This is a genomic window from Paraburkholderia kirstenboschensis (assembly GCF_904848585.1).
Classification (GTDB): domain Bacteria; phylum Pseudomonadota; class Gammaproteobacteria; order Burkholderiales; family Burkholderiaceae; genus Paraburkholderia; species Paraburkholderia kirstenboschensis.
This window is the reverse complement of sequence record NZ_CAJHCR010000001.1, coordinates 227,040-339,301: the sequence shown is the minus strand read 5'-3', so window position 1 is coordinate 339,301 and position 112,262 is coordinate 227,040. Positions and strand designations below refer to the sequence as shown.

Sequence of the window (112,262 nt, the reverse complement as noted above, 5' to 3'; positions counted from 1 at the left end):
GTAACGGTCCTGCAAACGGTGGCCGGGCGTATCGTCGCGGCCTTCCAGATCCTCGCGAATCCATGCGGCGGCTTGCGCCTGGCCGGCGTGCGGCTTCACTTCGAAGAGCGTTGCGTCGAAATGCGCGGCGCGGCCGTCGAGCGCGACGGTGCAAAGCGCGGTCAGGCGCGCGGTGAGCCGCGTCAGATGATCGGCGCGAGCGAACGCGAGACATGCAAGGCCGGTCATCACCGCTGTGCCGTTCATTAGCGCGAGGCCTTCTTTCGGCGCGAGCGTAAGCGGGGTTTGTCCGAGTTCGCTCCATACGTCGCGCACGTCACGCAGACGTCCTTCGAACATGACTTCCCGTTCGCCCGCGAGTGCCGCGGCGACATACGAGAGCGGCGTCAGATCGCCGCTCGCACCGACCGAACCCTCGGCGGGAATGCGCGGCAACACGCGATGATTGACGAGGTCCGCGAGGCGCTCGAGCAATACCGGGCGCACGCCCGAAAAACCATAGGCGAGCGAGTTCAGACGCGCGGCGATGACGGCGAGCGTCTGTGCGTCGTCGAGATATTGGCCCATGCCGCAGCCGTGATAACGCGTGAGTTGCAGCGGCAAAGCTTCGACGAGTTCCATCGGCACGTCGACCACGCAGGCGTCGCCGTAACCGGTGTTGACGCCGTAGACCGTCTCGCCCGCAGCAAGATGGCGGCGCAGAAAATCCGCGCCGCGTTGAATACGGGCGCGCCATGCAGGGTCCGCGTTCAACGCAACCGGCGCGCGATGCTGAGCGATCGCTACGACTTCTTCGATGCTCAGCTTGCGCCCGCCGATCACGACGTGCGCCGCGTCGCTATCGCCATTGGAAGCCGCATGCGCGCCGGCATCCGGCGCGTCGATCAGGTCATGTTCGGCCATTCGCGCCTCGCTTGGGGCGAGCCCAGAAATCGAAGAAGTTGAACCATTGATAAGGTGCCTTGCGACAGTAGTGTTCGAGACGCACTGCATAACGTTGCGCCCAGGCCGCGAGATGCTGCGTGCGTTCGCGGCGCGGCAATTCGATGCGCTCGGCGAACGGCTCGAAATAAAGACGATAACCGTCGTGTTCTTTCAGACAGAAGAACAGATAGACCGGACAGCCGAGTGCATGCGCGAGCACATATGGGCCTTGTGCGAACGGCGCAGTCGCGCCGAGAAAACGCGCCTCGGTGGTGCGGCCTGCTTCGTGCGCAGGCACACGGTCGCCGACGATCACCAGCAACTCGCCCGCGTCGACGCGCTCCTGCATCATCATCGCGGTTTCGGGTCCGAAGTCCGCGACTTCCAGCAAGTGCCGCGTGAACTCGCTATTCGCGGAGGCCAGCACGCTGTTGAAGCGCCGCGCATGTTCGGTATAGACGACTGCCGTGACTTTCGCATACGCGCCCTGTGCGGCGAGCGCGCGCGTCATCTCCAGATTGCCGAGATGCGCGCCGATAACCAGCGCGCCCTTGCCGCTCGCGACCAATGCTTCGAACGCCGAAGGATCTTCGAACCGGACGTCCGCATTGTTGACGCGCCCGGACCACGCGGCGAGCTTGTCGAAGCCCGATTGCGCGAATGCCAGCATGTGACGATACGCGGAGAGCCAGCCCGGACGAGGCGTATCGCCGCGCGGTTCGGCCTCCCGCAGACGCCTGAAGTAATTCGCCGACGCCTCGCGCGCGGCACGTCCCGTCAACAGAAAATAAGCGACGATCGGATGCAGCCACAGCCCGGTGAAGCGGCGGCCGAACAGCTTGCAACTGAGCGCAAGCAATGACATGCCCAGATGACTGCCGCGTTCAGCAATACGCCACCAGTCCTGCGCGTGAGGGCCGCCGCTCTGTGCGCTCTGTGCGCTCTGTGCGCTCTGTGCGCTCTGTGCTCTTTGTGTACCGGCGAGCGTGGCACGCCGTGGCATGAACTTGTGCGCGAGCAGCATCGGCAGACGCACCAGCATGCCGCACACGAGCCGCGTATGACTGCGGCTGATACGCACGTTGTCCCACAGCACGTCGAAATGTGAAACGCCGTCGCTCGCGTAGGTGACGCGCGTGGGGATCGAGCGGAACGCGGCGCGTCGCCAATAGAGGCGCACCAGAATCTCGATGTCGAAGTCCATCCGCGTGGGCAGCGGCACGCTGTCGATCAGATCGCAAGCCAGCGCAAGCGGATACAGGCGGAAGCCGCACATGGAATCGCGAATGGTCAGCGACAGCGTTTCGATCCACACCCACACATGTGTGAGATAACGGCCGTAGAGACGCGCTTTCGGCACGCTCTCGTCGTAGACGGGGCGGCCGAGAATCACAGCGCCCGGTTCGGTGCGCGCCGCTTCGATGAAGCGCGGCACGTCGGTGGGGTCGTGCTGGCCGTCCGCGTCGATCTGCAACGCGTGCGTGTAGTGGGCGTCGCGCGCGGCGCGCAACCCCGCCATCACCGCCGCGCCTTTGCCGCCGTTGACGGGCAGACGCAGTAAGGTGAGCTGTGCCTCGTACTCGCGAGCGAGTTGTGCGAGCACCTGCTGGGTTGCCTCGTCGCTGCCGTCGTCGACGACGAAAATCGGCAAGCCGTGCACCGCGAGATGCGCGACGGTCGCGCCAATCGCGTCCTTGTGGTTGTAGATCGGGATCACGATGCAGGGAGCGAAGCTCATCATGCGCCCGCCCGATAAACGATCACGCCCGACGCGCATTCGCGCTCGTTCACCCGGTACGCGAACTGCACTCGCTGACGCGCGGGGTCGTGCGCGAGCGTGAGTTTGAGCACCGCGCCCGGCCCAACCGGCGCCATGAACTTCAATCGATCGATCGACGTAAAGCCGCGCACGCACGGCAGTTGCTCGGCGGCAAGCCGCATCGCCCAATCGATCTGGACCACGCCCGGCAGAATCGGCAAGCCGGGAAAGTGGCCGGCGAAATGCGTGAGCGTAGCGGGCACGCGCAACTCGTAGTGCAGCGTCTCTCCAATGTCGGCACCGCGCGCTTCGGCCAGCACTTCGACGCCTTCGGCACGCGGCTCGAACGCCGCCGCGACCGCCGACACCGGCAGCTTGCCGCGCGCGTCGAACGGCAACGCAAGACGAAAGCGCCAGTGACGCGGCAACACGACGACGTCGAAATAATCGGCGAGATGTCGGCGCAAGGTTTTCGCGAGCAGCACGCGGCCTTCGTCGCGCAATGCTTTATTACCTGCTTCGGTCAATGCGACGACAGCGCCGACGCGCTCACGCACGCCGCCCTCGAGCGGCACGATTGCCGCTTGCGTGACATACGGATGCAGCGCGAGTCGCGCTTCGAGTTCCGGCAGCGACACGCGCTTGCCATCGAGCTTCATCACCCGATCGAGGCGGCCTTGCAAACGGAAGCGGCCTTGCGCGTCGAACGCGATTTTGTCGTCGGTGCGATGCCAGCTGCTATGGTCCAGATGCGGCGAGCGCACGTTGAGCGCACCGTCTTCGTCGCAACGCACTTCGATGCCGGTCACCGGTTGCCATGCATCCGTCTGATCCTGGCGGCGCCACGCAATGCCGCCTGTTTCAGTGCTGCCATAGATTTCGAGCGGCGCGGCACCATAGGCCGCCGCGTATTCGTGCGCGGCTTCGAGCGCGAGCGGACCGCCTGACGAGAAAAAGGCGCGCGGTGCGGGCGTCAAGTCGGTGAATCCAGGCAGCGCGGGCCAGCGCGATAACTGCGCGGGCGTCGACACGATCACGGCCGCGCCGCACTGCGCGAGTTGCGTTTGCAGATGCAGCGGTTCGATGCTGATCTCACGGTCGAATGCGCGGCCGGCGGCCAGCGGCCACATCACGCGAAACAGCAGACCGTAGATGTGGTGATGCGGCACGCTCGCGAGCATCGTCGCGTCGCCGACCAGCGTGCCCCACTGCTTTTCGAGCGTATGCACTTCGGCGTTGAACTGCGCGAGCGTTTTGCGGATCGGCTTGGGCCGGCCGCTGCTGCCCGACGTATATAGCGTGAGCGGTGCTTGCGGGTCGATGTGTGCGCCCGGCGCGTGAGCGGCGGCATCGGCTTGCGCGTGCGGCGGCAGCGCGGCGTCGGTGAGCACGACATCGTAGGCGTCGGCGAGATCGGCGAGATAGCCGGGGGTCGCGTTCGCGGGTATCACCGGCTCCTTGCCGCATGCGAACAGCGCGAATAAAGCGCAGGCGAAATCGAAGGGGTCGTCGATACACAATGCGTAGCGCTGCGCCGCTTGCGATTGCACGGCCGCTAGCAGCGTCGCAACGCGTGCGCAAAATGCGGCGCGATCGAGCAGCAAACCGCGATCGCGGCATACCGGCGTGGCGGCCGCGGCTGTATTCAACGGAGTCGACAACAGGTCGTGCAACGCGATCATGCCGCCTCCGAACGCGCGGCGCGCGGCAGTACCACGAGGTAGCGCCATATGACCTCGGCGATCAGCAGAACACCGATCAGCACATAAGCAATCGCGCCGTTATAAAGCGACCAGCTCGCGCGGCTCCAGTAGAGCGCGGTATAAGCGGAGAAAGCACCGTTCAGCAGAAAAAATACACACCACACCTGAGTAACGCGCCGCGTGTGGCGCACTGCGCCCGGCGGCAGATCAGGATTGCCGAGGCGCGCGAATTTTTCGATCATCGAGGGCCCGCGCACGAGCGTCGCGCCGAACGCGATCAGCAGACCGAGATTGACGAGCGATGGGTACAGGCGCAACAGCAGCTCGCTGTTGGTCAACACGATGGCCGCCGACGCGCAGCTCAGCAAACCGACCACAGTCCAGTCGATTGCGGAAAGGCGGCGAAGCGAAGTCGCGACCGGACCGCCGCCCGCCCAGCGCTGCAACCACAGGATCGCGAACAGCATGCAGCCGACATAACGCGGCGTATCCCAACGCCATGCGCAGAGAATCAACGCCGGATAGGCGAGCTTCACCAGCACTTGCACGACTGCCTTGACCCAATGACGCTCGCCGGTGGACGGCGCGCCGGAAGCGGACGCTCCAGTCGCGGTCTCCGGCGTTCCCGAGCGCGCTGCCGGCATCAGCCTTGGGCCGCGAGCAGGGATTCGACAGCACCGATCACGTCGCCGACCGTGCGCACCGACTTGAACTCTTCCGGCTTGATCCGGCGGCCGGTCATTTCCTGCAGCTTGATCGCGAGATCGACGGCGTCGATGCTATCCAGATCGAGCTCTTCGAACAGATGCGCGTCGGGCGTCACGCGCTCGGGCTCGATTGCGAAGTTCTCTTTGAAAATGGCGCGGATGCGCTCAAGAATCTCTGCCTCGGACACGATTTATTCCCCTTTTCTGTTGGTTTCGTTCGCAGCGTGCGCCGCTTCGCGCTGGCTCTCGACCAGCGCGGCCAGCGTGCTGATCGAGCGGAAGTGTTCACGCGTGCGTTCGTCGTTTGCCGCAATGGTCAATTGGTATTGTTTGCGCAGCACGATGCCGATTTCGAGTGCGTCGATCGAATCGAGACCGATGCCGTCGGTATCGAACAACGGCGCGTCGTCGTCGATATCGGCGGGACTCAGGTCTTCCAGATCGAGCGCCTCGATGAGGAGCTGCTTAATTTCGAGTTTTAAAGAATCCATAATCGAACAGGTGCTGAGTAATGTGTGCTTCGACGGCGCTCGTCACGCTGCGCGCAGCGAGAGCCGGTGTAGTGTCGTCTGCCGTGAGCTGGTCGACGCCCAATGGTTCGAGCACGTTCACGCGCATGCGGAACGCTCGCGCGGGTACGTGGTACCAGCGCATCTGCTTCGTGAACGCGGGCGGATCGCAATCCATCAGCACAGGCACGATCGGCGCGCCGACCTTTAACGCCATGTGCGCGAAACCGCGCGAAAACGCATGCAACCGGTTCGGCGCGGGGCTGCGCGTGCCTTCCGGAAAAATGATCATCGTATAGCCTGCGGCTAGCTGCCTCGCGCCGGCTTCGACCAGCTCCGCGGGATCGGCATTGCTGACGTATTCCGCCGAGCGCACGATGCCCCAGAAACACGGGTTGCTCCAGTGCGCATTTTTCACGACGCAGCACGCATGCGGCGTGAGCGAGAGCAGCACCATCACGTCGAGGTACGTGGGGTGATTCGCCACCACAATTGACGGCTTGCGGGCGCGCAACGCGTCCACGCCCGACACTTCGAGCTCCATCACGCCGATCCGCTGCAATACGGCGACAAGCGCACGGAAGAACCAGTGGATCACGCCCGTCACCGCAAACTGTCGCGACGCGCGATGCGGCCACAGCCACGCGAGCGGAAACACGAGCACCGAAAACAGCACGCCGCAGATGCCGAACACCACGAAAGCCATGCCGGTGGCGAAAAGTCGCCAGGTGTAGTCAAGCCGCGCGGTCATGCCATCCCCAATGCCATAGGGCGCCGGCGCCTTGCCAGGCTGCCGGATTGCCGGTCTCGAGACAGTGCAGCAGCGCCTGGCTCTGCGTGGCGAAGCGCGTTTCGGGTCCGGCGGCGTCGCGCGGTTGCGCCGCGCCGCTTGCATCTGTTGCTGCGCTGTGTTCCGGCGCTACGCTTTTCGCAGCAGGTGCAGCGGCTCCAGTGCTTGCAGCCGTTGCAGCCGTCGGGCTGGCGTCGCGCTGGCCGACTGCCTGCGCCGTGTCCGGGCCGACAGCCGCGGATCGCGCGCACACCAGATCGCCCAACGCGCCTTCGCTGCTCAGCAGAATCGCGATTGCACCGCCCTGCACTTCGTCTTCGATGGTGCCGTATGCGGGATCTGCGGGTTCGTCTGCGTAGACGAGCAATACCGGCGACGCGGGCTGCGTCGCGTATTGCGCGTAGGCCTCGAGGAGCGCGTAGCCGAGGGTTTCAGGACCGGCGGAGATCGCGCTCGCCGCCGAGCGGTCGCCGCGCGCAATGCCGAACACGCCTGTCATTGCGTTGAGCACCGAGAGGCTGAACGCGGTCGGCGAGACGGGCTCGCCGGAGCTGATCGCGCGGAGGATGTCGGTGGTGCGGCGCAATTCCCCATGCCGCGAGGCGAACACGACGCGGGCCTCGCCGGCGCCGACACAATCGTGCGCAACCTTCAGCGCGACTCTGGACAGAGTGCTGAGACGCCGCCGCACGATCGGCTCGATAAAGCCGATGTCGGGTGCGGCAGATGCGGCAGCAGGCCAGCTAGACCAGCGAGCGACCGGAATGGTCCAGTGCGGATCGGGCATATCGGTGTTCGCGCGTAGAAGCAGGGAGAGGTTAAAGCGCCTGACGGAACACGCAGCCGTCATAGCGTATGCGCGCCGCGCGGGCCGGCAAACTCCAGCCGCGGGTCGATCCAGTCTTTTTGTAGGTTCACCGAAATTAACGGCACATCGGCCAGGTTATTTAGGCGCCTCTGAAAATTGGCCTGGTGGTTCGGCTCCGGCTCCCGCAGTGGCCGGAATCATACTGAAGATTCTCGTTTAAATCAGCCAAAAAAGACGTATCCATCTGTATCCGTGTCGCGATTGCCACGGTGCCGTTCAACCCATATTAGATTTCGCGGACATTTCAGGGGACGCCTTGGGAATATACCTATGGCGGCGCGTTTTCTCGCCGGATTCCGGTTTCGCGCGGCGCCACTTACGCTGAAAATCGCCTGAAACTTTCAATAAACTTTCGGCGAATCCTGTTGCAGTTCAATACATTCATTTTGCCGGCCAATCTCGTGGGCGGCATTCAGACTGCGATGCCACGCCTGTTATAATCCGCCCCTCATTGGGGAGTAGCCGCCCCGCGGCGCGTTCGGCCGGCAAACATGCCGGGCTCGTAGAACGCAAACCTCGCGGGGGCGCCTGTCAACAGACTTGGCCGTCAGGGCCATGGCAGCCGCAGCCTCGGGCCTGGCGAGACCGATGACCCACACCCCGCCGCAATTGGGCCCGGCGTGTCGTGGGTCGTCGCTCGTTCATTTCTCGGCCCGGGAATTCAAAACAACGTGATCCACGCTTTTCTCATTTCGACCGGAGCGGTCGCGCTCGCCGAAATCGGCGACAAGACGCAATTGCTGTCGCTCGTGCTTGCCGCGCGTTACCGCAAGCCGGCGCCGATTATCCTGGGCGTGCTGGCCGCGACACTCGTCAATCATGCGGGCGCGGGCGCACTAGGCGCGTGGCTCGGCTCGCTGCTCACGCCGACCGTGATGCGCTGGGCGCTGGCCGTCTCGTTCATCGGCATGGGTTTGTGGATTCTCGTGCCCGACAAGCTCGCCGACGACGAGGCCAACACGAACCGTACGCACCTCGGCGTCTTCGGCGCGACTGTCGTGGCATTTTTCCTGGCAGAAATGGGCGATAAGACGCAGATCGCGACTGTGGCGCTGGCCGCGCGCTTTCACGATTTCTTCGGCGTGGTGGCCGGCACCACGCTCGGCATGATGATCGCGAACGTGCCGGCGATCCTGCTCGGCGACCGTTTCGCTCACCGTCTGCCGACCGGCCTCGTGCATGGCATCGCAGCCGTGCTGTTCGTCGTTCTCGGGACGATGGCGTTGTTCGGCGTCGGAATCTGAAGCGGACCGCGTGATCCGGGTGCCAGCCGGAGTGCGCGCCGCCGCGCTCACCGTTCTGTCACTGCACGGCTTTCGCGCCGGACGCGGCCGCGGGCGCCATTGCCGATGCCGGGGCAGCGGCGGGCACAGACGTTTCGTTGGAAGCATCTGCGCTCGCGCCAAGCGGAATCTTGACCGTACGCACGACGCCATTGCCGAGCGGGAAGTCAGCGAGCGCGCTGCGAGCCAGGAACGGCATGGCCCTCACCAGCGACGACTCGCCGCCCGAGTTGCGCGCGGTCACGTTGTAGACCTCCTTGCCGGTCGCGCGCTCGGTGATCCGCACACCGAGCAGATGCGTGAAGATCGGATAGCTCTGGTTCACATATCCGGCGGGGAACGGTCCCCATGGCCCCCACGGATCGTACGGGCGCCCCCACCCCCAGTAAGGCGCCGGCCACGGGTTGTAATAGACCGGCTCGGCCACTGTCACCACGTCTGAGCGAATTCCATAGGAGAGTCCGACGAGATAGCGCGCCTCCCCGCTGTCCACCTGGCGAAACGCGTGCGTAGCCAGTTCGTTGGCGACGATGTGCTCGTAGGTGGTCAGCTCGAGATTGTTTCGCTGGTCCGGTTCGCGCGCGAACGCGTAGGTGCGCGTCGCGTCGCCGCCGCTCCAGTCGGAGAACGCGGTGACCTGCGTCGTCACATAAGTCGTGCAACCGGACAGCAGCACAGTCAGCGCCGCCAGCAGCAACATGGCGCGGCGCGCCCATCGGTTCGTTTTCATGGTCTACCTCGTGAAGCGTTTGGGTCGGCTCGTGTTTGTATTGTACGTAGACCGTAGGCCAGGTCGCACCGTTTCCGGGTCCCGCGCCGTGTGCGCCGGCCTTGCGCTGCGATGGGATTGGCAGAAAGTTCGCTCCGCACGATTCGCCGAGGCTTTGTACAATGGCTCGACAAGCCCGGCTCACGCGCCTTCGTGCGCCGGCCGCTCGAGTCCATCACTACAGAACGCCATGGCCGATACCGCAACGCCCAATGTGATCCGCCGCGCCGATTATGCGCCGCCCGCTTTCCTGATCGACACCGTCGCGCTCGAATTCGACTTGCTGCCGGAACGCACGGTCGTGAAGAACACGATGCGCGTGCGCCGCAATCCGGACGCGTCGCGCGCCGCGCATCTGGAGCTAATGGGCGAACAACTTGAGTTCGTCAGTGCCACGCTCGACGGCCAGCCGTTCGCGAACGCGCATGCGCACGAACATGGCCTGGTGCTCGACAACGTGCCGGAGAACTTCGAGCTCACGCTCACGAGCATCTGCAATCCGGCCGCGAACACCACGCTTTCCGGCCTGTATGTGTCGAGCGGGAATTTCTTTACGCAGTGCGAGGCGGAGGGCTTTCGCCGTATCACCTACTTCCTCGACAGGCCGGACGTCATGGCCACTTACACGGTTACGCTGCGAGCCAGCAAGGCCGACTATCCCGTGCTGCTGTCCAACGGCAATCTGCTCGAAGAAGGCGATCTGCCGGACGGCCGCCATTTCGCGCGCTGGGAAGATCCGTTCAGAAAGCCGAGCTATCTGTTCGCGCTCGTCGCGGGCAAGCTGGTCGCGCTGGAAGAGCGCGTAAAGACGGGTTCGGGCAAGGAAAAACTGCTGCAGGTATGGGTCGAGCCGCACGATCTCGACAAGACCCGTCATGCAATGGATTCGCTGATCCACTCGATCCGCTGGGACGAGGAGCGCTTCGGGCTCGAACTGGATCTGGACCGCTTCATGATCGTCGCCGTGAGCGACTTCAACATGGGCGCGATGGAGAACAAGGGGCTCAACATCTTCAACACGAAGTATGTGCTGGCGAACCCCGAGACGGCGACCGACACCGACTTCGCGAACATCGAGGCGGTAGTCGGCCACGAGTATTTCCACAACTGGACCGGCAATCGCGTGACCTGCCGCGACTGGTTCCAGCTGAGCCTCAAGGAAGGCCTGACCGTATTTCGCGATCAGGAATTTTCGGCCGACATGGCAGGCGGCGAGACCGACGGCAGTGATGAAGCCGCGCGCGCCACCAAGCGCATCGAAGACGTGCGCGTGCTGCGCCAGATGCAGTTCGCCGAGGACGCGGGGCCCATGGCCCACCCGGTGCGCCCGGAAAGCTACGTCGAGATCAATAACTTCTACACGATGACGGTCTACGAAAAGGGCTCCGAAGTCGTGCGGATGTATCAGACGCTGTTTGGCCGCGAAGGTTTTCGCAAAGGCATGGACCTGTATTTCAAGCGGCACGACGGCCAGGCCGTGACCTGCGACGACTTCCGTCACGCGCTTGCCGACGCGAACGGCCGCGATCTCGCGCAGTTCGAGCGCTGGTACAGCCAGGCGGGCACGCCGCGCGTGTCGGTGCGCACGCGTTACGACGCCGCGCAGCAGCGCTACAGCGTAACGCTCACGCAAGGTTATGGCGAAGCCGCGCCGGCCGCGCGCGAAACGCAAAAAGGCCCGCTGCTGATTCCGTTCGCGATCGGCCTGATCGGCAAAGATGGAAAGGACTTGCCGTTGCAACTGGAGAGCGAGGCGCAGGCTTCGGACTCCACCACGCGCGTGCTCGAATTCACGCAGACCGAACAGACCTTCACGTTCGTCAATGTTGAGCAGGAACCTTTGCCGTCGCTGCTGCGAAATTTCTCGGCACCGGTGATCGTCGAATACGACTACTCGGCGGACCAACTGGCGTTCCTCCTCGCGCACGACAGCGATCCGTTCAACCGCTGGGAAGCCGGTCAACGGCTCGCCACGCGCGAGTTGCTGACGCTAGCAGGACGGGCCGCAAGCGGTGCGGAACTGCAGCTCGACGATTCGGTGGCCGCCGCGTTCGCACGCGTACTCACGGACGAATCGCTTTCGCCGGCCTTCCGCGAACTTGCATTGATGCTGCCGTCCGAAGCGTATCTGGCCGAGCAGATGGCCGAATCCAATCCGGCGGCCGTGCATGCGGCGCGGCAATTCGTGCGCAAGCGCCTGGCCAATGCACTCAAGGACGACTGGCTCAAGATCTACGAGCAACATCGCACGCCCGGCCCGTATGAAGCCACGCCGGCGGCGGCAGGCCACCGCGCGTTGAAGAACCTGGCGTTGTCTTATCTCACGGAGCTCGACGATCCGGCGGAAACGGTGCGGCTCGCGTCCGCGCAATACGACGCGGCGAACAACATGACGGACCGCGCGGCGGCGCTGTCCGCGTTGCTCAATGCATCGGCGGCAAATGGCGGCAGCGCCGAAGCGCAGCATGCGCTCGACGACTTTTACCGGCGCTTCGATAAGGAGCCGCTCGTCATCGACAAGTGGTTCGCTTTGCAGGCCACGCAGCGCGGCAGCGCGCAGCGTCCGGTGATCGACGTCGTACGCAAGCTGATGACGCATCCGGCCTTCAATCTGAAAAATCCGAACCGCGCGCGTTCGCTGATTTTCAGTTTCTGCGCGGCTAACCCTGCACAATTCCACGCCGAAGACGGCTCGGGTTACGCGTTCTGGGCAGACCAGGTAATCGCGCTCGACGCGATCAACCCGCAAGTGGCCGCCCGCCTCGCGCGCTCGCTCGAATTGTGGCGCCGCTTCACGCCGACGTTGCGCGAAGGAATGCGCGCGGCGCTGGAGAAAGTGGCGTCGCAGGTCAAATCGCGCGACGTACGTGAGATCGTCGAGAAGGCGCTCGCATGACGCACTTCTGACGCGGTCCTCCGTATCGAAAAGCCGGCACACGTTGTCGGCTTTTTTTCGCCCTTTTTTTCGGACGACTTCGGGGGCGGAGGCTCGCATGGACATTAGCCGTCTGGCCGACTGTTCGTTCGCGCCCCGAGGGGTGAAAGTAAACGCATTCATTTAACGGTTTACGTTTAACGAGTTGCGTTATATCATCCCATGATCACGACATTTGGCGACAAGGCTACGGCGAGAATCTTTCAGGGCAAGTTTGTACATACGCTGCCACGTCATATCCAGGCGCTTGCGTACCGCAAGTTGCTGATGATCGACGCTGCGGACTGCATCCACAGCTTGCACACGCCGCCCGGCAACCGGCTCGAAGCATTGCAAGGCCAACGCAGCGGGCAATGGAGCATCCGGATCAATGCGCAATGGCGCATCTGTTTTCACTTTATCGAAGGCGAGGCGCTGAATGTTGAGATTGTCGACTATCACTGATTATTGGGAGACCGGCATGGTCATCAAACGCTCCAATCTGGACAGTATCGATTTCTCCGACATCGACGCGGGAGACAGCATCGAGGAGATCCATCCTGGCGAGATTCTGCGCAGCGAATTTCTCGAACCGCTCGGCATGTCAGTCAACGCGCTTGCGCTCGCGTTGCGCGTACCGGCGCCGCGCATCAACGACGTGGTCCGCGGTAAGCGCGCAATCTCGGCGGACACCGCGCTGCGCCTCGCGCGCTATTTCGGCGCGAGCGCGCAGTTCTGGCTCAATCTGCAAATCGCCTACGACCTGCGCGTTGCCACGGCGGCGGCGGGCGAGCAGATCGAACGCGAGATAGATCCCATGCCCAAGGCGGACCGCCCGAAGCTGCCCAAGGTATCGGCGGAACACGCTCGGGCTGCGGCGCTCGCAGCAAGCGTGAGCGGCAGCGCGACGGGCGGCAAGGCCCGGCGCAAAGGCTGATCGGCTTGCTCATGCGGAGCCGCTCTTGTCGATCGCGCGACATTGCACGCGCGCTCCGATGTCAAAAGCACGGAGCGGACACACCAAGCGGTTAAAATCGGGATATTCCTCAAGCCTCCTGGAGTACAGCAATGGCCTTGCAACGTCGTACCACTCTCACGAAGTACCTGATCGAGCAGCAGCGGGAAACCAATAACCTGCCGGCCGACCTGCGGCTTTTGATCGAAGTTGTCGCGCGCGCATGCAAGGCGATCAGCTATCACGTCAGCAAAGGCGCGTTGGGCGACGCGCTCGGCACGGCGGGCAGCGAGAACGTCCAGGGTGAAGTGCAGAAGAAGCTCGACATTCTGTCGAACGAAATCCTGCTCGAAGCCAACGAATGGGGCGGCAACCTGGCGGGCATGGCGTCGGAGGAAATGGAGCAGTTCTTCCCTATCCCCGCGAACTATCCGAAGGGCGAGTATCTGCTCGTGTTCGATCCGCTCGACGGCTCATCGAACATCGACGTGAACGTTTCTATCGGCACGATCTTTTCGGTACTCCGCTGCCCCGACGGCCAGCAACCCACCGAACAGTCGTTCCTGCAGCCAGGCACAGAACAGGTCGCTGCCGGTTATGCGGTGTACGGACCGCAAACCGTGCTGGTGCTGACCACCGGCAATGGCGTGAACTGCTTCACGCTCGACCGTGAACTCGGTTCGTGGGTCCTCACGCAAAGCGATATGCGCATTCCTGTCGAAACGCGCGAGTATGCAATCAATGCGTCGAACGAGCGTCACTGGTATCCGCCGGTCGAGCAGTACATCGGCGAACTCAAGCAGGGTAAAGACGGCCCGCGTCAGAGCGACTTCAACATGCGCTGGATTGCGTCGATGGTGGCAGACGTGCACCGTATCCTGAATCGCGGCGGCATCTTTATGTATCCGGCCGACAAGCGCACGCCGGATAAGCCCGGCAAGCTGCGGCTAATGTACGAAGCGAACCCCATGGCGTTTATCGTCGAACAGGCGGGCGGCGCTGCGACCAACGGCGAAAAACGCATTCTCGACATTCAGCCTAAGAGCTTGCATGAGCGCGTTGCGGTGTTCCTCGGCTCGAAGAACGAAGTGGACCGCGTGACCCGCTACCATCTCGAAACAAAAAAGTGATTCGAGGGCTTGCCAAGCCAATAAAGAAGTCCCTATAATCTCGTTTCTCCTGATGCCGGAATAGCTCAGACGGTAGAGCAGCGCATTCGTAATGCGAAGGTCGGGGGTTCGATTCCTCTTTCCGGCACCATCAAGATTCAAGCAAAAAGCCCAGTCATTGCGACTGGGCTTTTTGCTTTTCGTCGACCTCTTTGGGTAACTCCCTAGCCGCGCAAGTCAGGTCTATCGAAGTGCGCGACAGTGCCGAGGTTGCGCGCGACGACCGGATCGCTCCTCTGAACGACCACTTCGCCTTCCGCGCGCTTAGCGTCGCCGTACGCAGCAACTGCCTCCTGCGGCGCTGACGGAAACCACGAGATGCGGCCGTCGCATTCGATCCCGACCTGGCGTCCATTCCAGTACACAGCGTTTTCCATGACTAACCCTCTGAAGGCGAAGACAACCATCTTCCGCGTTAGCGGCCGGGTGTCAGTTGTCTACCGCACCGTGGCCTGCTGATAACAGCCACCTTCATCATAGGAGCCGATATTGGCGCGGCCGGGTTCGTCATTAAGAAGACGATGTTTTGGCGCAAAGTGCGCAACGTTGACGACGGCAGTACGAGATTGCCTGAAGCCCTCGCACGCGTAGAAGCCTTTCGCGCAAATGCGCTGAAAATTTTGGTCAGTCGTCAACGAGGTGACAAATCAATCGTTTACCAAGTAATCCGCTATTCGCAACCGAATAAATGTCCGATCGGCAATAAACGAACGTTCGCTTTTTATTGGGCAGATTATTCCGATGCGGCAATGCACAAATTCACCGCGAATCGGGGAATACCCGCAACAAACTGAAGACTGATTACGCGAAGGGGCTGCCCACTGCCGCAACGGCCCGCCCGACAAGGCTCGCGACGATTTCGCAGAACAATGGATGCGGGAACTGTACGCAAGGCCGCAGAAGAACAACGCAAGCGAACCTATAAATTTGAACAGAAGCTCTGCTGAAATGGTGCGCTGTGCCGTTAAAGCAACAAAGAAGGTGTGATGCTAATCGGACACTGGTGCGACACGGGGCACGAGGCCGATAATCGGTTTGTAAAGGAGAACGATCATGGATGCCAAACCACCGAAGATCCCGACCCCGGATAAAGTCTTTAGCCCGGATCCGGAACCTGTCGGCGTCGAGTTTCTGGGGGCTGGACTGCCGGAGCACGTGCGCGCCTTTTTCGACGAACAACGTAAGTCGTACGACGCAAAGTAATTGTGCGGTGGCGCGACACGGTAGCGGTACTTGTGCTTACTGCACGAGTCGCGGCTGCGCGCGGTGCACGAGTCGCGGCTGCGCGCGGTTCGTTAATTTCTTTGGATCACGCTCCAACCAGGCGGACTAGCGCTGTCTGGCGTCGACGCTCGCACTCGAGCCTGCGCCCGCCTCTGCTTGCGTGAACTGACTGTCCTGCCCCAACTGGCGGCGGCACCGGTCTAGATGCCGGCGAGAACACTCGCGCAGTGACGCATCGTCTATTCTTCAGGTTTCCTTTCACGGCCGCCCGGCCATCGTCCAGCTTATGAATCGCCTGTTTCGCTTTGCCGCGCCGTGTGCGCTTGCGCTTTTCGCATCACTCTCGTTCGCACCTACTTCTGCCCTCGCCGACGGCGACGATACGGCGCTCACCAATCTGATCGCGCTCGCGTCGCAGCGACTCGCGCTCGCAGAACCGGTGGCGCGCTGGAAGTGGGCCCATCACCAGGCAATCACCGACACGCCGCGCGAGCAGGCGTTGCTTGCAGATGTGGAGAAACGAGCGGCAGCCGCCAACGTCGATCCGGCGTTCGCGCGCGCGTTCTTCCAGGATCAGATCGACGCGAGCAAAGACGTGCAGAACGCGCTCTTTGCAAGCTGGCGTGCAACGCAGCCGCCGCAGGAACCGGCGCCCGACCTGGCAACGAGCACGCGTCCGCAACTGGATCGCCTGACGCAATCGCTCGTCGCCGGCCTCGCTCGCGTGCAACCGCTGCGCGCGGCGCCGGATTGTCCGTCGCGCGTCGCGCAATCGCTGGCTAACTGGAAGTCTCTGACTCGCTACGATTCCACGCGCTCAGCGGCATTGGCTCGCGCGCTTGGACACGTGTGCGAAAGCGGTGGCGTCGGCGCAACCGGCTGACGGCGCGGTAGACGCAAGACGCGGGCGCAAAGAGGAACGTTGCGCCGCGAGGAATGACGAGATCTCGCCTGGTCGCGCATAGCGGCCGCGCAATCAGGCGAGCGCGATCAAACGATGCCTGCGACAGGCACGCCGCCCAGCACGCTCAGCGGCATCATCCGCAACCCGCGCGCGAGGTGGCTCTGAAGAATCTTGTAGGTCGACGCTTCGAATCCGCCGGTCAAACTGGCGGCATGCAGTTCGGTCGCCTGGGCCAACGACGGAGCATGGCCGATGTAACACCATTGGTCGACGACATGGAAAGCGCGCGCCTGCGACGCTTCTTCATGCTCCTCGAAAACGACAGGTCCCTGGAACGGCCACGGCGCGCCCGCGGGATCGCTCTTCGTGACGCGCGGCACGCGGTTATGCCCCGGCCGCAGCGTCGCGATCCACTGCGCCTCGGCGAGCATCGCACCCAATTCGCCGCCGGTGGCGCGCCACTCTACGCGCCTCACCTGCTGCGCCAGCCGAATATCTTTCGACGAACGCCGCTCGCCTGTCAGATGCGCACGAAGCCGCTGACGGACACGCACGCTCCGTCCGACGTACAGCGGCAAATCGTTGTCTCCATAGAATGCATAGACACCACATCCAGCAGGCGCGGTCTCAAGCAGATCTTCGGTGATGTCGCCTGCCAGCCGATAGCGCCGCGTAGTGCGCTCGATATGCGCGCGCAGGACGTCTAGCGGCACGAGGCCGTGAAGCCGCTGCCAGAATTGCCAGATCAGATCGGCGTCGGCAAGCGCGCGATGCCGGTCGGACGGCACCAGCGAGTGCCGCTCGACCAAGGCGTCGAGCCCGTGGCGCTTTTCGGACGGGAACAGCGCGCGCGACAGGCGCACGGTGCACAGTACGTCCGGGTCGAATGAGAGGCCGACGCGGCGGAATTCGCCGCGCAAAAAACCTCGGTCGAAGCTGGCGTTATGCGCGACGAACAGTTTGCCGGTGAGTCGCGCAAACAGTTCGGGCGCGATGGCGTCGAACGTCGGCGCGCCGCGCACCATCGCGTTTGTGATGCCGGTGAGCTGCTGGATGAACGACGGGATCGGTTGCTGCGGATCGACGAGGCTGCTCCAGCGCGTGACGCCGGCCGGCCCTACTTCGACGACGCCGACTTCGGTAATGCGGTGCTCGTTAGTCGAGCCGCCGGTGGTTTCCAGATCGACGAAGACGATCGGATCTTTGAGGGCCGGTTCGGGCAAAAACTGTTCAGACATGAAGGAATGCTTGGACGCGTGACTTTGCGGCAAGTATGCACTAGTTGGCGGCGGCTGACCTGTGGGCGTGACCACCGCGTGGTCCAGCCTCCGTCGGCAAAGGGTTTTAGCGGCGACCGTGTCCCATCTTGCCAAGTGGCAGTCGCGCCCGACAACGGCTGGACGTTCGCCGCTTGCCTTTCCGCCTCGCCGTGCGATGTCAAACCACATTCGGTAAAAGAGGTTGAGCGCTTTTCAGCTTTGTAGTGCGCCTTTCGAAGAAGTGCACAAACGATCGTCACATCCACTTCGATTAATGAAGCCGTGAACTTAATTAAAGCTTTGGTCGCAGATGTTTCTTGTGCGCTTAACGAATTGATATCTGGGATTAATCGTTCGTACTTTCGCCCTTACGTCAACTTTACCCAAAACCGATAATCGCTAAATCGTAAGAAAGGAAATATTTTCCGCCGCCGGTGCCTGTAACGATTCGCCACATTGGTAAGTGTTTCTACGAGTTGTTCGCCGACCTGCCGAAACGCATCATGAATCGAGCATTTGCAGTAATGCGTCTCAGGAGATTGCCATGCAGTTCAGTGAAATCCGCCGAATCCTTTCCAAGCTGATCCCCCATCTAGCACAATCGCCAGCCGCCTCGCCCACTCAACCCAAGCCAGGTCGACCATCGGCGCTGGAGTTCGATCCGATGTGGCACGGCGACCATTGGCAGAACCTCCTGTCCTCACCAATGGACGCGCGCCACTACGTCATGGAAGACTGGACCTCGACCACGGCGAACGAGTGGAATGCGGACCGCACCGCATCTGCGCACTGATCATCTTCTGACGCTACGACGCTAACGCGCGATCCGCAGACGAAAAAAAAGCGCGACTGGGAAGTCGCGCCGACAAAGGTTTGGAGATCTTTTTCGTCAACGAAAAAGTCCGCTTCGGAAAGCAGAGATTTCAGTATAGCTTTTAATCCCAAATCTATTATTCACACAAAATACAATCGTCTGTTGCTAGAACGACAACAATAGCCTTCCAATTCAATTTCGTTGTTTTTTCGCATCGAATTAGCGTCGCTATTTCGCAACGCCATTTGCCATCCACTTGTTCCCCTAGTTGCTGGCATGCCTGGAAGCGTTGACCGGCAAGGCTTTCGCGGAATTCTTTCATCGTTTCGAATCAAGTAATACTTTATTGCGAGAATCGAAACGTCCACTGATTCGAGCCTCTCTCTACACTTTGCGTAACCGGAAATCAGCGCTCTATCTTTAAGCGCACCTTGACACGGATACGCCTCTCGCAGCGCCCGCGTGAAGGGTTCCGAAGCACGATTCACCGCTCACTCTCGCTTTCGGAGTAACAAGATGAAAAAGACTCTCATGGTCGCGGCCCTGACGGGCGTTTTTGCAACTGCGGCGCACGCTCAAAGCAGCGTCACCTTGTACGGCTTGATCGACGCCGGCATCACCTACACCAACAACCAGCACGGCCACAGCAACTGGCAACAGACGAGCGGTTCGGTGAACGGTAGCCGCTGGGGCTTGCGCGGTGCTGAAGACCTCGGTGGCGGCCTGAAGGCGATCTTCACGTTGGAAAACGGCTTCGGCATCAATGACGGCTCGCTGAAACAAGGCGGTCGCGAGTTCGGCCGTCAGGCATTCGTTGGCCTGTCGAGCACCCAGTTCGGTGCCGTAACGCTCGGCCGTCAATATGACAGCATGGTCGATTACGTTGGCCCGCTCGCGCTGACCGGCACGCAATACGGCGGCACGCAGTTCGCCCATCCGTTCGACAACGACAACCTGAACAACTCGTTCCGTGTCAACAACTCGGTCAAATACACGAGCACGAACTACGGCGGCTTCAAGTTCGGCGGCATGTATGGCTTCTCGAACCAGGCTGACGGCTTCGCAAACAACCGCGCCTACAGCGCGGGCGCGTCGTACAACTGGGGCGGCCTGAACGTCGGCGCAGCGTATTTGCAACTGAACAGCAACGGCGCGAACGCCGCGTCTGCGGCGTTCAACGCCGGTGGCGCCGTGTCCAGCGACAACACGTTCTTCGCTCGCCGTCAGCAGACGTGGGGCGCAGGCGCCAGCTACGCGTTTGGTCCGGCAACCGTCGGCCTCGTCTATTCGCAGACGAATCTGTCGGGTCTCGTCGGCATCGGCGCAGGTGCATCGGGCCAACCCGGCGGCATCGGCCTTCCGAACAACAGCGCGCACTTCCAGAACTACGAAGCAAACGCTCGTTACGCTTTGACGCCGGCTGTCAGCATTGCCGGTTCGTACACGTACACGCGTGCGAGCCTTTCGGGCACTCGCCCGCACTGGAACCAGTTCAATCTGCAAACGGCGTACGCACTGTCCAAGCGCACGGACGTTTATCTGCAGGGCGAATACCAACAAGTCAACGAGGGCGCCATCGTTGGTGCCGACATCAACGGCCTGGGTGCTTCGAGCAACAACAAGCAGGTTGCGGTCACGGCAGGTCTGCGTCACCGCTTCTGACGCGGCGGGCAGGACCCGCAGCATGGAAGGCGCCGTTCGCGGCGCCTTTTTTTATTGCCTCAACACACGCTTCGTGCAGGCGAATTCGCGCGCGGTAAGAGACTAGCCACCACTATCCGGAGGCGGATATTTGACGTCGAGTATGTCGATCGGCTGCGGCCCAGCCGGCGTGTACAACGTCACGGTGTCGCCGACCTTCGCCTTCAGCAGCGCCCGAGCGATCGGCGAGATCCAGCTTACGTGTCCGATATCGAGATCGACCTCGTCGATGCCGACAATCGTCACGCTGTGTTCCTCGCCGTCCTCTGTCGCATATTCGACAGTCGCCCCGAAAAAGACCTGATCGACGTTCTCCTGCTTGCTGCTGTCGACAACCTCGGCGAGGTCCAGACGCTTGGTCAGAAAGCGGATGCGCCGATCTATCTCGCGCAGGCGGCGCTTGCCGTAAATGTAATCGCCGTTCTCGGAGCGGTCGCCATTCGACGCAGCCCATGACACGAGCTTGACGACCTCCGGCCGGTCGACGTCGATCAGATGCAGCAGTTCATCGCGCATGCGGCGGTGGCCGGCAGGCGTGATGTAGTTCTTGGTTCCCGCGGGGATATCCGGCTGGGCGACGTCGAGATCGTCGTCATTATCTTCGCTCGACTCTTTGACAAAGGCCTTGTTCATGATGATCCATAAGCTGCAGCAAACGGCTGCTTCACTAGGGTACACGATCATGACAATGAGACAAATCGCAGTTACACGCTTCCCTTTTTTGAAACCTTTGCTATAATCTCGTTTCTGCGTGCGGCTGTAGCTCAGTTGGATAGAGTACTTGGCTACGAACCAAGGGGTCGTGGGTTCGAATCCTGCCAGCCGCACCACTTATTCGAGGGCCTCCCTCCGGGGAGGCCCTTATGTTTTACCCAGTTTTAGTGCAGTAGTGCATCACCCGTTTCGCGTGCGGCTGTAGCTCAGTTGGATAGAGTACTTGGCTACGAACCAAGGGGTCGTGGGTTCGAATCCTGCCAGCCGCACCACCTCTAGAGGGCCTTCCAGTTGGAAGGCCCTTTGTTTTTGTGCAGTCGGTTTCGGCACGCCGCAAGTTCAGGAGCGCGGCCTTAGCGCGGCGGCGACTGAATATCGCCGATGTGGCCGCCGGGGCTCGGCACTTCTTCGAACGTATCGCCAGCGGTAGCCTCGGCAATGCGGCGCACCGTGTCGCCCACCAGCATCTGCGACTCGTGCAGCATCTCGCCCACGCTATCGCCGAACCGGCTTTCCACGAACGCCCGCAGCAGTGCCACGCGCAACGAGTCCCCGCGTCCCTCCGCCTCGCCGTGCCCGCCTTCGAATTCCGCCACGCAGTGCGCAGGGCCCTCCTCGCTGCGCTCGCGCATTTCAAGCCGACGCGCGCGCTCCATCACTGCCGCAGCGGCGTCCCATGAGGCGGTAGGTGTGAAACGGCCATCCCACGGACGGCCGCGGTCGTTACCGCGAATCGCGACGGTCTCGCCGCTGTCGGTAAAGTGAATTTCGCGCACAAAATCGTGCAGGCTGCGGGCCACCCAATAATCCAGTGCGAGGCCTTCGAGGTCAGCTACTTTCATCTGCGTTCTCCCTGAGTTTTCAGGTGAGACTCGCTAGTGGCGGCGGCGTTCCGATGGAAAGATGCGGCGCTTCTTCGCCCGATGAGCGGCAAAGGTCAGTAATCGGCCCGCTCGCGGTCGATTCGCATGCCGCCGTCATGCCGATGATGGCCGTCGTCGCTCGGCCGCTCACGCGCAATGCGCATCACGTCGGGATTCGTGCGCACGCGGCGCATGACGTTGGCCAGATGAACGCGGTCGCTGACCTGGATCACGAAGCGCAGAATCGTGGATTCTTGCGACAGGTCTTCGTCCATCGCGATATGCACGATGTTCGCGTCTGCCGAGGTAATGTCAGCGGCCACGCGGGCGAACACGCCCTTCGTATTCTTGACCAGCACCTTGACCGCGACGTCGAACAGACGCCCCGGTTGCGGCGCCCACGCCACGTCGATCCAGCGGCCGGGATCGCGCCGGTGGATTCGCTGCGCGACGCGGCAGTCCGTAGTGTGGATGGCCATACCTAGGCCAATGCCGATATAGCCCATGATGTCGTCGCCCGGAATCGGACGGCAGCATGCGGACAATTGCACCGACATGCCCTCGGTGCCGGTAATCACGACCGGCGGCGCATGTGGCGACCCCGAATCGGAACGCGAACCGTCGTCGTCGGCATCGCGGCCGCTCATCAACACTTCGATGCGCTTGGCCATGACCGCCGCGACACGCCGGCCAAGACCGATGTCGGCGAAAATTTCCTGGCCATTTTTGTTGCCCGTCCACTGCACGAGCTTTTCCCACGCTTCGGGCGTCACGTCCGACAGCGCAAGGCCGTAGCCCTTCAAAGCCTGATCGACCAGACGCTCGCCAAGCTGAACCGACTCGTTCAGGCGCATCGTCTTCAGATAATGGCGGATCGCGGAACGGGCCTTGCCGGTGCGCACGAAACCGAGCCACGCCGGATTCGGCTTCGAATACGGCGCCGTGATGACTTCGACGATATCGCCGCTCTTCAACTCGGTACGCAGCGGCAGCAGTTCGTTATTGATCTTCACCGCGACGCACTGGTTGCCTAGGTCGCTGTGGATCGAATACGCGAAGTCGAGCGCCGTGGCGCCGCGCGGCAGCGCCATGATCTTCGACTTCGGCGTGAACACGTAGACCGCATCCGGGAACAGGTCGATCTTTACGTGCTCGAGGAATTCGCTCGAGTCGCCGGCTTCGCTCTGAATGTCGAGCAGCGACTTCAGCCACTGGTGCGCGCGCTTTTGCACATCGTTCAGATCCGCACTGCCGTTCTTGTACAGCCAGTGCGCCGCCACGCCGGCTTCGGCGATCTCGTGCATCTTGCGGGTGCGCACCTGAAACTCGATCGGCGCGCCGAACGGACCGACGAGAGTAGTGTGCAACGACTGATAGCCGTTCACCTTCGGAATGGCGATGTAGTCCTTGAACTTACCCGGCACCGGCTTGTAGAGCGCATGCAATGCGCCGATGCAGGTATAGCATTCGAGCGCGCTGTCGACCACCACACGGAAGCCATACACGTCCAGCACCTGCGAGAACGACAACTGCTTGTCGCGCATCTTCTTGTAGATGCTGAAGATGGTTTTCTCGCGACCGGTGACTTCCGCGTCGATCTTCGCGTCGGCGATCGCGCGCTGCACCGATTCCAGAATCTTGCCGACCACTTCCCGCCGGTTGCCGCGCGCCGCCTTCACGGCTTTTTCGAGCGTGGCATACCGATGCGGATTGAAGTTCGCGAAGCTCAGGTCCTGTAGCTCGCGATACGTATTGTTCAAGCCGAGCCGGTGCGCAATCGGCGCGTAGATGTCCAGCGTTTCACGCGCCACGCGACGACGCTTTTCGGGCGGCACCGCGCCGAGCGTGCGCATGTTGTGCAGCCGGTCGGCGAGCTTCACGAGGATCACGCGGACGTCGCGCGCCATGGCGAGCAGCATCTTGCGGAAGTTTTCCGCCTGCGCTTCCTCGCGATTGCGAAACTCCATCTTGTCGAGCTTCGACAAACCGTCGACCAGTTCCGCGACCTTCGCGCCGAAACGCTCGGCGAGCTCGGCCTTGGTCACGCCCTGGTCTTCCATCACGTCGTGGAGCAACGCGGCCATGATTGCCTGGCCGTCGAGGTTCCAGCCGGCGCAGATTTCCGCGACGGCAACCGGGTGCGTGATGTAGGGCTCGCCGCTCTGGCGATACTGGCCGAGGTGGGCTTCGTCGCTGAAATGGAAGGCCGCCTTGACGTCTTTGATCTCTTCCGGCTGCAAATAGCCGGACAACGCAGACGTCAGCTTGGCAATGGATACGACGTCATGCCGGCGCGGTTGCTCCGGCGTGGCGGTCGGCCCGAACAGATGGCGAAACGACTGTTCGAGGACCGCGTCGATGTACTTCCGTGCAGACGAGGGCGAGTCGGCGTCATGCTCCGCTTCCGTGGCGGTGGGCGGGGTGGTACTCATGGTCGCCTCCGTAGCGGTTGAGCGTTGACGCCGGTCTGCACGTTGATGCAATCAGGTGAGGCAAAAGCTATGGCAAAAATGCTTGCCAACCGAAAACAGAAACAGTGCGCCTTAAACCGGCACCTTCTTCAGCATTTCGACGCCGACCTGGCCGGCAGCGATTTCGCGCAGCGCGACGACCGTGGGCTTGTCACGGCTTTCGATCTTCGGCGTGTGGCCTTGAGCGAGCTGACGCGCGCGATACGTTGCGGCGAGCGCGAGTTCGAAACGGTTCGGGATCTGTTTCAGACAGTCTTCGACGGTAATGCGGGCCATGTTGAGTTCCTTCTCAGTATGTTGCTTATTCTACCTTATGTGCTCGAATCGCCGCCGCGCTCAGGGGTGCGGAAGGTGAATGCCGAGCTGCACGAAAAGCTGCGTATGACGCGCGTATTGCGAGGCGAAGCGCGAACGCGTAGCGGCCACGAGACACTGCAGTTCGCCGAGCGCGCGGTCGAAGTTCTCGTTGATCACCACATACTCCGCTTCGGCCGCGTGCGCCATCTCGCTGCCTGCGGCGAGGAGCCGCCGCGTGATCACGTTCGGCTCGTCCTGGCCGCGCTTTTTCAGACGCTCTTCGAGCGCTTCGAGCGACGGCGGCAAGATAAAAATTTCGACCGCGTTGTGAAACTGCTTCTTCACCTGTTGCGCGCCCTGCCAGTCGATTTCGAGCAGTACGTCATGGCCGCTCTTCATCTGCTCCTCGATCCACACGCGCGACGTGCCGTAATAGTTGCCGTGCACTTCAGCGCTTTCGAGAAACTCGCCCTCGTCGTGACGCCGCATGAAATCGTCGACGGACGTGAAGTGGTAGTGCTCGCCGTCCTGCTCTTTCGGACGCGGCGGGCGCGTCGTGTACGAGATCGACAGACGGATCGCGTCGTCGCCGGCGAGCAGCGCGTTCACGAGCGTCGACTTGCCGGCGCCCGAGGGCGCGACGACCATGAACAGGTTGCCCGGATAAGCTCCGGCATACGGGTTGCGCGGTGCGCCGCTTTCGCGTGTGTGGTGATCGGTCATGTTGTGATGCTCCAGCCTTATTCCAGATTCTGTACCTGCTCGCGCATCTGTTCGATGAGCAGCTTCAGGGTCATCGACGAATCCGCCAGTTCCTTCGCGGCCGCCTTCGAGCCGAGCGTGTTCGCTTCGCGATTAAGTTCCTGCATCATGAAGTCGAGCCGCTTGCCGACCTTGCCACCCTTCTGGATCACGTGACGCGTTTCGTTCAGATGAGCCGTGAGCCGCGACAATTCTTCGGCAATGTCGATGCGGATACCGTACATCGTCACTTCCTGGCGAATCCGCTCGTTGATCTCTTCGCGCGAGACGATGGTCGCTGCCGTATCGGGCGCGGCAATGCCGAGCGCTTCCTGCAGACGCTCGACGATCTTCTGCTGATGCTTCGTGATCAGCTCCGGCACGAGCGGCGTGATCTTCGTGACGATCGCTTCCATCTCGGTCACGTTGGCGAGCAGCATCGTGGCCAGTTGCGCGCCTTCGCGGGCACGCACGTCGATCAGATCTGTAATGGCCTGCTTGCCGCATGCGAGCACTGCGTCGCGCAGCACCTCGGGTGCCACGCCCGTCTCGGCGAGCACGCCAGGCCAGCGCAGAATTTCGCCCGAGCGCAGACGGCCCGCTTCGGGGAACGTCGCGAGCACGGTGCGCTCCAGCAACGCAAGCTGCGTCAGCGCGTCATGATTGATCGAACCGGCGTTTGCCGTCTGTTCGCTGCGCTGCAGATTGATACGAATATCCACCTTGCCGCGCGACAGCTTATTCATCAGCATTTCGCGCAGCGTGGGTTCGCACACGCGCACGTCCTCGGGCATACGGAAGTTGAGGTCGAGAAAGCGCGAGTTCACCGTGCGCAGTTCGACCGACACGCTTACGCCGCCCGTTCCGGAGGCCGCGACGAGTTCGCGTGTCGCGCTCGCATAGCCAGTCATGCTGTAGATCATCGTATTTCTCGCGATGGTGGCCATGCGTGAGACGCTGGCCGAAGAGTCGAATCGCCCGGCGTGTACGAGACGCGAGGCGGTGAAACGGCATTATCCCATTTTTGGCGATGGGACCCCTTGGAGAGCCCCGGCCGACGCGGCACGCCGCCGGGGCGCATACCGGTGCGGATCGGCTGTAAAATCGTGCTTTCCCTTCCTGCTTCCTTCCCGACCCAATCCGACATGACCGACACCACTCAACGCCCTAGCGGCCGTCTCGCCAATCAGCTGCGCGACGTGCGCATCACGCGCCACTATACGAAGCATGCGGAGGGTTCGGTGCTGGTCGAATTCGGCGACACCAAGGTGATCTGCACAGCGAGCATCGCGGAGACCGTGCCGTCGTTCCTGCGGGATCGCGGCCAGGGCTGGCTCACCGCAGAATACGGCATGTTGCCGCGCGCCACGCATACGCGCAGCGACCGCGAGGCCGCGCGTGGCAAGCAGACCGGGCGCACGCAGGAAATCCAGCGTCTGATCGGCCGCGCGCTGCGCTCGGTGTTCGATCTGGAGAAGCTCGGCGCGCGCACGCTGCATATCGACTGCGACGTGATCCAGGCCGACGGCGGCACACGCACGGCGAGCATCACCGGCGCCTTTGTCGCCGCGCATGACGCGGTGAACAAACTGCTGGCCGCGGGGCGCATCGAAAGTTCGCCGATTGCCGATTACGTCGCTGCGATTTCGGTCGGCGTGTACGACGGCGTGCCGGTGCTCGATCTGGACTACGACGAAGACTCGCAATGCGACACCGACATGAACGTGGTGATGACGGGCGCGGGCGGCTTCGTCGAAATTCAGGGCACTGCGGAGGGCGTGCCTTTCTCGCGCGATGAAATGAACGCGCTGATGGATCTCGCGAGCGACGGCATCGCCACGTTGATCGCGAAACAGAAAGAAGCATTGGAGCACCGAGGTGAGTGAGGTTCGTGAAGGCAATGGCGCGCCACTACCGGGATCGCCGTTGAACAAGGTCGTGCTGGCGTCGAATAACGCGGGCAAGCTGCGCGAGTTCGCGGCGCTGCTCGGCGCGGCCGGCATCGAGTTGATTGCGCAAGGCGAACTGGGTGTGCCGGAAGCGGAAGAACCGCATCCGACGTTCGTCGAAAACGCGCTTACCAAGGCACGGCATGCGGCCACGCTCACCGGCCTGCCTGCCCTCGCCGACGACTCCGGTCTTTGCGTGCGCGCGCTGCGCGGCTCGCCGGGCGTGTATTCGGCGCGCTACGCGCAACTGGCCGGCGGCGAGAAAAGCGACGCTGCGAACAACGCGCGGCTCGTCTCGGCGTTACAAGGCGAGAGCGATCGGCGCGCGTACTACTACTGCGTGCTGGCACTGGTGCGTCACGCGGACGATCCCGAGCCGCTGATCGCCGAAGGCCGGTGGCACGGCGAGATTCTGGATGCGCCGCGCGGCTCGCATGGCTTCGGTTACGACCCGTACTTTTTTTTGCCGTCGCTGAACGCGAGCGCCGCGGAGCTCGAGCCGGCGGTGAAGAACGCCAGCAGTCATCGCGCGATTGCGTTGCGCCAACTGCTTGTGCGTCTAACGGAGGAAGCGTGATTCCGATCAAGTCGACGCCCGCCGATGTCGGCAATGGCGTGATCAAGGCATTCACGTCGCCGGGCAGCATCCGTCTGACGTCGCTGCCGCCGCTCTCGTTGTACGTGCATTTTCCGTGGTGCGTGCGCAAGTGTCCGTACTGCGATTTCAACTCGCATGAATGGAAAGGCGACAGCTTCCCCGAGAACGAGTATCTCGACGCATTGCGTGCCGATCTCGAGATGGCTTTGCCACTCGTGTGGGGACGGCAGGTGCATACGGTGTTCATCGGCGGCGGTACGCCGAGCTTGCTGTCTGCGGCTGGACTCGACCGCATGCTGTCGGACGTGCGAGCACTGCTGCCGCTCGACGCCGATGCGGAGATCACCCTCGAGGCCAATCCCGGCACGTTCGAAGCGGCGAAGTTCGCGCAGTTTCGCGCGAGCGGCGTGAACCGGTTGTCGGTGGGCATACAGAGTTTCAACGAGGCGCATCTGAAGGCGCTCGGCCGGATTCACGATTCGACGCAAGCGCGCCATGCGGTGGAAGTGGCCGCCACCACGTTCGACAATTTCAATCTCGACCTGATGTTCGCGCTTCCGCAGCAGACGCTCGCCGAATGCCAGGCCGATGTCGAGACTGCGTTGTCGTTCGCGCCGCCGCATCTCTCGCTGTATCACCTGACGCTCGAACCGAACACGCTGTTTGCGAAATTCCCGCCGGTGCTGCCGGACGACGATGCCTCCGCCGACATGCACGACTGGATTCACGAACGCACGTCGGCGGCGGGATATGAGCGCTACGAAGTGTCCGCGTATGCCAAGCCGCATCGGCAGAGCAAGCACAACCTGAACTACTGGCGTTTTGGCGACTATCTAGGAATTGGCGCCGGCGCGCACACGAAGCTGTCGTTCCCGAATCGTGTGTTGCGTCAGGCGCGCTACAAGCATCCGGCCACGTTCATCGAGCAGGCCAAGGCCGGCGCGGCGGTGCAGGAAGAACACGAAGTCGGACCGCGCGACCTGCCGTTCGAGTTCATGCTGAATGCGCTGCGACTGGTCGAAGGCTTTCCGGTGCATCGGTTTATCGAACGCACGGGTTTGTCGATGACATCTATCGAGCCGGCTTTGCAGGAGGCGGAACGCCGCAAGCTGATTACGCGCGACCACGAAAAGATTGCGCCCACGCCGCTTGGACAAGCGTTCCTCAACGATCTACAGGCGTTGTTTCTGAAAGATCCACAGTGATTGCAGATGAAGAGAGCGCCGCAGAGAGGTTTTTTCAGGTTACAATTTGCGGCTTGGAGGTGTGGCCGAGTGGTTTAAGGCACCGGTCTTGAAAACCGGCGAAGGAGTGATCCTTCCGTGAGTTCGAATCTCACCGCCTCCGCCAGGACACCCCCTCGCATCCCATCCGAATCAATCCGATTCAACCGCGCTGAGCCTTACCAGCTAAGGCTCTCAGCGCAAAAGACCCAACATTATTTCTCTGGTTTTATTGTGGGACGCCGGGACGGCACCCCTTGGGCGGCGCGGACTGCCTGTATCTCAAGGGCGCGAGCGAAGGTTCCCGGTCGTGGGTTCTCCGGACCGTCTTGGCGGGCAATCAGCGCGATCGGGCCGCGCGCACTCTGACATGTCACTGCCGGAGTTGATGCGTCGACAGAGCCTGGGGGCGACGCTGGAAGGGTTTCGCCCCACTTTCTGAGACTGGACCAGCGGGTACACAAACTACCCGCGCGAGCTGGCCGAGGTGGTGTTCGCGCGCACCCAGGGCGATGCAATGAGGCGGCCTATTGACACGGCGACGTCCTGGAAACGCGCAGGCCGGTGATGACAACTGGGCAGGATTCTGCGCCAAGCCGTCAAAACTGGGCGCCGTGATCTACCAGAAAAAACCAAATCTCCCTACGCGCCGCCAGCCGTGCGATGGTGCTTGCCTTTGTTGAAGCGCTTCGACAGAACAATGAAGGCGCATCATGGCCAAATCTCTGTGTACCGATAGCGGTCACAATACTGCCGCGCTGGATATCGCCGCAATCCGCATCGACCAGGTACATGCGCTGACCAGCCTGTCGCTACTTGAGGCCATGGCGAAGAGTTTGCCGATCTGTCGCTGCCGGGACAGGCTTTGATCTTTGGCCTGTTCGAGGATGGCCTTGTCGACGTGAGCGCAGGGTTAGCTCACGATATCTAGTCGCATATTCGGGATGCCGTAGCGACCTGAAGCCGACTGTTCTGATCGGATTTTGTTGACAGCATCACAAGGATGCTACGCATACCTGAATTAATGCATTGTCACTATCCCACTGAAATGCGAGCGGGAAAAATACTGTCCCACGTCACCAAACAGCAGCACGTCACCTGTTTCCAGAGTTGTCCGATATGGCTGTCGGCCTGTCCTGCGGGGTAATGCCTTGCCGCGTCAGCGGCCAGTTTTCGCGCAATGCATCGGAGCAACTTAACCAGGACAGGAGACTTTTAAATGCCGGAACAGCAGATAAACGAATTGACGTACCTGTTTGCAACTATTGGCGCTCGTACCGGGCGCGGCCGATACGCGGGCCCGGTAATGACCAGCGCCGAGCATGAAGGCAAGGCATTCGCCCGCGTCGGAGAAATCGACGCGTATGACGACGGCAGTCAAACCACCATTATCGACGGCGCGGCTTATGCCGCTACATGGGAGGGTAAGCCGCTTGCGCTGATCGGTTCGCGCCTAAGTAACGGCGAAACGACTCCCAGCCTGTTCAATCCCGGATACCTGTCGCCTGCCGCTGAGTTCGCCGATGCGAGAGGCGACACCCATGCGTAAGGCGCTCGTCGTGCAAGGCAGCCCCACGACGACAGGTGGCGTTGTAACCGGCGGGTCGGCCATTCACATGACGGACCACGGCAGGCCATTCGCGCTCAACGGTGACGAAGCAACGTGCGGCAACTGCAAGGGTGCATTCAGGATATCCGGTACAGCTACACGCAGATGCTACAGAGGAAAGCCCGGTGTCATCGAAGGCGATCTGGTGCTGTGTCCCTGCGGACAAAATCGCGTGATGGCTAGTCCCAATCCCGGTTGCTTTTACTGGACCGACGAAAGCGTGGCAGGCGCAAGCAGCGGGGCGGCTGCCGCAATCGCGTCATCGGTAACAGATGCGATCTACGACGAACAGGTCCGCGCCGCTGCTGCGGGCATGACGCTCGAAGGTTATCCGTATCGGATCGAGACGCCAGACGGCCAGATGCGCGCGGGACGCCTCGATGCGGATGGACTGCTACCTCGCATTCACACTGGCGAGAGTTGCGGCGACTACACGGTGTATTGGGGCGATGAAGCCCTTGCAAAACAGGAAGACTGAATGATGCCGAACAGAAAGACATTAGTCAGAACCAACTCAACGCCTAACTCCATCAAAGAAGTGCAGTTGAACGCTGTTACTTTTGCCGCGTTGTGGTCGGCATATCCCCACTCAGATCCGTGCACCGACCCGTCCACAGGAAAGCCAGCTTTTGAGGATGAGTGTGCCATTCGCTTCGGCACATGTCTCGCTAATGTGGGAATCACCAATAAGTCGTTCAAAGGCGAGAAGTGCTGGTTTCACGGTCATCCAACGAGTCACATGCTTCGGGCCAAGGAAGTGGCGGAATGGCTTCAGCGTCGCCCTTTCGCTGGTTGCCCTGTTCCAGTACCAATTACAGGCACAGGCTGGCAAGATAGGGTGAAGGGGAAAACGGGAGTGATCTTCTTTGGGAACTACTGGCGACGCAACTTGAAGGACAAAGATCCGACTGGCGATCACATTGACTTGTGGAACGTAGACCGCCTTACGCCGAGTTCGGAAACGACTCTTCGGTTTACGTTCGGTATAAACAAGGTGTGGAATCCGCTATCCGTTTTAGGCGTCGGTCCAGAAAACCTTTACTCCAATCTTGCGGACTCGAAATCGATCCTATTCTGGGAAATCAAGTGAAGAAGGCGTTCGTTTTCGCACTCTTGTTCGTCATTGGCGCCGTAGGGGGCGGCCTTGTGGGGCTTTATATAGCGCTACCGTCACAAACCCTCGAATGCGGAGACGCGTGCGGTACGCGAGCGCTGGTGTTTGCCTTGCGTTGTGGCTTAGTTTTCGGCCTTCTGCTTGCAGTCGTTGGCGGTGTAATAACGAAGATGTACCGTGCAAGGCAGTCCGGCAGGCAGTGGTAAATCGCTGGTCCGAATAAGCTGCATAGGCAATGCCGTGCAATCGCTGCGGAGCTAACTAAGGCGGTCACGCCTCCGCCAGATCTCTGTACACATCCACGGGCCGCAAGGCCCGTTTTTGTTTGTGCTCGCGACGTTCAAGACACGAGCGCAGGCGCCTCGCTTCGGCTTTGAAGCCGTACGAACTTGCGGAACGGGCGCGCGGACTCGTATGCGCCCGACCAGTTGGCCGCGTACGCGCCGTAAAGACAGCACGGCGACAAACGACGCCCTCGCCCCGCGTTACACACTGACCGCGTCGAGCTTCTCCCGCGCGTCGGCACAACGCCGGTTCAGATCGCGGTGGATCAACTGGCTGTCGAGCAACGTAGACACATCGGTCAAGCCGTAATCAAAGCGCAAAACGTATTCGATGTCCGTGTAATCGTGATAGGCGCCGCTGTCGGCCAGCTTCCGCGCTTCGGCGAAAGCAGCATGTTGCCGCTCGCCGTTCATCAAATCTCTGATCGCCATGATTGCCGCTCCGAGGAACAGTGATCCCATCATAGCAATGCAAATTCAAAGGCGAGGTCGCGTGCGCGCAACACCTGGTGTTTTCCGGTAGAAGCGCTTCGTGCACCGTGAATGGGTGTACGCACCGGACGCGGGAAGCGGGAGCGCGGTCTTTGCGCCGTCTTTGTTGTGCCGTCTTTATCGCGCAGTCTCCATCGCGCCGTCGTTAGACGACAGCCACCGGCGCCTTCGTCCCGTGCCATCTGACGACCAGAATGCGGCCGATGTAGCACAGCGATCCCGCGACGCCCACCACAATGCCCATGCCTTTCGGCGAGCCATCCTGCCACAGTCCGACCGCGAGGCTCGACAGCGCGCCGAGCGCCAGTTGCACCGCGCCGAACACCGCGGCCGCCGCGCCGGCATTCATCGGATAGCGATGCATCAGATCGGTCGTGCAATTGGCCGCCAGCAAACCGACCACGCCAACGACAAAGAACAGGCCGGCTACGATCGACCACAGCCCTCCCCAACCGGTCAACGAGACAAGACAGACGAACAACGACGCAATGCAGCTCACGGTCGCGGCGAACGAAATGATCGGCAACGACCCAAGCCGGCCAACAAGCCGCGTATTCATGAAGTTGCCCAGCATGATCCCGACTATGTTCAGCGCAAACAGAAAGCCATAATGCTGCGCCGACACGTGAAAATACTGGATATAGACGAACGGCGTCGCCGTGATGTACGCAAACATCGACGCGAATGCCATGCCGCCGCACAGCATATGCCCCCACGCCACTGGATCGCGTAACAGCCGGCCGTACGCAGCGAACGATTTGAATAGCACCGAATGCGCACGCTTTTCGCGCGGCCAGGTTTCAGGCACCTTGAGAAACGCGGTTATCGCGCACACGATGCCGAACAGCGTCAACGCAACAAAGACGACACGCCAGCCGCCAAGCAGCAGCAACTGTCCGCCGATCAGCGGCGCGAGCAAGGGTCCGATCGACGTGACGATGGCGAGCATCGACAGCACGCGCGCAGCGTCGGTCGGACCGTACGCGTCGCGGGCAATGGCGCGAGCGAGCACGGATGCCGCGCCCGCGCCGAGCGCCTGCACGAAGCGGAACGTGACCAGCGTGCCGATCGAGAACGACAGCGTGCACGCAATGCTCGCCAGCGCATACATGATGATGCCGCCCAGAAGCACAGGCCGGCGGCCATACGTATCCGAGAGCGGCCCATAGAGCAGCATGCCGATCGAGAAGCCAAACATGAAACTGGTCAGTGTGGATTGAGCGGCGCCGGTTCCGATCGCAAACGCCTGCGCGATGGTCGGCAAGCTCGGCAAATACATGTCGATGGAAATCGGCCCGCATGCGGCAAGCGCACCGAGCAACAGAATCAGCCGGCCATCTGGCCGGCGTCCGGTGACGTGAGACATGGGAATCCAGGTGAAGCGCGCGTCCTCGGAAAACCGGCGCGCGGTGGTACAAAAAGACTGCAGTTAGCTGCTTGGATTGTACGCGACGGTTAAGGCATCGACCTCGCCCGCGGCGGGCACGAGCGGCAGCGTGAGGTCGTTGCAGGCTTGCAGGGCAAGCGCGCCGCTGATCGGTTAAGCTGCCGCGTGAACCGTTCAGGCCATTCGGCGTCGCGCGAAGAAGCCAGTGGCGCGCCTCCCTCATACCTTCTGTGCGACGTTGCGATGACTGCCTTCCTGCTGATCTGGAGCCCCAAGAAATGGCCGTGGCCCGAACTGCCCGATGTGGCCAAACGCGTTGCGGCGGGCGTCGCCGTAGCCGACGTGTGGGGTTGCGGATTCGCGCGCGGCATTCTGCCCGGCGACCGCGTGTTTTTGCATCGTGTGGCCACGGAGCCGAAGGGCATCTTCGGCTCGGGCTATGTGACGCGCGCGCCGTATGAGGTCCCGGACCCGGCGACGAAGCGCGGCTACCGCCTGTGCATCGACTTCGTGTACGACTGGCTCCTCGATGCGCATGAAGACGTGGTGATCCCTCGCGACATGTTGCGCGTGCATCCATTTTCCGTGCAGACCTGGGACGCGCAGAGCTCAGGCACGGTGATCAAACCGATCGCGGAAGGCGCGCTCGAAAAACGCTGGGCCGAACTCACGGGCAAACGCAAGCCGCCCCAACTGGACGTGCCGGCTGGCCCGGCACGCTCCACCAAGACGACTGCGCACGCGGCACAATCGACTACCGGCACAGCGCCTGTGAAGTCCTCGACAAGGACGCCCGCAACGAAGCGCGCACCCCGGCGCTGAGAATGCGCCTGAAAGCCACGTCTCTCCGCAAAACCTGTTGACACCGACTCCGGTACAATTTCTCTCATCTATCCCGGCGCCGCGCGAACCGCCCGCAGGCAAGCCGCGCCGCTGCGCAACCCAATTCCAGGCATCGTCATGTCCAACAATCAAACCCTCTTCGACCGCGCGCAACGCACCATTCCTGGCGGCGTTAATTCGCCGGTCCGCGCATTCCGCTCGGTCGGCGGCACGCCGCGTTTCATCGAACGCGCACAGGGTCCTTATTTCTGGGACGCCGATGGCCAGCGCTATATCGACTACATCGGCTCGTGGGGGCCCATGATTCTCGGGCATGTGCACCCGGAAGTTCTGGAAGCGGTGCAGCGCGTGCTGGCCAACGGCTTCTCGTTCGGCGCGCCCACCGAGTCGGAAATAGAAATCGCAGAGGAAATCTGCAAGCTCGTGCCGTCGATCGAACAGGTGCGCATGGTGTCGAGCGGCACCGAAGCGACCATGAGTGCGCTGCGTCTCGCGCGCGGCTTCACGAACCGCAGCCGCATCGTCAAATTCGAGGGCTGCTACCACGGCCATGCTGACAGCCTGCTCGTCAAGGCCGGCTCGGGCCTGCTGACGTTCGGCAATCCGACATCGGCGGGCGTGCCGGTCGACATCGCAAAGCACACCACGGTTCTGGAATACAACAACGTCGCCGCGCTCGAGGAGGCGTTCAAGGCCTTCGGCAACGAAATCGCCTCGGTGATCGTCGAGCCGGTGGCGGGCAACATGAATCTGGTGCGCGCCACGCCCGAGTTTCTGCAGGCGTTGCGACGCCTGTGCACCGAATACGGCTCCGTGCTGATCTTCGACGAAGTAATGTGCGGTTTCCGCGTGGCGCTCGGCGGCGCGCAAGAGGTCTACGGCATCACGCCTGATCTGACGTGTCTTGGCAAAGTGATCGGCGGCGGCATGCCGGCGGCCGCCTTCGGCGGACGGCGCGACATCATGGCTCACCTCGCGCCGCTCGGCGGCGTCTACCAGGCGGGCACGTTGTCCGGCAATCCGGTCGCGGTCGCGGCAGGCCTGAAGACGCTGCAATTGATCCAGGCGCCGGGCTTTTACGAAACACTCGCCGCGCGCACTGCGCGTCTTGTGAAAGGTCTCGCCCAGGTCGCTCGCGAAGCCAATGTACCGTTCGCGGCCGACTCGCTCGGCGGCATGTTCGGCCTGTACTTTACCGGGTCGATTCCGACGAGCTTCGCCGAAGTAACCAGGAGCGACGTGCCGCGCTTTAACGCGTTCTTCCACAAGATGCTCGACGCGGGCGTCTACTTCGCACCGTCGGCGTATGAAGCGGGCTTTGTTTCGATTGCCCATGACGACGCGATCGTCGACGCGACTGTCGATGCCGCGCGTGGCGCGTTCGCGTCGCTGAGCACCTGAGCGTCCAGCGAAACCGCCGTCACCCTGCCACCGGACCCTATCCAGACACCGATGTTCTCGCAAACCGATTTCGTCCATATGGAACGCGCGCTTGCATTGGCCAAGCGCGGCATGTACACGACCGACCCGAATCCGCGCGTGGGTTGCGTGCTCGTCAAGAACGGCGAAGTGATCGGCGAAGGCTTCACGCAGCCGGCCGGCCAGGACCATGCTGAAATCCGCGCGATGAAAGACGCGCGTTCGCGCGGCCACGATCTGCGGGGCGCCACCGCTTATGTGACGCTCGAACCGTGCAGCCACTTCGGCCGCACGCCGCCGTGCGCAAACGCGCTGATCGAAGCGCAAGTCGCGCGCGTGGTGGCCGCGATGGAAGACCCTAATCCGCAGGTGTCCGGACGCGGTCTCGCGGTGCTGCGCGACGCCGGCATCGAAGTACGCTGCGGGCTGCTCGCCAACGAGGCGCATGAACTGAACATCGGTTTCGTGTCGCGCATGACACGCGGCCGGCCGTGGGTGCGCATGAAAGTGGCAGCCTCGCTGGATGGCCGCACCGGCTTGCCTTCCGGCATCAGCCAGTGGATCACCGGCGAGGCCGCCCGCGCCGACGGCCATGCGTGGCGCGCCCGCGCGTCGGCGGTTCTGACCGGCATCGGCACCGTGAGGGAAGACGATCCGCGCATGACGGTGCGCTCCGTCGACACGCCGCGCCAGCCGCAACGCGTGCTGATCGACAGTCAGTTGGAAGTCTCGCCACAGGCGCAGATTCTGGCCGGTGCGCCCACACTGATTTTCTGCGGCAATCTCGATCAACGGCATAGCGACCGTGCGCAAGCGCTACGCGAGCGCGGCGCCGAGATCGTCCAGCTGGCCAACGCGGCCGGCAAGGTGGATCTTCCGGCGATGCTGAAAGTGCTGGGCGAGCGCCAGGTGAACGAACTGCATGTGGAGGCCGGCTACAAGCTGAACGGCTCGCTGCTGCGCGAAGGTTGCGTGGACGAACTGCTCGTCTATCTCGCGCCGAGCCTCCTCGGCATCGACTCGATGAGCATGTTCAACCTGAGCGCGCCTGACACACTTGAAGGACGCGTCAAGCTCGCATTCCATAACGTCGAGCGGATCGGCGAAGATTTGCGGATTCTCGCGCGCCTTGTGCCAGCGGGCGTAACCGCAGCCGGAACCGACGCCACGTCCCAACCCGTTTCGTTTTGATCGAGGATTAGTACGATGTTCACAGGAATCGTCGCGGCAGTGGGCCGCATCGAGTCAGTCAAGCCTCTCGGCACGAACGGCGACGCGGGCGTGCGCCTGAACGTGCAAGCCGGCGGCCTCGATCTCGCCGACGTGCAACTCGGCGACAGCATCACCATTCAGGGCGCCTGCATGACCGTGGTCGCGAAGACCGACCATTCGTTTGAAGTGGACGTGTCGCGTGAAAGCCTGAATTGCACAGCGGGCCTTGGCGAAGTGGGCGAAGTCAACCTGGAAAAGGCACTGCGCGCGCACGACCGGCTGGGCGGCCATATCGTGTCAGGTCACGTGGACGGCCTGGGCACGGTCACCCATTTCGCGTCGGTCGGCGAATCGCACGAACTACGCGTGCTGGCGTCGCGGGAGATCGGCCGCTATCTGGCGTACAAGGGCTCTATCACTGTCAACGGCGTGAGTCTGACCGTCAACTCGGTTAAAGATCGCGACGACGGTTGCGAATTCTCGATCAATCTGATTCCGCACACAGTGGAAGTGACCGCGCTCAAGCATCTGCGCGAAGGCACGCCGGTGAATCTGGAAATCGATCTGATTGCGCGCTACGTGGAGCGAATGCTCAACGCACCGAAGTAGCCGCCAGAACCACCCACTGCACCGCCAGCAAGAGTTCGGCAACAACTCACGGCAACAACCGGAGCCCGCCGCCCACGCATGGGGCGATCGCGGCCCCTTGCCGCTTCCGGCCAGTTCATGCGTCTATCGTTTTGCCGAGCATATCAACGGCTGATGGCGCATCGCCAGTCGGCCAAACGGCATATGCCGTTCGGCGGAGGCGACTTGGGACCGTGCGTGGCGTAAAATACGCGCTTTCCCGAAAAACTCGCCAACATGACGCTCGCCTCCACTCCAGAGATCATCGCCGAACTCAAAGCCGGCCGGATGGTGATCCTCGTCGACGAAGAAGATCGCGAAAACGAGGGCGACCTCGTGCTCGCCGCCGAATTCGTCACGCCGGAAGCGATCAACTTCATGGCGCGCTACGGCCGCGGCCTGATCTGTCTCACGCTCACGCAGGAACGCTGCAAGCTGCTCAACCTGCCGCTCATGACTTACCGCAACGGCACGCAGTATGGAACCGCGTTCACCGTCAGCATCGAGGCGGCGGAAGGCGTGACGACCGGCATTTCGGCCGCCGACCGGGCCCGCACGATCGCCGCGGCGGTGGCCCCGGACGCAAAGGCGGAGCACATCGTGCAGCCGGGCCACGTGTTTCCGATCATGGCCCAGCCGGGCGGCGTGCTCGTGCGCGCCGGCCACACGGAGGCAGGCTGCGACTTCACCGCGTTGGCAGGCCTCACGCCGGCTGCGGTGATCTGCGAAGTCATCAACGACGACGGCACCATGGCGCGCCTGCCCGACCTGATGGAGTTCGCAAAAGAGCACGATCTGAAGGTCGGCACGATCGCGGATCTGATCCACTATCGCAGCCGCACGGAGTCGATCGTCGAGCGCATTTGCGAGCGCACCATGCAGACGGCGCACGGCGCTTTCCGCGCGGTCATGTATCTTGACCAGCCGAGCGGCCAGCCGCACATTGCCCTCGTGCGCGGCACGCCGAACCCGGAACAGGACACACCCGTGCGCGTGCACGAGCCCCTGTCGGTGCTCGACCTGCTCGAAGTCGGCGAATCCACTCATTCGTGGACGCTCGACGCAGCCATGAAAGAGATCGCCTCGCGCGAACTCGGCGTGATCGTGCTGCTCAATTGCGGAGACTCGAAAGAGCATCTGATCGACGTCTTCAAGGCGTTCGATTCGAAGGAAAGAGCAGACGCACTCAAGCGCCGGCCCGTCGACTTCAAGACCTACGGCATCGGCGCGCAGATTCTGCGCGAGCTGGGCGTCGGCAAAATGCAGGTGCTGTCGAACCCGCGCAAGCTGGGCAGCATGTCGGGTTACGGTCTCGAAGTCACCGGCTTCATACCCATGCCAGGCAGTGCCGCGCAGCCTCCGCACCAAGGCTGATCCGGTCATTTCACGCGCCTCGCGCTCACTCAAAAACACTACGGAATTCACATGGAAATCGGACAATACCAACCGAACCTCGACGGCGACGGACTGCGCATCGGCATCGTCCAGGCGCGTTTTAACGAACCCGTCTGCAATGGCCTCGCCGACTCGTGCATCGAAGAACTCGAACGCCTCGGCGTGACCGGCGAAGACGTGCTGCTGGTAACTGTGCCTGGCGCGCTGGAAATCCCGCTGGCGCTTCAGAAGCTTGCTGAGAGCGCGCAGTTCGACGCGCTGATCGCGCTCGGCGCGGTCATTCGCGGCGAAACGTACCATTTCGAACTGGTGTCGAACGAAAGCGGTGCGGGCATCACCCGCATCGGCCTCGACTTCGGCATTCCTGTTGCAAATGCCGTACTGACCACAGAGAACGACGAGCAAGCCGTGGCTCGCATGACCGAGAAAGGTCGTGACGCGGCGCGCGTGGCGGTCGAAATGGCGAACCTCGCGGTCGCGCTCGAACAACTCGGTGGCGACGAAGAAGAAGACGAAGAAGAGGAAGAGGCATGAAGAGCGCACGCCGACGCTCCCGCGAACTGGCCACGCAGGGGCTTTATCAGTGGCTGCTGTCGGGTTCGCCCGGCGGTGAGATCGACGCGCAACTGCGCGGCGCGCAGGGCTTCGACAAAGCGGACCATGAGCATCTGGACGCCGTTCTGCACGGTGTGATCCGCGATTCGGAGGCGCTGTCCGCCGATATCGCGCCGTGCCTCGACCGTCCGATCGAGCAGCTTTCGCCGGTCGAGCGCGCCGTCCTGCTCGTCGCCGCGTTTGAACTGAAGAATCACCTCGATATTCCTTATCGCGTGGTGATCAACGAAGCGGTGGAACTGGCCAAGACCTTTGGCGGCGCCGACGGCTACAAGTACGTGAATGGCGTGCTCGACAAGCTGGCGGCAAAGCTGCGCGTCGCGGAAATCGAAGCCGCTCGCAAGCGCTAGGCATGCGTGTGGCCGGCTCGTCAACACCGCGGCAACTCCGCGGCAACTCCGCGGCAACTCCGCGGCAACTCCGCGGCAATGCCGTCGCAATTCTGCGCGACACTGGCGCCACGGACCGCATTGCTTGTAACGACGACACCGCACGCACGAGAGACCGCGCTGTCGCGCTTTCGCTTTTGAACTGGATTTAACCGTATGAACTCCGTGACCGAACCTCTTATGCGGCTCGCCGCACGCGTCGACTCTATCCAGCCGTTCTACGTGATGGAGCTGGCGAAAGAGGCCGCGCTTCTTGAGCGCGACGGGCGCGACATCATTCACATGGGAATCGGCGAGCCCGACTTCACCGCGCCCGAACCGGTCATCGAGGCAGCAGCGAACGCGCTGCGCCGCGGCGTCACGCAATACACCAGCGCGCTCGGCCTGCACGCACTGCGCGAGGCGATTTCGGCGCACTACGCAGAGGTCTACGGCGTCAACGTGGATCCCGCCCGGATCGTGGTGACCGCGGGCGCGTCGGCAGCTTTGCTGCTGGCGTGCGCGGCATTGGTAGATCGCGACGACGAAGTGCTGATGCCCGATCCATGCTACCCGTGCAACCGCCATTTCGTGATTGCGGCCGAAGGCAAGCCGGTGATGGTGCCAAGCGGCCCTGCCGAGCGCTTCCAACTGACTGCCGCCGACGTCGAGCGGCTCTGGAACGAACGCACGCGTGGCGTGCTGCTCGCGTCGCCGTCCAACCCGACCGGCACGTCCATCGAGCCGGCGGAACTCGAACGCATTGTCAAAGCGGTGCGCTCGCGTGGCGGCTTCACGATTGTCGACGAGATCTACCAGGGCTTGAGCTACGACGCGAAGCCGGTGTCGGCCCTGTCCTATGGCGACGACGTCATCACGGTCAACAGCTTCTCGAAGTACTTCAACATGACGGGCTGGCGCCTCGGCTGGCTGGTGGTGCCGCCGGGCATGGTGAGTGCGTTTGAGAAACTGGCGCAGAATCTTTTCATCTGCGCGTCAGCCCTCGCCCAACACGCGGCGCTCGCGTGCTTCGAACCGCAAACCATCGCCACGTACGAGGCGCGCCGTCTCGAGTTCAAACGCCGCCGCGACTTTATTGCTCCGGCGCTCGAATCGTTGGGCTTCACAGTGCCCGTCATGCCCGACGGCGCGTTCTACGTCTACGCCGACTGCCGCAGCGTCGCTCATCCTGCCGCTGGCGACAGCTCGGCACTCACGAAAGCGATGCTGCACGAAGCGGGCGTCGTGCTCGTGCCAGGAATGGACTTCGGCAGCCACGCGCCGAAACAATATATCCGGCTGTCGTACGCAACCGCCTATGAGAAGCTGGAAGAGGCCGTGGAGCGTTTGGCGCGGCTTTTCGGCCGAGGGCAGTAGGAGCACGAAGCGCAGCCGGACTGGCGAGTGCCTCATGCGCTGCGAGGGTTTTGTGCCGCCAGGCACGCCCGGAACTCCCGCCGGCAAGCCGCTGCCATCGCATAGCCGCGCGGCCTCCCAAAAAGCAAAAAAGGACACCGCAAAGGTGTCCTTTTCTTGCCGTTCGCGCTCGGGTCAGGCCATCAACATGACGTTATGCGAACGACTCAGGCGCCCAGTTCCGCGGCAGACGCCACGTGTTTGGGACCATTCGCGCTGGCATCGTCCTGTTCAGAAACCGGCGTCTTGCCCGGTGCAGCAGCGCTCAACGGGTGGCTTCCTTCCAGCGTGACCTGCACCCGCTTGCCGTTGCTGTTGTTCGCAGCAGCAGTCGACGAGGACGAGGACGACGCATTGTTGTTAGATGCAGTGATAACCGGCGCCTGCGGTGCGTTGATCGGCACCTTGCGGCCGCGCGCCACGTCGCGCAGACGCGCGCGCTCGGCCATCACCTTGGCGCCGTAGCCGCCGTCGTCCTGCGACGTCGAGCCGACATACAGCCGCAGGCCGCCCGGCAGCGAACCGCCGCGCGCAATGCAATCCTTCAGAACCAGCGCGCCGACCTTGATGTTCGCGACCGGCTCCAGCGCCGCGCTCTCGCCGCCGAAATACTGGAATTTGTCCGAATGAACCTTGGACATCACCTGCATCAGGCCTTGGGCGCCCACGCCGCTCTCGGCGTACGGGTTGAAGCCGGATTCGATAGCCATCACCGACAGCAGCAGCAGCGGGTCGAGACCGACTTCGCGGCCGGTGTCGAAAGCAGCCTTTACGAGCTCGCCGACGGGCTCCTGGGCGACGCGGTAGCGACGGGCCAGGTACGACGCCACGAGCGCCTGTTCACGCGACGAAATGAGCACGCGATCGTCGCGCGCGTCGGCGGACACGCGTTGTGCAGGAATCAGCCGGGCCAACGCGGAAACGCTTTGCATGGTCCGCGGATCGAGACCGTTGAGCGCCGCGATACCCATGCCGGCCGAGCCGGAACCGTCGAACGCGCCGTCAAAGCTGGTATTGCTGACGCTCACGCCCGCGCTATTGCCGCCGCTCGCTGCGTCAGCGCTGTTCGGGTTGGAGTTCGCGGACAGTGTTTCGTCCGGCGAGTTGCGCCCCGGCGGCCCGAAAGCAGGCAGCGGGTTGCCTTGCAGCAGGCGCGCGGGGCCTGCTTGCACGGCTGCGGAAAGGACCGGCATCAGCTTGGCCGCGAGGGTGCCGCGCCACGTGGGCATCAGCCACAGCGCGATTGCCAGCACGACGGCAATGCCGCCGACAATGCTGAACAGGTGATGACTCAATTGCGTCCCGCGACGCACTGCACCGCGCACGACTTGCGCGATACGTTCGTCGGGACGCCACGATAACCAGGCGTTCATTCAGATCTCCCATGTTGCATGATCCGCGAACCCCGCCGGGAAAAAACAGGCGGTACCACACATTCGCAGAGTCAAGACATCGCGCGCTCTGTCTGGTTAGGGCAGCAGCGACGTCGGGAAAACGGTAAATACCGTTTGTGGGGAGCCTTCCTGAAAAGCGGTCCGCGGCATGCCGAAAACATGCGGGCGGCGGCTCCCACGCGAAAAACCAGCGTCAGTTGGCGCTGGCGAGGACATCGATAAGACCGACGGATACCGTGCAGGGCTTCGGTAAGCGGTGACGCGTTGCGTCAAATGGGACCGGGGGCAGTGGTAAAAGGTTCACGCCCTGCAACCAACGTGGACGGATTCTAGGGCACTGTTTTATAGATCGTCAACACTATAAACGGGCGAAAGTATAACTAATTGTAATAATGAACGGGGTTTCGACCGCTCAAACCGCCGTGCCGAGCGGTTTTTCGGCATTTTGGCGATTGCCGTTCGTCGTATGACGTTCGGCCGATCTACGTGCGCTAGCCAACGCAGGTAAAATCGACAATCGTTCTGGCGCCTCTTTCGCCGTTGCGCCTTCCTCTATCGCCGCTCGCGGCACAGAACCGCATCAGATGAAATACAAAGACCTGCGTGACTTCATCGGCCGTCTCGAGACGATTGGAGAACTGCGCCGTATCCCGCAAAAGGTATCGCCTGTCCTTGAAATGACCGAAGTGTGCGACCGCGTGCTGCGCGCCGGCGGGCCGGCTTTGCTATTTGAAAACCAGGAGCGGCATGCGTTCCCGGTGCTTGGCAACCTCTTCGGCACGCCGCGTCGCGTAGCGCTCGGCATGGGCATCAACGCTGAAGCCGGCGAAGGCGACGGCGCCGCGCTGGATTCTCTGCGCGACGTCGGCCGGCTGCTCTCGGCCTTGAAGGAGCCTGAGCCGCCAAAAGGGCTGAAGGACGCGGGCAAACTGTTCTCACTTGTGAAGGCCGTGTGGGACATGGCGCCACGAACCGTCAGCGCGCCGCCCTGCCAGGAAATCGTGTGGGAGGGCAATGACGTCGACCTGGAAAAGCTGCCTGTCCAGACCTGCTGGCCTGGCGACGCCGGCCCGTTGATCACGTGGGGCCTGACCGTCACGAGAGGCCCGAACAAGAGCCGACAAAATCTCGGCATCTATCGCCAGCAATTAATCGGACGCAACAAGCTGATCATGCGCTGGCTCGCGCATCGTGGAGGTGCGCTCGACTTCCGCGAGTTCGCGCTGAAGAATCCCGGCCAGCCGTATCCGGTCGCGGTCGTGCTGGGTGCGGATCCGGCAACCATCCTCGGCGCGGTCACGCCGGTGCCGGACACGCTCTCCGAATATCAGTTCGCCGGCTTGCTGCGCGGCGGGCGGACGGAGTTGGCCAAATGCATTACGCCGGGCGTCGACAGTTTGCAGGTGCCCGCGCGCGCGGAAATCGTGCTCGAAGGCTTTATCTATCCGCAGGAAGGCGCGCCCTCGCCCGCTCCTGCGGGCGCACCGCCGCGGCCGGCCAAGGGCGCCTCCGCCGCCTACGAGCACGCGCTGGAAGGCCCGTATGGCGACCATACCGGCTATTACAACGAACAGGAGTGGTTCCCGGTGTTCACCGTCGAGCGCATCACCATGCGCCGCGACGCGATTTACCACTCCACGTACACCGGCAAGCCGCCCGACGAGCCCGCCGTGCTCGGCGTCGCGCTCAACGAAGTGTTCGTGCCGCTTCTACAGAAGCAGTTCAGCGAGATCACAGATTTCTATCTGCCGCCCGAGGGATGCAGCTACCGCATGGCGATCGTGCAGATGAAGAAAAGCTACCCGGGCCACGCCAAGCGCGTGATGTTCGGCGTCTGGAGCTTCCTGCGACAGTTCATGTATACGAAGTTCATCGTTGTCGTGGACGAAGACGTCAACATTCGCGACTGGAAAGAAGTGATCTGGGCGATCACCACGCGCGTCGACCCGACGCGCGATACGGTGCTCGTCGATCGCACGCCTATCGACTATCTCGACTTCGCGTCGCCGGTCGCGGGACTCGGTTCGAAGATGGGACTCGACGCAACCAATAAATGGCCTGGCGAAACCGATCGCGAATGGGGCCGGCCTATCGAAATGGACGCGGCGGTGAAGCAGCGGATCGACAGCTTGTGGAACGAGCTGGGCCTGTGAGCGCGCCGAGCGCGTGACCGAATAACAAACAGATGGAGCAGTTGCGGGCATGCATGCCTTTTCGATGATGTCGGACGGGTTCTTCCTGTCTTTGTCGTTGTGTCTCGACATCGGTCTCGTGAACGTCGCGATGATTTCGCTGGCACTGTCGCACGGATTCAAGCCGGGCTTCTGGCTCGGCCTTGGCTCGTGCGTCGGCGACCTGATTTATGCGGCCCTCGCGCTAGCCGGCATGGCTGCGCTGCTGCAGTTCGAGTCGGTGCGCTGGGTCGTGTGGATCGGCGGCGCGGCCGTCCTGCTGTTTCTTACCTGGAAGATGGCGCGCGAAGCGATGTTTCCGGCCTCGGCACCGCCTGTCGCCGGCGAGGCGGACGCCAGTTCGCCGCATCTGTCGGCGTGGCGCGGCTTCCTGCGCGGGGTGTTGCTGGCGGTGTCGTCGCCTTCGGCGATTCTGTGGTTCGCCGCAGTGGGTGGCGCACTGATCGCCAAAGCCGGCGCGACGAGCGCCACCACGGCGCCGGTATTTCTCGGCGGTTTCTTTCTTGGCGGCTTGTGCTGGACGGTGTTTATCTGCGGCCTCGGCAGCCACGGCCGCAAGCGCGCCGGCACTGGTTTGCTGCGCGCGTGCCACGTGCTGTCGGCGCTGCTGTTCGCCTACTTCTCATATACCGTGATCGTGAACGGTTACCGCGATCTGATTCTGCAAACGGCAGAGGGCTCGCCGGCGACACAAAGGGCGAGCTGACAGGCAACGGCCCGCCCCATGAACTGGGCGGGCCGTCTTCCGACACATCAAGCCGGCTTCACGCCGGAAAGCGATCAGGCGAGGTACTGCGCGAGCTTCGCGAGATCGACGTTACCGCCGCTCACTACCACGCCCACGCGCTTGCCCTTCACGGGCACCGCGCCGTTCAGCACGGCCGCCGCCGCGAGGCAGCCGGTCGGTTCGACGACGATCTTCATGCGCTGGGCGAAAAAGCGCATGGTCTCGATCAACTGCTCGTCGGTGACCGTTTCGATCCGCGCAACCAGCTTGCGGATAATCGCGAACGTGTAGTCGCCTAGATGCGTCGAGGCCGCGCCATCGGCGATAGTGCGCGGCGTGTCGATATGCACGATCTCGCCGCGCGCAAGCGATTGCTGACCGTCATTGCCGGCTTGCGGCTCCACGCCGATTACCGTGCAGTCCGGGCTCAACGCCGCGGCCGACAACGCACTGCCACTAATCAGCCCGCCACCGCCCAGGCACACGAACAGCATGTCGAGCGGCCCCGTTTCGTCGATCAGTTCCTTCACCGCCGTGCCCTGCCCCGCGATCACATGGGGATGGTCGTATGGCGGAATCAGCGTCATGCCGCGCTCCTCGGCGAGCCTTCGGCCAATTTCCTCGCGGTTCTCCTTATAGCGGTCGTAGGTGATCACTTCGCCGCCATAGCCCTTGGTGGCGGCCACTTTGGCCGCGGGCGCGTCGTGCGGCATGATGATCGTCGCGCGGATGCCGGCGAGGCGCGCCGACAGCGCGATAGCCTGCGCATGGTTGCCGGACGAATAGGTCAGCACGCCCGCCTTGCGCTGCTCCGCGTCGAAATGCGAGATCGCGTTATAGGCGCCGCGAAACTTGAAGGCCCCCATCCGCTGAAAGTTCTCGCACTTGAAGAATACAGACGCACCGGTGCGCTCGTTGAACGTGCTCGAGGTCAAAACTGGGGTGCGGTGCGCGACGCCCTCGAGTCGTACGGCGGCGTCGAGTACGTCGTCGAACGTGGGAGCGGGGAGTGGGTGCATTGGCTGCATCGGCGGAGTCCTCGAGAGCGGTGGCGAAACAGCCATTCTCCCAGCTTCGCCGACGCTTTGAAACGTCGGCAACAACTCACTCGATGCTGCAAAAACAAAAAGGCGTAACCCGGCGATCAAGCCGGCGTTACGCCGTTCAGACTTTCTGTCCGCCTACAACCAGGCAGCTGTCGATCAAACAGAAATCAGCGCCGATAGTAGCCGTGGCCACCACCATAGTAACCGTGGCCATAACCACCGCCATAGTAGCCGTGGCGATAATAGGGGCGACCGTACCCGTAATACCCACCTACGACGACGGGCGGCGGCGCATAAACCACAGGCGGCGGCGCATAGACGACGGGCGGCGGCGCATAGTACACCGGCGGCGGCGCGGCATACACAGGATAAGCCGGCGCAACCGGTACCCCGATACCGATACCGACAGAGACGTGTGCCTGCGCGGTGGAGGCAAGCCCCACGCCGAGTGCGGCGGCAACGACAAACGGAACGAACTTTTTCACTTTTGTTCTCCAGGCGCGGCCGATTGAAGGTCGCCGACTTCGCATGCCATGCATGCTACAAAATGAATCTATCTAAAAAGCCCGCGCGACGCTGTTCGCATTTGTTGCAAATTGCAATACGCGAAAAGGATTTCCGCTGGAGCCCAGCAAGCAGCGTCGCCTAAGAGGCGCGCACGGCCTGAGGAATCAACGGATTGGGGCCGTCTGCGGTGCACACGCTGATGCCGCGAAGCCGCTGCGAGTTAAACGGACGCGGAGTCGGTAATCTTTAATTACAAATTAGCTTCAATGCTGACGGCGTGGAGCAACAGCCAAATAAAAAACCCGGCACGCAGGCCGGGTTTTTCTCAAATGCAAAGCGGGTGTCGGTCAGCCGACCTTCACATACGCAAATTCGCGTGAGACGTTGGGTGGCACGTAGGCGGCGCTGATTCGCACGCGCGGGCTCAGACGCTTCTTCTGATCCCACCAGCGACGCCGCTGCGCGTGGGTCAAGAACCGCAAGTGCTTCCGGTAAGAAAAAATGTTCATCGTAGCCTCCCCGAATCCGATTGCGAAATTTCGAAGCCAAGTACCCAAAGACAGCCACGGCCGATCGGCCATGGGGAAATTGTGAGCAGTTTTCAAGCCCGTAGGGCGCGCGCGGCGCCATGACCAACAGCTGGCGTCATATCGCCGGCAAACTCATCTGACAACCGATGCATAAGCCGCGCCGTGCGCCGGCCGATGCGCGATACTGCTGCTTCCCCTTTCACGCCCCGTCTGGAGCACGTCGACATGTCCCAGTCCCCTCTGCCGCGCCTTGGCTTTATCGGCGCGGGCCGCCTCGCGCGATGCCTCGCGCTGGGTTTCTCCCGCGCAGGCTATCCGGTAACGGCAGTGGCGAGCCGCTCGCCGGCTTCCGCTAATCGGCTCGCCAGTCAAATTCCCCAATGCATGGCGCTCGACGATCCGCAGCAAGTCGTCGACAGCGCCGATGTTGTCTTTTTAGCCGTTCCTGACGACAGCATCGGTACGTCAGCGCACACACTCCGTTTCGCCGCCGACGCTGCCCATGGCAAGGCGCTCGTGCATTGCAGCGGCGCGTCGCCGGTCGAGTTGCTGGCGAGCGCGCGGGACCAGGGCGCGGCGATCGGCGGCTTTCACCCGCTCTACCTTTTCAGCGGCGAGCTGGCCGACCTCGACCGAATCGCCGGCTGTTCGGTGACGATCGAGGCCGACGGCAACCTGAAAGACACGCTGACGGCATTGGCCGTCGCGCTAGGCTGCCATCCGTTGTCGATCCCGCCGGGCGGCCGCATGCTGTACCACGGCGCCGCGCACTATGCGGCGAGTTTTGCGCTGTGCAGCCTTGCCGAATGCGTCGCATTGTGGCGCACGCTCGGTTTCGCCGAGGACGAAGCGCTGCGCGCCCTCTTGCCGATGCTCGCGGGCACCATTCAGACCGCTCGCGACAAGGGCCTGCCCAACGCGCTCGCCGGGCCGGTCTCGCGCGGCGACACGGGTGTCGTGCAGAAGCAGTTGGCGTTGCTGGAAACCCTGGGCGGCGATCACGCCGCGTTGTATGGTTTGCTGTCACGGCGCGCAGTCGCGCTGGCGCAACGCCGCGCCGCGCCGCCTGCGGCAATCGCCGCAATCGCCGACGCGGTGGAAGATTCGTTGAGCCGATCGCTGAATCAGGCGGCAGCAGGTGCAAGCGTCAAGTAAGCCGTGATAATGTGACGTCCGGCGCCGCGCGCAATCCGCCGGCGCCCCGCTTCGGGACCAACAGACGAGAACGCACAATGATCAAGGTCAGCATCCTCTATCCGTACCGGGAAAACGGCCACTTCGACGTGGACTATTACTGCGTCACCCACATGCCGCTCGCGGCGGAACTGTTCGGCCCGTCGCTGAAGGGCTGGTCCGTCGACGTGGGCATCAACGCGGGCCCGCCGGGCACGCCGCCGCCGTATGTGGCCGCGGGCCACTTCCTCTTCGATAGCACGGACGACTTCTACAAGGTTTTCAAGCCGGCGTCCGAGCGCCTTCTGGCCGACATTCCGAATTACACCGACGGCGGCAACGGCGCCATTCTCATCAGCGAAATCAAGGTTTCCGTGTGACTGGCCGCAGTTGATGTGGATCAGGGCGGCGCAGCCAGGCGAGATGCTCTCCTCGTCCGGCGTTGAAAGTGCAAGCCTTGCACCACCCGCATCAGCCGCTTTTCAATGCATGCGGCCGCGTCGGCGGCCAATGCCACATAACTGAACCGCCGGTGCACGAGACCAAAAAGCGCCGGCGCCCATGCCGTTCCACGGCTGTCATCAGAAGCATAAGGACACAAGATGTTTGGCGATATCGCCCGTTTTCTGCTCAATACCCTCTTCACGCTCTTCGGCGCGGCGTTGCTGCTGCGCGCCTGGTTGCAGGTCGTTCGCATGCCGCCGTTCAACCCGGTCACGAACGCCGTGCTGCAAGCCACGAACTGGATCGTTCTGCCGCTGCGCCGCATTCTGCCGAGCACGCGCAACGTCGACTGGGCGAGCCTCGTCGCGGCGCTGATCGCCGCGATCGTCTATGTGGTGCTGATGGTGGTCCTCACCGGCGCCGACCCGCTCACGCTGGTGCCGACGCTGCTCATCGTCGCGGTGCTGACCGTGATCAAGTGGGCGCTGAATCTGATTATCTGGATGACGATCCTGATGGCGCTGCTGTCGTGGCTCAACCCGCGTTCGCCGGCAATGCCGATCCTGTATCAGCTGACCGCGCCGTTTCTGAATCCGCTGCGACGCGTTGTGCCGCACCTGGGGGGCATCGACCTTTCGCCGATTCTTTTGTTCGTGATCGTGCAGGTGCTGCTGATGGTGGTCACGCGCGCCGCCGTCCAGCTCACTTACTTCGTGATCTGAAGCCGACCGGAATGCCGGACGATGTAGCCGCGCACGACGCGGCTCAAGCAAAAGCAGCGGCGCAGTTTGCGCTCGCTGCCCTTTCGCGAGTAAAATAGCGCGCTCTGCGGGCGTCGTATAATGGTAATACCCTAGCTTCCCAAGCTGCAACGGCTTGAGCAAACCCACTATTCATGCGGGGTTTTGACGCGGGTTTTCAGCGGGCACCATTGAAAACCACGTGTCATGCTGGTTTGATGGCGACGCCAGTTTTCACCCCAGAACATCAAGTCGGAAGCTAATAATCTAGATGGCATCTTTCCGGCAGTCCCGTCCCACAATCAGCCTCGTATCCTAGCGTCTCCGTGCGGCCTTGAGGCGTCATTCGCCTGAATCCTCGCTCTGGCATCCAGACGTCGTTTCCACTCACGAACCGGCCATTCAGTTCGTGACTTAGGCCCTGTCCAAAGAATGCTCTTATCATAGGGAGCGATTGAGAATCGATCTCGCAAAATTATCTCGGGGTTCCACGTGAGAAAAACCTATCGAACGACAAAACGAGTTGCTCTCGCAAGTCGGCAGAACCCTGCGATCGACGGTCGGCATCAGATGCGAATAACGTTATTTCGACCTTCTGGCATTTATCCGAGAGTAAGGATAAGTAATCGCCACAGCGCGTTTTGGGCCGACGAAAATCTGGTATTCATGGTAGCTCGCTGTACAGACTGGCCGAATCATTTGCCGTACAGTGATGTTATGTGGCTCAATCCAGAAGAAATCCGCCTGCTTGGATCACTGATGATGACCGAGCGTTTTGACGGCGGCCAGCGGTGTACCTTTCGTATCCTTCCTCGATGTCATGCATATATTGACGGCAACGTTACACTGGAGGAGACTGGTACTCTCGTCCAGATCAAGAAATCATTGTTTGAAACGCAAGGACGTGCGGACTGGCGGGGGCTGCAAGATGCATGGGCCGCGATCGGAGAGACCAAGTTCCAGTGTTTTCCACGCGATTGGCTTCAAATGGAACTTCAATTTCCCTTTTGGAACAGGATTTCACTCCACAATTTGGTACTTCTTCGCGGAGTTTATGCTCTTATCAAAGCGGACATGCTTGCACTCGAATACGAGTTTCGGGAGGAAGCTACGATTAACACGTTCATTGCGTTGGACGCGTCCTTCGAACTGGTTCTCCGGCATTTGAAACAATGCGGAGTTCCTTCGCCAAGTTCTCGTGATGCAGGTAGGTGGCTTTACCGAACGTTCGATGAGCCCTTGGGTTTAAGCTACGGCGAAAACGCACGCTATTTTGAGGAATTCTACGACCAACGGATTCAGACACTGCACCCGGGCAGCCGCTTGGGCGACATGCCATTTGCGCCACTCGCGTGGGACGACTACAGCCATTTGCGAAGCGTGCTACCTGGCATACTTGGTTTTCTCTTAACCGGTCAGCACACGCCCGAGTTTTTGAAGCTTTTCCAAGAAGCCCAGAGGCGTACAGGGCAATCTTCAATCCGTTAGCTATTCAGTACTGCCTTAACGTGACTTCCGGTATGATCGCTTACCAATCCGCCAGCGCCCACTTACGCAACATCAAATTAAAGCGGCAAACTTCGGGGAGAGAGAAATGGTCGAGCTTGAGCGGTCTTTCTTTATTCTTTGAGCAGTTGTCAAGAGATCATCCGACGATTTTGCAGAACATCGAAATCGTCAATGAAAACAAGATTGGTTTGGATGAATCCTATCACCAGCCGACGCACTTCATTCTAAACCTCAACAACTTGCTACGAAGTCTACGTTTCTTCACCGAGTTCTCAAATCTTACTGATGCAATTAAACTTCAGAGATTGGTCGATATTTTCATGTCTGAGTATCGCAAGAAGAAGCTTTGCACGATTACGTCAACCAAAGAAGATTTAAATAAATTAAGCCCGAAATTGATGGCGAAAATTGACGAGATGCAGGGCACGAACTAACAACATGTAAAAGGCCTTAGCCACTCGCTTGCGTCAATGGTTTCCCGAAATAAGCGATGGGGATGTTCGTTGATCTCAGCGGCGGCTTTCGACTGTACTTGGAGCGAGCGCTTCTAAGGGATAACGGATGCGCCCGAAGTCAGAGCGAAGGCCTGCAGTGGGTTGAAATGAGACGGGCAAGCTGACAATGCAGACGCTTCACCGGAGACACCCGCTCCAAAGTGGAAATTGACTCGCGCCTGCGCAAAAAGAAAAGCTCGACCGAGACGCTGACGAATCCGCACCTCGCCGGCGAACCAGTGATCTTGGAAGGGTTGCGGATCACCACGGAGCAGTTGAAAGATCGTCAACGCTGCCGCGAATTGTCTTGTGTGGCGCGTCCTCCGCTCTAGTTACCATCGGAACTAGCAGCAATTGCTCGCGTACGGAAGCGACGCGTTGCTTCAGCGCTTGTCCTTCCGTAGAGTGAAAACGTGCAAGCATACTGACTCGACCTGTGATGGAGGGCAACAGCGCTCGCGCCTCCGAAAAAGCGCCAGCCGCGAAGGTCAGTTCGAGTTTGTGTACGGCAGCGCGAATCTGGCCTCGCTGCTGACCTGACAGGCTGGGATCGCCGTTGACGCCAAGCTTCGTCGCTGTGATGCGGCCACTTGCAGTCTGGATTTTGTGTTTCGACCGTTTTGCCGAATAGCCATGCCGCGCCAGCATTGCGTATACGACTGCGATCACTGATTGCTTGTCGATATGCGCAATGCCAGTGCTGGAAGAAACACAAACATCGTCGACGTATCGCGAGTATCGAATCCCTCGGGACGCCATCTCCGCATGCACCGCTGGTTCGACTCGCCAAAAGACCAGGTTCGCTACATGCGGACTCGTAATGGCCCCTTGTGGGAGCGCGCCATCTTTAGTGCAAAGAGCAGATAGGCACTGCGCCACGTCGGCCGAAAAACCGAAGAACTGCGACCAGACTTCCTGCACGAGATGCTGTGTGGTCGCGGGAAAGAACCCTTGTATGTCTTCGCTAATTAAGACCTTTGAATTGCGATGCAGCAGCGCGTTCGTGCGATAGTCCTGCCCTTTCACACTGCCAGTCAGGTAGGTGGGAAACCTTACCCGATCGAGAATTGCCAGCTTGATCCGCCGATGAATATCCTTCAACACTGGCTTAGCATCGAACGTTTCGCGGAAGGTACCGTCTGCTTTTTCGATCTTGTCCGCGACTCGATAAAGAGAGGAAGCTTTGGCGGCAACTGCGACGAGATGCTCGGTTGTTACACCCAGCGCTCGCGACAATGCCGCCATACTTTCTATGGGAGTAGCCGTGTACCTAGGAACCTCTAACCGGTTCATGTGTATCACTCAGTATCTCCAACGCCGCGCGGGCGAGCTGACCTGAGAGTTCTTTATCCATACCCGCAAGCTCTTCTCGGTCTGATCCCAGAAAGAACAAAATCTCCGTTGGGATGCGTAACGCTCCAGCAATGCTCTTCAAAGTGGATAGCGACGGATCCCTTTGATTGCTTTCCAACATGGAAAGGTAAGAAATCGAACAACCCGCAAGTCCAGCTAATTCAGCCTGTGACAACGACCTACGAGTCCGACACATCTTGATAGCCTGACCCATATTCATAATGCTCACCCAATCAACTGTGGGGCTTGCCGTGACTTGGCTTACTGCCAACGATCCATTAGATCCGTGACGTTAGTCACGATCCTCAAGACCATTGCGAAGATGCGAAAGACCCGGTCTTCGAGTTCTCCACGCCGAATAGCTTCGAGGCGTTCGAACTGCTGTTTCAGCAATTCGAGTACATCATCGAGTTCCGCCAGTACACCAGCATCGAGTTGGCTGTGATAGGTTTCGCGAAGCTTTTCCAGCGTTGCGATTGCTACCGCTAAAGCATCTTTCTGCATTTTGCAGCTCCTAGAACGCGGCGCCCTCGCCGCTGTCCCATTACGGCGTAGCCCAACGTTCCTCGCGGCGAATGAATCGAAAGGAGCCAACCCGATGCGCAAGCCCAACACCAGTCCCTTCGGCTAGAGGAAGTCCCATCGGTCGTCCCACAACGGAACGGCGATCCGGCTTCCTCGACGCGGCCGTACCCGACCCGCGCACCGATACCTCTCTAACCCTGGACGCTAGAGCTGCCACGTTCTTTCGAACGGGCTAACGCACAACTAATCCTTCGACGCGATAGGAAATGCCACTGCTCACCTAGGTGATACACCTAGCCTGTGAGATAAGTAGACCACGAAATATCAACCGGCGCAAGGCAAATATTCACTGTGTGTGAATATTTGTCGAGGTTTTGAGATCCACCTTCTGCCGGAACGAAAAAAAGCTCCCAAATGAGTCTTCCGTTTCCGCAACCGAACGTCACTTTTTGCCCATCGGCTCGTGCTTGTCCTTGACCATCTGGTAGTACGTGCTCGCACCAGCCTTCGTCAGCTTCACCCCGGCGATGAACTTCTCGATGATGTCTTTCCGGGTGACGTCTTTCAGCCGCAACGACAGCTTCTAGCCGGTCGCTGGCGAGCGTCGCCATCGATGCCACCACTCCGCCGTCAAGCCACGCCAGTTTCGACGCCAGCGCCCAGTCCATCCCACTGCCCAAACCCCTAAAAACCCTGTAAAATAGCGCGCTCTGCGGGCGTCGTATAATGGTAATACCCTAGCTTCCCAAGCTAGAGCCGTGGGTTCGATTCCCATCGCCCGCTCCAGATACTTTCCGGCAGTTTCGCAACCCGTTTTGCGACCCGTTCGCAACCGGTTCCAAGAAAGTATCTGCATTCACCGCGCTGAGTTTGCGTCACGCGCAGCAAAACATTCCTAACAAACGTCAAATCCACTGATTGGCTTTCCACGCCAAACGCGCGGACGCCGCATTGTGATAGCGGCCGAGAATATATCGAATCCCGCCGCGGCATTCTTCCTCTGCATTGCCAAATGACTTGACGCCATCCGGATTCAATTCATATTGCGACGGCAGCAATTGAAACAGACCACGCGCGCCGGACTTCGGATTGCGCAGATTCACCGCGCCGCCTGACTCCTGCGCCATCAGCCACAGCAGATCGTTGAATTGAGTCAGCGGCACACCTTCAGCCGACATCGCTTCCCGAAGCGCATTCCTGGAGGTAGCGGGAACACTGCTCGGCTCAATTGGGTTCCAGCCGGTTTTCGCTGCTTTTGATTCGCGGTGATTGTGTGCGTGCTTACTCATAGCGGTATTCGCGTGGATTAATCGTTGGAAAGGACTGGCTTACAGAACGATTAAATCATACAAAGACTTGCACCGTTATTAAAACGTAATGTGCGCTGTCTGCCGAGGCGGCAAAGCGCGCACCTGTCTGGACGCACCCTTTTGCGTTGTGCTACCTTACGCGCACTTGCAACGCCCGCTCCACCTTACTGCCGAGCCTTCGGCGGAAACCAAGCACGAGCCGCCTCGACGAAGGCGGCTTTTTTATAGCGACGGCTCGCCCGCGCGGCAACTGTTCGCAATCCGCTTGCCGACATGACAACCGGCGCGGGCTGAACGCGGTGTGCCGCGTCGTTGTCAGCGAGCGCGAACAAGCGCCGCGCAAGCAGCGAAGCCTTTACCCTTGTAGCAGCATCGACCATGATCCACGATCCCAACGACGCCGGCTTGCCCGACGACCTTCCCACGCCCTCCAACGAAACCGACGCTCCCTCCGCCGACAACGCAGCGCCGCACGGCGAAGGCCTGCATCGCCGCCGCATCCGCAGCTTTGTCACGCGCGCCGGCCGTGTGTCGACCGGTCAGCGCCGCGCGATGGACGAGCTCGGCCCGCGCTTCGTCGTCCCGTTCGCGCCGCAGCAGCCGGACTGGAACAGCGTATTCGGCCGTGAAGCGCCGCGCGTGCTGGAGATCGGCTTCGGCATGGGCGCGACCACTGCGGAAATCGCCGCGCACCGTCCCGCTGACGATTTTCTCGGCGTCGAAGTGCACGAACCGGGTGTCGGCGCATTGTTGAAGTTGATGGGCGAGCAGGCGCTGACCAACATCCGCATCATTCAGCACGACGCCGTCGAGGTGCTCGAACAGATGATCGCGCCGGACAGCCTCGACGGCGTGCACATCTTTTTTCCCGACCCCTGGCACAAGGCGCGTCATCACAAGCGTCGCCTGATTCAGCCGAAGTTCGTCGCGCTGCTCGCATCGCGCCTGAAGCCCGGCGCCTATCTGCATTGCGCGACCGACTGGCAGAACTACGCCGAACAGATGCTCGAAGTGCTGAACGCCGAGCCGACGTTGCACAACACGGTCGACGGCTATGCGCCGCGCCCTGAATATCGTCCGGTGACGAAGTTCGAGCGACGCGGCCTGCGCCTCGGCCACGGAGTGTGGGATCTCGTGTTCTGCAAACGCGACGTCGCATAAAGGCAGAGACGTTTTCCGCCGAAACATCGGCCGCACAAACAAAAAGGTCCGCCAACTCGAGTGACGGACCTTTTTTCATGGCCTGCAAAAAGCGCGGGAGATCTACTCCGTCCAGCTCAGCGCGCCGCTATAGCCGACTAGCAAGATCAGCAATCCAAAGCCGATGCGATACCACGCGAACGCCGTGAAATCGTGTCCGGCGATGTAGCGAAGCAGCCAGCGCACGCACAGAAAGGCGCTGACAAACGCCGCCACGAAGCCGATCGCGAAAACGCCGAGCGCGTCGACGGACAACAGATGCCAGTCCTTGTACAACTCGTAGGCAGTCGCGCCGAACATGATCGGGATTGCGAGGAAAAACGAAAACTCCGTGGCCACGCGCCGGTCGAGTCCGAACAACATCCCGCCGATGATTGTCGAGCCCGAGCGCGACGTGCCCGGGATCAACGCGAAACATTGAGCGAGGCCGACTTTCAGCGCGTCCATTGCGCTCAGGTCGTCCACATCGGTCACGCGCGCGACCTTCGCTTGCCCGCCTTCCCTAGCTTGCGCGCGCTGGCGTGCTTCTGCCCACAAGATGACGACGCCGCCCACCACCAGCGCGAACGCCACGGGCACCGGCGAAAACAGCGCGGCCTTGATCGACTTCTCCAGCAGCAGGCCGAGCACGACCGCCGGAATGGTCGCGATGATCACGTTCAACGTAAAGCGCCGCGCTTCCGGACGGCTCGGCAGGCCCGTTACCACGCTGCCGATGCGGCGGCGAAACTCCCAGCACACCGCGAGAATCGCGCCGAGCTGAATGACGACGTCGAAGGTCTTCGCATGTTCGTCGGTGAAGTTGAGGAGACTCCCCGCGACGATCAGGTGCCCTGTGCTCGACACCGGCAAAAACTCCGTCAAGCCTTCGACGATGCCCAGAATCAACGCCTTGCAAGCCAATAACCAGTCCATCCGTGCCCCTCACCGTTATAGATTGTCGATTGTCGGAACCGGCACGACCGGCACGACGACGCACGGTCCTGCCGGCCGCGCGCAGCGTCATTTTTCGACGATTTGCACGCGTATACCGTTTGTAAGGATGGTGATTGTACCGGGTTCGTAATTAACTCCGGCAAATTGAAGTTGTTCCGGCTTGAATGTGTAGATCGGGTAATTGCTCAGCAACTGGGTGGCGAGCACGGCCGCGGCGGCGTTGATCTGTTGCGTATAAGCCTGCGCCTGGCCACTCACGCTGACGTTGTCGACGTTGGGCGATTTCAGCACGACGGATTTGCTCGCGGCGTCGTATGCGAGTTCGCTCGTCAACGTGAAGACGCCGTCGACCGGCTGCGCCATGAAGGGGCTCGCGAGGTGCGCATCGAGCTTCACCGAGACGCGGTTCGCGTCGGGCAGCAAGCCGACCACCGGATGGCTCAGCGCAACGTCGAACACTTGCGAGACGGTGCGCTGATAAGGAAACTTGCGCTGCACGGCGTCCTGCACCTGCTGCTGCGAGAACGTGTAGTGCGACGGAATGAACGGGAAGGTCGGCGTGGCGCAGGCCGCGAGCGAAACAATGCCAAGCGCGCTGGCGCCTGCCAGCGCTGCGATTAAGAAACGGCGCCTGGTCGGCGCGACAAGTCGAGTCATACACGATCTCCGATCAACCACAATTGAGGGCCTACCCCTCGGTCAAAGCACTTGCTTCATTCAACTTCCGGCCGGGTCTGCGCTTCGAGCAGCGTGAGCCATGCAAGCGCTCTTCCTCTATCCGGCCCACACATTTCCAACTGCGGCTGCAGCCCCGAGCAGCACGCCGGCCGCTCCGGCCGGCCGAAGATCGCGCATCGCAAATCTTCGCCTAGTTGAACGCAGCGCACACCCGCTGGCTTGCCGTTCGGCATGCCCGGAATCGGACTCGAAATCGACGGCGCGATGCAGCACGCGCCGCAATCGGGGCGGCACGCATGATCTGCCACATCAAACGGAGAGTCGCGTTTCGTAACGCGATCGCGCACATCACTCACTACAGATTGTCCTTAAACCGAAGAGCGGCGCATCGCCACCAGACCCGCATTGTGCCACCGTGTCGCGTGCGACCTTTTTACACAATCCGGCGCGAGACCGCTCACGTAAACTCGACTGAACTTCAAGGCCACGCTCGTGAGGCGCCCGCGCTCCGTTCATCAATGCGGAAGCAGCAGGGCTCCCGCCTCTTTGCCGGTGGCCAATCAACAAGAGCCCGTCATGACCACCGCCAATCCGCTGTTTCGCCCGGACCTGCTCGCCAAGTACAGCGCGAACGGCCCACGCTATACGTCCTATCCCACTGCCCTTCAGTTCCGCGACGACTTCCCGATTGCCGACTATTTTCGCGCGGCAGCTGACACTGGCGCATCGGCCACAGACCTCTCGCTGTACTTCCATATTCCCTTCTGCGACACGGTTTGCTTCTACTGCGGCTGCAACAAGATCGCGACGAAAAACCGCGCGCATGCCCGTCCCTACCTCGAACAGCTGAAGCGCGAAATGGCCTTGCAGGCAGCGTGTTTCGATACGCGCCGGCCCGTATCGCAATTGCATCTGGGCGGCGGCACGCCCACTTTCATGTCGAACGAAGAACTGGCCGAGTTGATGAGCGCGACCCGTGAGCACTTCACGTTGCTGCCCGACGACGAAGCCGAATATTCAATCGAGGTCGATCCGCGCGAGGCATCGCCCGACACCATCGCGCATCTGCGCAAGCTCGGCTTCAATCGCCTGAGTCTCGGCGTGCAGGATTTCGATCCGCTCGTGCAGCGGGCCATCAACCGCATTCAGCCGCTAGATATGACCGCCTCTGTCATGCAGGCCGCGCGGCATACGGGCTTTCATTCGATCGGCGTCGATCTGATCTACGGGCTGCCGCATCAAACGGTGGAAAGCTTCACCCGCACGCTGGATACGATGATCGAACTCGCGCCTGATCGTCTCTCCGTGTTCGCCTATGCGCACATGCCGCAGCTCTTCAAAATGCAACGTCAGATGGACGCGGCCACGCTGCCCTCGCCTGCAATGCGGCTCGCTATTTTGCAACGGGTGGTCGACCGTCTGACCGCGGCGGGCTATGTCTACATCGGCATGGATCACTTCGCGCTGCCCACCGACGAACTGGCGCGCGCGCAGGCACAGCGAACCTTGCACCGCAACTTCCAGGGCTACAGCACGCGTGCGGAATGCGACCTGATCGGCTTCGGCGCGTCGTCGATCGGCAAGGTCGGCGACGTCTACGCGCAGAACGCGAAAGATCTGCCCGCATATGGCGCAGCGATCGACGCCGGCAAACTTGCGATCACACGCGGCGTACGCCTCACCGCCGACGACCGTCTGCGCCGCGACATCATCACCCAGTTGATGTGCAATCTGGAATTGCGTTTCGACGAATTCGAAGCGATGTACGGCATCCGCTTCACCGATACGTTCGAGCCCGAACTCGAACGCTTGCGCGGCTTCGAGCGGGACGGCCTCGTGTCGCTGACCGACCGCAAGCTGGAAGTGCAGACGGCCGGGCGCATGCTCGTGCGCAACATCGCAATGGTGTTCGACCGCTATCTCGGCCAACAGACGCTCGAACGGTTCTCGCGCACTGTTTGACGGCATGGCGGACGGCGGCTGCAACCGGCTTGCCCGTCGCCGAATTTTCGGCCATAATCTGCGTCTTCGCCGCGCGCCAGCTTCTCGCGCGAGCGCTGCAAGATCTGCCCAGGTGGTGAAATTGGTAGACGCAGGGGACTCAAAATCCCCCGCCGCAAGGCGTGCCGGTTCGATTCCGGCCCTGGGCACCAAACATTTTCTGTAGTTGGCCTGTAGTCGGCCTGTAGTTAGTCGCAAATGTTAGCCGCAAATCAGCCGCAAGATGTATCGCAAACCCGCGCAAGCCGAACGCTTCGCGGGTTTTTGCTTTCCGGCGACGGCTTTCGCCGTGCGCCCTTGACCTGCTATCGCCCCACCACGCGCGCGGCGCCATGCAGCGCTGCCCGACGGCGCTTGAACACATAGCCCGCCCACATCACCACGAGCCAGACCGGCACGAGCAACACGGAGACCGACAGGCCAGGGGTCATCGCGAGAATCACGAGGATCAGCGCCATGAACGCGAGGCAGATCCAATTGCTGACGGGAAACCAGAACGACTTGAAGACGAGTGTCTCGCCCGCTGCGACCATCGCCCGGCGCGACTTCAGATGCGTCAGGCTGATCAACGCCCAGTTCAGCACGAGTGCAGCGACGACGAGCGCCATCAGCAAGCCGAGCGCCTCGGCGGGAATCAGATAGTTGACGATCACGCAGGTGAACGTGGCCAGCGCCGATAAACCAATCGCCATATACGGCACACCGCGCCGGTCGACTTTCATCAGCGCGCGCGGCGCATTGCCCTGTTCCGCGAGACCGTACAGCATGCGGCTATTCGCATAGACGCCGCTGTTGTACACAGACAGCGCCGCGGTCAGAACCACCACATTCAGCACGTTGGCGGTCAGCGTCGAACCGATCTGCGAGAAGATCATCACGAACGGGCTGCCGCCGGCCGCGACTTCGTTCCACGGATACAGCGACAGCAGCACCGCGAGTGAGCAGATATAAAAAATCAAAATGCGGTAGATGACCTGATTCACGGCCTTCGGAATGCTCTTTTGCGGCTCGTCGGCTTCCGCCGCCGTGATGCCGATCAGTTCCAGCCCGCCGAACGAAAACATGATGACCGCGAGCATCGTGAAGAGTCCATGGAACCCATGCGGGAAAAATCCCCCATGGCTCCAGAGATTGCTGATCGACGCCTGCGGCCCGCCATGCCCGCTCACGAGCAGATAGCCGCCGAACAGAATCATGCCGATCACCGCCACCACCTTGATGATCGCAAACCAGAATTCCGTCTCGCCGTACGCTTTGACGTTCGCGAGGTTGATCGCGTTGATGCCCGCGAAGCAAACCAGCGCTGACACCCACGTCGGCACACCGGGCCACCAGTAATGAACGTATGTGCCGACCGCCGTCAATTCGGCCATGCTGACGAGCACGTATAGCACCCAGTAGTTCCAGCCAGACAGAAAGCCGGGAAAGTCGCCCCAATACTTGTACGCGAAGTGGCTAAACGAGCCGGCCACCGGTTCCTGCGCGACCATTTCGCCCAACTGCCGCATGATCATGAACGCGATGACGCCGCCAATTGCATAGCCGAGAATCATCGACGGACCCGCGGCCTGCAATACGCTCGCCGAGCCGAGAAAGAGGCCAGTGCCGATCGCGCCGCCCAATGCGATGAGCTGGATATGGCGGTTCTTCAGCCCGCGCTTCAGGCCGTCTTGCTGTAGTGCATTGTCCAAATTGCGCCCCAGTGTATGGATTTTCGATCGCCCGATCGGACTTGTGGTCCACCCCGGCAGAACCGGAAATTTTACCCCGGCCGATATTACCCAAATACTGGTAGCAACCCGCGTCTGGTTCCGCGCCACACCACACGGGAGATAGCGATTGTCACTGCCGCGCCGCTTCTGTATGTTGCCCTAGTCGGGTTTGATGCCTCAGGAGATGCAACATGTCGCCCAAACACCTGTTTTGCGCCGCCGTCCTTTGTCTCGGTTTTGAAAGCCTCGGCGTGTTCGCGCAGAACGTCGCACAGAACACAGCGCCTGCAGCCACACCACCTTCGGCACCGGCCGCGGTGCGCACGCCCGAACCCGCTGCCGAACCTGCCCAACCTGCCCAACCGGTTGCTTCGCCGGCCGCCGAAGCCAGCCCCGCCGCAGTGCCCTCGGCAGTCTCCGGGGCGCCTGCGGCACCCTCCGCCGCCAGGCCCGCCATCGCGCCTATGACAGGGCCTGTGCGCAACGTGGTGCTGGTTCACGGCGCGTTCGTCGACGGTTCGAGCTGGAACGGCGTCGTCGCCAAACTGCAGCAGAAGGGCTATCGCGTGAGCTCGGTGCAAAACCCGCTGACCTCGCTCGCCGACGACGTCGCCGCGACACGTCGCGTGCTTGCTCGCCAGGAAGGCCCGACGATGCTCGTCGGCCACTCCTGGGGCGGCGTCGTGATCACCGAAGCGGGCGCGAATGCGCCGAACGTCGCGGGGCTCGTGTATATCGCGGCAATCGCGCCCGATCTGCACGAGTCGACGATGGACCTGTTGAAACGCGGCGCTCCCGCGCCCGCAGGCCAGAGCATCGTCAAGGATGCGAGCGGTTTTCTGTGGTTGGACCGCGCCAGATACCACGCCGACTTCGCCGCCGACGTCCCCGAAAATCTGACGCGCGTGCTGTCCGCCGCGCAAGTACCGATCGCCGCCAAGGCTTTCGGCGAAACGGTGAGCCAGGTCGCGTGGAAAGAGAAGCCGTCGTGGTATGTGGTGACGACGAAGGACCGCGCCGTGTCGCCGGATGTCGAGAGATTCATGGCCGAGCGGATGGGCGCGAAGATCGTGCCGATGGCGTCGAGCCACCTCGCGCCGGTGTCGCATGCGGGCGCGATTGCCGACGTTATAGACCGCGCCGCCCGCGAGTTGAGCAGGCAGCAGTAGCAAAGCCGTTGAACTACTCGCGGCGCGTCCTGCAAGCGTGAACGCAAATGCGGACGCAAGCGCGAACGCAAAACCTACCGCAGCATGAACGACATCGCGGACAAACAGTTGAGCATGCGCACCGCATGTTCAGCCGATGCCGCGCCAAAGCGCAACGTGACGGCATCGACACGCGTCATTGTCGGCCATTGGCAAAACAGATCGGCGAGTGCGCTCGTCTGCACGCGCAATTCGCACTCGACAGGTTTTGCCGCGCCGCGGGTGGCTTGCGACGGCTGACCGTTGGCGAGATGCTGCCGCACCACCTCGCGCGCAGCGCTTTCGATGGCCGCGCGAGCGCTTGCCGGCGACTGCGTGACGCCGCTCGCGTGTCCGGTCGCGCTCTTCGTCACGACAAAGCGCGCGCCCGGAAAGCGCGGTGCGGTTTCCTCGGCGAAAACGTCGTCGCCGGATAAAAGCGCTACCTGTGCACCATATTCTTCCGCCAGCGCGCCGTAGAGCCCCGCCTCGCCCACTTCCTCGCCGTTCAGCGACACGCGTGCAAACGCGAAACTGTTGATGGTATGCGCGAGGATGCCGCGCGTTTGCGACATTGCGTGATACCCAATCATGAAGACGAGCGCGGCGCCGTATTCCAGACCGGCCATCATGCCGAGCGTGCGCGGTTTGCCGAGCACGATCTGAGCTCGCGGGTCGAGCAGGTCGGGCAGCAGATTGCGAAAGCCGCCGTGCGAATCGTTGACCCACACCTGAGTCGCACCGCCGGAGAACGCGCCTTGAATGGCTGCGTTCGCTTCGAGCGTCATCCAGCGGCGCGCGGCTTCGTATTCGCCGTTGCCCGAGCGCGTTTGTTCGGGATGAAACACGCCGGCAATCCCTTCGATGTCGGCGGAAATAAGGACTTTCATCAGGACTTTTTCTTCAGTAAATGCGCGAGGTCGGGAACGCTCTCGCGCAGTGATAGACGCCTATGCCCATCGCGGCCGGTCACGGACTCCGCGCTCCACAACGCATCAAGGATCGCCTGTTCGACGCTGTCGGCGCAGGCGCGAAAAAGCGGGTCCATGTGTTGATCGGCAAGCAGAGGCGCCATCGCGATGAATTCGGCCATATGCGGCATCGTGTAGGCCGTTGAAAAGGCGAGCGCAATATCGCCGCTACCGTGACCATAGACAGAACCCGTGCGTGCAAGGCCCGCGGCCGCGCGCAAAGAAAGGCGCTTGAGTTGACGCGCGTCGAGCGGCGCATCGGTTGCGACGATCATGATGATCGAGCCTTGCTCCGGCTTCGCGATGCCCGCAGGTGTGCCCGCCGATTCCGCCTTCGCTGTTGCCGCACGCTCGGCAAGAATGCGCCCGAGCGGAGTTCCGTCGACGATCAGCATCGGCAAACGGCCGAAGTTGGCGAGCACCAGCGCGCCCACCGTGTATTCACGTTGACCGATCCGCACCACACGCGAAGCGTTGCCAATGCCGCCCTTCAGATCGAAGCACGACATGCCGCGCCCCGCTCCGACCGACCCGCTCGCGACGCTCGTACTCGCCGCGTCGTATGCCTCTTTGAAATGCTGCTCGTTGATGCCTAACGCCTGGATATCGTTTAGATATCCGTCGTTGCATTCGAATACCAGCGGATTGACGGTCGACCACTCGCGGCCAATGCGCGGATTGGCGCTAATGGCCGCGCGGATCTGCGCCTGCGCCACTGCAGGCACGCTGAAGGTATTGGTCAACGCAATCGGCGTTTCGAGGGTGCCCAGTTCGTCCACCTGCACGAGCCCCACACTCTTGCCAAACCCATTGATCACCGACGCCGCCGCCGGCACCTTGTCGAGAAACGGATCGCCCGCATGCGGACGAATCACGGTCACGCCGGTTTGCAGGGCGCCTTCATCGAGCGTGCAGTGTCCGACGCTCACGCCATGCACGTCGGCAATCGTGCCGAGCGGGCCGCAACGCAAGTCGCCGATATGCGGCACATCCGGCAAGTTGTGCAACTCCGGCAACTGTGTCGAACTCATGGGCGATCGAGCTTCGGGTCGAGCGCATCGCGCAAACCGTCGCCGAGCAGGTTGAATGCGAGCACGGTCAGGAAGATCGCGAGACTCGGAAACAGCGCGATATGCGGAGCAGTGACCATATCCGCGCGAGCTTCGTTGAGCATTGCGCCCCACTCGGGCGTTGGCGGTTGAGCGCCGAGTCCGAGAAACGACAGACTAGCGGCGGTGATGATCGACGTGCCGATACGCATCGTGAAGTACACGACCACCGACGAGATCGTGCCCGGCAAGATATGACGCACGATGATGGTCCAGTCTGACGCGCCAATACTGCGCGCCGCTTCGATATACGTGAGCTGCTTGAGCATCAGCGTATTGCCGCGCACGAGCCGCGCGAAGGCCGGAATGCTGAAGATCGCCACTGCGCAGATCACATTGATCATGCCGTTGCCGAGAATCGCGACCACGCCGATTGCAAGCAGAATGCCGGGAAAAGCGAACAGCACGTCGGCCACGCGCATGGTGATGCGATCCCACCACCCTTCGTAGTAGCCTGCGAGCAGCCCGAAGAAAGTGCCGATCACCGCGCCGATCGCAACGGACAAAAAACCGGCTTCGAGTGAAATGCGCGAGCCCGCGAGAATGCGGCTGAAAATATCGCGGCCCAATGAATCGACGCCGAACCAGTGCGCGGCTGATGGCCCTGCATTCAACGCGTCGTAGTCGAAGAAATTCTCAGGGTCGTAGGGCACGATATGCGGAGCGGCAATCGCGACCACGACCAGCAGCAGCACGAAAATGCCGGCGGCGAGCGCCACGTGCTGCTTGCGAAACTTGCGCCAGAATTCGCTCCATGGTGTGCGGATCGCGCGCTCTGCGCCGGAGGGTTTGGCCGCATCCGGCCCGGTGGCTGTCGTGCTCATGCAGGCCTCACTTGAAACGGATAGTCGGATTGATCACGGCGTACAGCACGTCGACGACCAGATTGATGATGATGAATTCGAGCGAGAACAACAGCACCTCGGCCTGAATCACCGGATAGTCGCGCATGGACACCGCATCCACCAGCAAGCGCCCGAGGCCTGGCCAGTTGAAGACGACCTCGACCACGATCGAGCCGCCGAGCAGAAAGCCGAATTGCAGACCCATCATCGTGACGACGGGGATCATTGCGTTACGCAGACAATGTTTGACGATCACGAGCCGCTCGGGCACGCCTTTCGCGCGCGCGGTGCGCACGAAGTCCTCATTCATCACCTCGACGAACGATGCGCGCGTGAAGCGCGCCATCACCGCAGCGACGGCCGCGCCGAGCGTGAGCGAAGGAAGTATGTAGCTCTGCCACGAGCCGTCGCCGACAATCGGCAGCCAGCCGAGCTTCACCGAGAAAATCTCCATGAGCAACATGCCGAGCGCAAAAGCGGGAAACGAAATACCCGACACCGCGAGCGTCATGCCGAGCCGGTCGGGCCAGCGGTTACGCCAGACCGCCGACACGATGCCGATGCCCATGCCCAGCACAACCGCCCACACCATGCTCGCGAGCGTGAGCAGCAGCGTCGGCATGAAGCGCTCGCCGATCTCCTGGCTAACGGGGCGCTTGCTACGCGTGGAGGTGCCGAAATCGCCGTGCGCGATCTTCACGAAGAAGTGCGCGAACTGCTGCGGCATCGGCCTGTCGAGTCCGAGGTCCGCGCGCACCAGTGCGACGGTCGCTTCGTCGGCATCGGGACCGGCGGCGAGCCGTGCCGGATCACCCGGCAACAGATGCACGAACAGAAAGACCAGCACCGCGACGATAAAGAGCGTCGGCAGCAGGCCGAAGAGACGTTTGACGAGGAAGGTCAGCATTGAAGCTCAATCAGGCAATGAAGCGGGCAACGGGGTGTCATGTACGGCAGCGATGCGAGCGTGCGACGCTGCATGTTCTGATTCAACATGCAGCGTCGCACGGTCAACTCGTCACTTGACCGCGATCTCGTCGAAATTGAACGAGCCGTCCGGCGCGACATAAGCACCCGACAGACGCTTGCTGCGCGCATACACGACCTTTTCCTTGACGAGGAAAATCCACGGCGCGTCGGCCCAGATGCGCTTTTGCGCGTCCGAGTAGAGCGCGGCCTTCTGCGTGCGATCTGTGGTTTCGAGCGCCTGCTTCAGGTCGCCGTCGACGGTATCGTTCTTGTAGTAAGCGGTGTTGACCATCTTCGGAGGGAACGAGACCGACGCGAGCAGCGGCGTGATCGCCCAGTCGGCTTCGCCCGTCGACGACGACCAGCCCGCGTAGTACATGCGCACCGGCGCGGTAGCCGCGTCTTGCGCACTTTCCACCTTGGCGACGCGCTGGCCGGCCTCGAGCGCCTCGACCTGCGCCTTGATGCCGACTTGCGCCAGTTGCTGCTGCACGAACTGAATGACCTTCTGCGCAGTCGAGTAGTTATACGCGGACCACAGCGTGGTTTCGAAACCGTTCGGATAACCCGCTTCCTTCAGCAACGCGCGAGCCTTCGCCGGATCGTACGGCCAGGGGCCGAGCTTTACCGCATAGTCGACGCCTTGCGGCACCACGCCGTCAGCCGGCGTTGCATATCCGGCGAACACGACTTTCGTGAGCGCCTCCTTGTTGACCGCGTAGTTCAGCGCCTCACGCACCTTCGGATTGTCGAACGGCTTCTGATTCACGTTCAGGCTGATGTAGCGCTGAATGATCGACGGCGATGCGATCAGATCGACCTTCGGGCTCGACTGCAATTGCGCAGCCTGCTCGAACGGCACCTGAAACGCGAAGTCCGCTTCGCCCGTGCGCATCAGCGCGGCGCGCGTGTTGTTGTCGACCACCGGCTTCCAGTCGATCGCATCGACCTTCGGATAGCCCTTCTTCCAGTAGCCGCCGAACTTCTTCACCGTCAGGTCGCCTGCCGGGTCCCACTTCACGAGTTCGAACGGCCCGGTGCCGACCGGATGGAACGCGATGTCCTTGCCGTACTTCTTCAGCGCGTCCGGCGAAATCATCACCGCCGACGGGTGCGCAAGCACGTTGACGAATGCCGAGAACGGCGCCTTCAGCGTGATCTTCACCGTGTACGGATCGACCACTTCGGTCTTCTCGATGCGGTTGAACATGTTGTAGCGCTTCAGCTTGTTCGCCGGATCGGTCACGCGGTCGAAGTTCGCCTTGACTGCGGCGGCATTGAAGTCGGTACCGTCCTGGAACTTCACGCCGTGACGCAGCTTGAAGGTGTAGACGCGCGCGTCCGGGCTCGCTTCGTAGCTATCGGCGAGCACGTTGACGAGCTTCATGTCCTTGTCGAAGCCGAAAAGCCCTTGGTAGAACGACTTCGCTACGGCTTGCGACAGCGTGTCGTTGGCATCGTACGGATCGAGCGTGGTGAAGGTGGAGGCGACGGCCATCACCGCGGTGGATTCGGCGTGCGCCGCGTTGCCCGCGAGCATCGCGAACATTACCGCGCCGCCGCTGATCAGCGCGCGCAAACGAAACGTGGAAGACGGGACCAGCAGGTTCATGAGTTGGCTCCAGGCTGCGAAATGAAATGGTTTAAGTTGCTGCGAGACGATTTGCTTTGCGTTGTTGCATCGGGTCTTTGGGTCTGGTTTTGTGCCTATGGCTGCGCTCGTCGCCGTTCAATACGCGCCGCCGACGCGATGTTGCGCGACGAAGTGACCCGGCCCCACGGCGACGAGCGGCGCGACGGCCGGCTCATCGTTCAAGGAACGGATCGGGCTCGGGATTTCATCGGCGACTAGCATCCGTTTCGCGTGACGCCGCGCGGGATCGGCAACGGGCACCGCGCCCATCAGCTTTCTCGTGTACGGGTGCTGCGGCGCTTCGAACACCGCGCGGCGCGGACCGATCTCGACGATCTGGCCCAAGTACATGACTGCGACGCGATGACTGACGCGCTCCACCACCGCCATGTCGTGCGAGATGAACAGATAGGCGACGCCGAGTTCGCGCTGCAGATCGAGCATCAGGTTGACGATCTGCGCCTGCACGGAGACGTCGAGAGCGGAAACGGATTCGTCTGCAATCACGACTTTCGGATTCAATGCGAGCGCGCGCGCAATTGCAATGCGTTGCCGCTGGCCGCCGGAGAATTCATGCGGATATCGGCGCGCGGCTTCGGGCGGCAAGCCCACTTTTTCGAGCAGCCACGCGACGCGCGCCTGCGCCTCTGCGCCTTGCGCGACACCATGCACGAGGAGCGGCTCCATGATCGAGAAGCCGACCGTCAGGCGCGGATTGAGCGACGCAAACGGGTCCTGAAAAATAAACTGGATGTCGCGGCGCAGTGCCTGCAAAGCAGGTCCTGTCAGCGAACTGATTTCCTTGCCGTCGAACTCGATCGACCCGCTCTGGCTTTCCACAAGCCGCAGCAGCGAGCGGCCCGTGGTCGACTTGCCGCAGCCCGACTCGCCGACGAGCGCGAGCGTTTCGCCTGGCCGCAGATCGAAACTGACTTTCTCGACTGCATGCACGCGGCCCGTCAGGCGGCCAAAAAGCCCGGTCCTAACTGGAAAGCGTGTGACCAGATCGTGCACGCGCAGAATGGGCGGCGTGTTTTCGTCGACATGCGGTTGGGCTTCCTTCGCGACGGCGGCTGCGGGACGCACGGGTTCATCCGCGCCGCTCGCGCCCGCCTGCTCGACCGTGAGGATCGGAAATTTCGCGGGTTGATCGGTGCCTTGCATTGCGCCCAAACGCGGCACTGCGGCGAGCAGCGCCTTCGTATAAGGATGCGACGGCGCCGCGAAGAGCGCATCCGACGCACCCTCTTCCACCTTTTCGCCGCGATACATCACCAGCACGCGGTCGGCTACTTCCGCGACCACGCCCATGTCGTGCGTGATGAAGATCACGCCCATGTTCATCTCGTCCTGCAAGCCGCGAATCAGTTGCAGGATCTGCGCCTGAATGGTCACGTCGAGCGCGGTGGTCGGTTCGTCGGCGATCAGCAAGGCGGGCTTGCACGACAGCGCCATCGCGATCATCACGCGCTGGCGCATGCCGCCCGACAGTTGATGCGGAAACCGCGCCGCCACGCGCCGCGCCTCGGGAATGCGCACGAGTTCGAGCAGACGCAGCGTTTCCGCGAATGCCGCCGAGCGGCTCTTGCCCTGATGCAGCGAGATCGCCTCGCTGATCTGGTCGCCGACCGTGAAGACCGGATTGAGCGAGGTCATCGGCTCCTGAAAGATCATCGCGATGTCGGCGCCGCGAATCGAACGCATGGTGCCGGACGACGCTTTCGCGAGGTCGAGCACGCTGCCGTCGCGGCGCCGGAATGCGATGCTGCCGCCGGCAAGGCGCCCACCGCCGTGCTCGATCAGCCGCATCAACGCGAGCGATGTCACCGATTTACCAGAACCCGATTCGCCCACTATCGCGAGCGTCTCGCCGCGCTCGACCGTCAGCGACAGATTGCGCACCGCGTTGAAGGTGGTCTCGCCGCTGCGAAACGCGACCGACAGGTTCTCGACTGCGAGCACGCGTTGCGGCGGCAGGCTTTCAGTAATCGGGCTGGCGGTGTGCGATGGAGTCGGCACAATGGTTCCTTTGAATTCGAACGCGCTAGCGGTGTTCAACAATGTTACGGGTAACGAACTAACGGTAGATCGCCGTCGTCGGCGCTTCGCCAAGGCGCGCGAAACCGCGGTACATGCCCTCGGTATTGAACGGCAGTGCGATGTTGCCGCGTGCGTCGACGGCGATCAGGCCGCCGCGGCCGTCGATCTTCGGCAGGCGGTTCATCACTACGTCGTGCGCGGCTTCCTGCAACGACACGTTGCGGTAGGCCATTTGCGCGGCGACGTCGTAAGCCGCGACCATGCGCATGAACATTTCGCCCGAGCCGGTGGTCGAGACCGCGCAGGTTGCGTCGTCCGCATAGCAGCCCGCGCCGATCAGCGGCGTATCGCCCACGCGCCCGACCTGCTTGTTGGTGACGCCGCCCGTCGATGTCGCCGCCGCTACGTGACCGTGCCTATCGAATGCGACGGCGCCGACAGTGCCGAACTTGCGGTTCGGATCGATCGGCTCGTGCGGCGTCGGATCGGTTTTGTCTGTAGCCGACGGCGAAGCGGCGAGCGTCGCGCCGTCGTGATCGAGCATCGCGCGTTGTTGATCGCGCGCGAGCAGCCATTGACGGTGGCGCGCTTCGGTATCGAAGTACTGCGGTTCGACGAATTCAAGTCCCTGCGCGGCCGCGAAGCTTTCCGCGCCTTCGCCGGTGAAGAGCACGTGTTCGCTGCACTCGAGCACGCGGCGCGCCGCCAGAATCGGATTGCGCACGCGCTTCACGCAGCAGATCGCGCCGGCCTCGAGCGTGCTCCCGTCCATGATCGCCGCGTCGAGTTCGTGCGTGCCCGCTGCCGTGTAGACCGCACCCCGGCCCGCGTTGAATAGCGGACAGTCTTCGAGCAGCCGCACGGCCTCGCTGACTGCGTCGAGCGCGCTGCCGCCGTCTGCAAGCACGCGTTGGCCGGCGGCCAGCACCGCGTGCAGAGCCGCGTGGTATTCGGCCTCGGCACTGGCCGACAGCGACACGCGCAGGATCGTGCCCGCGCCGCCATGAATGGCAATGACTGCGTTGTCGTTCATCGTTTGAGTTTGGGTTTTGCCTGGGTGGTGCGGGGGTTTGCAACTGCGCTTGTTACCGTGGTCTCAACCGTGGGCCTGAGCGCGGGATCGCGCTTGGCCCCCCGCGCGGCGCCCGTCTTTGCGCGTACTGACGCACGCGCACTGCGCGCCGGTTCGCGCGCGGCTTCACGGGCCGCACTCGCGGATGCGGACAGCGGGTCAGTGAGCCACGGCAATACGAACTCGGTAACTTCGGCGGCTGCCTTCACCGAACGTTTAGCTCGATAAGCGACCGCGTCGCATAACGCTTCGATCACAGCAAGAACAGCGGCATCGGCGTTCGCCGCGAGGCGGCGTTCGGAGCGCACGTACAGCGAGAGATCGGCGAATTGCGCGAGCGGCGAGCGCGGTCCGTCGGTCAGCGCGAGCACGCGTGCGCCGCGAGTTGCCGCACGGCGCGCGAGTTCGATGGTGTCGTCGACATAACGCGGGAAGGCAATGCCGATCACGAGGTCGCCCTTGCCGCAATTGAACAGGCGCCGCGCCGCATGCGACGGTCCGCCGATGAACGCGAGCGACTGAACGTTGTCGTGATACGCCATCAGGCCGTGCTCCATCAACCCGGCCAGGAACGCGCTCGTGCCCGCGCCGAGCACGAACACGCGCCGCGCGGCAAGGATCGCTTCGACCGCGGCCTCGGCGGCGGCGCTGTCGATCGCCGTGCGGGTCAAGTGCAGATTGTTGGCCGCCTGTTCGAGCGACGCGTCGACCACGTCGTCGCCCGCAGCGAGCGACTCCTGCGCGCTGCGCAGCCGTTCGACCGGCGCGAGCGTCGCCTCGAAGCCGCGCACGAGCGCCTCACGGAACTGCGGATAGCCGTCGAAGCCGAGCGCGCGGGCAAAGCGATTCGCCGTCGCCACCGAAGCGCCGACCACGCTCGCCAGTTCGTCGATCCGCATGGTGGCCGCGCGAAACAGATTGGCCAGCACGTACTCGCCCATGCGCCGATGAATGGGCGTGAGCGTAGGCATGGCCGCCTCGATGCGCGCGGCGATGGCCTGCTCGGCCGGATTGGATGCTACGGACGGTTGATGAATCATGCGAGCGAAGCGGCGCAGTAAGCGCGGTAGTTGTCCCCGAAGACCAATCGCGTCGAGGTGTAAGCGAATTGGATGAAAATATATTTACATGGAAATGGCCTGAGAAAAAATTCATTTTCATTTTTTGGGGTTTGCCCTGGCGCTCATCGTGCAGTGAAGTTGATCTTCAGCAAGCCGTGGCGCGTTCCTCGGGAATGCGCGCGAGCCGCGCCGCAGGCGACATTGCGATGATCAGCGCCTGCACGAGAAAGGCCGCTGCGGCAGCGACCAGGCAGGCGTCCATGTTCCAGCGCGCACTGATGGCGGCACCGAGCAGTGCGCCCGCTGGCCGCGCGCCGTAGGTCGCCGTGCTGTTCAGCGCGGAGACGCGGCCCATCATTCGCTGCGGCGTGATTGCCTGACGCAGCGTGGTCGAGCCGACCACCCACAGGATCGGTCCGGCGCCGAGCAGGAAGAAACTCAGCAGCGCAAGCCAGAACGACGGCGCGACGAGCGTCCCCACCATCACGAGCGACGCGAGCAGCCCGCACGACGGCCCGATCAGGAGCACGCGCCCGAACGCGAGACGTCGCGCGATAGCGGGCGCAGCGAGCGCGCCGCACACCATGCCGACGCCATACGCGCCAAGCGTGATGCCTACCGCCGAAGCGCTCAACCCCAGCCGATGCACCGCGTACGGCACATACACCGCTTGCAGCACGAAGAAGCCGAGGTTGAAAAATACGGCCGTCGCGAGCATGGGAAGCAGCAGTGAATCGCGCAACACGAAGCGCGTGCCTTCGCGCAACTCCAGCATGAAGTGACGCGCGGGCGTGGCCGTGCGCGACGGTTCGCGCAGCCCCGCGAGCAAGCCCACCGCGAGCGCAGACAACGCGGCCGCGCAGCCGTATGCCCAGCCCGCGCCGATCCAGCCGACCAGCAGACCGCCTAGCGCCGGGCCAGCCGAATACGCGACGCTGCGTGCAAGTTCGAGACGGGCGTTCGCGCTGGCGTACGCTTCGCGCGAGACGATCGACGGCACGAGCGAAGGTGCCGCGACGTTGTAGGCCACTGTGCCGGTCGCGGCCACGAAGCCGAGCGCGGCGAGCAACGGCAGGCTGAGCGCATGGGTAATTAGAAGCATGAGCACGCATAGCATTGCGACGACGCGCACGCTTTCGGCGAGCGCCATCAACGTGCGGCGCGAACGGCGGTCGGCCCATACGCCGAGCGGGATCGACAGCAACAGGAAAGGCAAGGTCTGCGCTGTCTGCAGGAGGCCAGTGCCGCGTGCGTCGGCGCCGAGCGCGAAGACGGCGACGAGCGGCGCGGCGGCGAGGCTGATCTGCTCGGCGGATTGAGCGACGAGGTTGGACCACGCGAGCCGCTGGAAAGCGGCCGGTAAACGGACACGGGACGAAGACGACGTGGCGTGCATCGATGGCTCCGGCAACGAAACAGGAGCCACCATCGTGGCCGCGATCGCACCGCGGGACGCCCCGCTTCTTGCGGTGTTATTCTTCGCTCGCCATGAATCTCGAAAGCATTCTCTTTACCCAGGGCTTCGGCTCGCGCCGCCAATGCCGGGCGCTGATAGGCGACGCTCGCGTGAGCATCGGCGGCGCCGTATGCACCGACGCCGACGCCGATTTCCCCACCGACGATGCGTCGTTCTGCTTCAGCGTCGACGGCGTGGTTTGGCCATATCGCGAGCGCGCATATCTGCTGCTCAACAAGCCGGCCGGCTACGAGTGCTCGCGCGATCCGCAGCATCACCCGAGCGTATTCAGTCTGTTGCCGCCGCAGTTCGCCGAGCGCGGCGTGCAATGCGTCGGGCGGCTCGACCAGGACACCACCGGCTTGCTGCTGCTCTCCGACGACGGCAAGTTCGTCCACATGTTCACGTCGCCGAAACGCAAGGTGCCGAAGGTGTACGTCGCCACAACCCGTCATGCGATCGACGACGCGCAGCTGAGCGCGCTGCGCAATGGCGTGCTGCTGCACGGCGAGTCGAAGCCGGTCGCGGCGGTCGAGGCCGATGCACGCGGCGAGCACGCGTTGGCGCTCACGGTGATGGAAGGCAAGTATCACCAGGTCAAGCGGATGATCGCGGCAGCCGGCAACCGTTGTGAAGCGTTGCATCGCGAACGCGTCGGCGGACTCGCTTTGCCCGCGACTCTTGCGCCGGGCGCGTGGCAATGGCTGGATGAAGCCGACCTCGGATCTTTACGGAGCGGGTAAACCGGTAGGACGCACGCAACCATCTGACAAGATTAGGAAAGCCCTGTGCGCATCCGCACATTCGCGCGACCGCGCATGCGTTCCACGCTGCGCCGCAGCATGCTCTTCGTCAGGCCTCGCCCTATACTCGTTTAAACAAAGACTACAAAGAGTTCAAGGAGCGGCCATGATCGTCCATAACGGAGTCATGCTCTCGTATGTGATGCCGGCGTTCGTGTGTCTCGGGTTGCTGCTGATCGGCGGACTGCTGATCGCCATGCGGCTGCGGCACAAATACGATCCGAATCTGATCGGCGCATTGATCGGCGGGATGCTGTGTTTCCTGCTGCTCGAAGCACTGCCCGCGCTGACCTGAGGGACGAGGCGCGCTGCTGCGTGGTGCTGTGCGGCGACGCTTCACAAAGTTGTCCGGCCGATGTCCGGCGGGCCTTCTTTGCCACTGCGTCGCCGGGCTTCTGCGGCAATCTGATGCGGCTAGCCAGGCTTCATGGCCTGCTGGCAACGTCCTTAGCAGCGTCCTTAGCGCCTGCCGCTTCGCGCAGAAAATCTTCGACGCTCGGATAGCGCAGGCGCACGCCTAGCTCTTCTTTCAAGCGGCGGTTCACGAGCCGTCTCGACTCGCGCATGAACGACAGCAAGGTCGGCTCGATCTGCTCCTCAGCTTGCGCTCGCGTGATGCGCGGCGCACGAGCCAAACCGAATGCATCGGCGACGAGATCGAAGTACTCACCCATTTTCAGCGACGAGTCGTCGGACGCGTGAATCACGCGCGCCGGCCTGCCGTGAGTGGCGAGGCGTACGAGAATCGCGGCGAGGTCGTCCGCATGAATGTGATTGGTGTAGACGTCGTCGGCATCGACGAGCGCCGGTGTGCGTTTTTCAAGCCGCGCGAGCGGCAGGCGATTGGCTGCATAAATGCCCGGAATCCGCGCGATGCTCGCGACAATAGAGCCGCGAGCGGTCGCGCGTCGCAATTGCTGCTCGGCCGACACGCGGCGTTTCGCGCGCGCATTGGCCGGTTCGGTGACGCGCGTCTCGTCGATCCACGCTCCGCCACAATCGCCGTAGACGCCCGTCGTGCTTGCATACACGAAGCGCAGCGGCGCGCGTGAGGCGGCGGCGCGGCGAAGGCCGTCGGGTACAATATTGGCTGGTTTCGCGAGTGACCGTGCTTGTGCCCATGAAGCGCGCGCGCGGCGCAAGCGCCCGACAGGCATGATGGTGGCGCGGGTCTGACGTGTGCCAGGCAACGCCTGAGCGCGGCGCATCGCCAGGGCTGATAGCAACGCGCGGGTGCGGCGGTCGTCGTCGCCGGTTTTCTGCGGCGGCGCCAGATGCAGCACCGTGGGCGCGAGTCCCGCGAGCCGTTTCAGGCTGCGGCGTTCGTCGAGATCGCCGACCAGCGGCGAAACGCCCGCGGCACGCAATTCGGCGCTGCGCTCCGCATGGCTTGTCAGTGCAAAGACGTGGGCGTGCTGCAGCAGGGGTACGCAGCGCATGCCGACATCGCCGCAACCTACGATCAGCACGCGCGGACGGCGGAAGTTTCGGGTCGCTTTCATGGTGCACGCATTGTAGCCGTCAAGCGCGGCGGGCACCGGGCGACAATACCGCTGGTTCGGGCGATCCCGGTTATCCGCGCCCCGTCTCTCCGTTAACGATTACCGACTTTTCGACTTCGAACACTTTATGGCATTTAACGTCACGCTCCGGCAAAGCGGCCGGCAGTTTCAGGTAGAACAGGACGAGCCGGTGCTGAACGCCGCCTTGCGTCAAGGCATCGGTCTGCCGTACGGCTGCAAGAACGGCGCGTGCGGTTCGTGCAAAGGCGCTGTGGTCAGCGGCCAGGTTGAGCAGCGCGCGCATTCGTCGTCGGCTTTGTCGAACGAAGAAAAAACGCGCGGCATGGCGCTCTTCTGCTGCGCGACGGCGTGCTCCGATCTTGAGATCGATATCCGCGAAGTGGCGGGCGTGGGCGACGTGCAGGTGAAGAAACTGCCGTGCCGCGTGAATGCGATCGAGCGCAAGGCCGACGACGTCGTCGTGCTCAAGCTGCAGTTGCCCGCTAACGAACGTCTGCAATATCTGGCCGGCCAGTACCTGGAATTCATTCTGAAGGACGGCAAGCGCCGCAGCTATTCGATGGCGAATGCGCCGCACGCCGAAGGCCCGATCGAATTGCACATTCGCCACATGCCTGGCGGCGCGTTCACCGACCACGTGTTCAACGCGATGAAAGAGCGCGATATCCTGCGCTTCGAAGCGCCGCTCGGCACGTTCTTCCTGCGTGAAGAGTCGGACAAGCCGATCGTGCTGCTTGCTTCTGGCACCGGCTTTGCGCCGCTGAAGGCGATCGTCGAGCATGCGGTGTTCAAGAACCTGAACCGCCCAATGACGCTGTACTGGGGCGCGCGTCGCAAGAAAGATCTCTATCTGCTGGAACTGGCCGAACAATGGGCGCGCGAGATTCCGAACTTCAAGTTCGTGCCGGTACTCTCTGAGCCGGACGCGAGCGATGCGTGGACCGGGCGCGTCGGCTTCGTGCATCGCGCGGTAATCGAGGACCTGCCCGACCTGTCCGCTTATCAGGTGTATGCCTGCGGCGCGCCGGTAATGGTCGAATCGGCACAGCGCGATTTCACGCAGCATCACAGCCTGCCCGAAGACGAGTTCTACGCGGACTCGTTCACGAGCGAGGCAGACCTGGCGAACGCGGTTTGACTCGAAACCTGCGGTAAAAACCGGCCCGCTCGTTGCGACGTGCGGGCCGTACCTGAAACAACGTGTCAGCATGAAGACGGGCGCGCAAAAACTGGTAGGCGCGGCCGTTGTCATGAATTCGTGCAAATTCAAGGTTTACACCAGCGCTTTTCTTGTCGTATTCTTTCGCGCATGAACCGCATCCAGTCCGAACTCCGACGTCGCCGCTCGCCGCTTCCCTAGGGACGCCGCCGGCTTCGTCACGGATTCGCGCTACAACAAAGCGCAAGCTGTTCGAATCATGAAAGCCACGGCATGCCGTGGCTTTTTTGTTTTTCCGGCCCGTTAGCTCATCGGCTGACGTGCGCCAACGCCTTATCCACCTCTTACCCGCTGTCTGGAGCCTGCCGTCATGAATTTCAATGAATATCCGATCGAGTCGCTGATGTACATCACCAACCGGCCCGAAATCGTTTTCACGCACGGCAAGGGCTCGTGGCTCTACGACAACAACGGCAAGCGATACCTGGACTTCATTCAGGGCTGGGCGGTCAATTGCCTCGGTCATTGCAATGAAGGCATGATCGAAGCGCTGAACCAGCAGGCGAAGCTGCTCTTCAATCCGTCACCGGCTTTCTACAATGAGCCGATGGTGAGGCTCGCGGCGCTGCTCACGCAGCATAGCTGCTTCGACAAGGTGTTCTTCGCGAACAGCGGTGCCGAAGCGAATGAAGGCGCGATCAAGCTCGCGCGCAAGTGGGGCAAGAAGTTCAAAGACGGCGCATTCGAAATCATCACGTTCGATCATAGTTTCCACGGCCGCACGCTCGCCACGATGTCGGCAAGCGGCAAGCCGGGCTGGGACACGATCTACGCGCCGCAAGTGCCGGGCTTCCCGAAAGCGGATCTGAACGACATCGCGTCGGTGGAAAAGCTCATCAACGCGAAGACGGTCGCGGTGATGCTCGAGCCGATCCAGGGCGAAGGCGGCGTGATTCCGGCAACGCGCGAGTTCATGCAGCAACTGCGCGAGCTGACCCGCAAGCACAATGTTTTGCTGATCGTCGACGAAGTGCAAAGCGGCTGCGGTCGTGCCGGTACGCTGTTCGCCTACGAGTTGTCGGGCATCGAGCCGGACATCATGACGCTCGGCAAAGGTATTGGGGGCGGCGTGCCGCTCGCGGCGCTGCTCGCGAAAGCCGAAGTCGCCGTGTTCGAAGCGGGCGACCAGGGCGGCACGTACAACGGCAACCCGTTGATGACCGCGGTCGGTTATTCGGTGATCGCGCAACTCACCGCGCCGGGTTTCCTCGAAGGCGTGCGTGCGCGCGGCGAGTATCTGCGCGCGAAGCTGCTCGAGTTGTCGGAAGAGCGCGGCTTCAAGGGCGAGCGCGGCGAAGGTCTGTTGCGTGCACTGCTGCTCGGCAAGGACATCGGCAACCAGATCGTCGAAAAGGCGCGTGACATGCAGCCCGACGGTCTCCTGCTGAACGCGGCGCGCCCGAACCTGCTGCGCTTCATGCCTGCACTGAACGTCACGAACGAAGAGATCGACCAGATGATGGCGATGCTGCGTTCGATCCTCGACACGCTGTAACTGAACCAAGGACGCGTATGACGACGACAGCGACCGGGACGCTCGCTATCCGCCGCTTCGATGCGGGCGACACCGAGGCGGTGGTCGCACTGTGGCAGCAGGCCTTTCCGGAGTACAGGGATGTGACGAAGCCGCAGCGCAACCCGCATCTGTCGATTGCGAACAAGCTCGCGACGCAGCCCGAGCTGTTCTTTGTGGCGGTGCTGGATGAGCGGGTCGTCGGTACGGTGATGGGCGGCTATGACGGCCACCGCGGCTGGCTTTACTCGCTCGCGGTGGACGAGTCGTTGCGGCGGCATGGCATCGGCTCGCGTCTGGTCGCGCACGTCGAAGACGCGCTGACGGCGCTTGGCTGTCCGAAGCTGAACCTGCAGGTGTTGTCCGCGAAGAGCGACGTCCGCGCGTTTTACGAGGCGCTCGATTATCGCGCGGATGCGGTGGTGAGCTTCGGCAAACGTCTTGGTGAGTTGGCGGATTCGACGCCGGTTTAGTATTCAGGCGCGTCATGCGTCGCAGAACAAAAGGCCGCATGCGTTTGACTCACGCATGCGGCCTTTTTTCATCGGCAGTTCAGCTTGAAGGGTTATCCACTCAACTCATTCACCCATTCATTCACCCAGATAAGCTGCCCGCACCTTCGGATCATCCAGCATCTGCTTCGCGTCGCCCGACATCGTGACGAGACCCGAGTCCATCACATAGCCGCGGTTCGCCGCCTGCAGCGCAAGACGCGCGTTCTGCTCGACCAGCAGCACGGTCATGCCTTCGCCGGAAATTGCGCGCACCACTTCGAAGATCTTCTCGACCATGATCGGCGACAAGCCCATCGACGGTTCATCCAGCAGCAACAGCTTGGGACGCGAGATGATCGCTCGCGCCATCGCCAGCATCTGCTGTTCGCCGCCTGAGAGCGTGCCCGCGTATTGCGTGGCGCGCTCCTTCAGCCGCGGGAAGAAGCCGAACATGCGATCGACGTCGGCCTTGATGCCGTCGTTGTCACTGCGCAGATACGCGCCCATCTGCATGTTCTCGACGATCGACATGCGCGCGAAGATACCGCGACCTTCCGGCACCATCGCGAGACCGCGCTTCAGAAGCTCATGCGGAGGCACGCCCTTGATCGACTGACCCATGTACTCGATGTCGCCTGCGGCATACGGCTTGAGCCCCGTGATCGCCTTCATCGTCGTGGTCTTGCCCGCGCCGTTCGCGCCGATCAGCGTGACCAGCTCGCCCTGCCCAACCTCGAGGTCGATGCCCTTGACTGCCTGGATGCCGCCGTAGTTGACCTGCAGGCCCTTGATTTTCAACATTGCTTGCGTCGTGGACATCAGTGGACTCCTGCACCCAGATAAGCTTCGATCACCTTCGGATCCTTCTGCACGTCTTGCGGCAGCCCTTGCGCAATCACCTTGCCGTAGTCGAGCACCGTCATCTGGTTGCACAGACCCATCACGAGCTTCACGTCGTGTTCGATCAGCAGGATCGTCTTGCCGTCGGCGCGGATCTTGTCGAGCAGTCGCGTGAGTTCGACTTTTTCCGTTGCATTCATGCCGGCAGCGGGTTCGTCGAGCGCGAGCAGCTTAGGATCGGTTGCGAGCGCGCGCGCAATTTCGAGGCGGCGCTGATGGCCGTACGACAGGTTGCGCGACGTGTAGTCCGCGTACTGCGCAATGCCGACGTACTCCAGCAGTTCGACCGCGCGTTCCTTGATCTCACGCTCTTCCTTGCGCTCCGCCGGCGTCTGGAACACTGCGCCCAGGAGGCCGTGCTTCGTGCGCACATGACGGCCGACCATCACGTTTTCCAACGCGGTCATGCCGCCGAACAGACGGATGTTCTGGAACGTACGGGCAATGCCCGCCTTCGCCACCTGATACACCGCGGTCGGCGTGTAGTTCTGGCCGTCGAGCTTGAAGTCGCCCGAGTCGGGCGTGTACAGGCCCGTGATCACGTTGAAGAAAGTTGTCTTGCCGGCGCCGTTCGGGCCGATCAGACCATAAATCTGGCCGGCCTTGATTTCCAGGCCGACGTCGGACAGCGCCTGCAAACCGCCGAAGCGCTTGTTGACGCCCTTCACCGACAGTCGAATGTTATCGCTCATGTTTTTTCTCCCTGTCCGTCAGGCGCGCACCGGCTTCTTGCCGCCACGCTTCGACAGTTTCGCAATCTTGTCTTCGTGCTTCGGCGACGGCCACAGGCCTTCCGAGCGATACAGCATGATCAGCACCATCGCGAGTGCGTAGACCAGCTGACGGATCACTTCCGTGTCGACGATTTCATGGCCGAAGAGCATGTGCTGCAGCGGACCCATCGTCGAGCGCAGGAATTCCGGCAGGACGGCGAGCAGCACCGCGCCGAGAATCACGCCCGGGATGTGGCCCATGCCGCCCAACACCACGCACGCCAGCACGACGATCGACTCCGGCAGCGTGAACGATTCCGGCGACACGAAGCCCTGGAACGCGCCGAACATCGCGCCCGACAGGCCGCCGAACGACGCACCCATCGCGAAGGCGAGCAGTTTCACGTTACGCGTGTTGATGCCCATCGCCTTGGCGGCGATTTCGTCTTCGCGAATCGCGGCCCATGCACGGCCGATACGCGAGTGCTGCAAACGCGTACAGACCCAGATCACGAGCAGCGCAGCAAGCACGAACAGGTAGTAGTACGAGTACACCGACGGGAACTGGAAGCCGAACAGCGAGTGCGTCTGCGCGAGACTGAAGTCGCCGAAATGCACCGAATCGATCCCGGTAATGCCTTTCGGGCCGTTGGTGATATTCACCGGACGGTCGAGGTTGTTCAGGAAGATGCGGACGATTTCCCCGAAGCCCAACGTCACGATGGCAAGGTAGTCGCCTCGCAGACGCAGCGTCGGCGCCCCGAGTATCACGCCGAAGAACGCCGCCACCCCCATCGCGCATGGCACGATGAGGAGGAACGGCAGGTGCAGCCCGTTCGGCGCGAGATGCGCGATCCACTCGAACTGCGACGTCAGATGCGGCGAGGACAACAGCGCCGCGGTGTAGGCGCCAACCGCGTAAAAGGCGATATAACCCAGGTCGAGCAGGCCGGCAAAGCCGACCACGACATTGAGACCGAGTGCCAGCATCACGTACAGCATCGCGAAGTCGAGCACGCGAACCCAGTAGTTGCCACCGGCGGTGCCGATGATCATCGGCGCGGCGATCACGAAGAACGCGGTGATGATGCCGACCGTCAGCGTCTTCGCCAGGTTCTTCTCGGGAATGAGCGTCGTGGACGGCTCGATCGGTTGAATTGAGGTCATTTGATTTACTCCTTGGCCTGGATCAAGCGCGATCCGCAACGCGTTCGCCGAGCAGACCCGACGGACGGAACACCAGCACGATGATCAGCACGATGAACGCGAACACGTCCTGATAGTTACTGCCGAACACACCACCGGTCAGGTTGCCGATGTAGCCGGCGCCCAACTGTTCGATCAGCCCCAGAATCACGCCGCCGACCATCGCGCCGCCGAGATTGCCGATACCGCCGAGCACCGCCGCGGTAAAGGCCTTCAAGCCGGGGATGAAGCCCATGTAGAAGTGAGCGTTGCCGTATTCGGAGGCGATCATCACGCCGGCGAGCGCAGCAAGCGCCGAGCCGATCATGAAGGTGGCCGAGATCACGAAGTTCGGGTTCACGCCCATCAGCGAAGCAACGCCCGGGTTCTCGGCGATTGCGCGCATCGCGCGGCCGAGCTTGGTCTTGTGCACGAGCAGCAGCAGACCTGCCATGACGAGGAACGCGACGACGATGATCACGACTTCAGTCATCGAGATCACGGCGCCAGGCGTCGTGTCGGTGGCCTTGATCACGTTCAGCGGATCGGTGGGCAGAAGCTGCGGGAAAGGCAGCGGGTTGCGCGACCAGATCATCATGGCGAGCGTTTGCAGCAGGATCGACACGCCGATCGCGGTGATCAGCGGAGCAAGACGCGGCGCCTTGCGCAGCGGCCGGTAAGCCACGCGCTCGATCGTGTAGCCGACCACCGCGCATACCACGGCGGCGATTGCCAGCGCGATGCACAGCGTCGGCACATTGCCGAGGCCAGGGAAGTGGTTCTGCAGCACGCCTATGGCGGAGAGCGCGACCATCGCGCCCACCATCAACACATCGCCGTGAGCGAAGTTGATGATGCCAAGAATGCCGTAAACCATCGTATAGCCCAGTGCGATGATGGCATAAACGCTGCCAAGCACCAGTCCGTTTAGGATCTGCTGGATGAAGATATCCATTTAATGCTCCTTAGCCCGTGCGACTGGATTCGCGCTCTTCATCAGCCGGTGGGCGGTGATGCGTTACGGAATCTCAACGGCACTGCGGGTACTGATGTAAAAGACCGGTAAGGGTTTATCCGCCGCCGGTTTGCCCAGACGACTGGGTCACAGTCGCAGGCTCGCCTTCAGCGGATGCAAAAACGGCACCGTTGGGTGGTTCGGTGCCGTCAGGCTGAACGTCCCGTCATCACATCTTCACGACGTCGAGAACCGCTTTCTTGCCGTCATTGAAGTCGTAAAGCGTAATGGCGCCCTCTTTCAAATCACCCTTGTCGTCGAACGCGATGCGGCCGATTACCCCGTTGTAATCGGTGGACGGCATCGCAGCCAGCACCTTGGGCGCCTCGATCGAATTAGCGCGCTTCATTGCATCGACAATCACGTACACGGCGTCATACGTGAACGGTGCGTAAATCTGCACCGGCGTGTGGAAGCGGTCCACGTACTTCTTCTCGAAGTCCGCTCCCCTGTCCATTTTCGAAAGCGCGAGTCCCGCCTCCGAACAGACCAGGTTTTGCACGGCGGTTCCCGCCAGCTCCCCCACCTTGTCGGTACACACGCCGTCGCCGCCAAGGATTTTTGCCCTGATACCGAGCGCCGCCGCCTGTTTGGCAAACGGCCCGCCCGTCGCGTCCATGCCGCCGAACATGATGGCGTCCGGATGAACACTTTTGATCTTTGTGAGGATGGCCCGGAAGTCCGTAGCCCGGTCGTTCGTCGCTTCCCGCGCGACGATCTTCGCTCCGCTCGCCTCAACGGTCTTCGCGAATTCGTCCGCGAGCCCCTTACCGTAGGCGGTTGCATCGTCCACTACGGCGATGCGTTTGGCGCCCAACGCCTTCGTGGCGTAATTGGCGAGCGCCGGACCTTGCTGCGCGTCGGTCGCGACGACGCGGTAGGTCGTCTTGAAACCTTGCTGCGTGTACGCCGGGTTCGTCGACGAGGGCGAGATCTGCACGATGCTTGCGTCGCTATAAATCTTCGAAGCCGGAATCGAAACACCCGAATTCAGATGCCCGACAACGGCCACCACGTGATCGTCCACCAGCTTCTGAGCGACCGCCGTACCGGCCTTCGGATCGGCCGCGTCGTCTTGCGCGTCGAGCTGCAAGTCGATCTTGTGGCCGTCGATCGTCAGGCCTTGTGCATTGATTTCCTCGACCGCGAGACGCGCGCCGTTTTCATTGTCCTTGCCCAGATGCGCGATGCCGCCCGTCAGCGGGGCTGCATGGCCGATCTTTACGACGATTGCTTCGCTCGCCGGCGCAGCGGATGCCGCCACTGCCGCCGATGCTCCTGCTCCCGCCTCGTCATCCTGTTTTTTGCCGCACGCGGTCAACATCGCAACCGCGGCCGCGATGGACACGGCGTAAGCAAACTTGACTCGCATTAAATAGGTCTCCCGCGCCTTGCAAAATCTATTGTTCGGGACCCTAAGGCCTTGAGAACGCGCGCATTGTAACTCCAATTTTGCGACGGGCAATATTGTTGAACCGGCAGGGTTTTCCTGCATTGCAACCGCATTTCAAGACAGCACTGACGTCAAAGGAGCAACCCGGTTGCGACTGATTTTCGTGCATCAGTTGCACCAGCGTGGGATCCAATGGCATCAAGTGTTGTAGAGGCTTCGTTCGAGGCCCGCCCGCACTGCGGTTTGGCTTAAGTCATATCTAAGCCGCGATGTTTCGCTCTCGGCACCATGTTAGTGCGTCAAAATAGTTTGCGGCCGGTTCAAGCCTCATAAAACGGGGCCACATGAATCAAAACTCAATTAAATACCGGATCGGATTCGCAATTATTTGTCGAAGCGGACGCCGGAAAGCGGGTGTTTCCATCGATATGGCACCAATTAACGCCGGCACTCGCTGCCTACGGACAAAAAAAAGCGCGCTCAAAGGCGCGCGATTTCAGATCGATACAGAGCTGTCAGGCAGGCAGACCCAAGCCGCGAGGCAACGGGAACGCGATGTTCTCTTCGATGCCCTCGAGCGCGCGCACGTTGCGCACGCCAAGCTCGCGCAGGCGAGCAATCACAGCCTGCGCCAGCACTTCGGGAGCCGAGGCACCGGCAGTCACGCCGATCCGGCGCTTGCCCTCGACCCATGACGGGTCGATCTGGTCGGGCGAATCCACCATATAGGAAGGCACGCCGAGCTTTTCGGCCAGTTCGCGCAGCCGGTTGGAGTTCGAACTGTTGGGGCTGCCGACCACGATCACCAGGTCGCACTGCGGCGCCATGAATTTCACGGCGTCCTGGCGGTTTTGCGTGGCGTAACAGATGTCCTGCTTCTTCGGCTCGCGAATGGACGGATATTTCGCCTTCAGCGCGCCGATGATCTCCGCTGCGTCGTCGACGGAAAGCGTGGTTTGCGTGACGAACGCGATCCGCTCCGGGTGGGCCAGTTGCAGTGCCTGCACGTCTTCGATGTCTTCGACGAGATACATGCCCTCGCCCGCCTGGCCCATCGTGCCTTCCACTTCCGGATGGCCTTTGTGGCCGATCATGACAATGTCGAAGCCGTCTTGCCGCATCTTCGCGACCTCGATGTGCACCTTGGTGACGAGCGGACAGGTCGCGTCGTAGACGCGCAGTCCGCGCGACTCGGCCTCGCTGCGCACCGCTTTCGAGACACCGTGCGCGCTGAAGATGACCGTGTTGCCGGAGGGCACCTCTTCCAGACGCTCGATGAAAATAGCGCCCTTCTTGCGCAGATCTTCGACGACGTAGGCGTTATGGACGATTTCGTGGCGCACGTAGATCGGCGAGCCGTGCAGCTTGATGGCGCGTTCGACGATCTCGATAGCCCGATCTACGCCGGCACAGAACCCGCGCGGCTGAGCCAGCAGGATCTCCGTTTCGGCAAGGGTCGTATCCGCGATGGTCATGTTTAGAGAATCCCGATGATTTTCACTTCGAATGCCAGCGCCTGGCCAGCAAGCGGATGGTTGAAATCGAACAGGGCCGACGTTTCGTTCACTTCTTTCAGAACGCCAGCGTAGCGGCCGCCGCCCGGAGCGTTGAATTCGACCAGGTCACCTGGCGAAAAATCCTCGCCGATCATGCTGTTTTCCCGCAACGTTGCCAGAGACACGCGCTGGATCAACTCCGGATTGCGCGGACCAAACGCGGCGCCGGGGGCTAGCTGAAAGGTCGAATGGTGGCCGACCTTCAAACCCATCAGAATGTCTTCCAGCGGCGGTGCGAGTTGTCCCGCACCGAGCAGCAGCGTGGCGGGCTTGTCGTTGAAGGTATTGATGACTTCGGCGCCATCGGCAAGGGAAAGCCGGTAGTGAAGCGTCACATGTGAACCGGGTTTCACTTCGGAAATGTCGATGATGCTCATGCAATGCTCGCTCAGTCGAAGCGCGCTCTCACGCGTGCGCCGCGGGGCGCAGCCGACGCGTGCGGCAAACCGTCGGCGTGCCGTGCGCAAAGCGTCTATTGTAAGCCACATGGCTGGGCTCGGCTTGCGTCCGTCGCGCGCACCGGGCCTGAACCCCAAGCGGAGGAATTGTCTGTATATGTCTGATTATGCGTCGACGATCGACGAACCAATGTTGGATTACGCTCGTTCGCCGCAGGTTGCTCCGGCTCCCGCGGCGGGCAGATTGCGTCGAAGGCGCAAATGGCCGAAACGTGACATGCCGCGTGAGCGGCTGGTCGACCAGGGCCCCGGCGTGCTGTCGGACACCGAAATGATCGTGCTGGTTCTCGGCTCCGGCCTGCCGGGCCACGATGTGTTCAGCGTGGCTCACGAACTGCTAGACCGTTTCGGCTCGCTGCGCGCGATGCTCGATGCGACTTACACGGACTTCGACGGGCTGCGCGGCATCGGGCCCGCGAAAAAAGCGCAGCTGCTCGCCATCATGGAAATGGCGCGCCGCTCGCTTGTCGACAAAATGCGCCGCCGGTCGCTCATGAATTCTCCTGAGGCCGTCGAAAACTATCTGCGCCTCCTGATCGGCGGCCGTCCGCACGAAGTGTTCGTGTCGCTGTTTCTCGACGCCCGGCACCGGCTGATCCGCAGCGAGGAAAGCGCGCGTGGCACGCTCACGCGCATGGCGGTGTATCCGCGCGAGATAGTGCGGCGCGCGTTGACGCTCAATGCCGCCAGCCTGATCGTCGCGCATAATCATCCGTCCGGCGCTGTGCGGCCGAGCGCGAGCGACTGCAACCTGACGCGCACGCTGCGCGAAGCGCTGGCGCTAATCGACGTTCAACTGGTCGATCATCTGGTAATCGGCTCCGACAGCGTATACTCCTTTGCCCGCGACGGCTGGCCCTGACGCTGGACCATGCGAAGGCGCCCGCAAGCTGCCTTGAAACAGTATGAAAAAAGCGCGAACGGCAAAGCAAAAGGCGCTGCACCGTGTCTTGCCGTCGCAAATAAGGTTTGATTTTGCGGCTTTTTTTCTGCTAGAATTCCGGTTTGCCTATTTCCAACCCCCTGTTCCGAAGCCACCAAGGCGTTCCGGAAAGGATACGTGCCTGATTTCAGCGCGACTCTTTTCGGGAAACTTTCACGGCGTTCGAACTCAGAATTAGCGTATTAGGAGTGCTCTCATGGCACGCGTATGCCAAGTAACTGGGAAAGCGCCGATGAGCGGCAACAACGTTTCCCACGCGAACAACAAAACCAAGCGCCGGTTCCTGCCGAACCTGCAAAGCCGCCGCATTTGGGTGGAAAGCGAAAACCGTTGGGTGCGTCTGCGTATTTCGAACGCCGGCCTGCGCCTGATCGACAAGAACGGTATCGACGCTGTGCTCGCAGATCTGCGCGCACGCGGTGAAGCCTAAGGAGTAAATCATGGCGAAAGGCGCACGCGACAAGATCAAGCTGGAATCGACCGCAGGCACGGGTCACTTCTACACGACGACGAAGAACAAACGCAACATGCCGGAAAAGATGCTGATCAAGAAGTTTGATCCGGTCGTCCGTAAGCATGTTGAGTACAAGGAAACCAAGATTAAATAAGTCTTGGCTCCTGCCGCCTGACGACGGCAAGACATACACAAAAAGGCCTCGCATTCGTGCGAGGCTTTTTTGTTTTTGGCTTACCAAAACAGCCCTCCTTGGATCACCATCTTCCGCGATAACAGAGTCCTATACCGTTCAGCCAGCTTTCCCTCGACCGTCGCGGCGCGTATCCTTTCCCGTTTTAGCAGCGCGCAAATGGACGCTGTCACGGCAAAACGAAAGACGGAGATGCGAGCAATGGAATTCGATGTGGCGATTGTCGGTAGCGGTCTGGCGGGACTGAGCGTCGCGCTCAATCTCGCGCAGACGCGGCGGGTCGCGGTGATCGCCAAGCGGTCGATAACCGAGGGTGCGAGCGATTGGGCGCAAGGCGGCATTGCCGCGGTGCTCGATTCCGCGGACAGCATCGAAAATCACGTGCGCGATACGCTCGTTGCAGGCGCCGGCCTATGTGATGAAGCCGCGACGCGCTTCATCGTCGAGAACGGGCGCGCTGCGATCGAATGGCTGATTGAACAGGGCGTGCCATTCACCAAAGACGACTCGGCGGAACTCGGCTTCCACCTGACTCGGGAAGGCGGCCATAGCCATCGGCGGATCATTCATGCGGCGGATGCGACGGGCCATGCGGTAGTCGCCACGCTGAGCGAGCGTGTGCGGCAGCATCCGAACATCACGCTGCTGGAAGATCACTACGCAATCGACCTGATCACGTCCGACCGGCTGGGACTGCCGGGCCGCCGTTGCCATGGTCTTTACGCGCTGGACGTGCAAAGCGGACGCACCGTCACGATCGAGGCGCCGCACACCGTGCTCGCCACCGGCGGCGCCGGCAAGGTGTATCTGTACACGACAAATCCCGACACCGCGACGGGCGACGGCATTGCAATGGCATGGCGCGCAGGCTGCCGGGTGTCGAACATGGAGTTCATCCAGTTCCACCCCACCTGCCTCTTCCATCCGTACGCGAAGTCGTTTCTGATCTCTGAAGCAGTGCGCGGCGAAGGCGGCGTCCTGAAGCTGCCGGACGGCACCCGGTTCATGCCGAATCACGATGAACGCGCTGAGCTCGCGCCGCGCGACATCGTGGCGCGCGCGATCGACTTCGAGATCAAGAAACGCGGCATCGATTGCGTGTATCTCGACATCAGCCATCAGCCGGCGGATTTTCTTCGCGAACATTTTCCGACGATCCTCGCTCGGTGCCTGGAATTCGGCATCGACATCACGAAGGAACCGATCCCCGTAGTACCGGCGGCGCACTACACGTGTGGTGGCGTGGTAACCGACCTAGCCGGCCGCACGGATCTCGCGGGGCTCTATGCAGTCGGCGAAACATCTTGCACTGGATTGCACGGCGCCAACCGCCTTGCCAGCAATTCCCTGCTCGAATGCCTCGTGCTTGGCCGCTCGGCGGCGCGCGCGATCGACGAAGAAGGATTTTGCGGCGCCGTCCACGCGCCTTTGCCAGACTGGGACGAGAGCCGCGTTTCGGACCCCGACGAAGAAGTGGTCGTCGCGCACAATTGGGATGAGGTTCGCCGGCTCATGTGGAACTACGTCGGCATCGTGCGCACGGACAAACGCCTCGCGCGAGCCAAACACCGGCTCGCTCTATTGCGCGACGAGATCCACGAGTACTACGCGAACTTCAAGGTGAGCCGCGATTTGCTCGAGTTGCGCAATCTCGTGGACGTAGCCTCGTTGATCGTGGACGGTGCGCGCTCGCGGCGCGAAAGCCGCGGCCTGCATTTCAGCCGCGACTGGCCGGCAACTCTGCCTAAAGCGCTGCCGACTGTGCTCTCGCCCGAGCACGTTTGCAACCGCAACGTGTGATGGAAGTTAAAACGCCATCGCCGGCCCCAGGCCGGCGATGGCGTTTTATAAACATGCTGGAGGCAAACTTCCGTCAGACGATACGCAACGAGTAATCGGTTGCTCGCACGTCTTTTGTGAGAGCGCCGATCGACACGCGGTCGACGCCCGTTTCCGCGATAGTCCGCACCGTTTCGAAGTTCACTCCGCCCGACACTTCCAGTACGGCACGCCCGGCGGTGATACGCACTGCTTCACGCATTGCATCGAACGAAAAATTGTCGAGCAGAATGGACTGCGCGCGATGCGCCAATGCTGTTTCCAACTGCTCGAGCGTCTCGACCTCGATCTGGATAGAGACGCCCGCGTTGAGCGCAAGCGCCGCGTCCATGGCCGCTCCCACTCCGCCAGCAGCGGCAATGTGGTTTTCCTTGATCAGAATGCCGTCATACAAAGCGAGCCGTTGATTCGCTCCGCCGCCCACGCGCACCGCGTATTTCTGCGCGAGCCGCAAGCCGGGCAACGTCTTGCGCGTATCGAGAATGCGGGTACGCGTATGAGCGATCGCATCCACATACCGGCGCGTGGCGCTCGCCACGCCTGATAGAAGCTGAAGGAAGTTAAGCGCGTTGCGCTCGGCAGTGAGCAGCGCACGGACCGGTCCACGCAGTTCGCACACGGGAGTGTCCGCCGTCATCCGCTCGCCTTCACGGTAAAGCCACTGCACCTCGATCCGCGAATCCACTTGCCGCAATACCGCGTTGAACCACGGCACGCCGCACAACACCGCATGCTCGCGAACGACGACACGCGCGTGGCGCACTTCATCAGCGGGGACGAGGCGGCCGGTCTGGTCACCCGTGCCGACGTCCTCCGCGAGTGCGTCGGCGACGTTGCGCGCGAGCGCTGCGTCGAACGCCGCGCCGTAGTGCGCATGGATCTCGGCGAAGAGCGGCGACACGGCTTCGGCTTGGCTATACGAGGCCGAACGGGGCTCTGCTGAACTCTGCGCTGCCGCGTTCATCAGGCGGCCCCCACGTTCGAGTACAACTGCGCGTCGCGCGCGAGATCGCCGCTCGCCTGCACGCGTTTCTTGTGACGCGCCGCAAAGTCGAGCATGCGGTCGATTGGCACACGCGCCCGCTCGCCAACAGCGCGCTCGACGAAAATCTCGTTATGACCGCGTTCGAGGACGTCGGCGAGATTCGCGAGGCCGTTCATAGCCATCCACGGGCAATGCGCGCAGCTCTTGCATGTCGCGCTGTTGCCGGCCGTAGGCGCGGCGATCAACGTCTTGCCAGGCGCGGCGAGCTGCATCTTATGCAGGATGCCGAGGTCCGTTGCCACGATGAAGTGCGTCGCATCCAGCTTCTGCGCGGCAGCGATCAACTGCGTCGTGGAACCGACGACGTCCGCTTGCGCAACCACGTTGGCAGGAGACTCCGGATGAACGAGGACTTTCGCGCCCGGATATTCGGCGCGCAGCAAATTGAGTTCGATGCCTTTGAATTCGTCGTGCACGAGACACGAGCCCTGCCACATCAGCATGTCCGCGCCGGTCTTGCTCTGGATGTAACCGCCGAGGTGCCGGTCCGGTGCCCAAATGATCTTTTCGCCGCGCGCGTGAAGGTCAGCAACGATCTCGAGTCCAATCGACGAAGTCACCATCCAGTCCGCGCGGGCTTTAACGGCTGCACTCGTATTCGCATAAACGACCACCGTGCGGTCCGGATGCGCGTCGCAGAATGCCGAAAATTCATCTACCGGACAGCCGAGGTCCAGCGAGCATGTCGCGTCGAGATCCGGCATCAAGATGCGCTTGTCCGGGCTCAAAATCTTCGCGGTCTCGCCCATGAAGCGCACTCCCGCCACCACGAGGGTTTGCGCCTCGTGGTCGCGCCCGAAGCGGGCCATTTCGAGTGAATCGGCCACGCAGCCGCCGGTTTCGTCGGCTAGCTCCTGCAATTCAGCGTCGACATAGTAGTGGGCGACGAGCACGGCCTTCTCGCGTTTGAGCAATGCGCGAATGCGCTCTTTCAGCGCCACTTTCTCCTGCGCCGACGGCACGTCGGGCACCTTCGCCCACGCCTGCCCGATCCCACAGGATGTGCCCTGCGCCTGCGGCCGGTCGTATTCGACGGCCTTGATCGCCTGCTGATCCATGATCTTCTCTGCCCTCGCTTTGCCGCCGTGGAATACCCGTCGCGTCATGCAAATTCCGCGGCCCAAAAAGCAAAACCCCGCCAACGCGGGGTTTTGTGACGTAACGAAATTTTAATGGATTTCGTGGCTAAGCATAACGGCGCAGTCGCATTGCGAATTCCTGCAGCGCTTTAATGCCGCTCGCTTCAGCGCGATGACACCAGTCCTGCAACTGCACCAGCAACTGATCGCGCGAGGCGTTCGAGCGCTCCCACATTGACGCAAGTTCGTTCCGCATGTCGATGTAGGTCTTCAACTTCTGGCTGTTCGCGAAGATTTGCGGCAACAGACGCTTCTGCGGCTCGTCGAGCCCCGCTTCTTCTTTGTGGAACCAGCTGCGCGCACCGCGCATGACCTGATACTTCTCGCGCGCGCCCACTTCCTTCAGATGCGCGAGTTCCTGACGATACGCGCGCTTGAGCGCCTTGCCGTAACGTGCCATCACTTCGTAACGGTTAGCCAGCACGGCCTGCAACGTGTCCTGATCGAGCACCATCTTGCCTGTGGTCAGACGCGGCGTGGGCGCGACCTTCTTCACCTTGGCGAGGCGGAATGCCGACATGATGCGGATGTACATCCAGCCGATGTCGAACTCGTACCACTTGTTCGACAGCTTCGCCGACGTGGCGTACGTGTGGTGATTGTTGTGCAGCTCTTCACCGCCGATGATGATGCCCCACGGGAAAATGTTCGTGCTGGCGTCCGACGAGTTGAAGTTGCGATAACCCCAGAAGTGCGCGAGACCGTTGACCACGCCGGCTGCCCAGAACGGAATCCACACCATTTGCACGGCCCAGATGGTCAGGCCGACCACGCCGAACAGCGCGACGTTCAGCACCATCATCAGGCTCACGCCCAGAATCGGGTATTTCGTGTAGACGTTGCGTTCCATCCAGTCATTCGGCGTGCCGTGACTGAACTTGCGCATCGTCTCTTCATTTTTCGCTTCCGTGCGGTACAGTTCCGCGCCTTCGAGCAGCACCTTCCAGATGCCGCGCGTTTGCGGGCTGTGCGGATCTTCTTCCGTTTCGCACTTGGCGTGGTGCTTACGGTGGATGGCCGCCCATTGGCCGGTCAGCATGCCCGTGGTCATCCACAGCCAGAACCGGAAAAAATGACTGACAACAGGATGCAACTCCAGCGCGCGGTGCGCCTGGCAGCGATGCAGATAAACCGTCACGCCGATGATCGTGACGTGCGTCACGGCGAGCGTGTACAGAACAAGTTGCCACCACGAGAACCGCATCAAACCGTGGGCAAGGAAATCGAGCAAAGAATTCAACAAGGCAATTTACCTGTGGAACGAGAGACACGAGACACCCGCGAACTACGCGTGTCAAGAAAGTGAAAGCATACAGCGGGATTGGACGACATTCTACTTGAAGCGTTCCAAGTGTTTGTAACAAATAGGGATTTTTTGTGCAGCATCAACACAAACAGGCCCGCAGCAAGCCCCGTTAGACCCATCAGTGCCTCGCGAGTGCCCGCTAAATAGCGTTACCCGCCTGATTTGCCGCGGCGGCGGTCACAGTTACCGATTTGGCGAACACGCCGCCGACATTTGCCACATCAGCAGCATTGCCGACGATCCGGACTTCGCGTTGCGCGAACGGAATGGAGATGCCGTGTGCGGAAAAAAGCTGCCAGATATTGCGATTGACCGCCGAGCGGACGGCTGATGTGCCAGTTGCCGCATCCGCTATCCAGAACCCCAGTTCCAGGTTGATTCCATCCGCTCCAAAGCCCACCAGATAAGGCGTGGGCGCAGGGTCCGCCAGTACGCGGGGCACGCCTTCCGCTGCTTGGGCGAGGAGCGCCATGGCTTGCTCGACATCGGCTGTGTAGGCGATCTGCACGGCCGCCTTCGCATAGCCACGCGTCAGATAGGACGACTGGTTCTGCACTACGTCGGTGATCAGCTTTTCGTTGGGAATCAGTGTTTCGATGCCGTCAAGCCCGCGCACGACTGTGTATCGGGTGCGGATCTGCGTGACCATGCCTTGCAGGCCGCTCACGTTGATCGTGTCGCCGATCCGCAGCGACCGGTCGATCAGGATGATGAAGCCCGACACATAGTTGCTGGCGATCTTCTGCAGACCAAAACCCAGCCCCACGCCCAGAGCACCGCCGAATACGCCGAGCACGGTGATGTCGATGCCCACCAGCGACAAGCTGATCAACACCGCCGCCAGCACGAAGGCCGCGCGGCCGACGCGCGCCACTACGACTTTCAGATTCGCGTCGAGCGTCGCGGCGCGCATCAGACGGTCTTCGAACGCCGAACCGAGCCACATCGCGACGATCATCGTCACGCAGACCCACAGCAGGCCCGTGACGAGCGAGAGCAGCGTCATGTGCGCATTCGCGACACGAAAGTGTACGCTGGCCATCCACGCGATCACGTCGTCCTGAATGCCCATCACGGTGAGCACCATGGCGACCCAGACGCCCAGAGAAACGATTTTTTCGACGAGGAAAAGCCACGGGTGCGTCTCCCCGTCATGGCTGAAGACGCGCCGCGCGAAGAAGAACACGATGTAAATCAACCCGATGCCGAAGAGCGGCACCAACGCGAGATCGAGCAGCGACGTGTGGATGAACTGGCCCGCGATCGCCCGCGCGACCCAGACCAGCACGGCGCCGATCAGCGGGAAAAACGCGCGGTTCAGGCTTTCCGCGCCAAAGCGCAACGTCTGATAGCGGGTCTGACGGCGCAAATCGAGCGCGCGGCGCAACACCCGGGCGAGTAACCAGGCGAGTGCGAGCGTGGCGACCAGCACGCCCACCTGCCAGAGCATGACGGGCTGGCCGAAGTCGCGCGCGAGATCGCCGAACAGATGAGGAAAGATACGGTTTTGCATGATGTCGCCGGAATGACCGGCTCGCGGTTCGGCTCACGGTTCGGCTAATCGATCCGCGAGCCGGCTGGCCTACTGCGGGCTCAACTCTGGCGTTCGAGAACGGCGGCGAAAAAGCCGTCGGTCGCGTGGCGGTGCGGCCAGAGCGACAGGTAATCGCCCATTTCGAGATCGATGCGCTGCTCGGCCAGCACCTCGCGCGCGGGGACGAGCGCAAAGTCTGGATGATCGGCGAGGAACTGCTGAACGACCGCTTCGTTTTCCGCTTCCAGGATCGAGCAGGTCGCATACACGAGGCGGCCGCCCTTCTTCACCAGACGCGACGCGCTCGCCAGAATCGACGCCTGCTTGGGCGCGAGTTCGGCGACCGACTCCGGCGACTGGCGCCATTTCAGGTCCGGATTGCGGCGCAGCGTGCCCAGACCGCTGCACGGGGCGTCGACCAGCACGCGGTCGATCTTGCCGGCGAGCCGCTTGATCTTGGCGTCGTGCTCACTGTCGATCAACACCGGATTCACGTTCGACAAACCGCTGCGAGCTAGCCGCGGCTTGAGCTTGGCGAGGCGCCGCTCGGAGATGTCGAACGCGTACAGACGCCCGGTCGAGCGCATCGCCGCGCCCAGCGCGAGGGTCTTGCCGCCTGCGCCCGCGCAGAAGTCGACGATCATCTCGCCGCGCTTGGGCGCAACCAGCGAGCACAGCAACTGGCTGCCCTCGTCCTGCACCTCGACCCAACCCTGCTGGAACGCGTCGAGCTTGGTGAGCGGCGGCTTGCCCACCACCCGCACGCCGAACGGCGCGAACGGCGTTGCGCCGCCTTCGATGCCGGCCTTCGACAGCGCGTTCAGCACGTCGTCGCGGCTCGCCTTGATCGGGTTAGCGCGCAGATCCAAAGGCGCCGGGTAGTTCAGCGCGGCAGCCAGCTGAGCCAGTTCGGCGGGTTCAAAACGCTTGGCGAGCGCCTGATAGATCCAGTCGGGCAGGTTCAGTCGAATCCGCAGCGGCAAACTTTCCGGGTCGATCATCGCAACGTGTTCGAGCCATTTCGACTCCGCGTCCGACACGAACGGCTTGAGCGCCGTGCGGCCGGCCGTCTGCATCAGGCCGAGCAAGGCCATGCGGCGGGCGGGGCTGCCCGCGCCGCTTTCGGCCAGGTGCGCAAACTCCATCCGGCGACGCAGCACGGCGAAGACCGCCTCGGCAATCACGCCGCGCTCGCCGTGCCCGAGCTTCGGATGCGCGCGGAAAAAACGGCTCGTGGTAGCGTCGGCAGGGCCGTTCAGTCGTAGGACTTCGGCCAGCAAAGTCTCAGTTTGTCCAATCAGAAAACCATGTAATCTCATGCGCCCTCTCCGGCGGTGTGACCGGCAAAGAGCCATTGCGGCTCCGGCGGCGTAAGCGTGACACGCAGGCCATCCAGGGCGAGACGCCCTTCGACGAACCAGCGCACCGCGCGTGGATAAATAATGTGTTCAGTCGCGAGCACGCGCTCGGCAAGCATGGCCGGCGTATCGCCGGCTTCGACGGGCACCGCCGACTGCGCGACGATGGGCCCGTGATCGAGCTGCGAAGTAACGAAATGCACCGACGCGCCGTGCAGGCGCACGCCGGCGTCGAGCGCCTGCTGATGCGTTTTCAGTCCCGGAAAGCTCGGCAGCAGCGACGGGTGCACGTTCAACATGCGCCCCGCATAACGATCGACGAAATCGTCTGTCAGCACGCGCATGAAGCCTGCGAGCGCTACGAGATCGGGCGAGAAACGATCGATTTGTTCAGCGAGCGCGCAGTCGAAGCTGTCGCGATCGGGAAACTGGCGGTGATCGACCACCGCCGTGGCAATGCCATGCGACGCCGCGAACGCAAGGCCCGCGGCATCCGGACGGTTGGCAATCACGGCGGCGACCTGCGCCGGCCAGCCTTCGTTTGAGCAGGCTCGAACGATGGCTTCCATGTTGCTTCCCCGCCCTGAAATCAGGATGACGAGTTTTTTCATGCGCGGATTTTATCATTCGGGGGCACCCAAACCGCGACGCGCCGCCGTCCGGTGCGCCGAGCGTTTATAATCGTTTGTTTTGCGGCACCTCGCCCGCTCTATCCCGACGCGCTATCGTGAGAGTTTTCCGCGGTCTTCCCAATGCTGAAAGCCGTGCGCCCTGCGCACTGACCATCGGCAACTTCGACGGTGTCCACCGCGGCCATCAGGCTTTGCTCGCGCACGTGCGCGCGGCGGCCGACGCGCGCGGCCTGCCCGTCTGCGTGATGACCTTCGAGCCGCACCCGCGCGAGTTCTTCAATCCTGCCGGCGCGCCGCCGCGCATCGCGATGCTGCGCGACAAGCTGGAGGCGCTGCGCACCAACGGCGTGGACCGCGTCGTCGTCGAACACTTCAATCACACGTTCGCGAGCCAGTCGCCGGATGCGTTCGTCGAACGGATCATCGTCAACGGGCTGCACGCCCGCTGGGTGATGATCGGCGACGACTTCCGCTATGGCGCAAAGCGCGCGGGCGACTTCGCGTCGCTGAAAGCCGCGGGGCAGCACCACGGTTTCGAAGTCGAACAAATGGCAACGGTCGCCGATCCGTCCGGCGCGCGTATCTCCAGTTCAGGGGTGCGCGCGGCGCTGGTGGCGGGCGATCTCGACGCGGCGCGCGCCGCGCTGGGCCGCGATTATCTGATCAGCGGTCACGTCGTGCACGGCATGAAGCTCGGCCGCGATCTCGGCTTTCCCACGCTAAATCTGCCGATCGCCCACAAGCGCCCGGCGCTCGCGGGCATTTTCGTCGTGCGCGTGCATGGCGTTGCGGACGAACCGCTGCCGGGCGTCGCAAGCCTCGGCCTGCGCCCGACCGTCGACGATTCCGGCCGCGTGCTGCTCGAAGTGCATCTGCTCGACTGGCACGGCGACGCATACGGCAAGCTCGTGCGCGTCGAATTCCTGAAGAAGCTGCGCGACGAGGAAAAATACGTCGACCTCGAATCGCTCACGGCCGCCATTGCGCGCGACGTCGCCAACGCGCGCGCATGGTTCGCGGCCGTCGGCGCGGGCTCGCCGGGCAGCCGTTCAACCGGTTTCGCCACGTCGGCCACCGACCGAATTAGGTAGCCGCCGCGGTCCATGCGCGCTGATTGCCGCAAGGACCGTCGCTCTCGCGCATCGAAAGGCGTCCGTGCATCGCGCGAAATGCCTGCCGGGCGCGCCCCACGCTCTCGCGCATCGTGCGCAACCCGCGCCCTGCTGCGCTTATAAAGAATTCACCGCGACCACATCATGAGCAACAAGAAAGCCGATTCGAAACCGCCGTCACGTTATCCCGTGAACCTGCTCGACACGCCGTTCCCGATGCGCGGCGACCTGCCCAAGCGCGAGCCGCAATGGGTCAAGGAGTGGCAGGAACACAAGATCTACGAGAAGATCCGCGCCGCCAGCAAGGGCCGCAAGAAGTTCATCCTGCACGACGGCCCTCCGTATGCGAACGGCGACATCCACCTCGGCCACGCGGTAAACAAGATTCTGAAGGACATGATCGTCAAGGCCCGCAACATGGCGGGCTTCGACGCGGTCTACGTGCCGGGCTGGGACTGCCACGGCATGCCGATCGAAATCCAGATCGAAAAGCAGTTCGGCAAGTCGCTGCCCGCCGCTGAAGTAATGCAGAAGGCGCGTGCCTACGCGACCGAGCAGATCGAAAAGCAGAAGGTCGGCTTCCGGCGTCTGGGCGTGCTCGGTGAGTGGGACAACCCGTACAAGACGATGAACTTCACGAACGAAGCCGGCGAGATCCGCGCACTCGCGAAGATCATGGAAAATGGCTACGTGTTCCGCGGCCTGAAGCCGGTCAACTGGTGTTTCGACTGCGGCTCGGCGCTCGCTGAAGCTGAAGTCGAGTACAAGGACAAGACAGACCCCACCATCGACGTGCTGTTCAGCTTCGCCGAGCCGGAAAAGACCGCGCAGGCCTTCGGCCTCGCCGCGCTGCCGCGCAATGAAGGCGGCATCGTCATCTGGACCACCACGCCGTGGACCATCCCCGCCAACCAGGCGCTGAACCTGCACCCGGAGATCGTCTATGCGCTCGTCGACACGCCGCGCGGCCTGCTGATCCTCGCCGAAGAGCGCGTCGAAGCATGCCTGAAGACATACGGCCTGGAAGGCTCGGTCATCGCCACCACGCCCGGCGCGAAGCTCGTCAATCTGCGCTTCAACCATCCGCTCGCGTCCGCGCATCCTGGCTACAAGCGTACAGCGCCGGTCTACCTCGGCGATTACGTCACGACGGAAACCGGTACGGGTGTCGTGCATTCGTCGCCCGCCTATGGCGTAGAAGACTTCGTGTCCTGCAAGGCGCACGGCATGGCCGACTCGGACATCATCAATCCGGTGATGGGCGACGGCCGTTACATCGAATCGCTCGCGCTGTTCGGCGGCCTGTCGATCTGGGCGGCCAATCCGCAGATCGTCGAAGCGCTGCAAGGCGCCGGATCGCTGTTGCGCACCGAGAAGTACACGCACAGCTACATGCACTGCTGGCGTCACAAGACGCCGATCATCTACCGCGCGACGTCGCAATGGTTCGCCGGCATGGACGTGAAGCCGAACGATACCGACAAGACTCTGCGCGAAACCGCACTCGAAGGCATTGAAAACACGGCGTTTTATCCGTCGTGGGGCAAGCAGCGCCTCTTCAGCATGATCGCGAACCGTCCGGATTGGACATTGTCGCGTCAGCGCCAGTGGGGAGTGCCGATGGCGTTCTTCGTGCACAAGGAAACCGGCGAACTGCATCCGCGCACGCTGGAGTTGCTCGAGGAAGTCGCGAAGCGCGTCGAAGAGGCCGGTATCGAGGCCTGGCAAACGCTCGACCCGCGCGAATTGATCGGCGACGACGCCAACATGTATGAAAAGAACCGCGACACGCTCGACGTGTGGTTCGATTCCGGCACCACGCATTGGCATGTGCTGCGCGGCTCGCACAAAGACGAACTGCAATTCCCGGCCGACCTGTATCTGGAAGGCTCGGACCAGCATCGCGGCTGGTTCCACTCGTCGCTTCTGACTGCGTCCATGCTCGACGGCCGTCCGCCGTACAACGCGCTGCTCACGCACGGCTTCACCGTCGACGGCGAAGGCCGCAAGATGAGCAAGTCGCTCGGCAATGGTATCGATCCGCACGAAGTGGCGAACCGCCTCGGCGCGGAAATCATCCGCTTGTGGATCGCGTCGACCGATTACTCGGGCGAGCTGGCCATCTCAGAAGAAATCCTGAAGCGCGTGACCGAAGGCTATCGCCGCATTCGCAACACGCTGCGCTTCCTGCTCGCGAATCTGTCGGACTTCGACTTCGAGAAGAACGCGCGCCCGGTAGAAGACTGGCTCGAGATCGACCGCTATGCGGTGGCGCTGTCGGCGAATCTGCAAAACGACATCCTCTCGCATTACGACAAGTACGAGTTCCACCCGGTCGTCGCCAAGCTGCAAACGTTCTGCTCCGAAGACCTCGGCGGCTTCTATCTGGACGTGCTGAAAGACCGCCTGTACACCACGGCTGCAGATTCCGTCGCGCGCCGCTCGGCTCAAACCGCGCTGTATCACATCGCGCAAGGCCTGTTGCGTCTGATGGCGCCGTTCCTGTCGTTCACAGCTGAAGAAGCGTGGAAGGTGTTCCAGCCGAACAGCGAGACGATCTTCACCGAGACGTACCACGCGTTCCCGGCGGTGCCGGACGCCGGCGCGCTGCTCGACAAATGGACGCTGTTGCGCGCTGCGCGTGGCGACGTGACGAAGGCGCTGGAAGAAGCGCGCGTTGCGAACCTGATCGGCTCGTCGCTGCAGGCGGAAGTGGAGATCCGCGCGAGCGGCGCACGTTACGACGCGCTGACGAGCCTTGGCGACGACCTGAAGTTCGTGCTGATCACGTCGGCTGCGAGCGTTGTCAAGGTCGAGAGCGAAGCGGAAGAAGGCGTCGAAGTGATCACGTCGAAGTATCTGAAGTGCGAGCGCTGCTGGCACTATCGCGCGGACGTGGGCGCGGACGCGGAACACCCCACGCTGTGCGGCCGCTGTGTCAGCAACCTGTTCGGAAACGGTGAAGCGAGGAGCGCGGCATAATGGCGAGAACCATGGCGAAAACCACATCGAAAGCTTCCGCCGGAAACAGTTCGCTGGCGCCCTGGCTGGGCGTCGCGCTGATCGTGATCCTGTTCGATCAGTTGACGAAAATCGCGGTGCAGAAGGTGTTTGCCTACGGCGTCGCGCATGAGGTCACGTCGTTCTTCAATCTGATTCTCGTGTACAACCGCGGCGCCGCATTCAGCTTCCTCGCAATGGCAGGCGGCTGGCAACGCTGGGCATTCACCGCGCTCGGCGTGGTCGCCGCGCTGGTGATCTGCTATCTGCTCAAGCGCCACGGCGCGCAAAAAATGTTCTGCACCGCGCTTGCGCTGATACTCGGCGGCGCGCTCGGCAACGTGATAGACCGGCTCGCGTACGGCCACGTGATCGACTTCCTCGATTTCCACGTGCGCGCGTGGCACTGGCCGGCGTTCAACCTGGCCGACAGCGCGATCACGGTCGGCGCGATCCTGCTGGTGGTCGACGAGTTGCGGCGCGTACGCGGCTCGCGTTAACTTCCCGTTAGCGTCCCGTTAGCGTCGCGTTAATGTCGCGTTAATGTCGCGTTAATGTCGCGTTATTGTCACGATAACGTCGAGTTTACGTCGCCTCACGGCGCGAGGCCGAGAGGTCCGCTTTTGACCGCTCGCCTCGCGCCAGAAGTCCGCTTTGACGGCCGGCAACGGTGCAAGCGCGCCGCGCCCGGACACCACGCTTTGTCGGAGGCTTTAGTTGGCAACCGCAGAACTCGCAGGAAAACACCTCGTCCTCGGCATGACGGGCGGCATTGCCTGCTACAAGATCGCCGAACTCACGCGCCTGCTGACCAAGGCCGGCGCAACCGTGCAGGTCGTAATGACCGAAGCGGCCACGCAGTTCATCACCCCGGTCACCATGCAGGCGCTGTCGGGCCGGCCGGTCTACACGAGCCAGTGGGACGCGCGCATCGCGAACAACATGGCGCATATCGATCTGTCGCGTGAAGCCGACGCGATCGTGATCGCGCCCGCCTCCACCGACTTCCTCGCCAAACTCGCGCACGGCATGGCCGATGACCTGCTCGCCACGCTGTGCGTCGCGCGCGATTGCCCGCTGCTCGTCGTGCCCGCGATGAACCGGCAAATGTGGCAAAACCCGGCCACGCAGCGCAACGTCGCACAACTGCGCGCGGACGGAATCGCAGTGCTCGGGCCGGACTCCGGTCCTCAGGCTTGCGGCGAAATCGGTGACGGCCGCATGCTTGAAGCCGCGGCAACCTATGAGGCGATCGCATCGTTCTTCGCGCCGAAAATTCTTTCCGGCCGGCGCGTGTTGCTGACCGCGGGGCCGACGTTCGAACCGCTGGATCCGGTGCGCGGCATCACCAATCGGTCGAGTGGCAAGATGGGTTTCGCGCTGGCCCGCGCCGCGCAACAGGCCGGTGCCGACGTGCATCTCGTGGCCGGCCCTGTCGCGCTCGAAACGCCGTGGGGCGTGGTCCGTGAAGACGTGCAAACCGCCCAGCAGATGCACGATGCGGTGATGCGAGCGGTCACCGATGCGGACGTTTTCATCGGCGTGGCCGCGGTCGCTGACTGGCGCGTCGATCACCCGAGCGAGCACAAGATCAAGAAAAGCGCGGATCGCGCGCTGCCCACTTTTTCGTTCGTCGAAAATCCGGATATTCTGGCCTCGGTCGCGAAGCTGTCGCATCCGCCTTTCACCGTCGGCTTCGCTGCGGAAAGCGGTGATCTCGAAGTGCATGGCGAGGAGAAACGCGCGCGCAAAAACGTGCCGCTTCTGATCGGCAATCTCGGGCCGCTCACATTCGGCATGGACGACAACGAGGTCGTCCTGTTCGAAGCGGGCGGCGCCACCAGACTGCCGCGCGCCGACAAGCAGACGCTCGCGCGCGCGCTGATCGCGGAAATCGCGAAGCGTCTGCCCGACACAGTTTGATTCGCTGAGTGGGCAGTCCGGCACCGGCATGCAGCCGGCACAAGCCACGTCGGCAAAGCGAATGGAACCCATCTGGAGCACACTGACATGACGCTACTTTCCGTGCTCGATCAAACGCCCGTCATATCAGGGCACTCGGTGGCGGACGCGATTGCCGCCACCGTGGAACTCGCGCAACTCGCCGACGATCTCGGCTACACGCGCTACTGGTGCGCCGAGCATCACGGCTTGCGTGGCGTGTCGAACCCATGTCCCGAAGTGATGCTCGCGCGTCTTGGCAGCGTCACGCGACGCATCCGGCTGGGCTCCGGCGGCATCATGCTGCCGTACTACAGCCCGTTCAAGGTCGCCGAGCAATTCATGATGCTGGAGGCGCTGTTCCCTAACCGCATCGATCTCGGCGTGGGACGCGCGCCCGGCGGCGACATGCGCACGGCCCAGGCGGTTGCCGCGGGCGACTACAACCGCGGCGAAATTTTCCCGCAACAGGTGGCCGACCTGCTCGGCCTGATGCACGGCACGCTGCCTGCCGATCACGTCGCGCAAGGCGTACTGCTGCAACCGCAAGTTGCCACGCGTCCGCATCTGTGGATGCTCGGTTCAAGCGAGTTCGGCGGGTTGCTCGCCGCACAGCTCGGCATCCGCTTCGCGTTTGCGCATTTCATCAACGCGCATTTCGGGCATCAGGTCGCGCATGCATATCGCGAGCGTTTCACGCCGAGCGAGGAAACGCAGCAATCGTATCTCGCCGCCGCCGCGTTCGTGATTTGCGCGGACACCGAACAGGAAGCCGCTGATCTGGCGAAAGCCGTCGATCTGCGTCGCGTGCAAATGGCTTACGGCCTGAACGAACCGATTCCAACTATCGAACAGGGCGTCGCGCAGGAGTATGGCGAGCGCGAGAGACTGGTGATCGACCGTGAGAAACCTCGCAGTATCATCGGCACGCCAGAAGTTGTGACCGAGCGCCTCCATGCATTGCAGGAACAATTCCAGGCCGACGAATTGATCGTGCTCACCGTCGCAGGCAGCTATCGCGCGCGCTTGCGTTCCTACGAACTCCTTGCCGATGCGTTCGATCTCGGGCGCCCGGCTTCAACTTCCTAAACCTTCGAACCTGCATGAAACTCGACCTGAAGATTCTCGATGCGCGCATGCGCGACCAGCTTCCTGCCTACGCGACGAGCGGCAGCGCGGGGCTCGATCTGCGCGCGTGTCTCAAAGAGCCGTTGACCCTCGAACCCGGCGAAACCGCACTCGTGCCGACGGGGCTCGCGATTCATGTGGGCGATCCCGGCTATGCCGCGCTGATTCTGCCGCGCTCGGGTCTCGGACATAAGCACGGAATCGTGCTCGGTAATCTGGTCGGCCTGATCGACTCCGATTATCAAGGCGAACTGATGATCTCGACATGGAACCGCGGCGAGACCACGTTCGTGCTGAATCCGATGGAGCGTCTCGCGCAACTCGTGATCGTGCCGGTCGTGCAGGCCAAGTTCAATATCGTCGATGAGTTCGAGCAAAGCGACCGTGGCGCAGGCGGCTTCGGAAGCACCGGCAAGCACTGAATTGAACAGCGCAAATAAAAACGGCGTGGACCCTGGGGTCCACGCCGTTTTTTGTGCTGAGTACGCTTGAGGCTTACTCGACTTCGACCGCTTCCGGATTCGGATTGCGCGGCGCCGGATGCTCGTCGAAGGTCAACTGCACCTTGTCTTCCGCATCGACGTCGACCGATACACGGCCGCCGCTCATCAGCTTGCCGAACAGCAGCTCGTCGGCCAGCGCGCGACGGATCGTGTCCTGAATCAGACGCTGCATTGGCCGCGCGCCCATCAGCGGATCGAAACCGTGCTTGGCGAGGTGCTTGCGCAGCGCGTCGGTGAAGAGCGCATCGACCTTCTTCTCGTGCAACTGATCTTCCAGTTGCATCAGGAACTTGTCGACCACGCGCATGATGATTTCTTCATCGAGCGCACGGAAGCTGATCGTCGCGTCCAGACGGTTACGGAACTCCGGCGTGAACATGCGCTTGATGTCGACCATTTCGTCGCCGGTTTCCCGACGATTCGTGAAGCCGATCACCGCCTTGCCCATTGCCTCGGCGCCCGCATTCGTGGTCATGATGATGATGACGTTGCGGAAATCCGCCTTGCGGCCGTTGTTGTCCGTCAGCGTGCCGTGGTCCATGACCTGCAGCAGCACGTTGTAAATATCCGGATGCGCCTTCTCGATTTCGTCGAGCAGCAGCACGCAGTGCGGCTTCTTGGTGACAGCCTCGGTCAGCAGGCCGCCCTGGTCGAAACCGACATAGCCCGGAGGCGCGCCGATCAAACGGCTGACCGCGTGACGTTCCATGTACTCGGACATGTCGAAGCGGATCAACTCAATACCGAGCGTGAACGCCAGCTGCTTGGCCACTTCTGTCTTGCCGACGCCCGTGGGGCCGGAGAACAGGAACGCGCCGATCGGCTTATCCAGCTTGCCGAGGCCCGCACGCGCCATCTTGATCGCGGCCGACAGCGCGTCGATAGCCGGGTCTTGCCCGAACACCACGCTCTTCAGATCGCGATCCAGCGTTTGCAGCTTGCTCCGATCGTCTTGCGACACGCTTTGCGGCGGGACGCGGGCGATCTTCGAGATGATTTCCTCGATCTCGTTCTTGCCGATCGTCTTCTTCTGCTTCGACTTCGGCAGGATGCGTTGTGCCGCGCCCGCTTCGTCGATCACGTCGATCGCCTTGTCCGGCAGATGACGATCCGTGATGAAGCGTGCCGACAACTCAGCCGCCGCAGACAGCGCGCCCGACGAATACTTCACGCCGTGATGCTCTTCGAAACGCGACTTCAGGCCGCGCAGGATCGCCACCGTCTGTTCGACGGACGGTTCCGTCACGTCGACCTTCTGGAAACGGCGCGACAATGCCGCGTCTTTTTCGAAGATGCCGCGATATTCGGTGAACGTAGTCGCGCCGATGCACTTGAGCGTGCCAGACGACAACGCCGGCTTCAGCAGATTCGACGCGTCCAGCGTGCCGCCCGACGCGGCGCCCGCGCCGATCAGCGTATGAATTTCGTCGATGAACAGAATCGCGTGCGGGCGTTCCTTCAATTCCTTGAGGACCGTCTTCAGGCGTTGTTCGAAATCGCCGCGATACTTGGTGCCGGCCAGGAGCGCGCCCATGTCGAGCGAATACACCTGAGCGTCGGCCAGAATATCCGGCACTTCGCCGCGCGTAATTCGCCAGGCAAGCCCTTCGGCGATTGCCGTCTTGCCGACCCCCGCCTCGCCGACCAGCAGCGGATTGTTCTTGCGACGGCGGCACAGCACCTGGACCACGCGCTCGACTTCCGACTCGCGCCCGATCAGCGGATCGATGCGGCCGTCTTTCGCCATCTGGTTCAGGTTCTGCGTGAACTGGGCGAGCGGAGTTTCTTTCTGTGCAGCGGCTTCGTCGGACTCGGCATTCGCGTCGCTCGCTTTCGCGGCGTCGGTGCTGCTCGTCTTGGCGATGCCGTGCGAGATGAAATTCACTACGTCCAGACGTGTCACGCCCTGCTGTTGCAGGTAGTAGACCGCATGCGAGTCCTTCTCGCCGAAGATCGCAACCAGCACGTTCGCGCCGGTCACTTCCTTCTTGCCATTCGAGGTGGACTGCACATGCATGATCGCGCGCTGAATCACACGCTGGAAACCCAGCGTGGGCTGCGTGTCGACGTCATCCGTGCCGGGCACGGTAGGCGTGTTGTCATGAATGAAGTTGCGCAGGTTCTGGCGCAGATCCTCGATATTGGCCGCGCATGCACGCAACACTTCCGCCGCTGTCGGATTGTCCAACAGTGCCAGCAAAAGATGTTCGACCGTTATGAACTCGTGCCGCGCCTGGCGTGCTTCCATGAACGCCATGTGCAGGCTGACTTCCAGTTCCTGGGCAATCATGCTTCCTCCATCACACACTGCAGCGGATGCCCGGCCTGCCGTGCGTGGGTAACGACTTGCTCGACTTTGGTCGACGCGATGTCCCGCGTATAGACCCCACAAACTCCCCTGCCTTCGCGATGCACCTTCAACATAACCTGTGTTGCGGTTTCACGATCTTTATTGAAATATTCCTGCACGATCATCACGACAAATTCCATTGGCGTGAAGTCGTCATTCAGCAGCACCACCTTGTACATGGATGGCGGCTTGAGCTTTTTCTCCTGCCGCTCCAGTACGGTGCCGTCCTGCTTGTCCGGGATAATCGCCATACACCCATTCTAAACATCTAGGACAGGCCCGCAATCCTGTCAAAACCCGGCCAACTGGCCGGTTCACCCGAACGCCGCCGCCCGGCGGAAACTCACCGCCTGCATGCGCCATTCGACGAGCCGATTGCGGAGCCGGCCCCCTATTCAGATCATGCGTCGCGACCGTGCTGCGCCGCAGTCGGATCGAGTATCGCACAACCTGCCGGAGCTAGCTGACCGGCACTCGTTCGCCCAACTGACGGCGAGCGACCCGCAGAACAGCAAGTGAGTCGATTATGCGACTTTTCAAGACGCCCCGCTTGCGCAACCGCACATAACAAAAGCGGGAAAAACCCTGGAAACCCACTGTTTGCAACGCGTGTAACGACGTCTCAAAATTTTCTTGACACTCGAATAAAGAGCCTCAACAATCAAGCTGGCACTTTTTTCACTGCGCCAAATTTCGAAAAAATGCCGATGGTGAGCTTGTGAGGAGGGAGCGGCTGCATCCCGCGGTCGTCGAGCTTTTCGAGGGCTCGTGGTAGTGACATGAGTTACAGGGGAAGTTGGAATGGCAACTGGTACGGTCAAATGGTTCAATGACGCAAAAGGTTTCGGATTCATCACGCCTGACGAAGGTGGTGAGGATCTGTTTGCACACTTCTCGGCCATCCAGATGAATGGGTTCAAGACCCTCAAGGAAGGCCAAAAAGTGACCTTCGAGGTCGTGCAAGGCCCGAAAGGCAAGCAGGCATCGAACATCCAGGCACCCGCCTGATAACTGTTCGGTACCCGTCCTTTTGAAACCCGGCTTCGCGCCGGGTTTCTTTTTGGGCGTCGCTTTCGTGTTGATCCGGAGTCCGTTGCGGATACATCGACGTCCCAAATAACGGGCAGACGGTCGCGCAAGCGATCTGACTGTGCCGCGCCGCGTCATCGCGCGCTGCACTTCCTGCCGATTCGCATCGACAACGGAATCTCATACAGAACGGCAAGCATAAAAAAACCCGGCCGCCTCAGAAGCGCAACCGGGATTTTCGACGATGCAAGCCGGGTCGATCCCGGCGCGCCGCTTACATGTTTTCGATCATCACCTGGCCGAATCCCGAGCAGGAGACCTGCGTCGCGCCTTCCATCAGACGCGCGAAGTCGTAAGTGACGCGTTTTTGCAGGATGGACGTTTCCATCGACTTGATGATGAGATCCGCCGCTTCGAACCAGCCCATGTGGCGCAGCATCATTTCCGCCGAAAGAATTTCCGAGCCCGGATTCACGTAGTCCTTGCCCGCATATTTCGGCGCCGTGCCGTGCGTGGCCTCGAACATTGCGACCGAATCCGACATGTTCGCACCCGGCGCGATGCCGATTCCGCCGACCTGCGCGGCCAGCGCGTCCGACACGTAGTCGCCGTTCAGATTGAGCGTTGCGATCACGTCGTATTCGGCGGGGCGCAACAGGATCTGCTGCAGAAACGCGTCGGCGATCACGTCCTTCACGACGACGTCGCCGCCCGTTTTCGGATTCTTGACCTTCATCCACGGACCGCCGTCGATCAACTCGGCGTTGAACTCCTTCTGCGCGAGCGCATAACCGTAGTCACGGAACGCGCCTTCTGTGTACTTCATGATGTTGCCTTTGTGCACGAGCGTGACCGAACGGCGATCGTTGTCGATTGCATACTGGATCGCCTTGCGCACGAGACGCTCCGTACCCTCGCGCGACACCGGCTTGATACCGATTCCCGATGTTTCGGGGAAGCGGATCTTCTTCACGCCCATCTCTTCCCTCAGGAATTTGATGACCTTCTTCGCCTCTTCAGATTCGGCCGGCCATTCGATACCCGCGTAGATGTCTTCCGAGTTCTCGCGGAAGATCACCATGTTGGTTTTCTCCGGCTCGCGCACGGGCGACGGCACGCCCTTGAAGTACTGAACGGGACGCAGACACACGTACAGGTCGAGTTCCTGACGCAGCGCGACGTTCAGCGAACGGATGCCGCCACCAACGGGCGTGGTGAGCGGCCCCTTGATCGACACCACATATTCCTTCAGCACCTGAAGCGTTTCTTCCGGCAGCCATACGTCCGGACCGTAGACCTTGGTCGACTTCTCGCCCGCGTAGATTTCCATCCAGTGGATTTTCTTTTTGCCCGCGTAGGCTTTTTCCACTGCGGCGTCCACGACCTTGATCATGACCGGCGTGATGTCGACACCGGTGCCGTCGCCTTCGATAAACGGAATGATCGGCTGGTCGGAAACGTTGAGCGAGAAATCCGCATTGACGGTGATCTTGTCACCACCGGTCGGAACCTTGATGTGCTGATACGGCATGATCGGACTCCAGTGAAGGCTGTGCTGAAAGCTGATGGGAGACTGCGAAAATGGGCGCTCCTCGCTACGCGCAATGCCGGACGCCCGCAAGCGGCCTGGCCGTTATTCTAGCCCACGCGGCCGCTGCACCGAGGCGAGAGCGGCTCGGGGTTTTCCAACATAAAACGCCCATGGCCGCCGCGGCCGAGCGTAGTGTCTTATATAGGACTCAGCGTTTTCGGACACGCGCTATGCTTTATGATCGCGCCATCGACTGCAGGCCCAGCGCGTTCTGTTTGCGCATCGGCGCTTCACGCCGCGACGGGCGTCGCACCACTCCATCATTCTTATGCGCCTTCTCGCCCTGAACAAGCCGTTTGGCACGATCTGCCAGTTTTCTGCGCACGAGACGCGCGCTTCGCTTGCCGACTGGGTCAAGGTGCCCGGTGTTTATCCAGCCGGGCGTCTCGACTCGGACAGCGAGGGCCTGCTGCTTCTCACCGACGACGGCGCGCTGCAAGCGCGTATCGCCGAACCGCGTCACAAGCTCGTCAAGCGCTATTGGGCGCAAGTGGAAGGCGCCGTCGATTCCGTCGCGTTGAAAAAACTCGCGCGTGGAGTCGATCTGGGCGACTACGTGACGCAGCCCTGCCGCGCCGACTATGTCGAGCCGACCGATACGCTTTGGGCCCGCACGCCGCCGATCCGCTATCGCGCCGCAATTCCGACCACGTGGATCGAGTTGTCGATCACCGAGGGCAAGAACCGCCAGGTGCGCCGTATGACGGCCGCGGTCGGCTTTCCGACGCTGCGTCTCGTGCGTGTCGGCATCGGCGCGCTCGATATTTTTTCGCTTGGTCTGCAGCCCGGAGAAAGCGTCGATCTGCCGCTGAAAGCACCATGGGAAGGCTTCGTCTGAATCGCTAAGTCATTGTCTGCGCGAGCAAAACGGCGCGTGAAACTCGCGGATGAAAAACCGTGAAACAGCGACATTCGCGCAACTGGTCCAAAGCCTGGTTCACCTCAACGTCCCACATCGAAACTTTCCGGAAAATTCACGTCAACCGGTGCGCGAGCTCACGCGTTATTCGACGCAGATGCCGCTCGAAGCTGTCCGGCATTCAGCCTTAAGGGCCTTTTGTACAAGCCGCATGCGCGGTCAGTGCAGGCAGTCTGAGCGCTAGGCAGGCGCGTCGAAAATTTGTTCGATGCACCTGTCAACCGAAAGGTGGATGGCACGTTTACCGACATGACTCAAACATAACCGGGTCATTTGGTTAATTAACTAATGCTGAGGATTTTCAAAATGAACAAACTGATCGCCGCTCTGGTCGCTGGCCTCTTCGCAACGGCAGCATTCGCACAAGCTTCGGCACCGGCAGCAGCTTCGGCAGCTCCGGCAGCTGCTGCTTCGTCGGCAAAGAAGACCACGAAGCACGCTCACAAGAAGTCGCACAAGAAGGCAGCAGCTGCTGCTGCAGCTTCGGGCGCTTCGGAGTAAGTTTGTTGTAAAGACGCAGTCAAGAACAAGCTTCATTGCCGTTCTTACGGCGTTGAAAGGCAGATCACCGCAAGGCGATCTGCCTTTTTGTTTTTGACGCGCTCGCGTAACATTCCCCGGTTAATTTCAGCAAGGAGTCATGCCGTGCGATTTCCCATGCGCTCGTTGATGGCGCGTTTCGCCGTTGCCGCAATCCTGCCGTTCGCGGCGGTGTCGGCGGTGTCGTTTGCCGCTCTCAATGCGGCCCCCGCTCATGCGCAGCAAATGCCG

The 112,262-nt window shown here is 61.9% G+C and carries 111 protein-coding genes, 6 tRNA genes and 1 riboswitch (2 of these 118 cut by a window edge); of the genes, 59 read left to right on the top strand and 58 right to left on the bottom strand.

The genetic code is table 11. From position 1 onward, the window contains the following. The 8 genes in view from JMY24_RS01615 to JMY24_RS01580 are tightly spaced (at most 3 nt apart) and all read right to left on the bottom strand, a layout consistent with a single transcriptional unit that may run on beyond the window. On the bottom strand, nt 1-903 hold the 5' portion of the coding sequence (locus JMY24_RS01615) for an HAL/PAL/TAL family ammonia-lyase (protein WP_128595667.1). The gene continues 711 nt to the left of window position 1, outside the view; 903 of the gene's 1,614 nt are visible here — the first part of the coding sequence; it begins with the start codon at nt 901-903; its stop codon lies off the left edge, out of view. Continuing rightward, nucleotides 890-2,662: a glycosyltransferase family 2 protein gene (locus tag JMY24_RS01610; protein ID WP_128595681.1), complete on the bottom strand. Its 1,773-nt coding sequence runs from the start codon at nt 2,660-2,662 to the stop codon at nt 890-892. The genes JMY24_RS01615 and JMY24_RS01610 overlap by 14 nt, the downstream gene beginning before the upstream one ends. Further along, nucleotides 2,662-4,365 carry an AMP-binding protein gene (locus tag JMY24_RS01605; protein ID WP_128595668.1) on the bottom strand — a complete coding sequence of 568 codons (1,704 nt, stop codon included), beginning with the start codon at nt 4,363-4,365 and terminating at the stop codon, nt 2,662-2,664. The genes JMY24_RS01610 and JMY24_RS01605 overlap by 1 nt, the downstream gene beginning before the upstream one ends. Continuing rightward, entirely contained in the window at nt 4,362-5,030 is a 669-nt protein-coding gene (locus JMY24_RS01600) for a COG4648 family protein (protein WP_201701326.1), read from the bottom strand. The genes JMY24_RS01605 and JMY24_RS01600 overlap by 4 nt, the downstream gene beginning before the upstream one ends. Further along, nucleotides 5,030-5,281 carry an acyl carrier protein gene (locus JMY24_RS01595; protein WP_128588974.1) on the bottom strand — a complete coding sequence of 84 codons (252 nt, stop codon included), beginning with the start codon at nt 5,279-5,281 and terminating at the stop codon, nt 5,030-5,032. Before JMY24_RS01595 ends, JMY24_RS01600 begins: the two co-directional genes overlap by 1 nt. Nucleotides 5,282-5,284: 3 nt before the next feature. Next, on the bottom strand, nt 5,285-5,584 hold the full coding sequence (locus JMY24_RS01590) for a phosphopantetheine-binding protein (protein WP_020069033.1): 300 nt from the start codon (nt 5,582-5,584) through the stop codon (nt 5,285-5,287). Next, a complete protein-coding gene (locus JMY24_RS01585) occupies nt 5,559-6,353 on the bottom strand; it encodes a lysophospholipid acyltransferase family protein (RefSeq protein ID WP_201701325.1) in 795 nt (264 codons plus the stop codon). Before JMY24_RS01585 ends, JMY24_RS01590 begins: the two co-directional genes overlap by 26 nt. Then, nucleotides 6,337-7,179, bottom strand: coding sequence for a beta-ketoacyl synthase chain length factor (locus JMY24_RS01580; protein ID WP_201701324.1), 843 nt, complete (start codon nt 7,177-7,179; stop codon nt 6,337-6,339). The genes JMY24_RS01585 and JMY24_RS01580 overlap by 17 nt, the downstream gene beginning before the upstream one ends. 522 nt (nt 7,180-7,701) lie before the next feature. Beyond that, a riboswitch (yybP-ykoY riboswitch) is annotated at nt 7,702-7,924 on the top strand. Nucleotides 7,925-7,931: 7 nt separating this feature from the next. On the opposite strand from JMY24_RS01580, the gene JMY24_RS01575 reads away from it, so the two are divergent. Further along, nucleotides 7,932-8,504 (top strand): TMEM165/GDT1 family protein, encoded by a 573-nt coding sequence (locus tag JMY24_RS01575; RefSeq protein ID WP_128595669.1) that lies wholly within the window; start codon nt 7,932-7,934, stop codon nt 8,502-8,504. A 58-nt stretch (nt 8,505-8,562) separates the two neighbouring features. Here JMY24_RS01575 and JMY24_RS01570 read toward each other — a convergent pair whose 3' ends face one another. Then, the gene (locus JMY24_RS01570) at nt 8,563-9,273 is read right to left on the bottom strand and encodes a DUF4136 domain-containing protein (RefSeq protein WP_201701323.1); all 711 of its coding nucleotides are present in this window, start codon (nt 9,271-9,273) and stop codon (nt 8,563-8,565) included. Nucleotides 9,274-9,502: 229 nt separating this feature from the next. Here JMY24_RS01570 and pepN point away from each other — a divergent pair, with 229 nt between their 5' ends. From pepN to JMY24_RS01545, 5 genes are all read left to right on the top strand, one after another. Then, nucleotides 9,503-12,208 (top strand): aminopeptidase N, encoded by a 2,706-nt coding sequence (gene pepN / locus JMY24_RS01565; RefSeq protein WP_128595670.1) that lies wholly within the window; start codon nt 9,503-9,505, stop codon nt 12,206-12,208. A gap of 201 nt (nt 12,209-12,409) precedes the next feature. Beyond that, on the top strand, nt 12,410-12,691 hold the full coding sequence (locus tag JMY24_RS01560; RefSeq protein ID WP_020069039.1) for a type II toxin-antitoxin system RelE/ParE family toxin: 282 nt from the start codon (nt 12,410-12,412) through the stop codon (nt 12,689-12,691). A gap of 16 nt (nt 12,692-12,707) precedes the next feature. Beyond that, the gene (locus JMY24_RS01555) at nt 12,708-13,163 is read left to right on the top strand and encodes a HigA family addiction module antitoxin (protein ID WP_128595671.1); all 456 of its coding nucleotides are present in this window, start codon (nt 12,708-12,710) and stop codon (nt 13,161-13,163) included. A gap of 131 nt (nt 13,164-13,294) precedes the next feature. Beyond that, the gene (locus tag JMY24_RS01550) at nt 13,295-14,311 is read left to right on the top strand and encodes a class 1 fructose-bisphosphatase (RefSeq protein WP_128587754.1); all 1,017 of its coding nucleotides are present in this window, start codon (nt 13,295-13,297) and stop codon (nt 14,309-14,311) included. Between the two features lie 54 nt (nt 14,312-14,365). Further along, nucleotides 14,366-14,441, top strand: a tRNA-Thr gene (locus tag JMY24_RS01545). A 73-nt stretch (nt 14,442-14,514) separates the two neighbouring features. On the opposite strand, the gene JMY24_RS01540 is transcribed toward JMY24_RS01545, so the two are convergent. Further along, nucleotides 14,515-14,727: a hypothetical protein gene (locus JMY24_RS01540; RefSeq protein ID WP_193414842.1), complete on the bottom strand. Its 213-nt coding sequence runs from the start codon at nt 14,725-14,727 to the stop codon at nt 14,515-14,517. A 676-nt stretch (nt 14,728-15,403) separates the two neighbouring features. Here JMY24_RS01540 and JMY24_RS01535 point away from each other — a divergent pair. Next, nucleotides 15,404-15,553 (top strand): hypothetical protein, encoded by a 150-nt coding sequence (locus JMY24_RS01535; protein WP_164862352.1) that lies wholly within the window; start codon nt 15,404-15,406, stop codon nt 15,551-15,553. 307 nt (nt 15,554-15,860) lie between these two features. Beyond that, a complete protein-coding gene (locus JMY24_RS01530) occupies nt 15,861-16,457 on the top strand; it encodes a chorismate mutase (protein WP_128595672.1) in 597 nt (198 codons plus the stop codon). Between the two features lie 107 nt (nt 16,458-16,564). On the opposite strand, the gene JMY24_RS01525 is transcribed toward JMY24_RS01530, so the two are convergent. Then, on the bottom strand, nt 16,565-17,716 hold the full coding sequence (locus JMY24_RS01525; protein ID WP_201701322.1) for an exonuclease domain-containing protein: 1,152 nt from the start codon (nt 17,714-17,716) through the stop codon (nt 16,565-16,567). 565 nt (nt 17,717-18,281) lie between these two features. On the opposite strand from JMY24_RS01525, the gene JMY24_RS01520 reads away from it, so the two are divergent. Together JMY24_RS01520 and JMY24_RS01515 are read left to right on the top strand one after the other, a co-directional pair. After that, nucleotides 18,282-18,530, top strand: coding sequence for a hypothetical protein (locus tag JMY24_RS01520; protein WP_128595673.1), 249 nt, complete (start codon nt 18,282-18,284; stop codon nt 18,528-18,530). Nucleotides 18,531-19,067: 537 nt separating this feature from the next. Continuing rightward, nucleotides 19,068-20,213, top strand: a complete 1,146-nt coding sequence (locus JMY24_RS01515) for a porin (protein WP_128587766.1) — start codon at nt 19,068-19,070, stop codon at nt 20,211-20,213. Nucleotides 20,214-20,315: 102 nt separating this feature from the next. Here the strand turns inward: JMY24_RS01515 and greB are convergent, their stop codons facing one another. Further along, complete coding sequence (greB, locus tag JMY24_RS01510) at nt 20,316-20,885, bottom strand: transcription elongation factor GreB (RefSeq protein WP_164853578.1); 570 nt, start codon at nt 20,883-20,885, stop codon at nt 20,316-20,318. A gap of 120 nt (nt 20,886-21,005) precedes the next feature. Between greB and JMY24_RS01505 the strand changes: the two genes are divergently transcribed. Together JMY24_RS01505 and JMY24_RS01500 are read left to right on the top strand one after the other, a co-directional pair. Further along, nucleotides 21,006-21,082, top strand: a tRNA-Arg gene (locus JMY24_RS01505). Nucleotides 21,083-21,161: 79 nt separating this feature from the next. Further along, nucleotides 21,162-21,238 (top strand) — tRNA-Arg (locus JMY24_RS01500). Nucleotides 21,239-21,319: 81 nt separating this feature from the next. Here the strand turns inward: JMY24_RS01500 and JMY24_RS01495 are convergent. The 5 genes from JMY24_RS01495 to JMY24_RS01475 all read right to left on the bottom strand — a co-directional run bounded on the left by JMY24_RS01495 (nt 21,320) and on the right by JMY24_RS01475 (nt 26,261). Then, entirely contained in the window at nt 21,320-21,808 is a 489-nt protein-coding gene (locus tag JMY24_RS01495) for a phage protein NinX family protein (RefSeq protein ID WP_128595674.1), read from the bottom strand. 95 nt (nt 21,809-21,903) lie between these two features. Beyond that, nucleotides 21,904-24,261, bottom strand: coding sequence for a RelA/SpoT family protein (locus tag JMY24_RS01490; protein ID WP_128590268.1), 2,358 nt, complete (start codon nt 24,259-24,261; stop codon nt 21,904-21,906). A gap of 111 nt (nt 24,262-24,372) precedes the next feature. After that, nucleotides 24,373-24,576 (bottom strand): DNA-directed RNA polymerase subunit omega, encoded by a 204-nt coding sequence (rpoZ, locus tag JMY24_RS01485; RefSeq protein ID WP_006025620.1) that lies wholly within the window; start codon nt 24,574-24,576, stop codon nt 24,373-24,375. A 60-nt stretch (nt 24,577-24,636) separates the two neighbouring features. After that, nucleotides 24,637-25,320, bottom strand: coding sequence for a guanylate kinase (gmk, locus tag JMY24_RS01480; protein ID WP_020069050.1), 684 nt, complete (start codon nt 25,318-25,320; stop codon nt 24,637-24,639). 17 nt (nt 25,321-25,337) lie between these two features. After that, a complete protein-coding gene (locus JMY24_RS01475; RefSeq protein ID WP_128595675.1) occupies nt 25,338-26,261 on the bottom strand; it encodes a YicC/YloC family endoribonuclease in 924 nt (307 codons plus the stop codon). 222 nt (nt 26,262-26,483) lie between these two features. Between JMY24_RS01475 and rph the strand changes: the two genes are divergently transcribed. The 8 genes from rph to JMY24_RS01435 all read left to right on the top strand — a co-directional run bounded on the left by rph (nt 26,484) and on the right by JMY24_RS01435 (nt 31,807). Further along, complete coding sequence (gene rph, locus JMY24_RS01470) at nt 26,484-27,224, top strand: ribonuclease PH (protein WP_128595676.1); 741 nt, start codon at nt 26,484-26,486, stop codon at nt 27,222-27,224. Further along, nucleotides 27,217-27,864: an RdgB/HAM1 family non-canonical purine NTP pyrophosphatase gene (gene rdgB / locus JMY24_RS01465; protein WP_201701321.1), complete on the top strand. Its 648-nt coding sequence runs from the start codon at nt 27,217-27,219 to the stop codon at nt 27,862-27,864. The genes rph and rdgB overlap by 8 nt, the downstream gene beginning before the upstream one ends. After that, nucleotides 27,861-29,090: a radical SAM family heme chaperone HemW gene (gene hemW, locus JMY24_RS01460; protein WP_128590278.1), complete on the top strand. Its 1,230-nt coding sequence runs from the start codon at nt 27,861-27,863 to the stop codon at nt 29,088-29,090. The genes rdgB and hemW overlap by 4 nt, the downstream gene beginning before the upstream one ends. 55 nt (nt 29,091-29,145) lie before the next feature. Next, nucleotides 29,146-29,235: transfer RNA gene (locus tag JMY24_RS01455), tRNA-Ser, on the top strand. Between the two features lie 586 nt (nt 29,236-29,821). Then, a complete protein-coding gene (locus JMY24_RS01450) occupies nt 29,822-29,977 on the top strand; it encodes a hypothetical protein (protein ID WP_164853579.1) in 156 nt (51 codons plus the stop codon). A 350-nt stretch (nt 29,978-30,327) separates the two neighbouring features. After that, nucleotides 30,328-30,657 carry a PAAR domain-containing protein gene (locus JMY24_RS01445; RefSeq protein ID WP_128590170.1) on the top strand — a complete coding sequence of 110 codons (330 nt, stop codon included), beginning with the start codon at nt 30,328-30,330 and terminating at the stop codon, nt 30,655-30,657. After that, nucleotides 30,650-31,195 carry a PAAR domain-containing protein gene (locus JMY24_RS01440; protein ID WP_164853580.1) on the top strand — a complete coding sequence of 182 codons (546 nt, stop codon included), beginning with the start codon at nt 30,650-30,652 and terminating at the stop codon, nt 31,193-31,195. Before JMY24_RS01445 ends, JMY24_RS01440 begins: the two co-directional genes overlap by 8 nt. Next, nucleotides 31,196-31,807 carry a T6SS effector amidase Tae4 family protein gene (locus JMY24_RS01435; protein ID WP_236597301.1) on the top strand — a complete coding sequence of 204 codons (612 nt, stop codon included), beginning with the start codon at nt 31,196-31,198 and terminating at the stop codon, nt 31,805-31,807. It begins immediately after the preceding gene. Nucleotides 31,808-32,316: 509 nt separating this feature from the next. Here JMY24_RS01435 and JMY24_RS01430 read toward each other — a convergent pair. After that, nucleotides 32,317-32,547: a hypothetical protein gene (locus JMY24_RS01430; RefSeq protein ID WP_128590165.1), complete on the bottom strand. Its 231-nt coding sequence runs from the start codon at nt 32,545-32,547 to the stop codon at nt 32,317-32,319. Between the two features lie 205 nt (nt 32,548-32,752). Continuing rightward, complete coding sequence (locus tag JMY24_RS01425; protein WP_201701320.1) at nt 32,753-33,973, bottom strand: Bcr/CflA family multidrug efflux MFS transporter; 1,221 nt, start codon at nt 33,971-33,973, stop codon at nt 32,753-32,755. A 264-nt stretch (nt 33,974-34,237) separates the two neighbouring features. Between JMY24_RS01425 and JMY24_RS01420 the strand changes: the two genes are divergently transcribed. The 8 genes from JMY24_RS01420 (at nt 34,238) to JMY24_RS01385 (ending at nt 41,850) form a co-directional block, all read left to right on the top strand. After that, nucleotides 34,238-34,816 (top strand): hypothetical protein, encoded by a 579-nt coding sequence (locus JMY24_RS01420; RefSeq protein WP_128595677.1) that lies wholly within the window; start codon nt 34,238-34,240, stop codon nt 34,814-34,816. A gap of 138 nt (nt 34,817-34,954) precedes the next feature. Continuing rightward, nucleotides 34,955-36,238, top strand: a complete 1,284-nt coding sequence (gene hemL / locus JMY24_RS01415; RefSeq protein ID WP_128595678.1) for a glutamate-1-semialdehyde 2,1-aminomutase — start codon at nt 34,955-34,957, stop codon at nt 36,236-36,238. 51 nt (nt 36,239-36,289) lie between these two features. Continuing rightward, on the top strand, nt 36,290-37,447 hold the full coding sequence (ribD, locus tag JMY24_RS01410; RefSeq protein WP_201701319.1) for a bifunctional diaminohydroxyphosphoribosylaminopyrimidine deaminase/5-amino-6-(5-phosphoribosylamino)uracil reductase RibD: 1,158 nt from the start codon (nt 36,290-36,292) through the stop codon (nt 37,445-37,447). Nucleotides 37,448-37,462: 15 nt separating this feature from the next. Then, nucleotides 37,463-38,077 carry a riboflavin synthase gene (locus JMY24_RS01405; RefSeq protein ID WP_128595682.1) on the top strand — a complete coding sequence of 205 codons (615 nt, stop codon included), beginning with the start codon at nt 37,463-37,465 and terminating at the stop codon, nt 38,075-38,077. Nucleotides 38,078-38,332: 255 nt separating this feature from the next. After that, complete coding sequence (ribBA, locus tag JMY24_RS01400) at nt 38,333-39,469, top strand: bifunctional 3,4-dihydroxy-2-butanone-4-phosphate synthase/GTP cyclohydrolase II (protein WP_201701318.1); 1,137 nt, start codon at nt 38,333-38,335, stop codon at nt 39,467-39,469. A 51-nt stretch (nt 39,470-39,520) separates the two neighbouring features. Continuing rightward, nucleotides 39,521-40,024 (top strand): 6,7-dimethyl-8-ribityllumazine synthase, encoded by a 504-nt coding sequence (gene ribH, locus JMY24_RS01395; protein WP_020069066.1) that lies wholly within the window; start codon nt 39,521-39,523, stop codon nt 40,022-40,024. Continuing rightward, nucleotides 40,021-40,455, top strand: coding sequence for a transcription antitermination factor NusB (nusB, locus tag JMY24_RS01390; RefSeq protein WP_128585888.1), 435 nt, complete (start codon nt 40,021-40,023; stop codon nt 40,453-40,455). The genes ribH and nusB overlap by 4 nt, the downstream gene beginning before the upstream one ends. A 195-nt stretch (nt 40,456-40,650) precedes the next feature. Continuing rightward, nucleotides 40,651-41,850: a pyridoxal phosphate-dependent aminotransferase gene (locus tag JMY24_RS01385; protein ID WP_128595683.1), complete on the top strand. Its 1,200-nt coding sequence runs from the start codon at nt 40,651-40,653 to the stop codon at nt 41,848-41,850. A 206-nt stretch (nt 41,851-42,056) separates the two neighbouring features. Here JMY24_RS01385 and JMY24_RS01380 read toward each other — a convergent pair whose 3' ends face one another. Further along, nucleotides 42,057-43,262 carry a lytic transglycosylase domain-containing protein gene (locus tag JMY24_RS01380; protein ID WP_201701317.1) on the bottom strand — a complete coding sequence of 402 codons (1,206 nt, stop codon included), beginning with the start codon at nt 43,260-43,262 and terminating at the stop codon, nt 42,057-42,059. A gap of 605 nt (nt 43,263-43,867) precedes the next feature. Here JMY24_RS01380 and JMY24_RS01375 point away from each other — a divergent pair. Then, complete coding sequence (locus JMY24_RS01375; RefSeq protein ID WP_201701316.1) at nt 43,868-45,436, top strand: UbiD family decarboxylase; 1,569 nt, start codon at nt 43,868-43,870, stop codon at nt 45,434-45,436. Nucleotides 45,437-45,485: 49 nt separating this feature from the next. Next, complete coding sequence (locus JMY24_RS01370; RefSeq protein WP_128595687.1) at nt 45,486-46,181, top strand: LysE family translocator; 696 nt, start codon at nt 45,486-45,488, stop codon at nt 46,179-46,181. Nucleotides 46,182-46,255: 74 nt separating this feature from the next. On the opposite strand, the gene JMY24_RS01365 is transcribed toward JMY24_RS01370, so the two are convergent. From JMY24_RS01365 to JMY24_RS01355, 3 genes are all read right to left on the bottom strand, one after another. Continuing rightward, the gene (locus JMY24_RS01365; RefSeq protein WP_128595694.1) at nt 46,256-47,221 is read right to left on the bottom strand and encodes a threo-3-hydroxy-L-aspartate ammonia-lyase; all 966 of its coding nucleotides are present in this window, start codon (nt 47,219-47,221) and stop codon (nt 46,256-46,258) included. Nucleotides 47,222-47,415: 194 nt separating this feature from the next. Next, a complete protein-coding gene (locus tag JMY24_RS01360; protein WP_128595688.1) occupies nt 47,416-47,733 on the bottom strand; it encodes a hypothetical protein in 318 nt (105 codons plus the stop codon). Nucleotides 47,734-48,102: 369 nt separating this feature from the next. Next, nucleotides 48,103-48,264 (bottom strand): hypothetical protein, encoded by a 162-nt coding sequence (locus JMY24_RS01355; RefSeq protein WP_164701921.1) that lies wholly within the window; start codon nt 48,262-48,264, stop codon nt 48,103-48,105. A gap of 246 nt (nt 48,265-48,510) precedes the next feature. Between JMY24_RS01355 and JMY24_RS01350 the strand changes: the two genes are divergently transcribed. The 5 genes from JMY24_RS01350 (at nt 48,511) to JMY24_RS01330 (ending at nt 52,585) form a co-directional block, all read left to right on the top strand. After that, on the top strand, nt 48,511-49,440 hold the full coding sequence (locus JMY24_RS01350) for a Rossmann-like and DUF2520 domain-containing protein (protein WP_128595689.1): 930 nt from the start codon (nt 48,511-48,513) through the stop codon (nt 49,438-49,440). A 77-nt stretch (nt 49,441-49,517) separates the two neighbouring features. Beyond that, nucleotides 49,518-49,838: an EthD family reductase gene (locus JMY24_RS01345; RefSeq protein WP_020069078.1), complete on the top strand. Its 321-nt coding sequence runs from the start codon at nt 49,518-49,520 to the stop codon at nt 49,836-49,838. A 222-nt stretch (nt 49,839-50,060) separates the two neighbouring features. Further along, nucleotides 50,061-50,624: a YggT family protein gene (locus JMY24_RS01340; RefSeq protein WP_128585893.1), complete on the top strand. Its 564-nt coding sequence runs from the start codon at nt 50,061-50,063 to the stop codon at nt 50,622-50,624. A 735-nt stretch (nt 50,625-51,359) separates the two neighbouring features. Then, nucleotides 51,360-52,130, top strand: coding sequence for a hypothetical protein (locus JMY24_RS01335; RefSeq protein ID WP_128595690.1), 771 nt, complete (start codon nt 51,360-51,362; stop codon nt 52,128-52,130). A gap of 32 nt (nt 52,131-52,162) precedes the next feature. Beyond that, on the top strand, nt 52,163-52,585 hold the full coding sequence (locus tag JMY24_RS01330; RefSeq protein WP_128595691.1) for a hypothetical protein: 423 nt from the start codon (nt 52,163-52,165) through the stop codon (nt 52,583-52,585). Between the two features lie 321 nt (nt 52,586-52,906). Here the strand turns inward: JMY24_RS01330 and JMY24_RS01325 are convergent, their stop codons facing one another. From JMY24_RS01325 to JMY24_RS39215, 4 genes are all read right to left on the bottom strand, one after another. Further along, nucleotides 52,907-53,938, bottom strand: coding sequence for a reverse transcriptase family protein (locus JMY24_RS01325; RefSeq protein ID WP_128595692.1), 1,032 nt, complete (start codon nt 53,936-53,938; stop codon nt 52,907-52,909). After that, nucleotides 53,916-54,212 carry a helix-turn-helix domain-containing protein gene (locus JMY24_RS01320; protein ID WP_267929613.1) on the bottom strand — a complete coding sequence of 99 codons (297 nt, stop codon included), beginning with the start codon at nt 54,210-54,212 and terminating at the stop codon, nt 53,916-53,918. The genes JMY24_RS01325 and JMY24_RS01320 overlap by 23 nt, the downstream gene beginning before the upstream one ends. 47 nt (nt 54,213-54,259) lie before the next feature. Then, on the bottom strand, nt 54,260-54,502 hold the full coding sequence (locus JMY24_RS01315; RefSeq protein WP_164853582.1) for a hypothetical protein: 243 nt from the start codon (nt 54,500-54,502) through the stop codon (nt 54,260-54,262). 463 nt (nt 54,503-54,965) lie between these two features. Continuing rightward, nucleotides 54,966-55,097 carry a hypothetical protein gene (locus JMY24_RS39215; protein WP_268960750.1) on the bottom strand — a complete coding sequence of 44 codons (132 nt, stop codon included), beginning with the start codon at nt 55,095-55,097 and terminating at the stop codon, nt 54,966-54,968. Between the two features lie 138 nt (nt 55,098-55,235). Between JMY24_RS39215 and JMY24_RS01310 the strand changes: the two genes are divergently transcribed. Beyond that, a tRNA-Gly gene (locus JMY24_RS01310) sits at nt 55,236-55,309 on the top strand. 119 nt (nt 55,310-55,428) lie between these two features. Here the strand turns inward: JMY24_RS01310 and JMY24_RS01305 are convergent. Next, nucleotides 55,429-55,812 carry an aggregation-promoting factor C-terminal-like domain-containing protein gene (locus tag JMY24_RS01305; RefSeq protein ID WP_128585894.1) on the bottom strand — a complete coding sequence of 128 codons (384 nt, stop codon included), beginning with the start codon at nt 55,810-55,812 and terminating at the stop codon, nt 55,429-55,431. Nucleotides 55,813-56,211: 399 nt separating this feature from the next. On the opposite strand from JMY24_RS01305, the gene trmB reads away from it, so the two are divergent. Next, complete coding sequence (trmB, locus tag JMY24_RS01300) at nt 56,212-56,994, top strand: tRNA (guanosine(46)-N7)-methyltransferase TrmB (RefSeq protein ID WP_201701315.1); 783 nt, start codon at nt 56,212-56,214, stop codon at nt 56,992-56,994. Nucleotides 56,995-57,096: 102 nt separating this feature from the next. Here the strand turns inward: trmB and JMY24_RS01295 are convergent, their stop codons facing one another. The 3 genes from JMY24_RS01295 to JMY24_RS01285 form a co-directional block, all read right to left on the bottom strand. Then, nucleotides 57,097-57,948, bottom strand: coding sequence for an undecaprenyl-diphosphate phosphatase (locus JMY24_RS01295; RefSeq protein ID WP_128595695.1), 852 nt, complete (start codon nt 57,946-57,948; stop codon nt 57,097-57,099). 87 nt (nt 57,949-58,035) lie between these two features. Continuing rightward, entirely contained in the window at nt 58,036-58,626 is a 591-nt protein-coding gene (locus JMY24_RS01290; RefSeq protein WP_128595696.1) for a DUF1439 domain-containing protein, read from the bottom strand. 56 nt (nt 58,627-58,682) lie between these two features. Then, nucleotides 58,683-59,003, bottom strand: a complete 321-nt coding sequence (locus JMY24_RS01285) for a YkgJ family cysteine cluster protein (protein WP_128585898.1) — start codon at nt 59,001-59,003, stop codon at nt 58,683-58,685. A 220-nt stretch (nt 59,004-59,223) separates the two neighbouring features. Between JMY24_RS01285 and hemN the strand changes: the two genes are divergently transcribed. Together hemN and JMY24_RS01275 are read left to right on the top strand one after the other, a co-directional pair. After that, a complete protein-coding gene (hemN, locus tag JMY24_RS01280) occupies nt 59,224-60,609 on the top strand; it encodes an oxygen-independent coproporphyrinogen III oxidase (protein WP_128595697.1) in 1,386 nt (461 codons plus the stop codon). Nucleotides 60,610-60,715: 106 nt separating this feature from the next. Then, nucleotides 60,716-60,800 (top strand) — tRNA-Leu (locus tag JMY24_RS01275). Nucleotides 60,801-60,953: 153 nt separating this feature from the next. On the opposite strand, the gene JMY24_RS01270 is transcribed toward JMY24_RS01275, so the two are convergent. Further along, entirely contained in the window at nt 60,954-62,339 is a 1,386-nt protein-coding gene (locus tag JMY24_RS01270; protein ID WP_201701314.1) for an amino acid permease, read from the bottom strand. A gap of 212 nt (nt 62,340-62,551) precedes the next feature. Between JMY24_RS01270 and JMY24_RS01265 the strand changes: the two genes are divergently transcribed. Next, nucleotides 62,552-63,529, top strand: a complete 978-nt coding sequence (locus JMY24_RS01265) for an alpha/beta fold hydrolase (RefSeq protein WP_201701313.1) — start codon at nt 62,552-62,554, stop codon at nt 63,527-63,529. A 74-nt stretch (nt 63,530-63,603) separates the two neighbouring features. On the opposite strand, the gene JMY24_RS01260 is transcribed toward JMY24_RS01265, so the two are convergent. The 9 genes from JMY24_RS01260 to JMY24_RS01220 form a co-directional block, all read right to left on the bottom strand. Beyond that, on the bottom strand, nt 63,604-64,437 hold the full coding sequence (locus JMY24_RS01260) for a M55 family metallopeptidase (protein WP_128595698.1): 834 nt from the start codon (nt 64,435-64,437) through the stop codon (nt 63,604-63,606). After that, on the bottom strand, nt 64,437-65,549 hold the full coding sequence (locus JMY24_RS01255) for a DmpA family aminopeptidase (protein WP_128595699.1): 1,113 nt from the start codon (nt 65,547-65,549) through the stop codon (nt 64,437-64,439). The genes JMY24_RS01260 and JMY24_RS01255 overlap by 1 nt, the downstream gene beginning before the upstream one ends. Further along, nucleotides 65,546-66,451, bottom strand: coding sequence for a glutathione ABC transporter permease GsiD (gsiD, locus tag JMY24_RS01250; protein WP_110404990.1), 906 nt, complete (start codon nt 66,449-66,451; stop codon nt 65,546-65,548). Before gsiD ends, JMY24_RS01255 begins: the two co-directional genes overlap by 4 nt. A 7-nt stretch (nt 66,452-66,458) precedes the next feature. Then, entirely contained in the window at nt 66,459-67,379 is a 921-nt protein-coding gene (gene gsiC / locus JMY24_RS01245; protein WP_128595700.1) for a glutathione ABC transporter permease GsiC, read from the bottom strand. 111 nt (nt 67,380-67,490) lie between these two features. Next, on the bottom strand, nt 67,491-69,053 hold the full coding sequence (gene gsiB, locus JMY24_RS01240; RefSeq protein ID WP_128588489.1) for a glutathione ABC transporter substrate-binding protein GsiB: 1,563 nt from the start codon (nt 69,051-69,053) through the stop codon (nt 67,491-67,493). Nucleotides 69,054-69,170: 117 nt separating this feature from the next. Continuing rightward, a complete protein-coding gene (locus tag JMY24_RS01235) occupies nt 69,171-71,093 on the bottom strand; it encodes a dipeptide ABC transporter ATP-binding protein (RefSeq protein WP_128595701.1) in 1,923 nt (640 codons plus the stop codon). A 58-nt stretch (nt 71,094-71,151) separates the two neighbouring features. After that, complete coding sequence (locus JMY24_RS01230) at nt 71,152-72,147, bottom strand: isoaspartyl peptidase/L-asparaginase family protein (protein WP_201701312.1); 996 nt, start codon at nt 72,145-72,147, stop codon at nt 71,152-71,154. Then, nucleotides 72,144-73,226, bottom strand: a complete 1,083-nt coding sequence (locus JMY24_RS01225) for a MurR/RpiR family transcriptional regulator (RefSeq protein WP_201701311.1) — start codon at nt 73,224-73,226, stop codon at nt 72,144-72,146. Before JMY24_RS01225 ends, JMY24_RS01230 begins: the two co-directional genes overlap by 4 nt. 166 nt (nt 73,227-73,392) lie before the next feature. Beyond that, nucleotides 73,393-74,643 (bottom strand): MFS transporter, encoded by a 1,251-nt coding sequence (locus JMY24_RS01220; RefSeq protein WP_201701310.1) that lies wholly within the window; start codon nt 74,641-74,643, stop codon nt 73,393-73,395. Between the two features lie 92 nt (nt 74,644-74,735). On the opposite strand from JMY24_RS01220, the gene JMY24_RS01215 reads away from it, so the two are divergent. Further along, nucleotides 74,736-75,446: a pseudouridine synthase gene (locus tag JMY24_RS01215; RefSeq protein ID WP_128595703.1), complete on the top strand. Its 711-nt coding sequence runs from the start codon at nt 74,736-74,738 to the stop codon at nt 75,444-75,446. Nucleotides 75,447-75,612: 166 nt separating this feature from the next. Then, entirely contained in the window at nt 75,613-75,801 is a 189-nt protein-coding gene (locus tag JMY24_RS01210; protein WP_128585756.1) for a hypothetical protein, read from the top strand. A 130-nt stretch (nt 75,802-75,931) separates the two neighbouring features. Here the strand turns inward: JMY24_RS01210 and JMY24_RS01205 are convergent, their stop codons facing one another. Continuing rightward, the gene (locus JMY24_RS01205; protein ID WP_128595704.1) at nt 75,932-77,008 is read right to left on the bottom strand and encodes an NAD-dependent epimerase/dehydratase family protein; all 1,077 of its coding nucleotides are present in this window, start codon (nt 77,006-77,008) and stop codon (nt 75,932-75,934) included. Nucleotides 77,009-77,135: 127 nt separating this feature from the next. On the opposite strand from JMY24_RS01205, the gene JMY24_RS01200 reads away from it, so the two are divergent. The 3 genes from JMY24_RS01200 (at nt 77,136) to JMY24_RS01190 (ending at nt 80,234) form a co-directional block, all read left to right on the top strand. After that, nucleotides 77,136-78,167, top strand: a complete 1,032-nt coding sequence (locus JMY24_RS01200; RefSeq protein ID WP_128585758.1) for a CDP-6-deoxy-delta-3,4-glucoseen reductase — start codon at nt 77,136-77,138, stop codon at nt 78,165-78,167. A gap of 391 nt (nt 78,168-78,558) precedes the next feature. Beyond that, on the top strand, nt 78,559-79,743 hold the full coding sequence (locus tag JMY24_RS01195) for an acetylornithine transaminase (RefSeq protein WP_128595705.1): 1,185 nt from the start codon (nt 78,559-78,561) through the stop codon (nt 79,741-79,743). A gap of 17 nt (nt 79,744-79,760) precedes the next feature. Beyond that, nucleotides 79,761-80,234, top strand: coding sequence for a GNAT family acetyltransferase (locus tag JMY24_RS01190; RefSeq protein WP_128595706.1), 474 nt, complete (start codon nt 79,761-79,763; stop codon nt 80,232-80,234). A 117-nt stretch (nt 80,235-80,351) separates the two neighbouring features. Here JMY24_RS01190 and JMY24_RS01185 read toward each other — a convergent pair whose 3' ends face one another. The 7 genes from JMY24_RS01185 to JMY24_RS01155 all read right to left on the bottom strand — a co-directional run bounded on the left by JMY24_RS01185 (nt 80,352) and on the right by JMY24_RS01155 (nt 87,394). After that, nucleotides 80,352-81,056 (bottom strand): ABC transporter ATP-binding protein, encoded by a 705-nt coding sequence (locus tag JMY24_RS01185; protein ID WP_128595715.1) that lies wholly within the window; start codon nt 81,054-81,056, stop codon nt 80,352-80,354. Nucleotides 81,057-81,073: 17 nt separating this feature from the next. Then, nucleotides 81,074-81,847 (bottom strand): ABC transporter ATP-binding protein, encoded by a 774-nt coding sequence (locus JMY24_RS01180; RefSeq protein WP_128595707.1) that lies wholly within the window; start codon nt 81,845-81,847, stop codon nt 81,074-81,076. 18 nt (nt 81,848-81,865) lie between these two features. Next, nucleotides 81,866-83,035 (bottom strand): ABC transporter permease subunit, encoded by a 1,170-nt coding sequence (locus JMY24_RS01175; protein ID WP_128585761.1) that lies wholly within the window; start codon nt 83,033-83,035, stop codon nt 81,866-81,868. Nucleotides 83,036-83,057: 22 nt separating this feature from the next. Next, nucleotides 83,058-84,008, bottom strand: coding sequence for a branched-chain amino acid ABC transporter permease (locus JMY24_RS01170; RefSeq protein WP_128595708.1), 951 nt, complete (start codon nt 84,006-84,008; stop codon nt 83,058-83,060). A 229-nt stretch (nt 84,009-84,237) separates the two neighbouring features. Further along, nucleotides 84,238-85,440: a branched-chain amino acid ABC transporter substrate-binding protein gene (locus JMY24_RS01165; protein ID WP_128595709.1), complete on the bottom strand. Its 1,203-nt coding sequence runs from the start codon at nt 85,438-85,440 to the stop codon at nt 84,238-84,240. A gap of 536 nt (nt 85,441-85,976) precedes the next feature. Next, nucleotides 85,977-86,936 carry a 4-hydroxy-3-methylbut-2-enyl diphosphate reductase gene (gene ispH / locus JMY24_RS01160; protein WP_128585762.1) on the bottom strand — a complete coding sequence of 320 codons (960 nt, stop codon included), beginning with the start codon at nt 86,934-86,936 and terminating at the stop codon, nt 85,977-85,979. A gap of 2 nt (nt 86,937-86,938) precedes the next feature. Beyond that, nucleotides 86,939-87,394, bottom strand: coding sequence for an FKBP-type peptidyl-prolyl cis-trans isomerase (locus JMY24_RS01155; RefSeq protein ID WP_128585763.1), 456 nt, complete (start codon nt 87,392-87,394; stop codon nt 86,939-86,941). A gap of 178 nt (nt 87,395-87,572) precedes the next feature. On the opposite strand from JMY24_RS01155, the gene radC reads away from it, so the two are divergent. The 4 genes from radC to nadB all read left to right on the top strand — a co-directional run bounded on the left by radC (nt 87,573) and on the right by nadB (nt 90,865). Next, nucleotides 87,573-88,337 (top strand): RadC family protein, encoded by a 765-nt coding sequence (radC, locus tag JMY24_RS01150; RefSeq protein ID WP_128595710.1) that lies wholly within the window; start codon nt 87,573-87,575, stop codon nt 88,335-88,337. A 277-nt stretch (nt 88,338-88,614) separates the two neighbouring features. Continuing rightward, complete coding sequence (rpmB, locus tag JMY24_RS01145) at nt 88,615-88,848, top strand: 50S ribosomal protein L28 (protein WP_006050117.1); 234 nt, start codon at nt 88,615-88,617, stop codon at nt 88,846-88,848. Between the two features lie 10 nt (nt 88,849-88,858). After that, on the top strand, nt 88,859-89,026 hold the full coding sequence (gene rpmG, locus JMY24_RS01140) for a 50S ribosomal protein L33 (RefSeq protein ID WP_007180630.1): 168 nt from the start codon (nt 88,859-88,861) through the stop codon (nt 89,024-89,026). Nucleotides 89,027-89,266: 240 nt separating this feature from the next. After that, nucleotides 89,267-90,865 (top strand): L-aspartate oxidase, encoded by a 1,599-nt coding sequence (gene nadB, locus JMY24_RS01135; protein WP_128595711.1) that lies wholly within the window; start codon nt 89,267-89,269, stop codon nt 90,863-90,865. A 73-nt stretch (nt 90,866-90,938) separates the two neighbouring features. On the opposite strand, the gene nadC is transcribed toward nadB, so the two are convergent. From nadC to purN, 6 genes are all read right to left on the bottom strand, one after another. Beyond that, on the bottom strand, nt 90,939-91,868 hold the full coding sequence (gene nadC, locus JMY24_RS01130; RefSeq protein ID WP_128595712.1) for a carboxylating nicotinate-nucleotide diphosphorylase: 930 nt from the start codon (nt 91,866-91,868) through the stop codon (nt 90,939-90,941). Beyond that, nucleotides 91,868-93,007, bottom strand: a complete 1,140-nt coding sequence (gene nadA, locus JMY24_RS01125) for a quinolinate synthase NadA (protein ID WP_128595716.1) — start codon at nt 93,005-93,007, stop codon at nt 91,868-91,870. The genes nadC and nadA overlap by 1 nt, the downstream gene beginning before the upstream one ends. Nucleotides 93,008-93,134: 127 nt before the next feature. Further along, entirely contained in the window at nt 93,135-94,331 is a 1,197-nt protein-coding gene (locus JMY24_RS01120; RefSeq protein WP_027778980.1) for a DesA family fatty acid desaturase, read from the bottom strand. Between the two features lie 202 nt (nt 94,332-94,533). After that, nucleotides 94,534-95,907 carry a mechanosensitive ion channel family protein gene (locus JMY24_RS01115; RefSeq protein WP_201701309.1) on the bottom strand — a complete coding sequence of 458 codons (1,374 nt, stop codon included), beginning with the start codon at nt 95,905-95,907 and terminating at the stop codon, nt 94,534-94,536. Between the two features lie 80 nt (nt 95,908-95,987). Continuing rightward, entirely contained in the window at nt 95,988-97,247 is a 1,260-nt protein-coding gene (locus tag JMY24_RS01110) for an RsmB/NOP family class I SAM-dependent RNA methyltransferase (protein WP_128595713.1), read from the bottom strand. Continuing rightward, on the bottom strand, nt 97,244-97,897 hold the full coding sequence (gene purN, locus JMY24_RS01105; protein ID WP_128592635.1) for a phosphoribosylglycinamide formyltransferase: 654 nt from the start codon (nt 97,895-97,897) through the stop codon (nt 97,244-97,246). Before purN ends, JMY24_RS01110 begins: the two co-directional genes overlap by 4 nt. Before the next feature lie 116 nt (nt 97,898-98,013). Here purN and JMY24_RS01100 point away from each other — a divergent pair, with 116 nt between their 5' ends. The 6 genes from JMY24_RS01100 (at nt 98,014) to dut (ending at nt 105,521) form a co-directional block, all read left to right on the top strand. Then, complete coding sequence (locus JMY24_RS01100; RefSeq protein WP_201701308.1) at nt 98,014-99,009, top strand: bifunctional riboflavin kinase/FAD synthetase; 996 nt, start codon at nt 98,014-98,016, stop codon at nt 99,007-99,009. Nucleotides 99,010-99,174: 165 nt separating this feature from the next. Beyond that, nucleotides 99,175-102,012 (top strand): isoleucine--tRNA ligase, encoded by a 2,838-nt coding sequence (ileS, locus tag JMY24_RS01095; protein WP_128595718.1) that lies wholly within the window; start codon nt 99,175-99,177, stop codon nt 102,010-102,012. Nucleotides 102,013-102,023: 11 nt separating this feature from the next. Continuing rightward, a complete protein-coding gene (lspA, locus tag JMY24_RS01090) occupies nt 102,024-102,530 on the top strand; it encodes a signal peptidase II (protein WP_128585872.1) in 507 nt (168 codons plus the stop codon). Nucleotides 102,531-102,747: 217 nt separating this feature from the next. Continuing rightward, the gene (gene coaBC, locus JMY24_RS01085; protein WP_128585871.1) at nt 102,748-103,953 is read left to right on the top strand and encodes a bifunctional phosphopantothenoylcysteine decarboxylase/phosphopantothenate--cysteine ligase CoaBC; all 1,206 of its coding nucleotides are present in this window, start codon (nt 102,748-102,750) and stop codon (nt 103,951-103,953) included. 87 nt (nt 103,954-104,040) lie between these two features. After that, a complete protein-coding gene (locus JMY24_RS01080) occupies nt 104,041-105,060 on the top strand; it encodes an LLM class flavin-dependent oxidoreductase (protein ID WP_128595719.1) in 1,020 nt (339 codons plus the stop codon). A 14-nt stretch (nt 105,061-105,074) separates the two neighbouring features. Beyond that, a complete protein-coding gene (gene dut / locus JMY24_RS01075) occupies nt 105,075-105,521 on the top strand; it encodes a dUTP diphosphatase (RefSeq protein WP_128585870.1) in 447 nt (148 codons plus the stop codon). A 73-nt stretch (nt 105,522-105,594) separates the two neighbouring features. On the opposite strand, the gene clpA is transcribed toward dut, so the two are convergent. Together clpA and clpS are read right to left on the bottom strand one after the other, a co-directional pair. Continuing rightward, the gene (gene clpA / locus JMY24_RS01070) at nt 105,595-107,892 is read right to left on the bottom strand and encodes an ATP-dependent Clp protease ATP-binding subunit ClpA (RefSeq protein WP_128595720.1); all 2,298 of its coding nucleotides are present in this window, start codon (nt 107,890-107,892) and stop codon (nt 105,595-105,597) included. Continuing rightward, nucleotides 107,889-108,203, bottom strand: a complete 315-nt coding sequence (gene clpS / locus JMY24_RS01065) for an ATP-dependent Clp protease adapter ClpS (RefSeq protein WP_006050100.1) — start codon at nt 108,201-108,203, stop codon at nt 107,889-107,891. Before clpS ends, clpA begins: the two co-directional genes overlap by 4 nt. A gap of 550 nt (nt 108,204-108,753) precedes the next feature. Between clpS and JMY24_RS01060 the strand changes: the two genes are divergently transcribed. Beyond that, complete coding sequence (locus tag JMY24_RS01060; RefSeq protein WP_007180614.1) at nt 108,754-108,960, top strand: cold-shock protein; 207 nt, start codon at nt 108,754-108,756, stop codon at nt 108,958-108,960. 295 nt (nt 108,961-109,255) lie between these two features. On the opposite strand, the gene icd is transcribed toward JMY24_RS01060, so the two are convergent. Beyond that, nucleotides 109,256-110,512, bottom strand: coding sequence for an NADP-dependent isocitrate dehydrogenase (gene icd, locus JMY24_RS01055; RefSeq protein WP_128595721.1), 1,257 nt, complete (start codon nt 110,510-110,512; stop codon nt 109,256-109,258). 328 nt (nt 110,513-110,840) lie between these two features. Here icd and JMY24_RS01050 point away from each other — a divergent pair, with 328 nt between their 5' ends. From JMY24_RS01050 to JMY24_RS01040, 3 genes are all read left to right on the top strand, one after another. Then, complete coding sequence (locus JMY24_RS01050; RefSeq protein WP_201701307.1) at nt 110,841-111,410, top strand: pseudouridine synthase; 570 nt, start codon at nt 110,841-110,843, stop codon at nt 111,408-111,410. Between the two features lie 387 nt (nt 111,411-111,797). Then, the gene (locus tag JMY24_RS01045) at nt 111,798-111,992 is read left to right on the top strand and encodes a hypothetical protein (protein ID WP_011489640.1); all 195 of its coding nucleotides are present in this window, start codon (nt 111,798-111,800) and stop codon (nt 111,990-111,992) included. A gap of 144 nt (nt 111,993-112,136) precedes the next feature. Beyond that, nucleotides 112,137-112,262, top strand: partial view of a DUF192 domain-containing protein gene (locus tag JMY24_RS01040; protein WP_128595722.1) — the start only. The gene runs 390 nt beyond the window's last position; only the first 126 of its 516 coding nucleotides appear in the window; it begins with the start codon at nt 112,137-112,139; its stop codon lies beyond the right edge, outside the window.

Bases quoted from the DNA above. Each gene is read 5' to 3' on its own strand.
- JMY24_RS01610 (WP_128595681.1), bottom strand. From the start codon at position 2,662: ATGAGCTTCGCTCCCTGCATCGTGATCCCGATCTACAACCACAAGGAC.
- JMY24_RS01605 (WP_128595668.1), bottom strand. From the start codon at position 4,365: ATGATCGCGTTGCACGACCTGTTGTCGACTCCGTTGAATACAGCCGCG.
- JMY24_RS01600 (WP_201701326.1), bottom strand. From the start codon at position 5,030: ATGCCGGCAGCGCGCTCGGGAACGCCGGAGACCGCGACTGGAGCGTCC.
- JMY24_RS01590 (WP_020069033.1), bottom strand. From the start codon at position 5,584: ATGGATTCTTTAAAACTCGAAATTAAGCAGCTCCTCATCGAGGCGCTC.
- JMY24_RS01585 (WP_201701325.1), bottom strand. From the start codon at position 6,353: ATGACCGCGCGGCTTGACTACACCTGGCGACTTTTCGCCACCGGCATG.
- JMY24_RS01580 (WP_201701324.1), bottom strand. From the start codon at position 7,179: ATGCCCGATCCGCACTGGACCATTCCGGTCGCTCGCTGGTCTAGCTGG.
- JMY24_RS01570 (WP_201701323.1), bottom strand. From the start codon at position 9,273: ATGAAAACGAACCGATGGGCGCGCCGCGCCATGTTGCTGCTGGCGGCG.
- pepN (WP_128595670.1), top strand. From the start codon at position 9,503: ATGGCCGATACCGCAACGCCCAATGTGATCCGCCGCGCCGATTATGCG.
- JMY24_RS01560 (WP_020069039.1), top strand. From the start codon at position 12,410: ATGATCACGACATTTGGCGACAAGGCTACGGCGAGAATCTTTCAGGGC.
- JMY24_RS01555 (WP_128595671.1), top strand. From the start codon at position 12,708: ATGGTCATCAAACGCTCCAATCTGGACAGTATCGATTTCTCCGACATC.
- JMY24_RS01550 (WP_128587754.1), top strand. From the start codon at position 13,295: ATGGCCTTGCAACGTCGTACCACTCTCACGAAGTACCTGATCGAGCAG.
- JMY24_RS01540 (WP_193414842.1), bottom strand. From the start codon at position 14,727: ATGGAAAACGCTGTGTACTGGAATGGACGCCAGGTCGGGATCGAATGC.
- JMY24_RS01535 (WP_164862352.1), top strand. From the start codon at position 15,404: ATGGATGCCAAACCACCGAAGATCCCGACCCCGGATAAAGTCTTTAGC.
- JMY24_RS01530 (WP_128595672.1), top strand. From the start codon at position 15,861: ATGAATCGCCTGTTTCGCTTTGCCGCGCCGTGTGCGCTTGCGCTTTTC.
- JMY24_RS01525 (WP_201701322.1), bottom strand. From the start codon at position 17,716: ATGTCTGAACAGTTTTTGCCCGAACCGGCCCTCAAAGATCCGATCGTC.
- JMY24_RS01520 (WP_128595673.1), top strand. From the start codon at position 18,282: ATGCAGTTCAGTGAAATCCGCCGAATCCTTTCCAAGCTGATCCCCCAT.
- JMY24_RS01515 (WP_128587766.1), top strand. From the start codon at position 19,068: ATGAAAAAGACTCTCATGGTCGCGGCCCTGACGGGCGTTTTTGCAACT.
- greB (WP_164853578.1), bottom strand. From the start codon at position 20,885: ATGAACAAGGCCTTTGTCAAAGAGTCGAGCGAAGATAATGACGACGAT.
- JMY24_RS01495 (WP_128595674.1), bottom strand. From the start codon at position 21,808: ATGAAAGTAGCTGACCTCGAAGGCCTCGCACTGGATTATTGGGTGGCC.
- JMY24_RS01490 (WP_128590268.1), bottom strand. From the start codon at position 24,261: ATGAGTACCACCCCGCCCACCGCCACGGAAGCGGAGCATGACGCCGAC.
- rpoZ (WP_006025620.1), bottom strand. From the start codon at position 24,576: ATGGCCCGCATTACCGTCGAAGACTGTCTGAAACAGATCCCGAACCGT.
- gmk (WP_020069050.1), bottom strand. From the start codon at position 25,320: ATGACCGATCACCACACACGCGAAAGCGGCGCACCGCGCAACCCGTAT.
- JMY24_RS01475 (WP_128595675.1), bottom strand. From the start codon at position 26,261: ATGATCTACAGCATGACTGGCTATGCGAGCGCGACACGCGAACTCGTC.
- rph (WP_128595676.1), top strand. From the start codon at position 26,484: ATGACCGACACCACTCAACGCCCTAGCGGCCGTCTCGCCAATCAGCTG.
- JMY24_RS01450 (WP_164853579.1), top strand. From the start codon at position 29,822: ATGGCCAAATCTCTGTGTACCGATAGCGGTCACAATACTGCCGCGCTG.
- JMY24_RS01445 (WP_128590170.1), top strand. From the start codon at position 30,328: ATGCCGGAACAGCAGATAAACGAATTGACGTACCTGTTTGCAACTATT.
- JMY24_RS01440 (WP_164853580.1), top strand. From the start codon at position 30,650: ATGCGTAAGGCGCTCGTCGTGCAAGGCAGCCCCACGACGACAGGTGGC.
- JMY24_RS01435 (WP_236597301.1), top strand. From the start codon at position 31,196: ATGATGCCGAACAGAAAGACATTAGTCAGAACCAACTCAACGCCTAAC.
- JMY24_RS01430 (WP_128590165.1), bottom strand. From the start codon at position 32,547: ATGGCGATCAGAGATTTGATGAACGGCGAGCGGCAACATGCTGCTTTC.
- JMY24_RS01425 (WP_201701320.1), bottom strand. From the start codon at position 33,973: ATGTCTCACGTCACCGGACGCCGGCCAGATGGCCGGCTGATTCTGTTG.
- JMY24_RS01420 (WP_128595677.1), top strand. From the start codon at position 34,238: ATGACTGCCTTCCTGCTGATCTGGAGCCCCAAGAAATGGCCGTGGCCC.
- hemL (WP_128595678.1), top strand. From the start codon at position 34,955: ATGTCCAACAATCAAACCCTCTTCGACCGCGCGCAACGCACCATTCCT.
- ribD (WP_201701319.1), top strand. From the start codon at position 36,290: ATGTTCTCGCAAACCGATTTCGTCCATATGGAACGCGCGCTTGCATTG.
- JMY24_RS01405 (WP_128595682.1), top strand. From the start codon at position 37,463: ATGTTCACAGGAATCGTCGCGGCAGTGGGCCGCATCGAGTCAGTCAAG.
- ribBA (WP_201701318.1), top strand. From the start codon at position 38,333: ATGACGCTCGCCTCCACTCCAGAGATCATCGCCGAACTCAAAGCCGGC.
- ribH (WP_020069066.1), top strand. From the start codon at position 39,521: ATGGAAATCGGACAATACCAACCGAACCTCGACGGCGACGGACTGCGC.
- nusB (WP_128585888.1), top strand. From the start codon at position 40,021: ATGAAGAGCGCACGCCGACGCTCCCGCGAACTGGCCACGCAGGGGCTT.
- JMY24_RS01385 (WP_128595683.1), top strand. From the start codon at position 40,651: ATGAACTCCGTGACCGAACCTCTTATGCGGCTCGCCGCACGCGTCGAC.
- JMY24_RS01380 (WP_201701317.1), bottom strand. From the start codon at position 43,262: ATGAACGCCTGGTTATCGTGGCGTCCCGACGAACGTATCGCGCAAGTC.
- JMY24_RS01375 (WP_201701316.1), top strand. From the start codon at position 43,868: ATGAAATACAAAGACCTGCGTGACTTCATCGGCCGTCTCGAGACGATT.
- JMY24_RS01370 (WP_128595687.1), top strand. From the start codon at position 45,486: ATGCATGCCTTTTCGATGATGTCGGACGGGTTCTTCCTGTCTTTGTCG.
- JMY24_RS01365 (WP_128595694.1), bottom strand. From the start codon at position 47,221: ATGCACCCACTCCCCGCTCCCACGTTCGACGACGTACTCGACGCCGCC.
- JMY24_RS01355 (WP_164701921.1), bottom strand. From the start codon at position 48,264: ATGAACATTTTTTCTTACCGGAAGCACTTGCGGTTCTTGACCCACGCG.
- JMY24_RS01350 (WP_128595689.1), top strand. From the start codon at position 48,511: ATGTCCCAGTCCCCTCTGCCGCGCCTTGGCTTTATCGGCGCGGGCCGC.
- JMY24_RS01345 (WP_020069078.1), top strand. From the start codon at position 49,518: ATGATCAAGGTCAGCATCCTCTATCCGTACCGGGAAAACGGCCACTTC.
- JMY24_RS01340 (WP_128585893.1), top strand. From the start codon at position 50,061: ATGTTTGGCGATATCGCCCGTTTTCTGCTCAATACCCTCTTCACGCTC.
- JMY24_RS01335 (WP_128595690.1), top strand. From the start codon at position 51,360: ATGTGGCTCAATCCAGAAGAAATCCGCCTGCTTGGATCACTGATGATG.
- JMY24_RS01330 (WP_128595691.1), top strand. From the start codon at position 52,163: ATGATCGCTTACCAATCCGCCAGCGCCCACTTACGCAACATCAAATTA.
- JMY24_RS01325 (WP_128595692.1), bottom strand. From the start codon at position 53,938: ATGAACCGGTTAGAGGTTCCTAGGTACACGGCTACTCCCATAGAAAGT.
- JMY24_RS01320 (WP_267929613.1), bottom strand. From the start codon at position 54,212: ATGGGTCAGGCTATCAAGATGTGTCGGACTCGTAGGTCGTTGTCACAG.
- JMY24_RS01315 (WP_164853582.1), bottom strand. From the start codon at position 54,502: ATGCAGAAAGATGCTTTAGCGGTAGCAATCGCAACGCTGGAAAAGCTT.
- JMY24_RS01305 (WP_128585894.1), bottom strand. From the start codon at position 55,812: ATGAGTAAGCACGCACACAATCACCGCGAATCAAAAGCAGCGAAAACC.
- trmB (WP_201701315.1), top strand. From the start codon at position 56,212: ATGATCCACGATCCCAACGACGCCGGCTTGCCCGACGACCTTCCCACG.
- JMY24_RS01295 (WP_128595695.1), bottom strand. From the start codon at position 57,948: ATGGACTGGTTATTGGCTTGCAAGGCGTTGATTCTGGGCATCGTCGAA.
- JMY24_RS01290 (WP_128595696.1), bottom strand. From the start codon at position 58,626: ATGACTCGACTTGTCGCGCCGACCAGGCGCCGTTTCTTAATCGCAGCG.
- hemN (WP_128595697.1), top strand. From the start codon at position 59,224: ATGACCACCGCCAATCCGCTGTTTCGCCCGGACCTGCTCGCCAAGTAC.
- JMY24_RS01265 (WP_201701313.1), top strand. From the start codon at position 62,552: ATGTCGCCCAAACACCTGTTTTGCGCCGCCGTCCTTTGTCTCGGTTTT.
- JMY24_RS01260 (WP_128595698.1), bottom strand. From the start codon at position 64,437: ATGAAAGTCCTTATTTCCGCCGACATCGAAGGGATTGCCGGCGTGTTT.
- JMY24_RS01255 (WP_128595699.1), bottom strand. From the start codon at position 65,549: ATGAGTTCGACACAGTTGCCGGAGTTGCACAACTTGCCGGATGTGCCG.
- gsiD (WP_110404990.1), bottom strand. From the start codon at position 66,451: ATGAGCACGACAGCCACCGGGCCGGATGCGGCCAAACCCTCCGGCGCA.
- gsiC (WP_128595700.1), bottom strand. From the start codon at position 67,379: ATGCTGACCTTCCTCGTCAAACGTCTCTTCGGCCTGCTGCCGACGCTC.
- gsiB (WP_128588489.1), bottom strand. From the start codon at position 69,053: ATGAACCTGCTGGTCCCGTCTTCCACGTTTCGTTTGCGCGCGCTGATC.
- JMY24_RS01230 (WP_201701312.1), bottom strand. From the start codon at position 72,147: ATGAACGACAACGCAGTCATTGCCATTCATGGCGGCGCGGGCACGATC.
- JMY24_RS01225 (WP_201701311.1), bottom strand. From the start codon at position 73,226: ATGATTCATCAACCGTCCGTAGCATCCAATCCGGCCGAGCAGGCCATC.
- JMY24_RS01220 (WP_201701310.1), bottom strand. From the start codon at position 74,643: ATGCACGCCACGTCGTCTTCGTCCCGTGTCCGTTTACCGGCCGCTTTC.
- JMY24_RS01215 (WP_128595703.1), top strand. From the start codon at position 74,736: ATGAATCTCGAAAGCATTCTCTTTACCCAGGGCTTCGGCTCGCGCCGC.
- JMY24_RS01210 (WP_128585756.1), top strand. From the start codon at position 75,613: ATGATCGTCCATAACGGAGTCATGCTCTCGTATGTGATGCCGGCGTTC.
- JMY24_RS01205 (WP_128595704.1), bottom strand. From the start codon at position 77,008: ATGAAAGCGACCCGAAACTTCCGCCGTCCGCGCGTGCTGATCGTAGGT.
- JMY24_RS01200 (WP_128585758.1), top strand. From the start codon at position 77,136: ATGGCATTTAACGTCACGCTCCGGCAAAGCGGCCGGCAGTTTCAGGTA.
- JMY24_RS01195 (WP_128595705.1), top strand. From the start codon at position 78,559: ATGAATTTCAATGAATATCCGATCGAGTCGCTGATGTACATCACCAAC.
- JMY24_RS01190 (WP_128595706.1), top strand. From the start codon at position 79,761: ATGACGACGACAGCGACCGGGACGCTCGCTATCCGCCGCTTCGATGCG.
- JMY24_RS01185 (WP_128595715.1), bottom strand. From the start codon at position 81,056: ATGTTGAAAATCAAGGGCCTGCAGGTCAACTACGGCGGCATCCAGGCA.
- JMY24_RS01180 (WP_128595707.1), bottom strand. From the start codon at position 81,847: ATGAGCGATAACATTCGACTGTCGGTGAAGGGCGTCAACAAGCGCTTC.
- JMY24_RS01175 (WP_128585761.1), bottom strand. From the start codon at position 83,035: ATGACCTCAATTCAACCGATCGAGCCGTCCACGACGCTCATTCCCGAG.
- JMY24_RS01170 (WP_128595708.1), bottom strand. From the start codon at position 84,008: ATGGATATCTTCATCCAGCAGATCCTAAACGGACTGGTGCTTGGCAGC.
- JMY24_RS01165 (WP_128595709.1), bottom strand. From the start codon at position 85,440: ATGCGAGTCAAGTTTGCTTACGCCGTGTCCATCGCGGCCGCGGTTGCG.
- ispH (WP_128585762.1), bottom strand. From the start codon at position 86,936: ATGACCATCGCGGATACGACCCTTGCCGAAACGGAGATCCTGCTGGCT.
- JMY24_RS01155 (WP_128585763.1), bottom strand. From the start codon at position 87,394: ATGAGCATCATCGACATTTCCGAAGTGAAACCCGGTTCACATGTGACG.
- radC (WP_128595710.1), top strand. From the start codon at position 87,573: ATGTCTGATTATGCGTCGACGATCGACGAACCAATGTTGGATTACGCT.
- rpmB (WP_006050117.1), top strand. From the start codon at position 88,615: ATGGCACGCGTATGCCAAGTAACTGGGAAAGCGCCGATGAGCGGCAAC.
- rpmG (WP_007180630.1), top strand. From the start codon at position 88,859: ATGGCGAAAGGCGCACGCGACAAGATCAAGCTGGAATCGACCGCAGGC.
- nadB (WP_128595711.1), top strand. From the start codon at position 89,267: ATGGAATTCGATGTGGCGATTGTCGGTAGCGGTCTGGCGGGACTGAGC.
- nadC (WP_128595712.1), bottom strand. From the start codon at position 91,868: ATGAACGCGGCAGCGCAGAGTTCAGCAGAGCCCCGTTCGGCCTCGTAT.
- nadA (WP_128595716.1), bottom strand. From the start codon at position 93,007: ATGGATCAGCAGGCGATCAAGGCCGTCGAATACGACCGGCCGCAGGCG.
- JMY24_RS01115 (WP_201701309.1), bottom strand. From the start codon at position 95,907: ATGCAAAACCGTATCTTTCCTCATCTGTTCGGCGATCTCGCGCGCGAC.
- JMY24_RS01110 (WP_128595713.1), bottom strand. From the start codon at position 97,247: ATGAGATTACATGGTTTTCTGATTGGACAAACTGAGACTTTGCTGGCC.
- purN (WP_128592635.1), bottom strand. From the start codon at position 97,897: ATGAAAAAACTCGTCATCCTGATTTCAGGGCGGGGAAGCAACATGGAA.
- ileS (WP_128595718.1), top strand. From the start codon at position 99,175: ATGAGCAACAAGAAAGCCGATTCGAAACCGCCGTCACGTTATCCCGTG.
- lspA (WP_128585872.1), top strand. From the start codon at position 102,024: ATGGCGAAAACCACATCGAAAGCTTCCGCCGGAAACAGTTCGCTGGCG.
- JMY24_RS01080 (WP_128595719.1), top strand. From the start codon at position 104,041: ATGACGCTACTTTCCGTGCTCGATCAAACGCCCGTCATATCAGGGCAC.
- dut (WP_128585870.1), top strand. From the start codon at position 105,075: ATGAAACTCGACCTGAAGATTCTCGATGCGCGCATGCGCGACCAGCTT.
- clpA (WP_128595720.1), bottom strand. From the start codon at position 107,892: ATGATTGCCCAGGAACTGGAAGTCAGCCTGCACATGGCGTTCATGGAA.
- clpS (WP_006050100.1), bottom strand. From the start codon at position 108,203: ATGGCGATTATCCCGGACAAGCAGGACGGCACCGTACTGGAGCGGCAG.
- JMY24_RS01060 (WP_007180614.1), top strand. From the start codon at position 108,754: ATGGCAACTGGTACGGTCAAATGGTTCAATGACGCAAAAGGTTTCGGA.
- icd (WP_128595721.1), bottom strand. From the start codon at position 110,512: ATGCCGTATCAGCACATCAAGGTTCCGACCGGTGGTGACAAGATCACC.
- JMY24_RS01050 (WP_201701307.1), top strand. From the start codon at position 110,841: ATGCGCCTTCTCGCCCTGAACAAGCCGTTTGGCACGATCTGCCAGTTT.
- JMY24_RS01045 (WP_011489640.1), top strand. From the start codon at position 111,798: ATGAACAAACTGATCGCCGCTCTGGTCGCTGGCCTCTTCGCAACGGCA.